Annotated in this window: 97 protein-coding genes, 1 tRNA gene and 21 pseudogenes (1 of these 119 cut by a window edge); 66 read left to right on the top strand and 53 right to left on the bottom strand. The window is 68.0% G+C overall.

Annotated elements, in window-relative coordinates; all coding sequences use genetic code 11:
• Positions 1-122: 122 nt before the first annotated feature.
• Both ACHMWU_RS09075 and ACHMWU_RS09070 read right to left on the bottom strand, forming a co-directional pair.
• Positions 123-512, bottom strand: coding sequence for a hypothetical protein (locus ACHMWU_RS09075; RefSeq protein WP_396042927.1), 390 nt, complete (start codon positions 510-512; stop codon positions 123-125).
• A gap of 30 nt (positions 513-542) precedes the next feature.
• Positions 543-629, bottom strand: a pseudogene (locus tag ACHMWU_RS09070) (TetR family transcriptional regulator); the annotation flags it as partial.
• A 247-nt stretch (positions 630-876) separates the two neighbouring features.
• On the opposite strand from ACHMWU_RS09070, the gene ACHMWU_RS09065 reads away from it, so the two are divergent.
• Positions 877-1,344: an OsmC family protein gene (locus tag ACHMWU_RS09065; protein WP_396042925.1), complete on the top strand. Its 468-nt coding sequence runs from the start codon at positions 877-879 to the stop codon at positions 1,342-1,344.
• On the opposite strand, the gene ACHMWU_RS09060 is transcribed toward ACHMWU_RS09065, so the two are convergent.
• Together ACHMWU_RS09060 and ACHMWU_RS09055 are read right to left on the bottom strand one after the other, a co-directional pair.
• The gene (locus ACHMWU_RS09060) at positions 1,269-1,427 is read right to left on the bottom strand and encodes a hypothetical protein (RefSeq protein WP_396043084.1); all 159 of its coding nucleotides are present in this window, start codon (positions 1,425-1,427) and stop codon (positions 1,269-1,271) included. The two genes, ACHMWU_RS09065 and ACHMWU_RS09060, sit on opposite strands and share 76 nt — an antisense overlap.
• A complete protein-coding gene (locus ACHMWU_RS09055; RefSeq protein ID WP_396042923.1) occupies positions 1,391-1,870 on the bottom strand; it encodes a hypothetical protein in 480 nt (159 codons plus the stop codon). The genes ACHMWU_RS09060 and ACHMWU_RS09055 overlap by 37 nt, the downstream gene beginning before the upstream one ends.
• Before the next feature lie 94 nt (positions 1,871-1,964).
• Here ACHMWU_RS09055 and ACHMWU_RS09050 point away from each other — a divergent pair, with 94 nt between their 5' ends.
• Genes ACHMWU_RS09050 through ACHMWU_RS09035 form a run of 4 tightly spaced genes read left to right on the top strand, consistent with a single transcriptional unit; the run spans position 1,965 to position 4,922 of the window.
• Positions 1,965-2,381, top strand: coding sequence for a hypothetical protein (locus ACHMWU_RS09050; protein ID WP_396042921.1), 417 nt, complete (start codon positions 1,965-1,967; stop codon positions 2,379-2,381).
• A gap of 25 nt (positions 2,382-2,406) precedes the next feature.
• Entirely contained in the window at positions 2,407-4,014 is a 1,608-nt protein-coding gene (locus tag ACHMWU_RS09045; protein ID WP_396042919.1) for a hypothetical protein, read from the top strand.
• The gene (locus tag ACHMWU_RS09040; RefSeq protein WP_396043055.1) at positions 3,911-4,480 is read left to right on the top strand and encodes an enoyl-CoA hydratase-related protein; all 570 of its coding nucleotides are present in this window, start codon (positions 3,911-3,913) and stop codon (positions 4,478-4,480) included. The genes ACHMWU_RS09045 and ACHMWU_RS09040 overlap by 104 nt, the downstream gene beginning before the upstream one ends.
• Positions 4,464-4,922: an enoyl-CoA hydratase-related protein gene (locus tag ACHMWU_RS09035; RefSeq protein ID WP_396042917.1), complete on the top strand. Its 459-nt coding sequence runs from the start codon at positions 4,464-4,466 to the stop codon at positions 4,920-4,922. The genes ACHMWU_RS09040 and ACHMWU_RS09035 overlap by 17 nt, the downstream gene beginning before the upstream one ends.
• A 20-nt stretch (positions 4,923-4,942) precedes the next feature.
• Here ACHMWU_RS09035 and ACHMWU_RS09030 read toward each other — a convergent pair whose 3' ends face one another.
• From ACHMWU_RS09030 to ACHMWU_RS09015, 4 genes and pseudogenes are all read right to left on the bottom strand, one after another.
• Positions 4,943-5,167: a hypothetical protein gene (locus ACHMWU_RS09030; RefSeq protein WP_396043053.1), complete on the bottom strand. Its 225-nt coding sequence runs from the start codon at positions 5,165-5,167 to the stop codon at positions 4,943-4,945.
• A 61-nt stretch (positions 5,168-5,228) separates the two neighbouring features.
• Positions 5,229-5,780: pseudogene (locus tag ACHMWU_RS09025) on the bottom strand (MarR family transcriptional regulator); the annotation flags it as partial.
• 22 nt (positions 5,781-5,802) lie between these two features.
• Positions 5,803-6,228 (bottom strand): hypothetical protein, encoded by a 426-nt coding sequence (locus ACHMWU_RS09020; protein ID WP_396042915.1) that lies wholly within the window; start codon positions 6,226-6,228, stop codon positions 5,803-5,805.
• A gap of 52 nt (positions 6,229-6,280) precedes the next feature.
• Positions 6,281-6,673 carry a hypothetical protein gene (locus tag ACHMWU_RS09015; protein ID WP_396042913.1) on the bottom strand — a complete coding sequence of 131 codons (393 nt, stop codon included), beginning with the start codon at positions 6,671-6,673 and terminating at the stop codon, positions 6,281-6,283.
• 99 nt (positions 6,674-6,772) lie between these two features.
• On the opposite strand from ACHMWU_RS09015, the gene ACHMWU_RS09010 reads away from it, so the two are divergent.
• Positions 6,773-7,324, top strand: coding sequence for a hypothetical protein (locus tag ACHMWU_RS09010; protein WP_396042911.1), 552 nt, complete (start codon positions 6,773-6,775; stop codon positions 7,322-7,324).
• Positions 7,266-7,823, top strand: coding sequence for a zinc-binding dehydrogenase (locus ACHMWU_RS09005; RefSeq protein ID WP_396042909.1), 558 nt, complete (start codon positions 7,266-7,268; stop codon positions 7,821-7,823). Before ACHMWU_RS09010 ends, ACHMWU_RS09005 begins: the two co-directional genes overlap by 59 nt.
• Here ACHMWU_RS09005 and ACHMWU_RS09000 read toward each other — a convergent pair.
• Positions 7,809-8,665: pseudogene (locus ACHMWU_RS09000) on the bottom strand (SDR family oxidoreductase). The gene ACHMWU_RS09005 and the pseudogene ACHMWU_RS09000 sit on opposite strands and share 15 nt — an antisense overlap.
• A gap of 96 nt (positions 8,666-8,761) precedes the next feature.
• Here ACHMWU_RS09000 and ACHMWU_RS08995 point away from each other — a divergent pair.
• The 3 genes from ACHMWU_RS08995 (at position 8,762) to ACHMWU_RS08985 (ending at position 9,855) form a co-directional block, all read left to right on the top strand.
• Positions 8,762-9,079, top strand: coding sequence for a hypothetical protein (locus tag ACHMWU_RS08995; RefSeq protein WP_396042907.1), 318 nt, complete (start codon positions 8,762-8,764; stop codon positions 9,077-9,079).
• A gap of 63 nt (positions 9,080-9,142) precedes the next feature.
• Positions 9,143-9,592 (top strand): hypothetical protein, encoded by a 450-nt coding sequence (locus ACHMWU_RS08990; protein ID WP_396042905.1) that lies wholly within the window; start codon positions 9,143-9,145, stop codon positions 9,590-9,592.
• Between the two features lie 47 nt (positions 9,593-9,639).
• Entirely contained in the window at positions 9,640-9,855 is a 216-nt protein-coding gene (locus ACHMWU_RS08985; RefSeq protein WP_396042903.1) for a hypothetical protein, read from the top strand.
• Positions 9,856-9,873: 18 nt separating this feature from the next.
• Here the strand turns inward: ACHMWU_RS08985 and ACHMWU_RS08980 are convergent, their stop codons facing one another.
• The 8 genes from ACHMWU_RS08980 to ACHMWU_RS08945 are packed head-to-tail and all read right to left on the bottom strand — an operon-like array spanning position 9,874 to position 15,636.
• Positions 9,874-10,770 (bottom strand): NAD-dependent epimerase/dehydratase family protein, encoded by an 897-nt coding sequence (locus tag ACHMWU_RS08980; protein ID WP_396042901.1) that lies wholly within the window; start codon positions 10,768-10,770, stop codon positions 9,874-9,876.
• Positions 10,706-11,218, bottom strand: coding sequence for an SCO1664 family protein (locus ACHMWU_RS08975; protein WP_396042899.1), 513 nt, complete (start codon positions 11,216-11,218; stop codon positions 10,706-10,708). The genes ACHMWU_RS08980 and ACHMWU_RS08975 overlap by 65 nt, the downstream gene beginning before the upstream one ends.
• Positions 11,187-12,074, bottom strand: a complete 888-nt coding sequence (locus ACHMWU_RS08970; RefSeq protein ID WP_396042897.1) for a DUF3090 family protein — start codon at positions 12,072-12,074, stop codon at positions 11,187-11,189. The genes ACHMWU_RS08975 and ACHMWU_RS08970 overlap by 32 nt, the downstream gene beginning before the upstream one ends.
• 9 nt (positions 12,075-12,083) lie before the next feature.
• Complete coding sequence (locus tag ACHMWU_RS08965) at positions 12,084-12,791, bottom strand: histidine phosphatase family protein (RefSeq protein ID WP_396042895.1); 708 nt, start codon at positions 12,789-12,791, stop codon at positions 12,084-12,086.
• A 32-nt stretch (positions 12,792-12,823) separates the two neighbouring features.
• Positions 12,824-13,177: a hypothetical protein gene (locus tag ACHMWU_RS08960; protein WP_396042893.1), complete on the bottom strand. Its 354-nt coding sequence runs from the start codon at positions 13,175-13,177 to the stop codon at positions 12,824-12,826.
• The gene (locus ACHMWU_RS08955) at positions 13,174-13,299 is read right to left on the bottom strand and encodes a hypothetical protein (RefSeq protein ID WP_396042891.1); all 126 of its coding nucleotides are present in this window, start codon (positions 13,297-13,299) and stop codon (positions 13,174-13,176) included. Before ACHMWU_RS08955 ends, ACHMWU_RS08960 begins: the two co-directional genes overlap by 4 nt.
• A 10-nt stretch (positions 13,300-13,309) precedes the next feature.
• Positions 13,310-14,944: an alpha/beta fold hydrolase gene (locus ACHMWU_RS08950; RefSeq protein ID WP_396042889.1), complete on the bottom strand. Its 1,635-nt coding sequence runs from the start codon at positions 14,942-14,944 to the stop codon at positions 13,310-13,312.
• Positions 14,941-15,636: a lysoplasmalogenase gene (locus ACHMWU_RS08945; protein WP_396042887.1), complete on the bottom strand. Its 696-nt coding sequence runs from the start codon at positions 15,634-15,636 to the stop codon at positions 14,941-14,943. The genes ACHMWU_RS08950 and ACHMWU_RS08945 overlap by 4 nt, the downstream gene beginning before the upstream one ends.
• Before the next feature lie 157 nt (positions 15,637-15,793).
• On the opposite strand from ACHMWU_RS08945, the gene ACHMWU_RS08940 reads away from it, so the two are divergent.
• A complete protein-coding gene (locus ACHMWU_RS08940; protein ID WP_396042885.1) occupies positions 15,794-17,218 on the top strand; it encodes an MFS transporter in 1,425 nt (474 codons plus the stop codon).
• On the opposite strand, the gene ACHMWU_RS08935 is transcribed toward ACHMWU_RS08940, so the two are convergent.
• The gene (locus ACHMWU_RS08935; RefSeq protein ID WP_396042883.1) at positions 17,215-18,156 is read right to left on the bottom strand and encodes a diguanylate cyclase; all 942 of its coding nucleotides are present in this window, start codon (positions 18,154-18,156) and stop codon (positions 17,215-17,217) included. The two genes, ACHMWU_RS08940 and ACHMWU_RS08935, sit on opposite strands and share 4 nt — an antisense overlap.
• An 8-nt stretch (positions 18,157-18,164) precedes the next feature.
• On the bottom strand, positions 18,165-19,547 hold the full coding sequence (locus ACHMWU_RS08930; RefSeq protein WP_396042881.1) for an LCP family protein: 1,383 nt from the start codon (positions 19,545-19,547) through the stop codon (positions 18,165-18,167).
• Positions 19,548-19,737: 190 nt separating this feature from the next.
• On the opposite strand from ACHMWU_RS08930, the gene ACHMWU_RS08925 reads away from it, so the two are divergent.
• Both ACHMWU_RS08925 and ACHMWU_RS08920 read left to right on the top strand, forming a co-directional pair.
• A complete protein-coding gene (locus tag ACHMWU_RS08925; RefSeq protein ID WP_396042878.1) occupies positions 19,738-20,283 on the top strand; it encodes a SigE family RNA polymerase sigma factor in 546 nt (181 codons plus the stop codon).
• Positions 20,283-20,954, top strand: coding sequence for a hypothetical protein (locus ACHMWU_RS08920; RefSeq protein ID WP_396042875.1), 672 nt, complete (start codon positions 20,283-20,285; stop codon positions 20,952-20,954). Before ACHMWU_RS08925 ends, ACHMWU_RS08920 begins: the two co-directional genes overlap by 1 nt.
• A 72-nt stretch (positions 20,955-21,026) precedes the next feature.
• Here the strand turns inward: ACHMWU_RS08920 and ACHMWU_RS08915 are convergent.
• A tRNA-Lys gene (locus ACHMWU_RS08915) sits at positions 21,027-21,102 on the bottom strand.
• Positions 21,103-21,400: 298 nt separating this feature from the next.
• A complete protein-coding gene (locus ACHMWU_RS08910) occupies positions 21,401-22,159 on the bottom strand; it encodes an SDR family NAD(P)-dependent oxidoreductase (RefSeq protein ID WP_396042873.1) in 759 nt (252 codons plus the stop codon).
• Between the two features lie 133 nt (positions 22,160-22,292).
• On the opposite strand from ACHMWU_RS08910, the gene ACHMWU_RS08905 reads away from it, so the two are divergent.
• A complete protein-coding gene (locus tag ACHMWU_RS08905) occupies positions 22,293-22,796 on the top strand; it encodes a MarR family winged helix-turn-helix transcriptional regulator (protein WP_396042870.1) in 504 nt (167 codons plus the stop codon).
• A 33-nt stretch (positions 22,797-22,829) separates the two neighbouring features.
• Here ACHMWU_RS08905 and ACHMWU_RS08900 read toward each other — a convergent pair whose 3' ends face one another.
• From ACHMWU_RS08900 to ACHMWU_RS08890, 3 genes and pseudogenes are all read right to left on the bottom strand, one after another.
• Positions 22,830-23,495: an NAD(P)-binding oxidoreductase gene (locus tag ACHMWU_RS08900; protein WP_396043051.1), complete on the bottom strand. Its 666-nt coding sequence runs from the start codon at positions 23,493-23,495 to the stop codon at positions 22,830-22,832.
• Positions 23,495-23,887: an SDR family NAD(P)-dependent oxidoreductase gene (locus ACHMWU_RS08895; protein WP_396043049.1), complete on the bottom strand. Its 393-nt coding sequence runs from the start codon at positions 23,885-23,887 to the stop codon at positions 23,495-23,497. Before ACHMWU_RS08895 ends, ACHMWU_RS08900 begins: the two co-directional genes overlap by 1 nt.
• 118 nt (positions 23,888-24,005) lie before the next feature.
• Positions 24,006-24,215: pseudogene (locus tag ACHMWU_RS08890) on the bottom strand (SDR family oxidoreductase); the annotation flags it as partial.
• 162 nt (positions 24,216-24,377) lie between these two features.
• Between ACHMWU_RS08890 and ACHMWU_RS08885 the strand changes: the two are divergent.
• The 9 genes and pseudogenes from ACHMWU_RS08885 to ACHMWU_RS08845 all read left to right on the top strand — a co-directional run bounded on the left by ACHMWU_RS08885 (position 24,378) and on the right by ACHMWU_RS08845 (position 31,130).
• Positions 24,378-25,007: a TetR/AcrR family transcriptional regulator gene (locus ACHMWU_RS08885; protein WP_396042868.1), complete on the top strand. Its 630-nt coding sequence runs from the start codon at positions 24,378-24,380 to the stop codon at positions 25,005-25,007.
• A 164-nt stretch (positions 25,008-25,171) separates the two neighbouring features.
• On the top strand, positions 25,172-25,639 hold the full coding sequence (locus tag ACHMWU_RS08880; protein WP_396042866.1) for a hypothetical protein: 468 nt from the start codon (positions 25,172-25,174) through the stop codon (positions 25,637-25,639).
• Between the two features lie 40 nt (positions 25,640-25,679).
• On the top strand, positions 25,680-26,378 hold the full coding sequence (locus ACHMWU_RS08875) for a DUF5931 domain-containing protein (RefSeq protein WP_396042864.1): 699 nt from the start codon (positions 25,680-25,682) through the stop codon (positions 26,376-26,378).
• An 87-nt stretch (positions 26,379-26,465) separates the two neighbouring features.
• Positions 26,466-26,822 carry a hypothetical protein gene (locus tag ACHMWU_RS08870; protein WP_396042862.1) on the top strand — a complete coding sequence of 119 codons (357 nt, stop codon included), beginning with the start codon at positions 26,466-26,468 and terminating at the stop codon, positions 26,820-26,822.
• A gap of 10 nt (positions 26,823-26,832) precedes the next feature.
• Positions 26,833-27,141: pseudogene (locus tag ACHMWU_RS08865) on the top strand (response regulator transcription factor); the annotation flags it as partial.
• A 199-nt stretch (positions 27,142-27,340) separates the two neighbouring features.
• Entirely contained in the window at positions 27,341-27,502 is a 162-nt protein-coding gene (locus ACHMWU_RS08860) for a response regulator transcription factor (RefSeq protein ID WP_396043047.1), read from the top strand.
• A 12-nt stretch (positions 27,503-27,514) separates the two neighbouring features.
• Positions 27,515-29,487, top strand: a pseudogene (locus ACHMWU_RS08855) (penicillin-binding transpeptidase domain-containing protein).
• A gap of 49 nt (positions 29,488-29,536) precedes the next feature.
• Positions 29,537-30,925, top strand: coding sequence for an FMN-binding glutamate synthase family protein (locus tag ACHMWU_RS08850; protein ID WP_396042860.1), 1,389 nt, complete (start codon positions 29,537-29,539; stop codon positions 30,923-30,925).
• Entirely contained in the window at positions 30,888-31,130 is a 243-nt protein-coding gene (locus tag ACHMWU_RS08845; RefSeq protein ID WP_396042858.1) for a hypothetical protein, read from the top strand. Before ACHMWU_RS08850 ends, ACHMWU_RS08845 begins: the two co-directional genes overlap by 38 nt.
• An 11-nt stretch (positions 31,131-31,141) precedes the next feature.
• Here the strand turns inward: ACHMWU_RS08845 and ACHMWU_RS08840 are convergent, their stop codons facing one another.
• Positions 31,142-31,999, bottom strand: a complete 858-nt coding sequence (locus ACHMWU_RS08840) for a CHAP domain-containing protein (protein ID WP_396042856.1) — start codon at positions 31,997-31,999, stop codon at positions 31,142-31,144.
• A 569-nt stretch (positions 32,000-32,568) separates the two neighbouring features.
• On the opposite strand from ACHMWU_RS08840, the gene ACHMWU_RS08835 reads away from it, so the two are divergent.
• Positions 32,569-33,222 (top strand): DUF47 domain-containing protein, encoded by a 654-nt coding sequence (locus tag ACHMWU_RS08835; RefSeq protein WP_396042854.1) that lies wholly within the window; start codon positions 32,569-32,571, stop codon positions 33,220-33,222.
• 2 nt (positions 33,223-33,224) lie between these two features.
• Positions 33,225-34,247, top strand: coding sequence for an anion permease (locus tag ACHMWU_RS08830; protein ID WP_396042852.1), 1,023 nt, complete (start codon positions 33,225-33,227; stop codon positions 34,245-34,247).
• A 96-nt stretch (positions 34,248-34,343) separates the two neighbouring features.
• On the opposite strand, the pseudogene pstB reads toward ACHMWU_RS08830, so the two are convergent.
• The 7 genes and pseudogenes from pstB to ACHMWU_RS08795 form a co-directional block, all read right to left on the bottom strand.
• Positions 34,344-35,122: pseudogene (gene pstB, locus ACHMWU_RS08825) on the bottom strand (phosphate ABC transporter ATP-binding protein PstB).
• Between the two features lie 21 nt (positions 35,123-35,143).
• Positions 35,144-35,482, bottom strand: coding sequence for an ABC transporter permease subunit (locus tag ACHMWU_RS08820; protein WP_396042850.1), 339 nt, complete (start codon positions 35,480-35,482; stop codon positions 35,144-35,146).
• Positions 35,368-36,123 (bottom strand): PstA family ABC transporter permease, encoded by a 756-nt coding sequence (locus ACHMWU_RS08815; protein ID WP_396042848.1) that lies wholly within the window; start codon positions 36,121-36,123, stop codon positions 35,368-35,370. The genes ACHMWU_RS08820 and ACHMWU_RS08815 overlap by 115 nt, the downstream gene beginning before the upstream one ends.
• A 99-nt stretch (positions 36,124-36,222) precedes the next feature.
• Complete coding sequence (gene pstC, locus ACHMWU_RS08810) at positions 36,223-37,170, bottom strand: phosphate ABC transporter permease subunit PstC (protein WP_396042846.1); 948 nt, start codon at positions 37,168-37,170, stop codon at positions 36,223-36,225.
• 90 nt (positions 37,171-37,260) lie between these two features.
• Positions 37,261-38,382 (bottom strand): phosphate ABC transporter substrate-binding protein PstS, encoded by a 1,122-nt coding sequence (locus ACHMWU_RS08805; protein ID WP_396042844.1) that lies wholly within the window; start codon positions 38,380-38,382, stop codon positions 37,261-37,263.
• 125 nt (positions 38,383-38,507) lie between these two features.
• On the bottom strand, positions 38,508-39,077 hold the full coding sequence (locus ACHMWU_RS08800) for a histidine phosphatase family protein (protein WP_396042842.1): 570 nt from the start codon (positions 39,075-39,077) through the stop codon (positions 38,508-38,510).
• Positions 38,965-39,396, bottom strand: coding sequence for an NUDIX hydrolase (locus ACHMWU_RS08795; RefSeq protein ID WP_396042840.1), 432 nt, complete (start codon positions 39,394-39,396; stop codon positions 38,965-38,967). The genes ACHMWU_RS08800 and ACHMWU_RS08795 overlap by 113 nt, the downstream gene beginning before the upstream one ends.
• 51 nt (positions 39,397-39,447) lie before the next feature.
• Here ACHMWU_RS08795 and ACHMWU_RS08790 point away from each other — a divergent pair, with 51 nt between their 5' ends.
• Positions 39,448-40,482, top strand: a complete 1,035-nt coding sequence (locus ACHMWU_RS08790) for a hypothetical protein (protein ID WP_396042838.1) — start codon at positions 39,448-39,450, stop codon at positions 40,480-40,482.
• Between the two features lie 14 nt (positions 40,483-40,496).
• Here the strand turns inward: ACHMWU_RS08790 and ACHMWU_RS08785 are convergent.
• A pseudogene (locus ACHMWU_RS08785) lies at positions 40,497-42,617 on the bottom strand (RNA degradosome polyphosphate kinase).
• 92 nt (positions 42,618-42,709) lie between these two features.
• On the opposite strand from ACHMWU_RS08785, the gene ACHMWU_RS08780 reads away from it, so the two are divergent.
• Complete coding sequence (locus tag ACHMWU_RS08780; RefSeq protein ID WP_396042836.1) at positions 42,710-43,897, top strand: alpha/beta hydrolase; 1,188 nt, start codon at positions 42,710-42,712, stop codon at positions 43,895-43,897.
• On the opposite strand, the gene mshD is transcribed toward ACHMWU_RS08780, so the two are convergent.
• The 5 genes and pseudogenes from mshD to ACHMWU_RS08755 all read right to left on the bottom strand — a co-directional run bounded on the left by mshD (position 43,885) and on the right by ACHMWU_RS08755 (position 46,865).
• Positions 43,885-44,709, bottom strand: a complete 825-nt coding sequence (gene mshD / locus ACHMWU_RS08775; protein WP_396042834.1) for a mycothiol synthase — start codon at positions 44,707-44,709, stop codon at positions 43,885-43,887. The two genes, ACHMWU_RS08780 and mshD, sit on opposite strands and share 13 nt — an antisense overlap.
• Positions 44,706-45,038: a carboxyl transferase domain-containing protein gene (locus ACHMWU_RS08770; RefSeq protein WP_396042832.1), complete on the bottom strand. Its 333-nt coding sequence runs from the start codon at positions 45,036-45,038 to the stop codon at positions 44,706-44,708. Before ACHMWU_RS08770 ends, mshD begins: the two co-directional genes overlap by 4 nt.
• Entirely contained in the window at positions 44,957-45,397 is a 441-nt protein-coding gene (locus ACHMWU_RS08765) for a carboxyl transferase domain-containing protein (RefSeq protein ID WP_396043045.1), read from the bottom strand. Before ACHMWU_RS08765 ends, ACHMWU_RS08770 begins: the two co-directional genes overlap by 82 nt.
• Positions 45,289-46,140, bottom strand: a complete 852-nt coding sequence (locus ACHMWU_RS08760) for a carboxyl transferase domain-containing protein (RefSeq protein WP_396042830.1) — start codon at positions 46,138-46,140, stop codon at positions 45,289-45,291. Before ACHMWU_RS08760 ends, ACHMWU_RS08765 begins: the two co-directional genes overlap by 109 nt.
• Before the next feature lie 12 nt (positions 46,141-46,152).
• Positions 46,153-46,865 (bottom strand): annotated as a pseudogene (locus tag ACHMWU_RS08755) (winged-helix domain-containing protein).
• A 207-nt stretch (positions 46,866-47,072) separates the two neighbouring features.
• On the opposite strand from ACHMWU_RS08755, the gene ACHMWU_RS08750 reads away from it, so the two are divergent.
• A complete protein-coding gene (locus ACHMWU_RS08750; RefSeq protein WP_396042828.1) occupies positions 47,073-47,267 on the top strand; it encodes a MoaD/ThiS family protein in 195 nt (64 codons plus the stop codon).
• Positions 47,268-47,307: 40 nt separating this feature from the next.
• Here ACHMWU_RS08750 and ACHMWU_RS08745 read toward each other — a convergent pair whose 3' ends face one another.
• Positions 47,308-48,012, bottom strand: coding sequence for a hypothetical protein (locus ACHMWU_RS08745; protein ID WP_396042826.1), 705 nt, complete (start codon positions 48,010-48,012; stop codon positions 47,308-47,310).
• A gap of 154 nt (positions 48,013-48,166) precedes the next feature.
• On the opposite strand from ACHMWU_RS08745, the gene ACHMWU_RS08740 reads away from it, so the two are divergent.
• The 8 genes and pseudogenes from ACHMWU_RS08740 to ACHMWU_RS08705 all read left to right on the top strand — a co-directional run bounded on the left by ACHMWU_RS08740 (position 48,167) and on the right by ACHMWU_RS08705 (position 53,042).
• Positions 48,167-48,526: a TlpA family protein disulfide reductase gene (locus ACHMWU_RS08740; RefSeq protein ID WP_396043043.1), complete on the top strand. Its 360-nt coding sequence runs from the start codon at positions 48,167-48,169 to the stop codon at positions 48,524-48,526.
• A gap of 256 nt (positions 48,527-48,782) precedes the next feature.
• Positions 48,783-48,950 (top strand): annotated as a pseudogene (locus ACHMWU_RS08735) (hypothetical protein); the annotation flags it as partial.
• A 115-nt stretch (positions 48,951-49,065) separates the two neighbouring features.
• Complete coding sequence (locus ACHMWU_RS08730) at positions 49,066-49,290, top strand: DUF4395 family protein (protein WP_396043041.1); 225 nt, start codon at positions 49,066-49,068, stop codon at positions 49,288-49,290.
• 2 nt (positions 49,291-49,292) lie between these two features.
• Positions 49,293-50,142 (top strand): annotated as a pseudogene (locus tag ACHMWU_RS08725) (sulfurtransferase).
• Positions 50,142-50,438, top strand: coding sequence for a DUF1416 domain-containing protein (locus tag ACHMWU_RS08720; RefSeq protein ID WP_396042824.1), 297 nt, complete (start codon positions 50,142-50,144; stop codon positions 50,436-50,438). The pseudogene ACHMWU_RS08725 and the gene ACHMWU_RS08720 overlap by 1 nt, the downstream one beginning before the upstream one ends.
• A gap of 205 nt (positions 50,439-50,643) precedes the next feature.
• The gene (locus tag ACHMWU_RS08715; RefSeq protein WP_396042822.1) at positions 50,644-51,183 is read left to right on the top strand and encodes an LPXTG cell wall anchor domain-containing protein; all 540 of its coding nucleotides are present in this window, start codon (positions 50,644-50,646) and stop codon (positions 51,181-51,183) included.
• Positions 51,184-51,258: 75 nt separating this feature from the next.
• A complete protein-coding gene (locus ACHMWU_RS08710) occupies positions 51,259-51,924 on the top strand; it encodes a hypothetical protein (protein ID WP_396042820.1) in 666 nt (221 codons plus the stop codon).
• Complete coding sequence (locus tag ACHMWU_RS08705) at positions 51,807-53,042, top strand: DUF4012 domain-containing protein (RefSeq protein WP_396042818.1); 1,236 nt, start codon at positions 51,807-51,809, stop codon at positions 53,040-53,042. Before ACHMWU_RS08710 ends, ACHMWU_RS08705 begins: the two co-directional genes overlap by 118 nt.
• Positions 53,043-53,045: 3 nt before the next feature.
• Here ACHMWU_RS08705 and dtd read toward each other — a convergent pair whose 3' ends face one another.
• Positions 53,046-53,468 carry a D-aminoacyl-tRNA deacylase gene (gene dtd / locus ACHMWU_RS08700; protein WP_396042816.1) on the bottom strand — a complete coding sequence of 141 codons (423 nt, stop codon included), beginning with the start codon at positions 53,466-53,468 and terminating at the stop codon, positions 53,046-53,048.
• On the opposite strand from dtd, the pseudogene ACHMWU_RS08695 reads away from it, so the two are divergent.
• The 6 genes and pseudogenes from ACHMWU_RS08695 to ACHMWU_RS08670 form a co-directional block, all read left to right on the top strand.
• A pseudogene (locus tag ACHMWU_RS08695) lies at positions 53,364-53,687 on the top strand (heme-binding beta-barrel domain-containing protein); the annotation flags it as partial. The gene dtd and the pseudogene ACHMWU_RS08695 sit on opposite strands and share 105 nt — an antisense overlap.
• Positions 53,590-53,997 carry an FABP family protein gene (locus ACHMWU_RS08690; protein WP_396042814.1) on the top strand — a complete coding sequence of 136 codons (408 nt, stop codon included), beginning with the start codon at positions 53,590-53,592 and terminating at the stop codon, positions 53,995-53,997. The pseudogene ACHMWU_RS08695 and the gene ACHMWU_RS08690, both read left to right, overlap by 98 nt.
• A pseudogene (locus ACHMWU_RS08685) lies at positions 53,973-54,377 on the top strand (hypothetical protein); the annotation flags it as partial. The gene ACHMWU_RS08690 and the pseudogene ACHMWU_RS08685, both read left to right, overlap by 25 nt.
• 35 nt (positions 54,378-54,412) lie before the next feature.
• A pseudogene (locus tag ACHMWU_RS08680) lies at positions 54,413-54,586 on the top strand (hypothetical protein); the annotation flags it as partial.
• Positions 54,587-54,608: 22 nt separating this feature from the next.
• A complete protein-coding gene (locus tag ACHMWU_RS08675) occupies positions 54,609-54,944 on the top strand; it encodes a glycine cleavage T C-terminal barrel domain-containing protein (protein ID WP_396043039.1) in 336 nt (111 codons plus the stop codon).
• Positions 54,944-55,351, top strand: coding sequence for a hypothetical protein (locus tag ACHMWU_RS08670; protein ID WP_396043037.1), 408 nt, complete (start codon positions 54,944-54,946; stop codon positions 55,349-55,351). The genes ACHMWU_RS08675 and ACHMWU_RS08670 overlap by 1 nt, the downstream gene beginning before the upstream one ends.
• 165 nt (positions 55,352-55,516) lie before the next feature.
• Here the strand turns inward: ACHMWU_RS08670 and ACHMWU_RS08665 are convergent, their stop codons facing one another.
• Positions 55,517-56,866, bottom strand: a complete 1,350-nt coding sequence (locus ACHMWU_RS08665) for a polysaccharide biosynthesis tyrosine autokinase (RefSeq protein WP_396042812.1) — start codon at positions 56,864-56,866, stop codon at positions 55,517-55,519.
• 271 nt (positions 56,867-57,137) lie between these two features.
• Between ACHMWU_RS08665 and ACHMWU_RS08660 the strand changes: the two genes are divergently transcribed.
• From ACHMWU_RS08660 to manA, 5 genes and pseudogenes are all read left to right on the top strand, one after another.
• Positions 57,138-57,521, top strand: a complete 384-nt coding sequence (locus tag ACHMWU_RS08660) for a hypothetical protein (RefSeq protein WP_396042810.1) — start codon at positions 57,138-57,140, stop codon at positions 57,519-57,521.
• 1 nt (position 57,522) lies between these two features.
• Positions 57,523-58,602, top strand: a complete 1,080-nt coding sequence (locus ACHMWU_RS08655; RefSeq protein WP_396042808.1) for a sugar transferase — start codon at positions 57,523-57,525, stop codon at positions 58,600-58,602.
• 174 nt (positions 58,603-58,776) lie between these two features.
• A pseudogene (locus ACHMWU_RS08650) lies at positions 58,777-59,339 on the top strand (DEAD/DEAH box helicase); the annotation flags it as partial.
• Positions 59,340-59,381: 42 nt separating this feature from the next.
• The gene (locus tag ACHMWU_RS08645; protein ID WP_396043035.1) at positions 59,382-60,632 is read left to right on the top strand and encodes a helicase-related protein; all 1,251 of its coding nucleotides are present in this window, start codon (positions 59,382-59,384) and stop codon (positions 60,630-60,632) included.
• 51 nt (positions 60,633-60,683) lie between these two features.
• On the top strand, positions 60,684-61,958 hold the full coding sequence (gene manA, locus ACHMWU_RS08640) for a mannose-6-phosphate isomerase, class I (RefSeq protein WP_396042806.1): 1,275 nt from the start codon (positions 60,684-60,686) through the stop codon (positions 61,956-61,958).
• A 66-nt stretch (positions 61,959-62,024) separates the two neighbouring features.
• Here the strand turns inward: manA and ACHMWU_RS08635 are convergent, their stop codons facing one another.
• The 5 genes from ACHMWU_RS08635 to ACHMWU_RS08615 all read right to left on the bottom strand — a co-directional run bounded on the left by ACHMWU_RS08635 (position 62,025) and on the right by ACHMWU_RS08615 (position 66,038).
• Positions 62,025-63,107: a mannose-1-phosphate guanylyltransferase gene (locus ACHMWU_RS08635; protein ID WP_396042804.1), complete on the bottom strand. Its 1,083-nt coding sequence runs from the start codon at positions 63,105-63,107 to the stop codon at positions 62,025-62,027.
• The gene (locus ACHMWU_RS08630; RefSeq protein ID WP_396042802.1) at positions 63,104-64,597 is read right to left on the bottom strand and encodes a fibronectin type III domain-containing protein; all 1,494 of its coding nucleotides are present in this window, start codon (positions 64,595-64,597) and stop codon (positions 63,104-63,106) included. Before ACHMWU_RS08630 ends, ACHMWU_RS08635 begins: the two co-directional genes overlap by 4 nt.
• Before the next feature lie 177 nt (positions 64,598-64,774).
• On the bottom strand, positions 64,775-65,035 hold the full coding sequence (locus tag ACHMWU_RS08625) for a hypothetical protein (RefSeq protein ID WP_396042800.1): 261 nt from the start codon (positions 65,033-65,035) through the stop codon (positions 64,775-64,777).
• A gap of 98 nt (positions 65,036-65,133) precedes the next feature.
• On the bottom strand, positions 65,134-65,421 hold the full coding sequence (locus ACHMWU_RS08620; protein ID WP_396042798.1) for a hypothetical protein: 288 nt from the start codon (positions 65,419-65,421) through the stop codon (positions 65,134-65,136).
• Complete coding sequence (locus ACHMWU_RS08615) at positions 65,421-66,038, bottom strand: fibronectin type III domain-containing protein (RefSeq protein WP_396042796.1); 618 nt, start codon at positions 66,036-66,038, stop codon at positions 65,421-65,423. Before ACHMWU_RS08615 ends, ACHMWU_RS08620 begins: the two co-directional genes overlap by 1 nt.
• 113 nt (positions 66,039-66,151) lie before the next feature.
• Between ACHMWU_RS08615 and ACHMWU_RS08610 the strand changes: the two genes are divergently transcribed.
• From ACHMWU_RS08610 to ACHMWU_RS08590, 5 genes are all read left to right on the top strand, one after another.
• Positions 66,152-67,081 (top strand): asparaginase, encoded by a 930-nt coding sequence (locus tag ACHMWU_RS08610; protein WP_396042794.1) that lies wholly within the window; start codon positions 66,152-66,154, stop codon positions 67,079-67,081.
• 80 nt (positions 67,082-67,161) lie between these two features.
• Complete coding sequence (locus tag ACHMWU_RS08605) at positions 67,162-67,590, top strand: helix-turn-helix domain-containing protein (RefSeq protein ID WP_396042792.1); 429 nt, start codon at positions 67,162-67,164, stop codon at positions 67,588-67,590.
• Entirely contained in the window at positions 67,587-68,237 is a 651-nt protein-coding gene (locus tag ACHMWU_RS08600; protein WP_396042790.1) for a hypothetical protein, read from the top strand. The genes ACHMWU_RS08605 and ACHMWU_RS08600 overlap by 4 nt, the downstream gene beginning before the upstream one ends.
• A 70-nt stretch (positions 68,238-68,307) precedes the next feature.
• A complete protein-coding gene (locus tag ACHMWU_RS08595; RefSeq protein WP_396042788.1) occupies positions 68,308-68,571 on the top strand; it encodes a DUF2516 family protein in 264 nt (87 codons plus the stop codon).
• 168 nt (positions 68,572-68,739) lie between these two features.
• Positions 68,740-70,365 carry a BCCT family transporter gene (locus ACHMWU_RS08590; protein WP_396042786.1) on the top strand — a complete coding sequence of 542 codons (1,626 nt, stop codon included), beginning with the start codon at positions 68,740-68,742 and terminating at the stop codon, positions 70,363-70,365.
• Position 70,366: 1 nt separating this feature from the next.
• Here the strand turns inward: ACHMWU_RS08590 and ACHMWU_RS08585 are convergent, their stop codons facing one another.
• The gene (locus tag ACHMWU_RS08585) at positions 70,367-70,660 is read right to left on the bottom strand and encodes a hypothetical protein (RefSeq protein ID WP_396042784.1); all 294 of its coding nucleotides are present in this window, start codon (positions 70,658-70,660) and stop codon (positions 70,367-70,369) included.
• Positions 70,661-70,763: 103 nt separating this feature from the next.
• On the opposite strand from ACHMWU_RS08585, the pseudogene ACHMWU_RS08580 reads away from it, so the two are divergent.
• Together ACHMWU_RS08580 and ACHMWU_RS08575 are read left to right on the top strand one after the other, a co-directional pair.
• Positions 70,764-71,979, top strand: a pseudogene (locus ACHMWU_RS08580) (IS30 family transposase).
• A 300-nt stretch (positions 71,980-72,279) separates the two neighbouring features.
• On the top strand, positions 72,280-72,735 hold the full coding sequence (locus ACHMWU_RS08575; RefSeq protein ID WP_396042782.1) for an alpha-ketoglutarate-dependent dioxygenase AlkB: 456 nt from the start codon (positions 72,280-72,282) through the stop codon (positions 72,733-72,735).
• 9 nt (positions 72,736-72,744) lie between these two features.
• On the opposite strand, the pseudogene ACHMWU_RS08570 reads toward ACHMWU_RS08575, so the two are convergent.
• A pseudogene (locus ACHMWU_RS08570) lies at positions 72,745-73,694 on the bottom strand (bile acid:sodium symporter family protein).
• A gap of 23 nt (positions 73,695-73,717) precedes the next feature.
• Between ACHMWU_RS08570 and proC the strand changes: the two are divergent.
• The 8 genes and pseudogenes from proC to ACHMWU_RS08530 all read left to right on the top strand — a co-directional run bounded on the left by proC (position 73,718) and on the right by ACHMWU_RS08530 (position 78,593).
• A complete protein-coding gene (proC, locus tag ACHMWU_RS08565; protein ID WP_396042780.1) occupies positions 73,718-74,524 on the top strand; it encodes a pyrroline-5-carboxylate reductase in 807 nt (268 codons plus the stop codon).
• Positions 74,525-74,533: 9 nt separating this feature from the next.
• On the top strand, positions 74,534-75,730 hold the full coding sequence (locus ACHMWU_RS08560; RefSeq protein ID WP_396042778.1) for an acetoin utilization protein AcuC: 1,197 nt from the start codon (positions 74,534-74,536) through the stop codon (positions 75,728-75,730).
• A gap of 153 nt (positions 75,731-75,883) precedes the next feature.
• Positions 75,884-76,069 carry a helix-turn-helix domain-containing protein gene (locus tag ACHMWU_RS08555; protein ID WP_396042776.1) on the top strand — a complete coding sequence of 62 codons (186 nt, stop codon included), beginning with the start codon at positions 75,884-75,886 and terminating at the stop codon, positions 76,067-76,069.
• A 163-nt stretch (positions 76,070-76,232) separates the two neighbouring features.
• Positions 76,233-76,331: pseudogene (locus tag ACHMWU_RS08550) on the top strand (30S ribosomal protein bS22); the annotation flags it as partial.
• A 542-nt stretch (positions 76,332-76,873) separates the two neighbouring features.
• A complete protein-coding gene (locus tag ACHMWU_RS08545) occupies positions 76,874-77,329 on the top strand; it encodes a hypothetical protein (protein ID WP_396042774.1) in 456 nt (151 codons plus the stop codon).
• Positions 77,330-77,611: 282 nt separating this feature from the next.
• Positions 77,612-78,004, top strand: a complete 393-nt coding sequence (locus ACHMWU_RS08540; protein WP_396042772.1) for a hypothetical protein — start codon at positions 77,612-77,614, stop codon at positions 78,002-78,004.
• Positions 77,905-78,417: a lysophospholipid acyltransferase family protein gene (locus ACHMWU_RS08535; RefSeq protein WP_396042770.1), complete on the top strand. Its 513-nt coding sequence runs from the start codon at positions 77,905-77,907 to the stop codon at positions 78,415-78,417. Before ACHMWU_RS08540 ends, ACHMWU_RS08535 begins: the two co-directional genes overlap by 100 nt.
• Before the next feature lie 5 nt (positions 78,418-78,422).
• On the top strand, positions 78,423-78,593 hold the full coding sequence (locus ACHMWU_RS08530; protein WP_396042768.1) for a hypothetical protein: 171 nt from the start codon (positions 78,423-78,425) through the stop codon (positions 78,591-78,593).
• A gap of 3 nt (positions 78,594-78,596) precedes the next feature.
• Here the strand turns inward: ACHMWU_RS08530 and ACHMWU_RS08525 are convergent, their stop codons facing one another.
• The 5 genes and pseudogenes from ACHMWU_RS08525 to ACHMWU_RS08505 form a co-directional block, all read right to left on the bottom strand.
• Positions 78,597-78,896 (bottom strand): hypothetical protein, encoded by a 300-nt coding sequence (locus ACHMWU_RS08525; protein ID WP_396042766.1) that lies wholly within the window; start codon positions 78,894-78,896, stop codon positions 78,597-78,599.
• 145 nt (positions 78,897-79,041) lie between these two features.
• Positions 79,042-79,674, bottom strand: a complete 633-nt coding sequence (locus ACHMWU_RS08520; protein ID WP_396042764.1) for a DUF5667 domain-containing protein — start codon at positions 79,672-79,674, stop codon at positions 79,042-79,044.
• 42 nt (positions 79,675-79,716) lie between these two features.
• The gene (locus ACHMWU_RS08515) at positions 79,717-80,055 is read right to left on the bottom strand and encodes a sigma factor-like helix-turn-helix DNA-binding protein (protein ID WP_396042762.1); all 339 of its coding nucleotides are present in this window, start codon (positions 80,053-80,055) and stop codon (positions 79,717-79,719) included.
• Positions 79,989-81,047 carry an HAD-IB family hydrolase gene (locus tag ACHMWU_RS08510; protein ID WP_396042760.1) on the bottom strand — a complete coding sequence of 353 codons (1,059 nt, stop codon included), beginning with the start codon at positions 81,045-81,047 and terminating at the stop codon, positions 79,989-79,991. The genes ACHMWU_RS08515 and ACHMWU_RS08510 overlap by 67 nt, the downstream gene beginning before the upstream one ends.
• A 133-nt stretch (positions 81,048-81,180) precedes the next feature.
• Positions 81,181-81,273, bottom strand: a pseudogene (locus ACHMWU_RS08505) (HAD-IB family hydrolase); the annotation flags it as partial.
• Positions 81,274-81,427: 154 nt separating this feature from the next.
• Between ACHMWU_RS08505 and ACHMWU_RS08500 the strand changes: the two are divergent.
• The 4 genes and pseudogenes from ACHMWU_RS08500 to ACHMWU_RS08485 all read left to right on the top strand — a co-directional run.
• Positions 81,428-82,225: pseudogene (locus tag ACHMWU_RS08500) on the top strand (AMP-binding protein); the annotation flags it as partial.
• Between the two features lie 187 nt (positions 82,226-82,412).
• Positions 82,413-82,550: pseudogene (locus tag ACHMWU_RS08495) on the top strand (hypothetical protein); the annotation flags it as partial.
• Between the two features lie 144 nt (positions 82,551-82,694).
• Positions 82,695-83,069, top strand: a complete 375-nt coding sequence (locus tag ACHMWU_RS08490) for a hypothetical protein (protein WP_396042758.1) — start codon at positions 82,695-82,697, stop codon at positions 83,067-83,069.
• On the top strand, positions 83,066-83,172 hold the 5' end (the start) of the coding sequence (locus ACHMWU_RS08485; protein ID WP_396042756.1) for a glutaredoxin family protein. It continues 196 nt past the right edge of the window; 107 of the gene's 303 nt are visible here — the first part of the coding sequence; the start codon lies at positions 83,066-83,068; its stop codon lies off the right edge, out of view. The genes ACHMWU_RS08490 and ACHMWU_RS08485 overlap by 4 nt, the downstream gene beginning before the upstream one ends.

Here is an 83,172-nt window from a genome sequence, read left to right as displayed (position 1 = left end):
GATCACGATGCCGACAGGATGCGGGTAGTCACGTCGAGCGGGCCGAGGGGGTCAGTGACCGGGAGGTTCTTCGCCACGTTGGTCCTTATCGTTTATCGTAATTAACGACAAACGATAAACCTTCAAGACTCCGCTTGTATCGACCGATCATCGAGCGGGCACCCGCCACGAGCGCGGCGGCGACCTGATCGGGTGCCTGGCCGAGGTACCCCGCCACCATGGCGCCGTCGCGCAGCATCATAGGCTTGGTTGGCCTTGGCCGCAGGTTCGGTGACACCCAGCTTGTCGAGCAGCTCGACGATCTGGGTCGTGAGCCAGGCGCGGTGCTCGCGGATCACGGCCCGCCCGGGTGGTCGTCCTCTGGCAGCCGGCGGCCGCGTTGATGAACGGGCAACCGCGGAAGCCGGGGGAGCAGCTCGCCTCACCGATCGCGCCGGCGTACAGCGCAGGACGCCGGCCGGATCGTCGGCCAGCTCGGCGCGCTTGGCCGTGATGGCATCGCGCTCGCGCACCGCGTGCACCTGGAGGTAGGCCGCAATCAGGTCGCCCTTGGTGGGAAAGTGGCGATAGAAGGTGACTTTCGAGACGCCGGCCGTGCCGAGCAGCTTGTCGGCGCTGACCGCTCGGATGTCGGCGTAGTAGCGCTGTCGGCCGCGTCGAGGATGCGTTCGCGCGCTGGCTTCATCTCGATGACGGTCATGGTGGCGCTCCTGCTCTGTGGGGTTGATCCCCCGTGCAACGATGTAGACGTACTAGTCAGTCTACATGCCTTAGGGGTTCAGATGCCTGCTCAGATTCTCTACACCGCAGTTGCCACGTCCGACGGCGACGGCCGCAACGGTCACGTCCGTTCGAGCGACGGTCTCATCGACACCGATGTACGCACGCCGAAGGAGATGGGCGGCGCTGGCGGGGCGACCGACCCCGGAGCGGCTGTTCGCCGCCGGCTATGCCGCGTGCTTCCACTCGGCGCTCAAGGCCACCAGCAAGCAGCACGGCGTCGAGATCGTCAACTCGGCCGTCACCGCCGAAGTCGGTATCGGTCCCGACGATGCCGGCGGCTTCGGTCTGGCCATCACCCTCAACGTCGAGCGGCGGCGGCGTCTCGCAGGCCGATGCCGAAGGCTGTCAGGTCGCGCACCGGGTGCCCGTACTCGAATGCGACGCGCGGCAACATCGACGTCGTTCTCAACGTCGAGACTGCCTGATCCGCTGCTGGTTGCGTCATCGCTGTCGAGGGTCATAGCCCTCGATAGTGATGACGCTGATCAGGGCCAGGCGTCAGCGGGTGATCGTCCCAGCAGGACGGGGATCGCTCGGCGCCAGCGGTCGAGCAGCACCTGACGGGTGTCGCCGTCCTCGACCAGCAGGGTGGCCATCGTCGATCCAGTCAGCAGGTCGATCGTGAACTGGACGATCGTGGGCACGCGGGGTCGTCGTCGTCCGCCACAGTAGTGACGGCTCGGTGCACCGACTCGAACACCGTCCGCTCGACCGGAACGAGGGCCGCGCGCAGGTCGTCGTCGGTGCGGGCCGCGACCCACAGCCTCAGGACGGCCAAGAAGTTGGGGCTCTGCAGGTCGCGCCAGACCAGGTCGACTGCGGCGTCCCAGCCGGTAGCGCCGGGCGCTGCGCCGTCGGGAAGGACGTGCAGCCGTCGGGCCGCGACGTCCTCGACCGCCGCGACCAGCAGCCGGCGCGGGTCGGAAAATGATGGAGCAAGGTGCCGCGAGCGACACCGGCGCGTTCTCGATCCGCGAGATCGTCGTGGCGGCGTAGCCGATCTCGACCAGCAGCTCCACGGTCGCGCGTCGATGACGAGCGCCCGCGTCGTGGCGGAGCGCTCCTGCTGCGTGCGCCGTGCGGTCATGAGAGCCACGGTAGCCGGGATGTGGACGGTCTTGCCAGACCGGGTGGTGGAGGTCAGACTCAAAGTCGTCACAAACAGTCTGATCGTACGGAAAGTGATCCATGGCCTCCAGGAAGCATCGACGCGTCGCCCAGCTCAAGGGTTCGGTGGAGGCCGTCGCGGGTCTCTGCGCGGCTCCCGAGACCCGCAAGGCATTGCTGGGCTCCCTCGGTGCCGGACGTTCGCCGGCTCTCAGGCGCCCCAGGTCGACGTCGACCTGGCTGCACCCGCATGGATGGACGACTTCGGCCGGCGCAGCACGGCCGTGTCGAGCTGCCGCTGCCGGCATCGGCGCTGCTGCAGCTCGCGTGCGACTTCGAGCGAGCACCTGAGTGGTTCACCCTCCACTCGGCGTGGCGCGGCGGAGCAGCCCGGACAGCTCGGCAACGGCGACTCGTTCGCCCAGCAGATCCTGTTGATGGACATCCCCGCCGAGGTGCGGTGGACCGTCACAGAAGTCGCCCGCATCTAGCCTGTCGCTGCGAGGCACCGGCCCCATGGGCATCGTCCTCGGGCTGGCGGTCACCGTGGCACCTGCGTCAGCAGGCTCGGCGCTGCGCCTCGACGTGGGGGTCGACGGTGCGCCGCTGCGCGGACCGATCGGCGCGACCGTCATGCGCAGCATCGACGCGGCGCTGCAGGTGTCGGCTGACCGTCTCGCCGCGCTCGATGCCGGGACGCCCACCCGCCTGACCTGGACGGTCAGCGACGAACCCGTCCTGCACGAAGCGACCGGTCAGCTGCTCGACCCTCGCACCCCCGTCGTCGTCGGGGTCGGACAGATCGTCCAGCGCCAGCCCGACCCGCATCGCGATCCGGCGACGCTGGCAGCCGATGCGCTGCGTGCGGCCGCCGGAGACAGCGGGGTCGGCGAGGCCAGTCTGTGGGCCGCTGACGCGGTGTACGCGATTCCCAGCGCCTCGTGGACGTACCGTGACCAGGCTGCGCAGATCGCGCAGGCGGTGGGCGCGAGCCCGACCGAGCGGGTGCAGTCGACGCCGTACGGCGGGGACGGCGGCCTGCCTCGTCAACGAGGCCGCCGCGGCAATCGCCGACGGACGGTCGCGCATCGTGCTGGTCGCGGGCGCCGAAACGGGTTCGACGTTGGCTGCGCTGCAGAAGTCTGGCAGCACCCCGCAGTGGCCGGAGCAGGACGAGGATGCCGCGCCCGACCGGGTCGTCGGCGTCGACCGGGTCGCCAACCACGCCTGGAGACCGCGGTCGGGCTCGGTGCGCCGGTGTTCATGTACGCGCTGATCGAGTCGGCGGTACGTCGGCGCCGAGGCCACCAGGTCGCAGAGCACCAGCGGGAGATCTCGCAGCTGTGGTCGGGCCTGTCGCGTGTCGCGGCGACAAATCCGTACGCCTGGAGCCCGTCGGAGGTCGCTGCTGACGACCTGGCCGCAGCGTCACCGTCCAACCGCGCCATCAGCGAGCCCTACACCAAGCTGATGTGTGCCAACCTGCAGGTCGACCTCGCTGCGGGTGTCGTCGTGACGAGCGTCGCCGCTGCTCAGGCCGCTGGGGTCGCGCAGGACAAGTGGGTCTTCATCCATGCCGGGGCATCCGCACACGACGAGTGGTTCGTGGGCGAACGTGCCGACTTCTCGGTGTCACCGGCGATCCGGGCGGCTGGCCGGGCGGCGCTCGATCATGCCGGGAAGGAGATCGAGCAGGTCAAGCATGTCGACCTGTACTCGTGCTTCCCCTCAGCGGTGCAGATCGGCGCCGAGGCACTGGGCCTGCCGGTCGGCGACCCGGACCGTCCGCTGTCGGTGACCGGCGGTCTGACCTTTGCGGGCGGACCCGGCAACAACTACGGCGTGCACGCGGTGGCGTCGTTGATACCGATCCTGCGGGCGGATCCGACGAGCACGGGACTGTCGACGTCGCTCGGCTGGTACGCCACGAAGCACTCGATCGGGATCTACTCCCGCGCAGCCGCCGACGACTGCGTTCCGGCACCTTCGTCCCATGGTCGAGCGGCCAGCAGCCCGGCGCCTGCTGCGGTCGTACGACGGCGACGTCGTGATCGAGGCCAGCACGGTGCCCTACGACCGAGACGGTGCACCCGAGGCCGTCGTGCTGAGCACCCTGACACCTGACGGGGATCGCGTGCTGGTGCGCACCGATGATCCCCAGGTGCTTGCGTTGGCGCTCGACGGTGATCCGCTTGGGCGCACTGTGCGACTGGCAACCGGGACGGTCAGGCTCGTGCGCGGCAAGGCGGCCGAGCTGCTACCCCCGGAGACGGCGCCGGTGCGCAGTGAACGTCGCGGCGCCCTCGCGCTGGTGACGCTCGACCGGCCTGAGGTCCGCAACGCGATCGACGGACGAACTGCTGCTGCACTGGAGCAAGCCATCGACGACGCCGAGGCGGACGATCGGGTGCGCGTCATCGTGCTGACCGGGGCCGGAGGGACCTTCTGTGCAGGCATGGACCTGAAGGCGGCGGCACGAGGGCGGCTTGCCCGTCTCCGAGCGACGTGGCCCCTTGGGGTTGACGGGGCGACCGCCGACCAAGCCGTTGATCGTCGCGGTCGAAGGCAGCGCCTTGGCTGGCGGATGTGAGCTGGCCCTCGCGGCCGACCTGATCGTGTCGGCCGACGATGCACTGTTCGGCATCCCTGAGGTCAAGCGGGGACTGATCGCCGCCGCAGGGGGCGTCATGCGGCTCCGCGACCGTCTGCCCCGCAACATAGCGATGGAGCTGGCCCTGGTCGGCGATCCGTTGCCGGCCGGCCGTCTGGCCGAGCTTGGTCTGATCAACCGGGTGACCAGGCCGGGTGAAGCGCTCACGGTCGCCCTCGATCTTGCCGGTCAGATTGCCGCCAACGCACCGTTGAGCGTCGCCGTGGGCAAGCAGATGGTCGACGAGTCGACGTCGTGGGAGCCCGCCAGCGCGTTCGAGCAGCAGAGCATCCTCGCGTCACCGGTCATCATGTCTGACGACGCACGCGAAGGCGTCGCGGCCTTCGCCGAAGGACGCGAACCGATCTGGTCAGGACGCTGACGGCACCCCGGACAGCACCTCTAGGGACGCTGGCCGCCCGTGGGGTTCGGAAACGCCACGGCACCAGTCGCCACGATGCTCCGGGCGAGCGCGCGCAGCGGCTCCTCGACCGTGATGCCGCGGGCGGTCGCCTCCCGGTCGATGCCGGCCGCGCAGACCCGGTCGGTGGTGTCCTCGATCTGGTCGCGGGCCGCCTTGCCGGTCGGCGTGATGGCGCCGGAAGGGTCGACCCAGCCGCGAGTCACGCAGCCGTCGGTGGCGGTCTGCCACTCGTCCTCGGTCCAGCCCCCGCAGCTGACGCTGGTCGGTCTTGACGTAGCCAGCCGCTGCCGCGAGCACGTTCGAGGAGACGCCGTTGAGCCCCGCCGCCGTGAGGATCGCGAGGTGGCAGTCGCCGCGGTACTCGCGGATCACGGTCGCGGAGTGCCACAGCTGGCCGAGCGGATCTTCGGGGACCGGGACGCTGAAGTGCGCGGCGGCCAACGGCTTGCCGGCGAAGTCGAGGCCACCGGTCAGCAGCGTGAGCTCACGGGCGATCGCGGCGACGTCATGACCTTCGACGCCGGGCGCGATCGTCGACCGGGCCAGGTCGTACCGCGTCGTGAGGATGGCAGCCGGTGTTGCCCGCTCCCACGCAGAGGGTAGAGCGCGCTCGATGATGGCCGGCGAGAAGCCGTGGAACAGCGCCGTCACGACGGGGGCCGACGGCGTGCCGAGTGCGGCCGAACGTGAAGCGGTGTAGCCCATCCAGTAGCCCTTGAGGCCGATCGCCTCGTACGCGCTCTTGGCGTCCGCGGCGAAGTAGACGGGAACGTGGACGGTCTCGATTGCGCGCCAGAAGGCTCTGCTCAGCGTCATGGCCCCAGTCTTGCCCATCGGCTCACAGCGTGCGCGTCTGCCTGCGCAGGTGCTTGAGAGTCCGCTTGCGGATGCGGTGGGTCGAGCGCAGCCGCCACTGCCAGCTGCCGTCCTCCCACCGCACTTCGTGCGTGAAGTCGTCCGGCTCGTCCCATGGCTCGGTGCTGGGCAGTCGGCGTCCCAGGGAGAACCATGCGGCATCGGAGAATCCGCCCTCGAAAGCGCCGGAATCCTGGTCGACCTCGTGGAATTCAGGCTTGAGGTGGACGCGCAGTCGGCCGTCCAGCCCCGACTTGCGGAGCCACTTCTTTTCTCGCCTGGACGCGGCGTCGTGCGGCTCCTCGTCGTAGCTGCCGTAAGACTGGCTGGAGATCGTCGTTCCTTCCCACGTGAAGAGCTCGTCGTCCAGCTTGGTGCCGAACTCGATCTCGAGCCACTCCTGGAGCACCCCGAAGTCACGACTCTCGGCCTTCGCTGCATTCCGGTCGCAGCGTCGATCGTCAGAACGAGAGGTGACGGATGGTCTTCAGAAGGGGCGAGCTCGATCTCCCAGCACGGTCGCCCCAACAAGGTGGTGGCGCGGGCGGGACCCGTCGGCCGAGTGAAAGCGAAGTTGTCGCCCTGCCAATCGCTGGCTCGCGACGTTCGATTGCGTGTGCGTAGTCGAAGCGGCCGTGCGCCACGTCGAAGGCGCTCCAGGCGGGCTGGTCGAGCCCGGTCGCCTGGTTGTACGTGCTGAGGTGCCGGCGGATCTCCAGGAGCTCGCCGTCGAGATCCTCGACCCGGTACTCCCCGAAGCGCTTGAACACGCGGACGGTGCTGCGCTGCTCTGGCGGATCGGTGATCCGCAGGAGGCCCGTGAACGGCCCTTCCTCGACCTCCCCGAAGGCCATCGACAGCAGCAACGCAGGCCAGGTGGGTGGGGGAGGGGGTCGTCATGGTCGAAGTGTCTCAGCCTGACGGGGTCGGCGGTGGTGGTTAGTGTTCAAGACATGACCTCTGCGACTCAGAACACCCGCATCCTGCTGGCCTCGCGTCCCGACGGTGAGCCGACCGCCGAGAACTTCCGCCTCGAGACGGTCCCGTTGCCCGAGCCCGGCGAGGGTGAGGTGCTGCTCCGCACGATCTACCTGTCGCTCGATCCGTACATGCGCGGACGCATGAGTGCGGCCAGGTCGTACGCGGCGCCCGTCGAGGTGGGATCGGTCATGGAGGGCGGCACGGTCGCCGAGGTCGTGGAGTCGCGCGATCCCTCGTTGGCAGTGGGCGACATCGTGCTGGCGCACCTGGGCTGGCAGTCGTACGGCGTCGCGCCAGCCGCGCACGTCCGTCGGCTCGATCCCGGCTCGCGCGCCGATCTCGACGGCCGTCGGCGTGCTCGGCATGCCCGGGTTCACCGCCTACGCGGGTCTCGCCGAGATCGGCAAGCCCCAGGTCGGCGAGACCGTCGTGGTGGCGGCCGCTGCCGGCCCGGTGGGCTCGGCGGTGGGGCAGATCGCCCGCATCAAGGGTGCTCGGGCGGTCGGCATCGCCGGCGGTCCTGAGAAGGTCGCCTACCTCGAAGAGATCGGGTTCGACGTTGCGCTCGATCACCGCTCGCCGACCTTCGCCGCTGACCTCAAGGCTGCGGCGCCAGATGGCATCGACGTCTACTTCGAGAACGTCGGCGGTCATGTGTGGGATGCCGTGATGCCCTTGCTCAACGACTTCGCGCGGGTACCCGTCTGCGGTCTCGTCGCTCACTACAACGACACCGAGCTGCCGCCCGGCCCCGACCGTCTGTCGCGTCTCATGAGCCTGATCCTGACCCGCCGTCTCACGGTGCGGGGCTTCATCCAGAACGAGTTCGCGAAAGCCCACTACAAGGACTTCCAGCGGAGGCCGCCGGCTGGATCGCCGAGGGATCGCTGCAGTACAAGGAAGACGTCGTCGTCGGCCTCGAGAACGCCCCGGAGGCGTTCTTCGGCCTGCTGCGCGGCGCCAACTTCGGCAAAGCTTCCTGGTGCAGGTGGGCGACGATCCGACGCGTTAGGACGTGCCTGAGGTGTCTTGGTCGACCTTGCTCAAGATCCGGTCGAACCTGCGGTTGAGCCCACGCATCACGCGCGCGTACGCCCACGGCGCATATCGCTGCAGGTAGTGCCCGGCGCGGATGTCGGGAGACGTGAAGACGAGGTACTTGCCTTTCTCGACACCTCTGATGATCGACGTCGCCGCGCTCTCGGGAGTGACGGCGTGCCGTTCGAACTCTGCGATGATCCGGACGATCTCGGGTGCTCGCGGGGACGCCGACGATCGTGACGGTGCCGACCAGCGGCGTCCGGACGGCTCCGGGCAGACCAGCGTGACGCCGATGCCATGCTGCTCGAGGTCGAAGCGCAGCACCTCGCTGACGCCGCGCAGGCCGAACTTCGCGGCGCTGTAGGGGGCGTGCAGCGGCAGCCCGAACAGTCCGGCCGCTGAGGAGACGTTGACGACGTGACCGCCGTTCCCGCCAGCGATCATCGCGGGACGAACGCCGACATGATGTGGATGGGGCCCATGAGGTCGATCTCCACGCAGTCGCGCCAGTGCTTGGACGACAGGTCTTGGATGCGCCCCCACGTCGAGATGCCGGCGACATTCATGACGACGTCGACCGGCCCCAGCTCCAGCGTCCGGTGCGCAAAGGCCATGACGGCGTCCTCGTCGCTGATGTCGAACGCTTCGTGGTGGACGACGCTGTCGGCGACCAGGGCGACTGTCTCCACGAGCCCCTGGTGGTTGACGTCGGTCAGCACGAGTCGGGCACCTTTCGCGGCGGCCTGGACTGCGACGGCGCGGCCGATTCCACTGCCTGCTCCGGTGATGAGGGTCGTGCGTGCGGTGAGTCTCGTCCTGGTCATGACCGTCCCGTCGTCGGTGAACTGGGACGATCGTACCGGTTAATGCTCCGGTGTGTTGGGCACAACCTGTCGGCGGGGCCGACTAGCGTTCACGACATGAGAGCCAACAAGTTTGCCGGCGACTGTTCCGAGTGCGGCGTGCTCGTCATGATCGGAGCCGGTCGGCTGATCGGTTTTCCCGGACGGTGGCGCACGATCTGCGCCGGCTGCTCGCCCACTCCGCCGCCACGAGGAGACCACGCCGGCTGGCATCATGCTGGCCTCGCCTCGCTCGACTTCGAGACGACCGGCATCGACCCGCTGACCGACCGGGTGCCAGCTTCGCTCTGCTGGGCGATCGCGGGCACGACATCTGCGGGCTCATCGATCCCGGCGTCGAGATCCCGGCTGCCGCAGCTGCTGTGCACGGGCTGACCGCCGAGGCGCTGGCCGGGGCCCCCGCCCCCGAAGAGGCGATCGCTCGCATCGTCGCCTGGGGTGCACGACCTCATCGACCGCCAGATCGGGCTGGTCGTCTTCAACGCGGCCTACGACCTGACGATGCTGCGCGCCGAGGCGACCCGATGGGGCATCGACCAGCCCGACTGGGATCGCCTGCTCGTCGTCGACCCGTTCGTGATCGACTGGGGCATCGAGCGCGGCGGGCTCGGTCCCCGTCGGCTCAGCGACGTCGCGGCGTACTACGGCGTCGTGCTCGACAACGCCCACGACGCAGCTGCTGATGCCCGGGCCGCCCGCGACATCGCCTACGAGATCGGCAAGCGTCATCCGGGCATTGCGGCCGGCGACCTCCGCGACCTGATGGTCAGCCAGGTCGCCTGGTACGCGGCGCGCGCCGAAGACTGGAACGCCTACGCCATCAAGGTCGATCGTCCGCTCGACGACCCGGCCGGCTGGCCGCTGCAGAGTCCCGCGTTCGCTGTCTGAGCTGGCCGGTTGCAGGTAGAGTCCGGGCTACACGACAGGGGCAAGCCATGTTGCTCATCATCATCTTCACGACCTTGGCCGTTCTAGGGGCTGCCGCGTTCTGGACGCTTCGCAGGCGAGGTCTCGCCGCCCCACGACTCGATCAGCTGTCCCGCGAAGATCAAGTGGCCCTCCTGCGCAACCAGCAAGGCCAAGATGCGCTGCGTGGCTCCCGTGACGGATGGAGGGTCTCGGTGCCGGCAGAGGCATCGGAAGCGGAATGACCGGATGGGGCCCCTGAGTCAGGTCGTGACGTGCTCGGCGTAGCCCTCACGGTACGTCGGGAACTCCGGCACCCAGCCCGTCGCGCGCAGGCGAGCATTCGACAGGCGCTTGCCGTGGCCTTGCGCCGGATCGGCGTCCGACTCCGATGACGTCAGGTAGGCGGCGACGTCGCCCAGCAGTGCGGGCTCGTCGTCGTTGCCGACGTAGAGGTCGGCAGGTGCCTCGTCGCGGGTCAGCAGGTGCACGACGGCAGCCGACGCGTCGGAACGGTGGATGCGGTTGGTCCACCGGTTCGGGTCACCGATCTGACCGGTGTGCGCCTGACCCAGGAGGCGCGGCTCGCCCCGTCCGTACAGGCCAGACAACCTGAGCACCGTGCCACCGGGCACCCGCTCGGCAAACAGGCGCTCGGCCTCCTGCAGCATCTGGGCCGGCCCGTCGACGGGTCCGGGCACGGTCGACTCGTCGAGCAGCTCGTCAGCAGGCAGGTCGCCGTACACGCCGGTCGAAGAGACCAGCACTGCCCTGCTCGGTGAGTGCCCGGCAGCGTCGATCGCGTCGAGCGCCCGACGCATGCCGTCGACGTACGTCGCGCGGTAGGACTCCTCGGTGCGCGGCCACGCGGTCAGCGCAATGACCAAGAGCTGCAGGTCCATGGCTGGCAGGACGGGAGCCTCGCGAGTCAGGTCGGCGGCCACACCGACCAGCGGGGCGGGAACCAGGTCGGCGTTGCGGCGCACGGCCACGACGCCGTGACCGAGCGCGTCGAGGCGTAGACCGATGTCGGCGCCGAGATCGCCGCAACCGATGAGCAGGGTGTCGGGGAAGCTGGGTGTCAGGAAAGCTGAGTCAAAAGGGAGGCCAAGGGATAGCGGGCATCTCGCCGCGCGGCGACGGAAACTCTGGGTGGGCAAGAAGGACGGTGCAGCGTTCGGCCAGCGCGACGATCTCGGCTTGGGTCAGCAGTCCGGTCAGCGAGTCGCCGAGGTCGGAGAACAGGCCCGACCGAACGCGTTCGATCCCCGCCAGCTCGAGCTCGGTCAACGGTTCACCGAGCCAGCCCCACAGTACCGTCCGGAGCTTGCGCTCGACGTGGAACGTGAGACCGTGGTCGACACCGAAGCGATGACCGTCGGGCATCGCCAGGACGTGGCCGCCCTTGCGATCAGCGTTGTTGCAGACGAGGTCGAACACCGCCATCTGACGCAGGACGGTGGTGTCCTCGTGGATCAGGGAGACCTGACGGTCCTGGTCGTCATAGCCGTCGAAGACGTGTCGCCAGCCCGAGGTGGGCAGCTGACCGGCGAGCACCAGGTCGACAGCGTTCTGGTCAGGATCGACGTCCTGCCACAGCCGCAGCATGCCGGGGGCCCATCGGGCCGTCACGCAGCCACGTGCGCGGGACGACGTCCCAGCCAAGGACCTCGGAGACGAGATATGCGGCGACCTCGCGGTGGGCGAGATTGCCGTCGGGGAAGTCCCACAGCGGCTGCTCGCCCGCGACGGGCTTGTACACGACCGTGACGTCGCCGATCGTGCCCACGAACGTGGCGTTGCTGGCCGACATGATGCGGCCTTCCAGCACGATGTCACCCGTGAGCAGATCGTGCTCCGGATCGTGTCGTGTGGTCAACGGAATCCGTCGGGGGAGCTCGCAGACGTGATCGTCTGAGTCCATCGGGAGCCGGCACAACGGGCAGAGCGGACGTCCGGCACCGACGACCTCGCGGGTGCGCTTGGCGAATGCCCTGGCCGTGCCGACCGGGATGCGGATGACCAGGACCTCGGGCGGCTCGACCTCGAGATCGATCTCCATCTGGTCGAGGTCCTCGATCTGGTCGAGATCATCGACCTCGACCTCGATCTCGATGATCGGGAAGGCTTCGATGACGAGCTGTGAGGTCGTGGGATCCCAGCCGAGCGTCATGGTGCCCGCCCGGAACTCCTCCTCGACGGGCTGCTCCAGCGGGTCGTTGTCGACGAGCCCCTCCGGCGTGATGGCCGGGACGCTGAACGGATTGCCCTCCACCGCCATCAGCTCGTCGAGGACCTCCTCGACCCGTTCGGCGAGGGCGGCTGACTGCTGCTTCTCGAGCGAGACGCTGATCAGCTTCGAGCCGGCGCGAGCCTGCAGGTAGAACGTGCGGTCCCCAGGCTGGCCGACTGTGCCGACGACGAAGCGGTCGGGCCAGTCGAAGCCGTGGACGATTTGAGGCATGTGGCCATATTAGGAGGGAGCGGAAGCGTGCGCCCCGTGACCTGCTCCGCCGCCGACAGCAGCGTCCTCATCGGCAGGCGTTGCGCGCATCCACGACAGGTCGCCCGCGTCGGTGTTGGTGGCGATGACCTGGGGGCGGGCAGCGCCGTATCGCACGATCGAGACCGACGCAGGATTGACGTGGATCCGTTGGAACAGGTCGAGGTGCATGCCGAGCGCGTCGGCGAGGATCGACTTGATGATGTCGCCGTGGCTGACCGCGACCCAGACGGCGCCCGGCCCGTGCTGGGCCTCGAAGGCTGCGTCGTGGCGTCGGATCGCCTCGACCGATCGGGACTGCATCGTCAGCATCGACTCGCCCCCGGGAAAGGCTGCCGCCGAGGGCTGGTTCTGCACGACCGGCCAGAGATCCTCCTTGGCCAGGTCGCCGAGCTTGGCGCCCTGCCAGTCGCCGTAGTCGCACTCGGTGATGCCGTCCTCGACAGGAGTGACCGGACGGCCGTCCTGGCGCTCGAGGATCACCGCAGCGGTCTGCTGGCATCGTTCCAGCGGGCTGGAGACGACGCCGACCAGCGGCACGACGGCAAGCCGTTCGGCGGTGCGTTGGGCCTGCTCGCGGCCGACGTCGTCGAGCGTGACGCCGGGGGTGCGTCCAGCGAGGATGCCGCTGGCGTTCGCGGTCGTGCGTCCGTGTCGCACCAGGATGACTGTGGCCATGTCTGCGAGCCTAGAGGCAGCCAGGGGAGCGTTCAGCCCTGGGCGTTCAGAATGGCCGCAACTGCGGGACGCACTCCCGCCGGGACGTTCGACTTCGGTGGATAGGCCGCCAGGAACTCATACCCCTGCTCTTGGACGACGGCGGAGAGGTTGGCGAACAAGGCGTTGACTGCATCGGCAGTGCGGCCGGTCTGGTCGACGACCTCGGCGACGGCTTCGCGGCGGTGCACGGGGCGCCCTTCATGGTCGGCCCGCAGCAGCGAGATGTACGCCCTCGCTGCGATGCTGATCTCGTCGTCGGTCCAGCGTCCTGACCGGTTCGCCTTCCGGTCGCTCGGCAGGGTCCAGCCGTCGTCGGTCGCGACGAGGTCTCCGGCCTGGATCATGGCGTCGGCCGCGGAGCGCAGCCGTCCTGCCAGAGGTCGAGCAGGTCGCTGTCGGCGGCCGCGCCGCCGCGGGCGGTCAGCTGTTCGAGGAGCCAGGTGCGTGCGGTGGTCGAGTTGGCCATGGAGATAGATCTATCCCACGCGGGCGATGATGGCGTCCGCGAGGGCCTGGGGAGCCTGCTCGGGGATCCAGTGACCGATGTCCTCCAGCACGACGAAACGGTAGTCGGCATCGACGAACCCGCCGCACGCCTCGGCGCCGGCACGTCCGATCGCCTGGTCGAGCTCGCCCCACACATACGTCGTCGGCACCTGGGTCCGCGGTGTGTCGGCCAGCGCGGGTCCCATCGCCCGGTACCAGTTGAGCGCCGCCGTCAGCGCGCCCTCATCGGCAAAGTGCGCGACGTACCGCACGACCATGCCGATCGGCACCGCGTCGCCGTACATCGCGGTCAGCCGTCGCGCGGCGTCGGCGAGCAACAGGTCCTCGGCCTTGCCGGGCTCGCGGAACAGCTGGATGTACGACGCACGCTGCTGCTGGTCAGCGTCATCGCGCAGGGCCGCGTTGTACGCCGTCAGGTGCGGCACCGACACCGCGGTGAGGGTGCTGACCCGGTCGGGATGGGTCCCGGCGACGAGCCAGGCAACTGCTGCGCCCCAGTCGTGGCCGACGAGGTGGAACGTGTCGAGGCCCATCGAGTCGGCGATGTCGATGACGTCTTGGGCCAGCAGCTCGGTGCGGTACGCGTCGACGTCTTCTGGGCGGGCGCGGGGCGAGTATCCGCGCTGGTCGGGGGCGATGACCCGGAGGCCCGCATTCGTCAGGCGGTGGGCGACGCTCGACCACGACAACGAGGTCTGCGGGAAGCCGTGCAGCAGGATGACCGGTGCGCCGTCCTCAGGTCCGGCGGTCCTCACGTCGAAGGTCAGGTCACCGACGGTGACCGGTTGGCTGGACTCGAAGCCATGATGATCCTCTGTGCTCGTGTGGACGGCTCTCATTCGAATGTATCCCCGAGGCGGGCAACGGCCTCCCGGTCGAGGACAGCGGCCGTCTGCGGATCGGGTGCCGAACCGCCCCGGTCGTGCGGCAGCCACCAACGATCGCCGTCGTCGCGTGGACGTTCTGGGTAAGCTGTCGATGGCCTCGGCCAGCAGCGCCTCCATCACGTCGTGGAGGCGCGTCGACAGCTCGTCGACCGTTTCGCCGACCTTCGCCAGCAGCGGTTCGCCGACGATGATCGTGACCGGGATCCGGCGGCGCAGCGACCGGTGGCCGTCGACCGTGAAGACGCGGTGTCCGCCCCAGACGACGACCGGCACCAACGGGACCCGACGGTTGACGGCTAGACCGGCGGCGCCGCGCTTGAACGGCTTGAGCAGCCAGGAACGGCTGATCGTGGCTTCGGGAAACACGCCGACAAGCTCGCCGGCGTCCAGCAGCCGAAGTCCCTGGCGGTAAGCCCGTGCTCCTGAGCGTCGGTCGACCGGGACGTGGTGCATCGCACGCACGAGCCGTCCGACCACGGGGATGTCGAAGACCTGAGACTTGGTCATGAAGCGGATCAGCCGCTTGCGGTCACGTGCGGCGTAGCCGATGAACGTGAAGTCGAGGAAGCCGATGTGGTTGCCGGCGATCACGGCAGCACCAGAGTCGGGGATGTGTTGGGCGCCCCGGACGTCGAACCGGTAGCCCATGACCCGGAAGACCGCCCCGAAGAGTCGTATCGCCAGGCGGTAGGTCCGATCGCGGCCAGGTACGGTCACTGGGGCAGGCGAGGCCAGCAGTCGGTGCGCACGGTCGGGTCGAAGCCCGGGCCGGCGGCGATCGTGCGCTTCTCGCGGAACACGATCGCCGTGGTCAGGAAGAAGATCGCCAGGATGTAGAGCACCATGATGGCGAGCGAGGTGCCGACGCCGTCACCGATTCGGCCCGCCTCGTTGAGGGCGATGATGCCGTCGGAGACCAGGAACATGATGCCGCCGATACCTGCACGGACGTCGGTGGCGAGCGCCGTCGAGGCGGTGCCGAGCAGCAGCAGGGCGTAGACCGGGACGAGCGGCTTGAGACCGGGTTCGAGTCCGCCCCACGCCCAGGCGATCAGCCCGATGCCTGCGGCGAGGCCGATCACGATGATCCAGGGCTGGCGCTTGAGCCGGTCGAGGGCGCCGCGCTGCACGAAGAACGTGATGAAGCAGATGTGCGCGATCGCGAAAGCGGCCATGCCTGCGGTGAACAGGTCTTCGAACTCCAGGAAGAGATCACCGAAGAAGCAGCCGACGAGTGCCGCGACGAGCAGCTTGGGTCCGCGCTGCTCGATGACCCAGGCGATCAGCAGAGGAGCCAGGAAACACTTCGAGATGCTCTGGTACGGCTGCACGTCGACGCCGATCAAGACCAGGTGGACAACAGCAACGATCCCGAACGCAGCAAGCCAAGGACTCTTCACGGCAGACATGCCAGTCACCGTACCGCCCACCCAGGATGTCGGCGGTTTTATGCCGAAACCGGCGCCGGTTCGACATAAAACCGCCGACATCTGGTGGGGCAGGGGAGCGGGGTGGGCTCCAGTCAGGTCACAGAGGGAGCCAAGTCGGGGCGGGCACGGTGGCCGCATGACACTCACCTCCACCGCGTCCTCACGGACCTCCCCACGACGTCAGGGTCTGCTGCTGGCCCTGCTGTGCGTGGCCCAGTTCATGGTCTACCTCGACATCTCGATCGTGAACGTCGCGCTGCCGTCGATCCAGGAGAGCCTCGGGATGGCTGCCGGTGACCTGCCCTACGTCGTCACGGCGTACGGCACGGTGCTGGGTGGGTTCCTGCTGCTCGGTGGACGGCTCGCCGACGTCTTCGGTCGCCGCCGGGTGCTGCAAATCGGCCTGACGGTGTTCGCTGGAACGTCCCTGCTCGCCGGTCTCGCGACCGATCCAGCGGTGCTGATCGCCGCCCGTGGCGCACAAGGACTCGGCGCAGCACTGGTGACGCCGGCGGCGCTGAGCATCCTGATGGATGCCTTCGAGCCCGGTCCGGCTCGTAACAAGGCCCTCGGCATCTGGGGATCGTTGACGGGCATCGCGTCGGTGTGCGGAGTGCTGTTCGGCGGCGTCCTGACCGACGGCGTCGGCTGGCGCTGGATCTTCTGGGTCAACGTGCCGATCGGGCTGGCGGCCGTCGCGCTTGCGCCGTTCGTCTTGCCCGAGAGTCGTGAGCCGGCGCGGCGCCGGTTCGACGTTGCCGGTGCTGTCGTGCTCACGGCGGGGCTTCTGCTGCTGATCCACACCCTCGACCAGGCCGTCGAGCTGGGCTGGGACTCGCCACGAACTATCGGTGGCCTGCTCCTCGCCGGAGCGCTGCTGATCGGCTTCGTCCGGATCGAGCTGCGGACGCACTCGCCGTTGCTGCCGATGAGCATCTTCGCCCGTCGCACGCTGCGGACCGCGAACATCGTCTCGATCGCGGTCATGGGCGCCGTCGTCACGCTGTTCTTCTTCGCGAGCCTCTACATGCAGCAGGTTCTGGGCTGGACGCCGATGCGCACCGGCGTCGCCTACGTCCCTCTGGCGTCGTCCGTGGCGGCGGCAGCCGGAGTCGCCTCGGTCCTGGTGACCCGGTTCTCGCCGCGGGTCGTGCTCGTGTCGGGTCTCGTGGTCACGGCGACGGGACTGCTGATGCTGTCCCGGCTGGGGCTCGACGCAGCGTACGCCGCGGAGGTGCTGCCGGCGTTCGTCATCGTCGGGGTCGGCCTGGGGCTGACGTTCGTCCCGGTGCAGATCATGGCGCTCGACGACGTCGACGAACAGGAGTTCGGTGTCGCCGCCGGACTGGTCAGCACCAGCCAGGAGGCCGGCGGAGCGCTGGGACTCGCGGTCGTGTCGACCATCGTGCTGGCGCACATCGACAGCATCGTCGAAGCTGGACGAGAGACCGCCGTCGCGGCCCAGCTCAGCGGCTTCCAGCTCGCATTCGTCGCAGCAGCGTGCTGGGTGCTGGGCGCGCTGGCCGTCGTGCTGGTCGACCGGGTGCTGAGTCGGCGCTAGCCGCGCTTGCGGACCTGCTTGACCGTGTACATCTCGGCGTCGGCCGCAGCGAAGGCGTCGACGAGGGTGCGGTCGGGGCCGGTCGGCGCGTAGCCCAGCGAGGCCTGGATGCCGTGCTCGGCGAGGGAGTCGACGAACCGGCCGAAGTGCTCGGCCAGGTCGGCCACCGCGATGTTGTTGGCCAGGATCGCGAACTCGTCGCCGCCGTAGCGGGCGATGCGGTTGATGGGCAAGCTCGACGGCCGACAGTGCCGCACCTGCCCGGGCCAGCAGCCGTCGCCGGCCTGGTGGCCTTCGGTGTCGTTGACGGTCTTGAGCCCGTCGAGGTCGATCACGCCGATCGCGACCAGGTCGCCGTAGGAGTCGACGCGCTGCTGGGCGTCGTTGACCAGCAGGTCCCAGCCGCGGCGGTTGACCAGGCCGGTGAGCAGGTCGGTGTGTGCCAGGGCCTCGGCGATCTCGGCGGCCCGACGTCCGCGGTCGGCGGCCCGCGCCATCGCCAGCTGGGACGACAGCAGCTCGCTCATCAGCTGGACCAGGTCGGTGTCGACCTCGTCGGCGCGGCCCAGAGGCTCGCTGCCGACCCCGCACAGGGTGCCGAAGACGGTGCCGTCGTCATCGGTGATGGGTGAGCCGGCGTAGGAGCGTACGGCGACGGCATCGGGCAGATCGGCATAGTCCGGGTCTGCCAACGAGTCGGCGACGACGCGTGCCGCGCCGAGCATCATGCGGTTGCAGAACGTCCTCGGCCACGGGACACGGGTGCCGACGTTGATGAAGGCGCCGGGGTGGACGTGCACGTGAACCTGCTCCCCGCCGGCGACGCGTGAGACCGACCAGTCGGTAAGCGGGGTGTGGGCGTTGAGGTAGTCGACGATGCGCTGCGCCGAGACGCTGAACACGTCGGAACCGGTCGAGACGTCGCCGAACTCGGGCATCGTGGTGTTCACGCGCAGAGGGAGTCGCTGGCGGTGCGGGTCGTGGCGGTGACCGGCTTGGGCGTCACGGCGGTGATCCCGGCTTCGATCCGGTCGGCGCCGAGGATCAGCCACACGCCGGTCATGCCGGTGGGCTGCTCGATGATCTCGGCCTTGAAGCCGAAGTTCTTGTTGAGCTTCTTGGCCGTCGCGAGCGCCTCGGGCGTCGAGTCGACGAAGATGCGGGTCGTCGCGGACGGCTTCTGAGAGTCTTCGAGCCCGGTCACGGTGTAGTCGAGCTCGGCGAGCGCGGCCTGCGCCGTGGTGGCGAGGCCTGGTGTGCGTGCGGCGTTCAAGATCTTGACCGGTGCGGTCGGCTCGACCTTGGTGGTCGCGTCGCTGCTCTTGACCGGCACCTTCTTGTCCTTCGCGATCGCGGCGAAGATCGTGTCGGCGTCAGGTGTCTTGACGACCCGGTTGGGATCGCCGGGCGCAGCACCGTTGGGCATCGTGATGAAGCGGATGTTCTTGTCGTCGACCGACTTGGCGCGCTTGGCGAGGCCGGTCAGCTTGGAGATCGACGAGATCTCTTCGTCGACGGTGATCGACGACGTCAGGGCGTTGAGGAACTTGAACAGCCGGTCGGGACGCACCAGCACGTCGGTGCTGCGGGCCCTGCTGATGATCGACGACATGACGACCTGCTGGTGGCCGAGGCGACCGATGTCGCTGCCGTCGCCGACCGCATGGCGGGTGCGGGCCAGCGCGAGGGAGTTCTTGCCGTTGAGGTGCTGCTTGCCAGCGGGCAGGTCGAGCTTGGCGAGGGGGTCGACCATGGCCTCGTTGAGGCACACGTCGATGCCGCCCAGTGCGTTGACCATCGACGCGAAGCCCTCGAAGTCGAGCTGGACGAAGTGGTCGATGCGCACGTTGCTGAGTGCCTCGACGGCCCGCACGGAACAGGCCGGTCCGCCGTCAAGAGCGGAGTTGATCATCAGGCCCGGGCCGCCCGCGAACGCTCCGCTGCCGGTGTCTTCGCAGGCCGGGAGCTCGGTCTTGGTGTCGCGCGGGATCTGCACTGCGTCGATGCGGGTGTTGCCCTTGCTGAAGTGCACCAGCATGAGGGCGTCGCTGCGCTGGCTGCCGGTGCCCTTGCCGTACTCCGAGGTCTTGAGGTCGCGTGAGTCCGAACCGATGAACAAGATGTTCATGGCACCCTTGGGGGTGTCGTCCTCGACGATCGACTCACCGAGCGGCGCGTCTTCGATGTTGCCGTTGAACTTGGCGTAGATCGCGCCGCCTGCAATGGCGAGCACGAGGACGAAGATGCCTGCGGAGATCCCGATGCCACGCCACACGCGACGGGGCTTGCGACGACGCTTGTGGGTCGTCGGAAGTTCGGGACTGCTCAAGATCTTCTCCTGCTTCGGGAACGCCGGTGACAACCGGCAGAACTTACAGAATACGAGGTAGACCTGAGAGCGTCATGTGAACGATGCGTGACTTTGCCCGCATCCGCAGGGTATCTCCGCTGTTCAGGTGGGCGTGCAACCTCGGCGGGGTCGGTATCCGTCTAAGGGGCATGAGATCAAAGGAATGCACATGAGATCGGCGAGGGACGAGGAGTTCCGGTCGTACGTGGTCGACCATCGGGCCGCGCTCGTCAGGACGGCGACGCTCCTGGCTGCGGGGGACCGGCACCTGGCCGAGGACGTCGTGCAGTCGACGCTGACTCGGCTGTACCTCGCGTGGCCGCTGTTCAAGAAGGCGAAGAACCCGGCCGGCTATGCCCGCCGGGCGCTCGTCAACTCCTTGGTCGACGAGCACCGTCGACCGTGGCGACGGAGGGAGCGGGTCCAGTCGTCCATCCCTGAGATGACCTTGGCGGAGCCGGAGAGCGCATCGGCGAAGATCGATGCCTTGCACGCGGCTCTGAGAGACCTGCCTCCCCGGATGCGGGCGGCTGTGGTCTACCGGTACTTCCACGACTTGAGCGTCGCCGAGACCGCAGACGCCTTGAGCTGTTCGCAGGGCACCGTCAAGAGCCAGACCGCTCGCGCGCTCGACCGGCTGCGCGACGTCCTCGAGACCCACCCCACCCCCCGGCCGGCCGTCGTGCCGACCTCCCACCTCCACAGGAGCATCTGATGTCCGATATCCGTACCTTGCTGCACGAAGCCGCCGATGCGGCCGAAACCACCACGACTGTCATGGACGTCGACGCTGATCTGGTCCGCGCCCGCCGGGCGTTGCGACGTCGCCGGACGAGTCGCCTCAGCGCGGGCAGCGGGCTGGTCGCGGCCGCTGCTCTCGGGACGTTCGTCGTCGTGGGCACCAGCGGATCACCCACGGTGCCTGCTCCGAGCGTGGCGTCCGCCCCGCAAGGTGGGGTGACCGAGGTGGCGCTGGTCGCGTACACCGGGGCACAGCCCGAGGGCTTCGTTCTCGACAAGGTGCCGGCAGGCTGGGAGGTTCGCGCGAGCACGGCAGGCGCGCTGATCCTCGCCCCTGTGGGATCTGCCGATCAGGGCACGACCGAAGGTTCGACCAGCCTCGAGGGCACGATCGCCGTCATGACGCAGAGCGACACCGGGGTGCCGAGCGGGGTGCAGCTGGATGACGTACGAGTCGGGAACCGACCAGGCGTCATCGCTCACATGAAGGGGACGGGGGACACGCGCACCCTGTTCGTGGAGCAGCCGTCCGGTGCCTATCTGGTGGTGCAGGTGTGGGACGGTCTCGGCTGGGACAACGCCCGGATCGCCGAGTTCGGTGCCTCGGTGCACGTGACGAAGGACGCTGTGGAGTCCTTCGGCTGAGAGCCGCGCGCCTGGGCAGCTCTGTCTGAGTCGACGGGGCTGCCCAGCCAGCCTGCGCCTACCTGAGTCGAATGGTGGGCCCTGTGGGACTCGAACCCACAACCCGCGGATTAAAAGTCCGCTGCTCTGCCAATTGAGCTAAAGGCCCCGGACATGGGGACAAGAATCCAGAGAAGCTGCCTCAGGCGAATTGCCCTACGTCCGAAACGAGTATCGCAGAGGCGTCGAGCATGCGTGCGCGCTGCCTCGAGACAACCCTCGGGACAACAGCCGCGCGGTCCGGGAGCTGTTCGGGACCGCGCGGCGACCAGGTGGCGGAGAGAGCTCGTCGCGATCTCGGCGCAGGAGCGGCTCACGTTGCGGAGCCCTGACAGTGTCTGGGAGCTGGTCTCCCAGCGCGTCAGTACCCAGTGGTACTTCGTGACGGATGTTGGTGGATCCGGGAGTCAGAGCATCGTTGTCAACACGCCGCCATCCGCTCTGAGCGCAGCGCCGTTGGTTGCTGAGGACAAGGGGCTCGCGAGGTAGACCGCGAGGTGCGCGATCTCCTGGGGGTCGATGAACCGCTCCAGCAGTGATGTCTGGTTGCCGCCGATGATGGCGGTCTTGAGATCCTCGACGGCCATCGATTGGCTCCGCGCAATCGCCTCGATCGTGCCAGCGACACCATCGGAATAGGTGGGTCCGCCCAGGATCGTGTTGACTGTGACGTCGGTGCCCCGCGTCAGCTTGGCGAGGCCGTTGCCAAGCGCGATCATGGCCGCCTTGGTCACGCCGTAGTGGACCATGTCTGGCGGAACGTTCACACCGGACTCGCTGCTGACGAAAATGATGCGGCCTTGCTTCTTGGCAAGCATTTCGGCGAGGACTCGGCGACAGAGGCGGACCCCGCTCATGACGTTGACGTCGAAGTATCGCTGCCACTCGGCGTCGTCGGTCTCGTCGAACGCTGCGAGGCCGAAGAGCCCAACGTTGTTGACGAGTATGTCGACGGCGCCGAGGTCGTCGCTGAGCAGATCGACCTGCTCCGCGTCGGCGAAGTCTGCCGCGAGGCCGCGCACTTGTGCTCCGGAAACAGCGTCTTCAAGGCGCGCCACGGCCTCGGCCAGACGTGTCTTGTCTCGCCCGTTGACGATGACGGATGCACCCTCTCGCGCGAGCGCCTCCGCGATCGCGTAGCCGATTCCCTGCGTCGAGCCGCTCACGAACGCGGTCTTTCCTTCAAGCTGCATATCCATGCTGTGCTGTTCTTCCTATCGATGATGAATTGACTTTCCCAGTCAAGTCATTCTGTGGCTTGATGACTTGACTAGTCAAGTCATCAAGTAGGATCGACTCATGCCCCAGAGCTCAGCGCCACGCCCGTTCGATGACGACGAGCTGCAGACCTGGTCTGCGGTCGCGACAGTCCTCGAGTGGTTACCGTCTGCATTGGACGCGCAGCTCGTCCGGGACTCCGGCCTTACGCACTTCGAGTACGGAATCCTCTTCGCTCTCTCGGGCGCCACTGAGGGCACCCTGCGCATGAGCACGCTCGCCCACTACTCCAACAGCTCCCTCTCGCGTCTGTCTCGGGCTGTGGCTCGCTTGGAGAAGAAGGCGTGGGTGCAGCGGCGACCGGATCCGGCCGACGGCCGCTACACACTTGCCACGCTGACAGACGAGGGCTTGCAGCGAGCGCAGCAGGCGACACCGGGGCATGTCGACAACGTGCGGCACCTCGTGTTCGACTCGCTGACCTCGGCGCAGGCAAGGCAGCTTCGGGAGATCAGCCACCGCATCCTTGGCTCCGTACGGCCCGACGGAGCCTGGCAGGCGAAGGAGTCCAGGTCGAGCGATTGACCTGATGGGCGGGCTTTGCCGTACCAGGTCTTCTCAGGCCTTTTCGCGGCGGACCGCGAGACGGGTGGCGTCGCGCACAGCTTCGGAGATCGAGGCGTTCCCGCCCACGAGCTCCCATTTCCGCTTGACGCTGCCTGGGTGGTCGAGTGCTGTCAGGATCGTGGCCGCGACGTCTGCCCGGGAGATGCTCTCGGTCGACCGGATCTCCTCGCCGAGTGCGATCCGACCGCAGGCGGGTTCGTCGGTCAGCTCGCCGGGCTTGATGATCGTCCAGGCGAGTCCTGACTGCTGGAGCTTTGCCTCTGCAGCTTCCTTCGCGGCGAAGTAGTCGTCCCAGAACCCTCCACGCAGGATGTTCGGCCGGGCGACCCCGGCGCCTTTGGCGGACAAGAGCACGAAGCGCTCGATGCCGAGGTCCTCTGCCGCGTGCGTCGCCAGCACGACTCCCAGATGGTCGACTCTGCGGAGATCGCCGGCCGCAGCGAATACGACGGCGCTTGCACCGAGGAGGGCGCCCCTCATCTCGTCGAGACCAGAGTTGGCAATGTCGAGCTGGCGGACCTCGAGGCAGGGACGCGCGGCTGCTGTGCGGTGCGCATCCCTGACGATCGCCGTCACGTTGTGCCCGCCTGCCAGAGCCTGCTCCGCGACGTGGCGGCCGGTGCCACTGCCAGCCCCGAGGACGGCAATCGTGCCCATCAGGATCGGACTGCCGGGCCGAGGGTGAGTCCGCCGTCGACGACATACTCGGCGCCTGTTGTGAAGGCGGCATCGTCGGAGGCGAGGAAAACGACGGTGCGCGTGACGTCCTCGGGCTGCGCGAGGCGCGCGATGGCGTAGGGCTCGGGGGAGAAGACCTCGGCCAGGACCGGGGCGCCGGGAGCGGCAGGCTCGGTGGTGAAGGGAGTGGCGACCACGCCTGGGTGGACGCAGTTGACGCGAATGTCGTGCTGTCCGAGCTCGGCTGCTGCGGTCTGGGTGAGTCCGCGCACGGCCCACTTGCTGGCTGCGTAAGGCGCGTAGTAGCCCGTCGCGCCCAGTCCGGTCGTCGAACCAATGTTGACGATCGCTCCGCCACCGCCACGGCGGATCGAGGGAACAGTGTGCTTGATACCCAGGAACTGGCCAGTGACATTGATGGCGAGCGTTCCGCTCCCAGGTCGCGAGGTCGGTTTCGGTGACGAGTCCGGGCGCGTGCTGGACGCCGGCGTTGTTGATGAGGATCGTGATAGGGCCGAAGGTGGTCTCGGCCTTCTGGATGGCGGAGCGCCAGGACTCCTCGCTGGTGACGTCGAGATGGACGAACAGTGCGCGCTCGCCGAGGTCGGCTGCCAGAGCCTGCCCGTCTGAGTCGCGCACATCGCCGAGGACGACGCGGGCGCCGGCCGCGTGGAACGCCCTTGCGTGACTGGATCCCATGCCGCCGATGGCGCCACTGATCAGGACGATGGAGTTGTCGAACATAGTGAGGAAACCCTTCAATCAGGTGGCGAGTCGTGTCACTCGCCTCACCATCGAGGCTAGATCTCTCAGCGTCGTGAGTCAAGTGGCTCACCTCGTGACGTATGGCATACTGTTTGCATGACCGAGAAGCTCAGCGAGTATCACCAGCAGGTGGCGCAAGAGAAGCGGCGGTCAATCCTTGCGGCGGCGACAGGCCTGTTCCTTGAGGCGGGGTACGACCGCACGTCTCTGGCCAAGATCGCCGATGCTGCTGGGGTCTCTCGCGCGACGCTGTTCAAGCAGTTCCCGACGAAGGCCGAGCTGTTTGACGCGATGGTGGGTGAGTTCTGGCAGATCGACGACGCCGGAATGTTGGAGCCGCCCACCGGCGACCTGGCCTCCGGGCTGCGTGCCCTCGGCACGCGCTACGTGCAGATCTTGACCCGCCCCGACATGGTCTCGTTGTTTCGGATCGTCATCGCGGAAGCGCCGCGGTTCCCCGAGCTGGGGCGCACTCAGTTCACCCTGGGCAAGGAACCATTCTTCGACTCCGTGCGCAGCTATCTGGAAGCCGAGCGCGACGCCGGGGTCGCATCCATTGCCGATACGACGACGGCTGCGACTCAGTTCTTGGCGATGATCGCCGACTTCGCGTTCTGGCCGCGCATGCTTCTGATCGACTGGAGCCCGACTGAGGAGGCGGTCGCTGCGGCCGTCGACGAGGCGGTCGCCACGATGCTTGCGCGGTATGCCGCTCCGGTGGGATGACCTCTCACCGGTCGTCTTGAGCAGCCCGACGGGGCGTGGAGGAAAGAACATCTGGCGCGCGGAGCTCATGGTGCTGCAAGACCCTTGTCGGCTGCTTCCTTTCGCTAGAAACATGAGTACCCGGGCTCATGACGTGGAGGTGTCACCGGCGACAGGCTGATCATATGAACACGACAACGAGTCACAGGGTCGGGATCCACGGCAGCCAGCGCCATACGGACAGCCAGGCCGATCGACGGCGTGCGGGTGCCTTCTGGGCGCTGCTGACCACGGCTGGGTCGTTCGGCGTCGGAGCCTGGGCCTTGGCCGCAGCGTCTGGCGTCACCCGACTGACCGACACCGACTACGACACCGAGTTCCTGGACAGCGGGATCACGCTGCTCGTCTACCCGTTGCTGGTGCTGGTCTTCCTGGCGACCCGCAAGCACGTGCTGGCGGGACTGGTCGCGACGGTCGGTCTGGTGGCTGGTCAGACCTGGGCGATGACGGTCTGCGTCAACCGTTATGCCGACAGCGGCTGGAGCGACGGCCTGGAGGTGCTCGGCTACATCCTGCCGATCTCGCTGGGACTATTCGGACTCGTGATCGTGCTGGCCACCTGGCTGGCGCATCGACCGCGCTTCCGGGCCTGATGCACCGATGCAGCCGTTCCGAGGTGGGAGACTGCCTCGTGTGAGTGCATCGCAGTCCCCGGCGGCCGTCGCCACCGAGAACCGGCTCTTCGCTGCGCTTGCCATCTTGCGGGTCGTCGTCCTGCTCAACGCCGTCGGGCTGAACATCTACCGCCGCGACAACTTCCAGCATCCGGTGGCAGCCGTGGCGTGTGTCGTGCTGATGATCGTGTGGACGGGTGTCGCCTACCTGGCGTACAGCCGGCCCGAGCGCCGCACCGCGCTGCTCCTGGTCTTCGACCTTGCACTGGCCGTGGGGCTCATCCTGGTCACCCCGCTGGTGAAGGGTGAGGGGTTCCGGGCGACGATCCCCGGTTCGTGGGTCGTCGGAGCGCTGCTGGCGTGGTCGGTCCGCTTCCGGTGGTCCGGCGGTCTCGCTGCGGGCCTGATCCTTGCCGTCGCTGACCTGGCGCCGCGCCAGGAGCTGCGCCAGTCCGACTATGCCAACGCCTTCCTGCTGGTCCTCAGCGGAACGATCGTGGGCTACCTGTGCGGATCGCTGCAGACGATGGCGGCCGAACGTGAGGCCGCCGAACGAGCCTCGGCGGTTGCCGCAGAGCGCGCGCGGCTGGCGCGCGCCGTGCACGACGGCGTGCTGCAGGTTCTCTCCTTGGTCCAACGGCGTGGACGCGAGCTGGGCGGTGATGCTGCTGAGCTGGGGAGCTCGCCGGTGAGCAGGAGCGCGAGCTGCGCCGGCTGATCCGGGCCCAGGACTCGCTCGCCTCCGACACCGCCGCCGGTGTCGTCGACGTCGCCGCAGCGCTGGCCCGTCTGGAGGACCTGCCGCATGTCACGGTCTCAGCACCCGGTCACCCGGTCGAGCTTCCGGAGCAGACCGCCGACGAGCTCGTCGCAGCCGTCCGGGCCTGCCTCGACAACATCAGGCTGCACGTGGGTGATGACGCCCCGGCCTGGGTGCTCCTGCAGGAACACCCAGATCGGGGTCGAGCTGTCAGTTCGCGACGACGGCCCCGGCATACCGCCCGGACGTCTCGAGGAGGCGGCCTCGCACGGCAGGCTCGGTGTCGCCGAGTCGATCCGCGGCCGGCTCGAGGCGCTCGGCGGAACAGCAGAGCTGACGACAGGGACGTTCGGCACCGAGTGGGAGCTCGTGGTCGCCCGCCACGACGTCGACTCGTCCTAGAGTCGGGGTCATGAGCGAGACCGACGAGACGGCGCCCATCCGAGTCATGGTCGTCGACGACCACCCGATGTGGCGCGACGCGGTCGAGCGCGACCTGCGGCAGGCGGGCCTCGACGTCGTCGGGGTCGCCAGTGACGGACGGGAGGCCTTGGCACGGTTCCCCGCCGTGCGCCCGGACGTCCTGGTGCTCGACCTGCAGATCCCGCCTCCCAACGGGATCGAGGTCACGGCCGAGGTGGCACGTCAGGATCCGTCTGTCCGAGTACTGGTGCTGTCCGCCTCAGGGGAGTCCGCCGACGTCCTCGCAGCCGTCAAGGCGGGTGCGACCGGGTACCTCGTGAAGTCGGCGTCACGTGACGAGCTGGTCGACGCGGTGCGACGCGTCGCCGCCGGTGACCCGGTGTTCACACCTGGGCTGGCCGGCATGGTCCTGGGGGAGTTTCGGCAGGCATCGGTCGGCCACGATCGGAAACCGGCGGAGCAGCAAGCTCACCGATCGCGAGACGGAGGTGCTGAAGATGGTCGCGAAAGGCATGTCGTACCGCCAGATCGCCGAGCGGCTCGTGCTGTCGCACCGCACGGTGCAGAACCACGTGCAGAGCACCTTGCGCAAGCTGCACATGCACAACCGGGTCGAGCTGACCAGGTACGCGATCGAGCACGGGCTCGACGCGGACTGACGGTTCACAGGGATGGACGTCCCACGTGCGGCCAGGCTTGTTGACGGCGCCGTGACAAGTTGTTCTACTACTCGTCATGCTCCGGCCCTCACCCCATCAGCCCGCCGTGTCCGCCTCACCGCAGCAGGCGCCGGTCTCGCGGTCGTCCTCGGCGGACTGGCGGCCTGCGGGGGAGGTGGCCCCGACCCGAAGAACGCCGCCGACGTGCTGGCCGCGGCGCTGTCGTCGGGCGACGTGTCGAAGGTTCCGACGACGGTCGGCGGGCCGGCCAGCCAGGCGGGCCTGACCCGCATCGTCGAAGGTCTCGGCGACAGCACGCAGAAGGTCACGGTCAAGGACGTCACGACCGAGGACGACACCGCGACCGTGACGCTGTCGACGAGTCGGCTGATCGAGGGTGCGACCTGGGCCTATGAGACCAAGGCGTCCTTGGTCAAGCGCGAAGACAAGTGGGTGGTCGACTGGAAGCCGTCGATCGTCGCCGAGCTGACCGATGACGAACGGCTCGTCGCCCGCAGCAAGGCCGCCCTGCGCGGTGACATCCTCGGCGCCGACGACGAGCGCATCGTCACGAACCGGCCGGTCGTCCGGGTCGGGATCGACAAGACGAAGGTCGTCCCCGAGGCCACGGCCGCCTCCGCGGCGTCCCTGGCGAAGCTGCTCGACATCGACGCCGCCACCTTCGCCAAGCGGGTCGACGGGGCCGGGCCGCAGGCGTTCGTCGAGGCGCTCGTGCTGCGCGACGGTCCGGACGTCCCCACGAGCGACCAGCTCGGCGAGATCCCGGGCGCCGTCGGCATCAACGACGAGCTGCCGCTGGCACCGACCAGGTCGTTCGGTCAACCGCTGCTCGGGGTGGTCGGTGAGGCGACGGCCGAGGTGGTCAAGGAGTCCAAGGGTGCTCTGAAGGCCGGTGACAAGGTGGGGCTGTCGGGTCTGCAGAAGCGGTACGACGCCCAGCTGCGTGGCACGCCCGGCGTCGAGATCACCGCCGTCGTCGACGAGGCCGCCGATGAAGAGGTTGAGTCACGGACCGTGTTCACGAGCGACGCGGTGGCCGGCAAGCCGCTCCGCACCACGATCGACGTGAAGGCACAGACCGTCGCCGACGGGCTGCTGGCCGATGTGTCGCCCGCCAGCGCGATCGTCGCGATTCGGCCCTCGACGGGTGAGGTCCTGGCCATGTCGAGCGGTCCTGGCGGCGGTGGCACCGACACAGCCGCGACGGGCCGGTACGCCCCGGGATCGACGTTCAAGGTCGTGACCGCGCTGGCATTCCTGCGATCGGGAGTGACCCGCAGACCAAGATTCCGTGCACCGAGACCGTGACGGTCGACGGGCGGACGTTCAAGAACTACTCCGACTACCCGTCCTCGGCGCTCGGCAAGATCTCGTTGACTGCGGCCATCGCCAACTCGTGCAACACCGCGATGATCGCGACCCGCGACAAGGCACCACAAGACCAGCTCGTCGATGCGGCTTCCGGATTGGGGCTCGGACGAGACCTCGACCTCGGGACCCCGGCGTTCCTCGGCTCGGTGCCGGCGAAGGCCGAGGGCACCGAGCGGGCGGCCTCGATGATCGGGCAGGGCAAGATCGAGGCATCACCGCTGGCGATGGCCGTCGTGGCCGCCTCGGTGCAGGACCGTCGACTCGTCACTCCGGTGCTGCTTCCCGATCTCAAGCCGAAGGACGCGCCGGCCCCGGCCAAGCCCGTCAACGCGCAAGAGGCCATCAGCCTCGCCGAGATGATGCGGGCCGTGGTGACGGACGGCAGCGGCGGCTTCCTGAAGGACGTCCCGGGAGCTCCGGTCACGGCCAAGACCGGCACGGCCGAGTACGGCGACGACGTTCCCCCGCGGACGCACGCCTGGATGATCGCCACGCACGGCAACCTGGCCGTCGCGGTGTTCGTCGGGGACGGTGCGTCCGGATCGGCCACGGCCGGTCCGCTGCTGGAGAAGTTCCTGCGTGACGTGAAGTGACCTGCGCGCCCAGATGGACAACCCCAGGGGCGCGGAGTAGGACTTGGACATGAAGTTCACACGGGTCCTGGGTGGGGTGGGCGTCGCCGTCGGTGCCGTGGCGGCGCGCGACCTGATGCAGAAGAAGCATGCGCTGCTGCGCAACTTCCCAGTCATCGCGCACGCGCGCTACTGGTTGGAGACCATCGGCCCTGAGCTGCGGCAGTACATCGTCACGAGCAACGACGAGGAGCGTCCGTTCAGCCGTGACCAGCGTTCGTGGGTCTACGCCTCGTCGAAGCAGGAGAACAACTACTCGGGCTTCGGCACCGACAACGACATCGAGCACCAGCCGGGCTACGCGATCATCAAGCACCGCACGTTCGCCGACTCGCTGCCGCACGATCACGCCGAGCAGGTCGGACTTCCCAGCGCCAAGGTCCTGGGCGGGCCGAGAGGGCGGGCGAAGGCGTTCCGGCCCGCGTCGCTCGTCAACATCTCCGGCATGAGCTTCGGCTCGATGTCAGGCAACGCGATCCAGGCGCTCAACGCTGGGGCGAAGATCGCCGGCTGCATGCACAACACCGGTGAGGGCGGGCTGTCGCAGCACCACCGCCAGGGCGGTGACGTGATCCTGCAGATCGGTACGGCCTACTTCGGCTGCCGCAACCCGGATGGGACGTTCTCGCTCGACCGGCTCAAGGAGGTCGTCGACTCGGCACCCGTCAGGGCCATCGAGATCAAGCTCTCGCAAGGAGCCAAGCCGGGGCTCGGCGGCCTGCTCCCGGCGGCGAAGGTCACCCGTGAGATCAGCGAGATCCGTGGCATACCGATGGGTCAGGACTGTGCGAGCCCGTCGCGGCACACTGCGTTCACGGACGTCGACAGCCTGCTCGACTTCGTCGAGCTCATCGCCGACGAGACGGGACTGCCGGTCGGCATCAAGAGCGCTGTCGGCGAGATGGGCTTCTGGGACGACTTGACCCGGCACATGGTCGAGGAGGACCGGGGCGTCGACTTCGTGACGATCGACGGTGGTGAAGGTGGAACGGGTGCTTCGCCGCGCGTCTTCGCCGACTCGATCGCCCTGCCGTTCCGGATGGGCTTCTCGCGGGTCTACCGCACGTTCGCCGCGGCCGGGCTGACCGACGACGTGACGTTCATCGGATCGGGCAAGCTCGGCCTGCCAGACAATGCCGTCGTCGCCCTCGCGCTCGGCGCCGACATGCTCAACGTCGCCCGCGAGGCGATGATGTCGATCGGCTGCATCCAGTCGCAGAAGTGCCACACCGACAAGTGCCCGACCGGTGTCGCGACCCAAGATCCGTGGCTCGCGCACGGCCTCGACCCGACCTCGAAGTCGCTGCGGTGTGCGCAGTACGTCCGCACGTTGCGCAAGGCTCGTGAAGGTGTCCGAGTCGGTGGGGGTCGCCCATCCGGGTCTGATCAACGCCGATGACGTCGACATCTTGTGCGGCGACTACGAGGCGCGGTCGTTGCGCGAGGCCTACGGCTACCAGGACGGATGGGGTCGCCTGGGCACTGGCCTGGCACGCGAGATCACCGAGCTGATGGCTCCTGGCGGTTCTCGTCCCGAGACCCGGTCGATCGAGAAGGGCGAGGGTGAGAAGCCGCTCGGGCACGACACCGAGAGCATCACCTGACGGCATCCCGGTCAGTGCGGGGCGATCGCGACCGTGCCCAGCAAGCTGTCGCCGCCCCGGGTCCCCGGTGTGTTGAGCGCGTAGACGTAGGCGATCTTCGGCATCGCGTCGGCGGGGAACGACCGGGCCGCCCACCAGGTGCCGAGGACGGCCCGTGAGGTGCGAACCTGCACGGTTCCGGCCGCGCCGCGGGGCCCGCCGAAGGAGACGACACCGACCGCTCCGGACGGGTTGTCGGCTTGGCTGTGCCAGGACTCGACCCGCACGAGCCGGTCCTTCGTCGTCGCTCGGGTGACGTGTCCGATGGGGGAGCCGGACGACTTCTTGACCCGCAGGAAGCTCGACGGGAACAGCCGGTGGCCCTTGTAGTAGCGCGTGTAGTAGAACGTCCCCTTGTAGTTGTCCTCGCTGACCAGCACCGAGCCGTCCTTGTAGACACGCTCGACGTAGGCGACGTGGCTGCGCCGCACGCTCTTGCGGTGGTACGACCACCAGGCGATGTCGCCGACCTTCGGCTTGCGATGGCGCACGGCGATACCGGCCTTCGGCAGGGTGATGCCCCACTCGGAGGCGCTGCCGATCGTGGCGGCCCGGTCAGTGACCCGTCCGCGACTGGTCAGCCGGTACGCGGCGTAGTTGGTGCAGTTGTGCCCGGCGACGGCTCCCCAGTGCTGCCGCTGGTGGACTGCCCGGTAGCCGCGTGTCGAGAACCCCTTCTTCTCGCACGACGAGAAGCCCTTGCAGTAGACCTTCGGCGCCTTGGCCTTGGCCGCCTGGGCCGAGGTCGGGGCGGCGAGCAGCAGCCCGCCGATGAGCGTCATCAGGATCAGGGCGACGAGCGAGCGGGGGTGTGTCGAGCGGGCAGACATGGTGTTTTCCTCAGTGAAGGTGTGGTGGGGTCGCACCTAGTGAGAGGAGAGGGACGCTCGATACTGACGCGGCACCATTCGACGAAATTACTGCAATAGCAGGGATAAACCGGAAAGTGCCGCAATTGTCAGGACAAGTCAGGACGTAGGTCCTCACAGGTTCGTGTCGGTGGTCCCGACGTGTGCAGGACTAGAGGCTGCGATAGCCGTCAAGGTGGAGGTGGCGATTGGTGCATATCGCTGCGCCGTGAGGGGCGACCCGATAACCTCGTGACAGGGGAGCAAGACCATCGCGGCTGAAGGCTGATGCCGACCGCGGGGGACGACCACCATGACGATGACGCTGAAAGACCCGGGAGCGCACCACATGCCGGAGCCACTCGACAGTCGACTTCGCGACGACGACGTGCTCGACGAGATCGAGCTGACCAGTCGCCTGATCATCGCGGCCTCGTCCAAGGACGGGCACCTGTCACAGCGCGAAGTCGACGAAATTCTCGGCGTGGCAACGGCCAGTTGACCATCAGGTGACACCCGCGATTGGCACGGGTGAACAACCTGCATCTAGCATGGGCTTGCCCTACTCAGCATTGACAGGAGCTAGTCGTGCGTTTTGCATCCGACCAGTTGAAACATCCTTCTACGAACTGTTCGCCGAGATGGCCAACCATCTTGTGGAAGGCGCGAATCTGCTGGCGCAGATGCTCGACTCGACGACCGACAAGGTCGCCCTGGCCGAGCGGATGCGAGAAGCCGAGCATCAGGCCGACGAGACGACCCACAAGATCATCAAGCGGGCCAACTCGACGTTCATCACGCCGTTCGACCGCGAAGACATCTACCGTCTCGCAAGCAGCCTCGACGACGTCATGGACTTCATGGAGGAGACCGTCGACCTCGTGGGCCTGTACGGGCTCGGTGACCTGCCGGCCGACTTCGCCCCGCAGGTCGAGGTGCTCCAGCGCGCGACGGCGCCGACCGCCGACGCGATGCCGCGACTGCGCACCATGAAAGACCTCGACGAGTACTGGATCGAGATCAACCGTCTCGAGAACCAGGGCGACCGTTCCTATCGCCGCATCGTGGCGCACCTGTTCGGCGGCACCTACAAGTCGCTCGAGGTCATGAAGCTCAAGGACGTCGTCGACTCCCTCGAGCACGCCATCGACGCCCTCGAATCCGTCGCCAACACGGTGGAGCAGATCGCCGTCAAGGAGTCCTGAGCGTGGATCTCGTCCTGGCGTTGGTCATCGCCACCGTCGCCATCGCTCTGTTCTTCGACTACACCAACGGTTTCCACGACGCCGCCAACGCGATCGCGACCTCGGTCTCCACGCGTGCGCTGACTCCGCGGATCGCGCTGATCATGGCGGCGATCTTGAACTTCGTCGGCGCTCTGCTGGGCGTGGGGGTCGCCAAGACCATCAAAGAGATACTTGTCGGCTTCGACGCGATGTCTCCAGAGCATGCGTTGACCGTCGTGATGAGTGCCCTGGTCGGTGCCATCACCTGGAACCTGATCACCTGGTACTTCGGCATCCCGTCGTCCTCGTCGCACGCCCTGATCGGTGGCCTGATCGGTGTCGGAATCGCTGCCGGGGTCACGGTCGACTGGGACAAGGTCGTCGACAAGGTCGTCATCCCGATGATCATGAGCCCGGCGCTCGGCTTCGGTGGTGCGTTCTTGGTGATGCTGTCGATCATGTGGCTGTTCCGCCGCGCCAACCCGCACACCGTCAATCGTGGGTTCAGGCACTCGCAGGTCGTGTCGGCCGCGGCCCTGTCGCTGGGTCACGGTCTGCAGGACGCGCAGAAGACCATGGGCGTCATCGTCCTGGCCCTGGTCGCCGGCGGCTACGGTCCTGGGCTCGGCGAGCGGGAGATCCCCTACTGGGTCGTCTTCGCGGCAGCTGGCGCCATCTCGCTGGGCACCCTGTCCGGCGGCATGCGGATCATGCGCACCATGGGACGTCGCATCATCGCCCTCGACCCGCCCCGCGGTTTCGCGGCCGAGTCGACGGCAGCAGTCGTCCTGTACGGCATGGCGATCGGCCTGCACGCTCCCGTCTCCACGACCCACACGATGACCTCGGCCGTCATGGGCGCGGGCGCCACGAAGCGTTTCAGTGCAGTGCGCTGGGGCGTCGCCCGCGGCATCATCACCGCCTGGATCATCACGATCCCCGCCGCGGCCGCCGTCGGCGCGATCACGTACTGGATCTTGCGGATCTTCATCCCCGGTAACTAGGGCGCGCGGCTCGTACCTCGCTTCGCTCGGCCCATGGTCGGGACGACAAACCCCGCAAGCCTGTCGGCCTGCGGGGTTTGTCTTACGCCAATCTCTCTAGCCAAACCGGCCCTGGATGTAGGCCTCGGTGGCGGGGTCGGTCGGGTTGGAGAAGATCGTCTCGGTCCGGCCCACCTCGATCAGCCGGCCGGGCTTGCCGACGCCCGACAGGTTGAAGAACGCCGTCTCGTCGGAGACCCGAGCGGCCTGCTGCATGTTGTGAGTGACGATCACGATCGTGTACTGCGTCTCGGCTCGTGGATCAGGTCCTCGATGACGCTGGTCGAGATCGGGTCGAGCGCCGAGCACGGCTCGTCCATCAGCAGGATCTCCGGCTCGACCGAGATCGCACGGGCGATGCACAGACGCTGCTGCTGACCACCCGACAGCCCCGAACCGGGACGGTCCAGACGGTCCTTGACCTCGGCCCAGAGGCCCGCGCTGCGCAGCGAACGCTCGACGATGTCGTCGGCGTCGGCCTTCTTCATGCGCTTGCTGTTGAGCTTCTGGCCCGCGAGGACGTTGTCGTAGATCGACATCGTCGGGAACGGGTTCGGGCGCTGGAAGACCATGCCGATCATCCGGCGCACGTTGACGGGGTCCATGTCGGCGCCGTACAGGTCCTGACCGTCGATCAGCACCTTGCCCTCGACACGGGCGCCGCGGATGACCTCGTGCATGCGGTTCAGCGACCGCAGGAACGTCGACTTGCCGCAGCCCGACGGGCCGATGAACGCGGTGACGGACTTCGCGGCGATCGGGATCGTCACGCCTTCGACGGCGAGGAAGTCGCCGTAGTAGATGTTGAGGTCAGAGACGTCGATGCTCTTGGCCATGGTGGTGTCCTTCCTGGACGATCAGCGCTCGCCCTTGGGCGAGAAGAAGTGGGAGACGAGACGGGCGATGAGGTTGAGCAGCATCACGATCAGCAGCAGCGTGAGGGCGGCACCCCACGCGCGGTCGAGGCTGAACTCGGGCGGGACGCCCGGGCTGCGCACCGAGGAGTAGGCGAACACCGGCAGCGTCGCCATTCGTCCGTCGAACAGGTTGAAGTTCACCGAGTCGGTGGTGCCCGCGATGATCAGCAGCGGTGCGGTCTCGCCGATGACACGGGCGATGGCCAGCGTGACACCGGTGACGATGCCGGCCAGCGCGGTGGGCAGCACGACCTTGGCGACGGTGCGCCACTTCGGCACGCCGAGCGCGTACGCCGCCTCGCGCAGCTCGTTCGGGACGGCTTCAGCATCTCCTCGGTCGACCGGACCAGCACCGGGATCATCAGCACCGACAGGGCGACAGAGCCGCCGATGCCCATCCGGACGCCCTCGCCGAAGAACAGCACGAACAGCGCGTAGGCGAACAGGCCGGCGACGATCGACGGGATGCCGGTCATGACGTCGACCAAGAAGCGGATCCAGCGGGAGAGCCGGTTCCCGTCGGCGTACTCGACGAGGTAGATCGCGGCGAACAGGCCGATCGGTATCGAGATGACGGCCGCAGCGCCGGTGATCAGCAGCGTGCCGATCAGCGCGTGGTAGATGCCGCCGCCCTCGCCGACGACGTTGCGCATCGAGTAGGTGAAGAACTCCGCCGACAGGACCTTGGTGCCCTTGCTGATGACGGTGTACAGGATGCTCACGAGCGGGAACATCGCCAGCACGAACGCCGAGGTCACCAGGACGGTGACGAGCCGGTCGGTGGCCTTGCGGCGGCCCTCGACGACTGCCGACCACAGCGGCAGTGCCAAGGACACGACCCACACGGCAAGCGAGGCCAGCACCAGGTTGGTCCCGGTGAAGTACAGCGCGGCGCCGACCAGGACCGCGACACCGAGCACGATGCGCGGTCCCCAGGTGGGGAGCCTGGCGCCGTACAGCTCTTCGTGGACGTCGACGGGGCCGGGGGTTCGCGCTGGGTGCGGGGGTGAGTGTCGTCATCAGTTGGCTCCGGAGAAATCCTTGCGGCGGTCCACGACGGACCGGGCGGCGAAGTTGACGAGGAAGGTGATGATGAACAGCACGAGCCCGGTGGCGATCAGCACGTTGACGGTCTTGCCGCTGGCCTCACCGAAGCTCAACGCGATGTTGGCGGCGATCGTGCTGGGGTTGGTGCTGCTGATCAGGTTCGCGGTCACGGTGCCGGCTGTCACCGACAGGACCATCGCGACGGCGAGGGTCTCACCGAGCGCGCGGCCGAGACCGAGCATCGCGGCCGACACGATGCCGGAGCGGGCGTACGGGAAGATCGCCATGCGGGCCATCTCCCAGCGGGTCGCGCCGAGCGCGAGCGCGGCCTCCTCGTGCAGCCGCGGCGTCTGCAGGAAGATCTCCCGGCAGATGGCGGTCATGATCGGCAGGATCATGACCGCGAGCACGATGCAGGCGGTCATGATGGTGCGTCCGGTGGCCGAGGCGGGGCCGGCGAAGAACGGGATGAATCCCAGGTGCTTCTCGAGCCATTCGTAGACCGGCACCATGTGTGGGGCCAGGAACTGGATGCCCCACAGGCCGTAGACGACGCTCGGGACCGCGGCCAGGAGGTCGACCAGGTAGCCGAGGGTCTGGCCGAGCTTGCGGGGCGAGTAGTGCGAGATGAACAGGGCAACACCGACGGCAACTGGCGTGGCCAGGAGCAGGGCGACAGTGGCGGCGATCAGGGTTCCGTAGACGAGTGGCCACACGTATGGCCAGAAGCTCTGGCCGCTCTTGACCTCGTCGGGGCTTGCGAGGATTCCGGGAATGCCCTCGATCGTGAGGAAGGCAGCGACGCCGGCCAGCGTCAGCAGGATGAGGATGCCCGCGCTCGTCGACAGGCCGGAGAAGATCCGGTCACCGACGCGCACGATGGAGGTGCGCTTGCGACGGGGAGCCAGCGTGCTGGTCACAGGTGATGCCTTTCAACTGTGGTGTTCGAAGTGTGGGTGGCGGCCGGTGAGCCGCCTGTGGCCCTTGAGCCTGTCGAAAGGACGACAGGCTCAAGGGCCGGGGCAGGTCAGGCAGCGCCGATCGTGTCGATCGCGGCCTGCACCTTGGCGGAGAAGTCGCTCGAGAGCGGCGCGGAGCCGGCGCTGGATGCGGCGGTCTTCTGTCCCTCGGGGCTGGCGACGTAGGTCAGCCAGGACTTGACCAGGTCGGTCGTGGCCGAGTCGGAGTACTTCTGGCACGCCATCTGGTACGAGACCAGGACGATCGGATAGACGCCGGCTTCGGTCGTCTTGCGATCGACGTCGACGGCGATGCTGGTCTCGCCACGTCCCTCGACGGGGGGCGGCGGTGTCGAGCACCTGGGCGGCTGCCTCGGGCGTCGGCTCGACGAACGCGTCGCCGACCTTGATCTTGGCCTTGCCGAGCTCGCCGGCCTGGCTCTCGTCGGCGTAGCCGATCGTGCCGTTGCCGCTCTTGACGGCCGAGACGACGCCCGACGTGCCTTCAGCAGCCTCGCCGCCCTTGATGGGCCACGTCTCGACCTCGCCCTGCGTCCAGCCGCCATCGCTGGCCTGGTCGAGGTAGTCGGTGAAGTTCTTCGTCGTGCCCGAGTCGTCCGAGCGGTGGACGGCGGTGATGTTGGTCGACGGCAGCGTGGCGTCCGGGTTGTCGGCCTTGATGGCTGCATCGTCCCACTTGGTGATGGTGCCTTCGAAGATCGCGCCGACGGTCTTGGGCGACAGCTGGAGGTCGTCGACGCCGTCGAGGTTGTAGATCACGGCGATGGGGCTGACGTAGACCGGGATCTCGACGATGTCGGTGCCGCACTTGGCCTTGGCCTTCGCGAGCTCTTCGTCGTCGAGGTAGGCGTCGGAGCCGGCGAAGGACACGCCGCCTGCGATGAACTGTTCACGTCCGCCGCCCGAGCCGACCGGGTCGTAGTTGACCGTCGCGCCGGAGTTCGTGGTCTGGAAGGCAGCCTTCCATGCGGCGATGGCCGCTTCCTGGGAGCTGGCGCCGGCGCCGTTGAGTGTTCCGGAGACGGTCGCGCCCGACGCGTTGTCGGTGTCCGCGCCGTCGGAGCTTTCATTGCCCGCACCGCAGGCGCTCAGGCCGAGTGTCAGGGCAATCAGGGCCGCGGGAGCGGCGATGCGCAGGTTCTTGCGGTTCACGGGAGGTCCCTCTCTGGGATCAGTTGTTGCTTACTCCGTGAACGTAAGGAGCGTAGGTGTATCGATCTTCGACCGTGGGTGAACGGAAGGTGAACGGTGGCGTAACGGTCGGAGCGTGGGTGTTGTCACGCCAGGACTTCTGTGGCCAGCACGGTTCCCTTGCGGTGGTGGACGACGACACCTTGACCGGGTGCGAGGTCGGTCAGCTCGGCGCCGACCGCCTCGAAGACCCACGGCAGGGTCGGCCGGTGGGTGCTCAGCACGACGGGCTTCTTGCGATCGAGCATCGCTGCGAGGGAGCGCTGGACCTGGCTCGCTCGGGTGTCCTCGGACAGGCGGTCGTCGATCTCGAGGAACGTGCTGATCGAGTGGGCGTACGGCTCGACGGTCTGGGCGCAGCGGATCGCCGGGCTGCTGACGACTCGACGGATCCCGTAGGCGTCGAGCACCGGCACCAGCGCCGTGGCGCGGGCGGCCCCGGCGCTGGTGAGGGGACGATGCAGGTCGTCGACCTCCGCGCTGCGGGGTGCTGCCTTGCCGTGGCGCAGGATGACAAGTGTTCGCGTGCGGTGTGCCTGGCGTTCACGCAGTTCCTGGAAGGTGTCGAGCAGCTGCAGGTCGTGCTCGTACGTCAACAGCTGGCGGGCGTCGCGGACGCGCACCCAGCGGATCTCGTCGACCTCCTTGTTGGGCACGAAGGGGGTCGCGTCGTCGGTGCCGACCGAACGTGCGCACCAGTAAGCTCACGATCTTGGTGCCGCCGCTGATCGGGTACGACAGGTCCTGCAACGGGTGGCCGAGGCGCACCCGAAGACCAGCTTCCTCGCCGATCTCCCGCACGGCCGTCGTCTGCAGGAGCTCGCCGGGGTCGGTCTTGCCCTTCGGGAACGTCCAGTCGTCGTAGGACGGCCGGTGCACGAGCAGCACCTCGACGCGCGGCTCGGGCCGGCCGGGGCTGGGGCGTGGGCGCCAGACGATTCCACCTGCTGCGGTCGTGATCCGTTCACCTGCCATGGTGCGTATTGTCCTTGGGGGATGTGACCAACCGATGAAGGAGGGGTGGACATGGGGCGTCTGCGCGTCGTTGCCGGTTCTGTCATCGTGCCCCTTCTGGTCGTGTCTGTCGCGTTGTCGGCGGCCTGGTGGGGTGGTGCTCGGGTCACGGCTGACGCACGCGCCCCGCTGGCGTCCGCCCTTGATGCGCTGCCCGCCTCGGTCGAGGTGGCCGGTGTCACCGACTGGTCGTCGATCCGCGAGCAGGTGGGGGTCGAAGACGCGACGCTGCGCGACCTGGCGACCCGTTCGGTGCTCGCGAGCTCGGCCGACGAGATGGCCGGCGCCTACGGCTGGTCGGTCGGCGACCTCGACTGGGAGGCGTACGGGCAGAGCGCCGCCGGCGGGACGCTCGTCGCGCGCCTGTCTCGGTCCGTCTCGTTCGATCAGGTCGAGAAGCAGCTCAGGGCCTTGGGCTATCGACGGACGGACGGTCTCTGGGAGCTCGATGCGTCCGGCCGGGCGCGGATCGGGCCCGAGCTGGCGGCCGTCCTCGGCGTGGTCACGACCGTTCCGCGCCGGCGACTGATCGTGGCGGGTGCCGAGGTCGGCGACGTCCGTCGGGCACTTGCGCCGATCCGGCACGGTGCACGGTCGTTGCTCGACCGCAGACCCGTGGCTGATCTCGCGGCACAGCTGACCGGCGCCGATGTCGTGCTGCTGCAGGGTGGGGCCACGGCGTGCGCCGCCTCTGCGCTTCCCGATGATCCCGACGTCGCCGCCCAGGCGGCGGCCGCCGTGGCATCGGCGGGACGTCTGGTCCGTCCGGTGTGGGCGGGCCGTGCCGTGTCCGACGACGGCTCTGGGCAGCAGATCCGGTTTGCGACGGCGTACAGCTCGCCGGTGGTAGCAGCCGATCAGGCAGATGTCCGCGGTGCACTGGCGACCGGTCCGTTCATCGGTCGGACGGGCCAGGTCGAGGACTCGCTCGACCTGACGTCGGCGTCGGCCGTCGGAGCGGTCACCGTGCTGAGCTTCGACCTCGACCCCGACCGAGGCGCCTACCTGTCAGGCGAAGGACCCGTGCTGTTCGCGTCGTGCCCCTGACGGGTCGGCGCGGCTCAGCGCGAACGCCGTGAACGCGCCTTCTCGATCAGGACGGCCTGCAGGTCGCTGGAGCCGACGTGGCGGGTCCACGTCGCATCGGACTCGAGATGCCACGACGTCGTCTCGCTGTCGACGGCTTGGGCGAGCAGGTCGCCGAGCTGCTCGATGTGCTCCGGCGACGGAACTCGCACCAGCACCTCGACTCGCCGGTCGAGGTTGCGGTGCATCAGGTCGGCCGAACCGATCCAGGCCTGCGGCTCACCGCCGCCGGCGAACCAGTAGACCCGGCTGTGCTCCAGGAAGCGGCCCAGGATGCTGTGCACGCGGATGTTCTCGCTGAGACCCGGCACGCCCGGTCTCAGGGTGCAGATGCCGCGGATGACCAGGTCGACCGAGACTCCTCGCCGGGACGCCTCGTACAGCTTGTCGATGATCGCCTCGTCGACCAGCGAGTTGATCTTGATACGGATACCGGCCGGTCGTCCCGCCGCCTGGTGGGCGATCTCGTCGTCGATGCGGTCGATGATGCCGTCACGCAGGCCCGTCGGGGCCACCAGCAGGCGCTGGTACGAGAACTCCTGCGCGAATCCGGACAGGTTGTTGAACAGATCGGTCAAGTCGTGGGTGATCGCCGGATCGGCGGTCAGCAGGCCGAAGTCTTCGTACAGGCGGGCCGTCTTCGGGTTGTAGTTGCCGGTGCCGATGTGCGCGTAGCGGCGCAGACCGTCGGGCTCGTCGCGCACGACCAGTGCCAGCTTGCAGTGCGTCTTGAGGCCGACCAGGCCGTAGACGACGTGGCAGCCCGCACGTTCGAGCTTGCGCGCCCAGCGGATGTTGGCCTGCTCGTCGAAACGTGCCTTGATCTCGACCAGCACGAGCACCTGCTTGCCGGCGCGGGCCGCGTCGACCAGGGCGTCGATGATGGGGGAGTCGCCCGACGTCCGGTACAGCGTCTGCTTGATCGCCAGGACGTGCGGATCGGCTGCTGCCTGCTCGATGAAACGCTGCACGCTCGTCGCGAACGAGTCGTACGGATGGTGCACCAGGACGTCACGCTTGCCCACAGCGCTGAACAAGTTCGCCGGTTCGGACGTCTCGACCTCGGCCAGGTGCAGATGGGTTCCGGGGACGAATGGCTCGTACTTCAGCTCGGGCTTGTCGAGGTCGGCGATCTCGTTGAGGCTGCGCAGGTCGAGCGGTCCCTTGAGCCGGATGACCTCGTCGGGCTTGACCCCGAGCTCGGAGACCAGCAGCTCCAGGACGCTCGGGTCGATCGACTCCTCGACCTCGAGTCGCACGGGCGGACCGAACTTGCGTCGCAACAGCTCTGCTCGAGTGCCTTGAGCAGGTTCTCCGCGTCATCTTCCTCGACCTCGAGGTCTTCGTTGCGGGTCACCCGGAAGGCGTGGTGGGCGATGACCTCCATGCCGGGGAACAGCAGGTCGAGGTGGGCGGAGATGACGTCTTCCAAGGGCACGAACCTGCCCGGCGACGCCTCCATCCAGCGGTTGATGATGGGCGGCACCTTGACCCGCGCGAAGTGGTCCTTGCCGGTGCCGGGATTGCGCATCACGAGCGCGAGGTTGAGCGACAGTCCCGAGATGTACGGGAAGGGGTGGGCAGGATCGACGGCGAGCGGCGTCAGGATCGGGAACACGCGGTCGCGGTAGAACTCGCTGAGCGTCTCCTGCTCCGACCGGCTCAGCCCGTCCCAGCGCAGGAAGCTCGATTCCTTCGGCAGCCATCGCCGGGACGAGCTCGTCCTGGTACGTCGCAGCGTGGCTGACCATGAGCTCCTGGCTCGCGGCCAGGCTGCGGGCCAGGACGTCGCGGGGGTTCAGTCGGCTGGCCGACGGCACCGCGACACCGGCGGCGATACGTCGTTTGAGTCCGGCGATACGCACCATGAAGAACTCGTCGAGGTTGCTGGCGAAGATCGCCGCGAACCGTACGCGTTCGAGCAGCGGCAGCTCGGCGTCCTGGGCGAGCTCGAGGACACGGGCGTTGAACGCGATCCAGGACAGCTCACGATCGAGGAACCGATCGGTCGGCAACGTGCTCTGTGCGGGGTCGAACGGCGGGTCGACGTCGAACTCGTCCGGCGAGGCCGGGCTCTCCAGATCGGCGACCGCCATGTCATGAGTGTCCACCCCACCAGCGTCACAGATCAAGATGAACACCATCTGAACGCACGGTTGCGTGGCCCCTCAGGCGATAGCGTGTCCGCATGGCTCTTATCCGTCATCTGAGTGGTCCCCAGCCGATCGGCGCCGCACGCGGAGTGTCGGCTCGCGCGGTGATGCAGCTGCCGCGCTCGGTGCTGGCCCGGATCGCGGGTCGGCCGATCCTGATCAACGGTCGGACGCTCGATCCCGAGATGCAGCTGTTGCTCAAGCTGCAGCACTTGGAGGGCCCGGCGGCCGAGACGGTCGCGATCAGCCGGGGACGCCAGATCATCGTGTCGTCCTCGCGCCTGGCTGGCGGCAACCAGCCTATCGGCGCGGTGACCGATCGGACGATCGACGGCCCGGGTGGCCCGCTGGCGTTGCGCTTCTACACCCCGCGCGGTCTGACGGGGCGCTCGCCGGCGCTGCTGTTCTTCCACGGTGGCGGGTGGATCTACGGCGACCTCGAGAGCCACGACGCCACGTGCCGGTTCCTGGCCGAGGAGGCCCAGGTCCGGGTCGTCGCGGTCGACTACCGGCTGGCACCTGAGGCGCCGTTCCCGGCAGCGGTCGACGACGCGATGGCCGCGTGGGCCTGGATCGTCGAGCACGCGCAGGGCCTGGCGATCGATCCCGAGCGCATCGCGGTGGGCGGTGACAGCGCGGGCGGCAACCTGGCTGCGATCGTGGCGCAGCAGACGGTCGCCGCCGGTGGTCCGTCGCCGGCGTTCCAGCTGCTGATCTATCCCGCGACCGATTTCGCGGTGACGCATCCGAGCCGGCTGACATATTCCGACGGCTTCTTCCTGACGAAGGCGTTCATGGACCTGGCCGAGGAGAACTACCTGGTCGGCGACGAGGACCGCAAGGATCCGCGACTGTCTCCTCTGTACGGAGAGGTCGCGGGAGTCGCGCCGGCCTACGTCGTGACGGCCGGGTTCGATCCGCTGCTCGACGAGGGCAATGCGTACGCCGACAAGCTCCCGGGAGGCAGGCGTGCCGGTCGAGCACGTGACCGAGGACGGTCTGATCCACGGCTTCATCAACATGGTCGGACTCGGCCGCACCGCCCCCAAGGCGTCCCGCCGGGCGGCCGCCGCCCTCCAACGAGGCCTCACCCACCCCCGCTGACGAGGTGGTTACGGCCCCCTGAGGAGGTAGTTCTCGCCCCTCGAGGAGGCGCCAGTCGCCCTCCGGAGGGCGACAACCCCCTCGCCGGAGGGCGACAACTACCTCCTCAGCGGGTGTAGAGGGTGTCCTTCTTCCAGTCCTTGAAGCCGAGATTTCGGTACACCTTGAGGGCGGGCGCGTTGTCGCCCTCGACGTAGAGGTCGACGGTCGACAGGCCCTTCTCGTACATGTGCCGAAGTCCCCGCGCGGTCAGCGCCGTGCCGAGGCCGCCGCCCTGGGCGTCGGGATCGATGCCGACGACATAGACCTCTCCACTGGGCTGGTCTCCTGCTGAGTCCTCGACCTTGGTCCAGTGGAAGCCGATGACCTTCCCGTCCTTCTCGGCGATGAACAGTCCTTCGGGATCGAACCAGTCGGACGAAGTGCGCCGGTCGAAGTCGGCCCGATCCATGGCCCCCTGCTCGGGGTGGTGCGCGAAGGCCCGGGCGTTGACCGCGATCAGCGGCTCGGCATCGGCGGGCTCGAAGGCGCGCAAGGTCACCCCGTCGGGCGTCCGCTCAGGGGTCGGCGGTCCGTCGAAGGTCAGCTGCAGCACGAGAAGCTCGCGGGCGACCGCCAGTCCGGCCGACGCGGCGAGGGCCTGCGCTGCCGGCAGGTCGCCGTGCGCCCAGAAGCTGTCCTCGCCATCGGCCACGAGCTCGTCGAGGATGCGTCGACCGATGCCCGTGCGGCGGTGATCGGGGTGCACGACGATCTCGACCGGCGCATCGCCGACCGCGTACGCCGCGCCGACGAGCTCGCCGTCGGCGCTCGTCTGGATGACCTGCACCCGGGCTCGTGCGCCGTCCTGCAGGGCGAACAAGCTCGTCTCGTTGAACGGGGCGACCCCGTCGGCGGCGGTGGCCTTCTCGGCCAGGTCGAGCAAGCTCATCGGTTCTCCTTCGTCCGCAGTGCCACGAGCTGTGCTCCGATCTCGGCGGCCATGGCCCGGGCGAAAGCCTCGGGCGTGTCACCGTTGGGTTCAGGGACGATGTGCTGGACGGTGCCGTTCTCGTACAGGTCGAGGGCGCCGACCCGCTGGGCCTCGGCCATCTCCTGGGCGTGCTCGAGGTCGCCGTGGACGATGGCGCTGGCACCTTCGGGTGGCAGTGGAGAGAGCCAGGCGTTCTCGGCGGCGATCACGACGTCGGCTGGCAGGAGGGCCAGTGCTCCGCCGCCGCAGCCTTGGCCGAGCAGCACCGAGACGGTCGGCACCCGCATCGTGGACATCCAAGCCGATGCAGCGCGCGATCTCGCCGGCGATGGCACCTTGCTCGGCCTCGGGCGAGAGCTGCGGCTCCGGGGGTGTCGATGAACGACACGAGCGGCAACCTCAGCTCATTGGCCAGTCGCATGCCGCGGCGGGCCTCGCGCAGCGCGGCCGGTCCCATGGGTTTGAACCGGGTCTGCGTCGTCCGGTCCTGGCCGATCACGACACACGGCTGTCCGTCGATGCGGGCCAGTGCCACGATCATCGCGCTGTCGCGTTCGCCCTTCTCGGTGCCCTGCAGGCGGACCGTGGCGTCGCTGCCGTAGCGCAGCACCTCGCGGACGCCTGCGCGGTGGGACCGACGGGTGATCTGGATCGAGTCCCAGGCGGACCGTTCGCGGTGCACCTCGGCGGTGCGCAGCCGCGGGTCTGCCTGGTCGGTGCGTCGACGAGCAGGCTGAGCGCCCGATCGACCAGCAACGGCAGCTCGTCGGGCAGCACGACGGCGTCGATGATGCCGCGGTCGGCGAGGTTCTCGGCGGTCTGCACGCCGGGCGGGAACGGCTTGCCCTCCAAGATCTCGTAGACCTTCGGGCCCAGGAAGCCGATCAGCGCTCCGGGTTCGGCGATCGTGATGTGCGCGAGCGATCCCCACGACGCGAAGACTCCGCCGGTCGTGGGGTGGCGCAGGTAGATCAGGTAGGGGAGCCCGGCCGCGCGGTGATCCATGATGGCCCGGGTGATGTCGACCATGTGCACGAAGGCCGGCGTGCCCTCCTGCATGCGCGTGCCACCGGAGGCCGTGGTCGCGAGCACCGGAATGCCTTCGGCGGTCGCCCGGCGCACGGCGGCCACGATGCGCAACGCCGCAGCACGACCGATGGATCCGGCCAGGAACCGGAACTCGTTGACGACGACGGCGACCGGACGCCCCCGCATCAGCCCACGGCCGGTCAGGACCGACTCGTCGGTGCCGGCACGAGCCGTCGCGGCCACGAGCTCCTGCTGGTAGGCCGGGTCGAGGCCCGACCGGTCGATCGGCTCGTCCCAGGACTCGAACGACCCTTCGTCCAGGACGAGGTCGAGGAGTCCCTGCGCTGTCAGATGAGCCATGTGGCCATCCTGTCAGGCGTCGGCCGACTCCGTCTCGCGTGCGGGCTCGGTCTTGGTCGCGACGAAGCGGTAGCCGACGTTGCGGACGGTGCCGATCAATGTCTCGTTGTCGGTGCCGAGCTTGGCGCGCAGGCGTCGGACGTGGACGTCGACCGTGCGGGTGCCGCCGAAGTAGTCGTACCCCCACACCTCTTGCAGGAGCTGCTGGCGGGTGAACACGCGTCCGGGGTGCTGGGCCAGGAACTTCAGCAGCTCCAACTCCTTGAACGTCAGGTCGAGCGTGCGGTTCTCGAGCTTGGCGGTGTAGGTCGCGTCGTCGACGACCAGGCCGCTGGAGGAGATGACGTGGCTCTCGTGATCGCCGTCGGTCGTCGCGGCGATGCGGCCGATGCCGAGGCGCAGGCGGGCCTCGAGCCGGCGGGGCCGGCCGTGGTCAGGATGACGTCGTCCATGCCCCAGTCAGAAGCGGCAACTGCGAGACCACCCTCGGTGAGGATCAGGATCAGCGGACACTCGACACCGGTGGTGCGGATGACCCGCGTGAGGCTGCGCACCTGGGCGAGGTCGTGCCGACCGTCGACCAGCACCGCGTCACAGGGGGGCGCGTCGAGCAGGGCGCTGGCCTCCGCAGGCAGGATCTTGACGTGGTGCGGAAGCAGCGCGAGGGCAGGGAGCACCTCGACCGAGGACTGCGTGCTCTTGGTGAGCAGGAGCAGGTGGGACATGGTCGACCTCCGGTGCAGCTGGTTTGTGCCGGCTCGTTTGTGGGTCCAGATATGCCAAGAGGCCATGGTGAATCACCGTGGCCTCGTCGCATGGTCAAGAATACGGCATATGTCCGATCAATTGCCACGAAGTGACGCGAATGAGAACGACGTCACAGTTCGTTACTGGGCCGCCGCACGTGCAGCGGCCGGGGTCGACGGCGGCTCGTGGCAGCCTCGACCCTGGCGGTGCTGCTGGCCGAGATCAGTCGACGGCATGCTGATCGGGATCGTTTCGACGACGTGATCGACATGTGCTCGATCTTGGTGAGCGAGGTCCCGGTGGGTGCCAAGGATCCGGCAACGGTCGTGCTCCGGCCTGGGGACAGCGTGGAGTTCCTGCCGCCCTTTGCTGGCGGTTGAGTATCGGCAGATGGCCGTGAACTGGCATCATGCGGGGGTGTCAAGACTCGGTTCCACCTTGTTGTCGGTCGTGCTCGCCGGTGTCATCACGCTGGCGGCCTACACCGACGAACTGCTCGTCGCGGCTGTCGTCGTGCTCGTGCAGGTGCTGGTCGCGTTCTCCCCGGCGCTCACGACGTCGTTGGGCGAGGTCATCGCGTCGCCACGTGTCGTCCCGGCCATCGTCGCCGGTGTCGTCGCGACGGTCGTGACCGTGGAGCCCGGGCTGCTCTCGGGGGCGGCTGGCACCGATGACGCTGTGGTCGGCGCGACCGACTGGGGGACGCTCGCCGGTGTCCTTCCGGCGGTCGGCGCTGCGCTGTTCGTCGCGCTGATCGCCCAGATGCTGCGCAAGGACGGCCGGATGCACCTGGTGCAGTCGCTCGGCTACGCGGTCATGCTCGCGGTCGTCGCGGCGCTCGCTGCGGGCTGGATCGGGGCCTTGCAGTCGCTCGGGGACGCTGATGCGGTGGCGGTCGGCGCAGCGGGTGTGGCCGCCGGTCTGGTGGCCTGGGCGATTCCTCTGGATCGTTGGCTGTGCCTGCCGCTGGCGACTGTCGCAGGGGCCGCCGGAGGTGCTGCGGTGGCCGCGAGCGTCGATGCGAGCATGACGGTCTTCTTCGGTGTCGTGGTCGGTGGTGCGGCAGCGCTGTTCGCGGTGACGGGCCAGGTCGTGGCCCGCGCGATGATGCGCGGTCAGGTCCATGCGGCCGTGGCGTGGGGATTCCCCGGCGCCGTCGCGATCGCGGTGGCCGGACCGGTCGTGTACGTCGGCGGTCAGCTGATCACGGTGCCGGCTTGTGACTGGCGTCGTCGTCCTGCTCGTGGTGCTGGTGGTTTGTGCCGCAGCCGCACTGGCGATGCGGTGGAAGAACGGCCGTTTCGCCGAGCTCGACGACCGCGAGAGGCTGACATCCGAGCAGATCGGCGTCCCGCTGGGCGAGCGCGCGACGATGGTCCAGTTCTCCAGCGCGTTCTGCAGTCCCTGCCGGGCGACCCGGGTCCTGCTGGCCGACATCGCCGGCAAGGTCGAGGGGGTCGTGGCGGTGGAGATCGACGCGGAGGACCGGCTCGCCCTGGTCCGCGAGCTCGACATCATGCGGACGCCGACCGTGCTGATCCTCGATGCCGAGGGCGTGGTCACGACGCGCGCCTCGGGGCTCCCGCGCCGAGATCAGGTGCTGAGCGCCCTGAACGCTGCCATCGTGGGGCACGAATAATTCCTCGTATCTCGGCATTCTTGCCAGAATGTGAGATACCCGTCCGGATGGTGAGACCGGATGGTGAAATGCACCCCCTGTGTCCCTACTCTGGAGCCATGTTCTTGACGACACACCTGACTCGCCGACGTGCAGTGGACAACTGCCGTACGCGCTCGTCGCTGTGTCGAATGCACTGACCTTTCTTCTCGATCGTCAGTCTTCGTGAGCCCCACCCGTCCAGGGTGGCTGCGCCACGCCTCAGCACAGGAGCAGCATGTCCCAGCCCACCCAGGTGGACCCACGCGGTCTGCGATGCGTGGCTGCCATCACGGCAGTCGTGCTCGCGGCCGTCCTGGTCATCGACTCTGACGTGGTGCGGACGATCCTGCTGACGATCCAGGTCGCCGTGTTCGCGGTGGCAGCCCTGATCGGGCTCGGCGCCTCGCCGTACGCGATCTTTTACGCAAAGGTCGTCCGTCCCGCATCGGTGCGCCGGCCGAGCTGGAGGATTCCCGTCCTCCCCGGTTCGCGCAGCCGTCGGGCTCGCCTTCACGGTCGTGGCGCTCGGCGCGCTGCTCGCCGGTGCCACGACCATCGCTCTCGTCGCCACGGGGTTCGCCCTCGCGGCGGCCCTGCTCAACGCAGCTGTCGGCCTGTGCCTCGGCTGCGCGGTACCTGGTGCTTCGCCGGTTCGCGCCGGCCAGCGCCTGACAGACCATCCCCTGCACCACCTATCCACAGCACACGCACCCACAACGCCCGCTCGGGCACAACGGAGGTAACCATGAGCCGCGAATCTGCGCTCGTCACAGCAGACTGGGTCGAGGAGCACCTCAACGACCCGAAGGTCGTCCTGGTCGATCTCGACGAGGATGCCGAGTCGTACGACAAGGGCCACATCCCCGGCGCCGTCAAGATCAACTGGAGGAAGGATCTCCAGGACGGTGTGCGTCACGACTTCGTCAGCAAGGAGAAGCTCGAAGCTCTCCTGTCGGCCAAGGGCATCGCGAACGACGACACGATCGTCTTCTACGGCGGCAACAACAACTGGTTCGCTGCCTACGGCTACTGGTACCTGGCCTACTACGGCCACGAGAACATCCGACTGCTTGACGGTGGCCGCAAGAAGTGGGAGCTCGACTCGCGCGAGCTGACCACCGAGGTCGTCGACCGTCCCGCCACGAGCTTACACCGCCAAGGAGCCCGACGAGGCACTGCGCGCCTACCGTGACGAGGTCATCTCGGCGATCGGCGTCCAGAACCTCATCGACGTCCGCAGCCCCGACGAGTTCGCCGGCCGGCTGCTGGCCCCCGCGCACCTGCCGCAGGAAGCCGCCCAGATCGGCGGTCACATCCCGACCGCGGGCAACGTGCCGTGGAGCAAGGCCGCCAACGACGACGGAACGTTCCGCAGCGACGAAGAGCTGGCGGCGCTGTACGCGGATGCCGGCCTCGACCAGGGCAAGGACACCATCGCGTACTGCCGCATCGGCGAGCGCAGCTCGCACACGTGGTTCGTGCTCGAGGAGATCCTGGGCTACAAGAACGTCAAGAACTACGACGGATCGTGGAGCGAGTACGGCTCGCTGCGCGGCGTGCCGGTCGCCCTGGGCGACGAGCCGGGTGTCGCCTGATGTGCGGCGCGGTCAAGGGCGGTCCCTCGCTCGAGGGCGTCGACGTTGCCAACCAGGCCGTCATCCAGGGTGTCGTGACACGTGACGGCCAGCCGGTCGGCAACGCGTACGTGCGCCTGCTCGATCGCACGGGCGAGTTCACCGCCGAGGTCCCGACCTCGGCGACCGGACAGTTCCGCTTCTTCGCCGGTCCCGGCGAGTGGACGCTGCGCACGCTGGCGCCGAAGTCGGTCTCGGTCGACAACGCCGTCACGGCTGCCAAGGGTGTCGTGGCCGAGGTCGCCGTCGCGGTCTGATTGCTCCAGCACGACTGCCAAGGTGCGCACCGGTACTCCCGGTGCGCACCTTGGTTTTTTCCTGTAACCAACTGTGGTCCTCGGTCGTTAGCGATGTCGAAGCCCGGGGTCTAGGTCTCTCCGGGCCCTCTGCCCCTCGACCTCAGAGCCCCCTGGAGCCATCGCATGAAGAATCTTCGGCACGTCGCCGCCGCGTCCGTCGCGGTTGCCGTCACGGTCCTGGCCTCGGGCGCAGCCCAGGCCTACCCCGATTCGCCCAACGTCACGATCTCGCTCCCCAGCTCCCGAGTTCGTCGGTGGCAACCAGTTCACGTTCAGCGCGACGGCCGACGTCGACTGCGACTGGACCGTCACGTACACCGACGGACGGGCAGCGGGCCAGCCCGCCACGCAGTCCGGCGAAGGCGAGTCGTTCTCCGGCAGCTATGAGACCAAGACCGTCACGAAGATCTTCAAGTCCCCGATCACCGCGACCTGCGCGTACGACGACGGCTCAGCGGAGTCGAGCAGCTGGACTGAGCCCGCCGCCGCGACGGCCTCGGCCTCGGCGACGGTCACGCTGCTGCCCGTCGGCTCTGACGCCGGCGACGATGACTCCGAAGCGGGTGCCGGTGGCGGCGACGACAACGGCGTGCTGCCCGACACGGGCGGCTCCAACCTGTGGCTCTTCGCAGTGGGCGGAGGGCTCGTGATCGTCGGAGCCGGAGCAGTCATCGCTGCACGCCGGCGTCACGCCTCGACCTGACCGGTACGACCACGAACCGGTCATGCACGTCCCGTCCCAGGGGACGTGCATGACCCTGCCGACGGGAGAGCTCTGATGGCATCCAAGCGCCGGCGTCCCTGGTACCGGCGACACATGCGTCGACGCCTGTCGTACGCCCTGGCGGGTCTCGCGGCGCTCGCCGTGATCGCGTTCGCCTGGCAGAGCTGGCAGGCCAGCCAGTCCTTGCGGCTCGCCGCCAACCAGGCAGACCTGCTGCAGACCCAGATCGTGGCAGGCGACAGCTCCGGTGCGCGGCGGACTCTCGACGGTCTCCGGCAATCGGCCGACACGGCCCGCAGGCGCACGGACGGCCCGATGTGGGACATCGGCTCCAAGGTGCCGCTGCTCGGCCGCAACATCGGTGCCGTGCAGCGGGTGTCGGAGGTCGTCGACGAGATCGCGAAGCAGGCGCTTCCACCGGTCGTCGCGCTGTCCGAGCAGATCAATCTCCGCACCTTCTCGCCGCAGGACGGACGTGTCGACGTCGGCGCGATCGCACGGACCAGTGCAACGGTCAGGGCCGTCGAGGGCGGCTCGGACGCGCAGTCGAGCGGCTCGACGACGTCGACCCGGGCTCGCTGCTCGTCCCGCTGCGCGGGCCCGTGGGAACGGTCAAGAGCAAGATCACGCAGGCCAAGGACGCTGCCGCCAACACGTCCCTGGCCGCGCGGCTGCTGCCCCCGATGCTGGGTGCCAAGGGGGAGCGGACCTATCTCCTGATGGTCCAGAACAACGCCGAGGTGCGGTCGACCGGAGGGATCGCCGGATCGATCGCGATCCTGACGGCCAAGAAGGGCAAGCTGTCGATGGGCTTCCAGGGATCGCTGCAGGACCTCGTCCAGTTCCCTGAGCCGGTCGTCGCGATGACGGAGGACGAGTCGCGACTGTTCGCGCCGTCGCTCGTGACGAACCTGCTCGACACCAACTTCACGCCGGACTTCCCCCGCACGGGGCAGATCGTCAGCGCCATGGTCAAGAAGGGGCTCGGGGTCGACCTCGACGGCGTCATCTCCGTCGATCCGGTGGCCCTGAGCTTCGTCCTGGCCGGCACCGGACCGGTCGAGCTGGCGAAGACGCCGGGAGTCACCCTCGACCAGCTCAACGCGGTCGGTGTCCTGCTCAGCTCGACGTACCTGCTGCTACCCGACCGGCAGGCCCAGGACGAGATCTTCAAGCAGGCTGCCCGCTCGATCTTCGACGTCCTCGCCGAAGGTGGTGGTGATCCGGGCCTCGTCGTCAAGGGACTCGTGCGCGGCGTCGCCGAGAACCGGGTCATGGTGTGGTCGAAGCGGGACCGCGAGCAGGACCTGATCGGTCCGTCAGGCCTGTCGGGTGCGCTGAGCCGTGATGACGCCGCGACCCCGCACGTCGGGGTCTACCTGGGCGATGCGGCGTCGACCAAGATGGAGTACTACCTCGAGCACGTCACGAACCTGGCGGCGAGCCGGTGCCTGCCGGGGCAGATCCAAGAGCTGACGTCGAGCACCCAGCTGCGGTCGAGGACGCCGGCGAAGGTCGATGAGCTTCCTGAAGCGGTCACGGGGGACGGGAAGTTCACGCCGAAGGGGACGATGCGCCTGATCGTGCGGCTCTACTCGCCGTACCGGGGTGGATTCACGTCAGTCGCCCTCGACGGCAAGTCGCAGACGGTGTACGCCGACACGCATCACGGCCGCAACGTCACCAAGGTCGTCCTGACGCTCGAGCCCGGATCGACGCACACCATCACGACCCGCATGATCACCGGCAAGGGGCAGAGCGGTGACGCGGTGCTGTCGACGACGCCGGGCGTCCTGCCGTCGCGCAATGACATCCGGGTGCCGTCGGCCTGCCGTTGACGGTCAGAGCTCGAGCACCAGCGTCGTCGGACCGTCGTTGGTCAACGTGATGGCCATGTCGGCGCCGAACACGCCTTCGGCGACCTGAGCCCCCAGGCGGCGCAGAGCCGCGCAGAACTCGTCGTACACCGGCTCGGCGACCGGTCCGGGAGCCGCAGCGGTCCACGTGGGCCGGCGCCCCTTGCGCGCATCGCCGTACAGCGTGAACTGGCTGACGACCAGGATCGAGCCTCCGACGTCGGCGACCGAACGTTCGTCGCGCATGATGCGCAGGTTCCAGACCTTGTCGGCCAGGCGGCCGGCGACAGCGGTCGTGTCGTCATGGGTCACTCCGAGCAGCACCATGAGCCCGGTGCCGATCTCGCCGACGGTCGTACCGTCCACGTCGACCCGCGCCTGTGTGACCCGCTGCACGACCGCTCTCATGCTCCGAGCGTAGTGGTGCCACGTAGACTGAAATCCATGCCGTTCGAGATTCCTTCAGACCTTCACCCAGACCTCATGCCCGTCGTGTGGCTGCTGGGCAACTGGCACGGCAACGGCCAGGGTGACTACCCCTCGATCGAGCCGTTCAGCTACGAGCAGGACGTCGTGTTCGCGCACGACACCCGGCCGTTCCTGCACTACTTCAGCCAGACCTGGATCACCGACGAGGCCGGCGAGCGAGTCCGTCCCGGCGCGCTCGAGACCGGATTCCTGCGGCCGGTCGGCGACGGCGGCTCGACTCGTGCTCGCACACCCGACGGGCTACGCCGAGGTCTGGTACGGCGAGGTCGAGGGCGCCCGCATCACGCTGGCGACCGACCTGGTGGCACGCACGTCCACGGCCAAGGAGTACACCGCAGGCCAGCGCATGTACGGGCTGGTCGAGGGTGACCTGATGTACGCCTACGACATGGCCGCCGAGGGGCACGAGATGCAGTCGCACCTGTGGGGAAGGCTCCAGCGTGTCTGACCCCGTGGCGCACGCCAGCCCCCTGCTCGCACTGCCGGGTGCCGTGTTCCGCAGATGCCCCCGACAACGCGGTGGCCGCCCACTACGGCGCGATCTCCGCCGAGCAGCGCCGACTCGTCGAGGGCGGCACGTTCGTCGATCTCTCGCACCGGGACGTCCTGACGGTCACCGGTCCCGACCGGCTGTCGTGGCTGCACTCGCTGACCACCCAGTTCTTCGAGGGGCTGGCACCGGGCGTGCCCACCGAGGTGCTGCTGCTGACACCCCAGGGGCGCATCGAGCACGGATTCTCGGGCATCGACGATGGCGAGACGTTCTGGGCCCACACCGAGCCTGGCGCCGGCGCTGAACTCGTGGAGTTCCTCGACCGGATGCGGTTCATGCTGCGGGTCGAGGTCGCCGACGTGACTGCCGAGTGGGCCGTCATCGGCCTGCCCGGTCTGGCCTGGGAGCTGCGTCCCGCTCGTCGCTGGCGCAGCTGCCCCGACGCAGCTGGGTGCCCCGGGTCGGTCTGTGGGCGTGGGAGGCCCTGCGCATCGAGTCGGGCCTGGTGCGAGTCGGTCTCGACACCGACGACAAGACGATCCCCAACGAGGTCGGCCTGCTCGGCCGTGCGGTGCACCTCGACAAGGGCTGCTACCGCGGTCAGAGAGACTGTCGCGCGGGTCCACAACATCGGCCGGCCGCCGCGACGTCTCGTCCTGCTGCACCTCGACGGATCGGTCGACCATCTGCCGGCGCACGGCACCGAGGTGACGCTGGACGGCAAGGCGGTCGGATTCGTCGGCTCGGCGGCTCGTCACCACGAGCTCGGACCGATCGCTCTGGCGCTGGTCAAGCGCAACGTCGACGTCGGCGCGACGCTGCTGGCCGACGGGGTCGCTGCGGCACAAGAGGTCCTCGTCGACCCGGAGGCCGGTCTGCACGTCCGTCGGGTGCTGTCCTGATGGTCGACCGCCGGTTCGCGATCCTGGCGGTGTGCACGGCCAACATCTGCCGTTCCCCACTCATGGAGATACTGCTGAAGGCTCAGCTCGACAGCAGCCGGTTCGAGGTCGCGAGTGCAGGTGTTCGAGGGTGGGACCGTCGGCCGATGGACTCGATGGCCGCGATGGAGGCCATGCGACTGGGCCATGAGGCCGACTCGTTCCGCTCGCACCCGATCGACTCGTACCTCGTCGACTCGGCCGACCTGATCCTGACCGCGACCCGCGCCCACCGCTCCGACGTGCTGTCGATGACCCCGCAGGCGTTGCGCCGTCAGCTTCACCCTCGTCGAGTTCGCGGCCCTGACCGAGCTCGTCGACGGTGCCGGTCCCACCGAGCTCGTCGCCCAGGCTGCCCAGCGCCGTAGCCTTGCCCCGGCGAAGGCCGACATCGGTGACCCGTACCGCCGCGGTCCCGAGGTGCACCGCGCGACTGCCGACCAGATCGCGTCCGCGGTCGACGTGATCGCCCGGCGGCTCAACGCCCTCGTCCCGGCTGGCTGAACCCCGCCGCCTGCAACGTCGTGGCAGGGCTACCTCTTGCGGGCGCCGCCAGCTGTCTTGGCGAAGTACTCCGGTCCATAGCCGTACCCGTAGCCGTAGCCCGTCAGCTCCTTGGCCGGAGACATGCTGAGCACCGTGCCCAGCAGCCGGGCGCCGACGGCCTGCAGCCGACCAGCAGCCGCACGCACGGCTTCGCGACCCGTCTCGCCATGGCGGACGACGAGGATCGCCCCGTCGGAGATCGACGCGAGCAGCGAGGCATCGGTGACGGGCAGCAGCGGGGGAGCGTCGATCAGGACGACGTCGAACCGCTGTCGCAGCTCGGACACTAGGACCTTCATCGCATTGGTCTGCAAGATCTCGGACGGATTGGGCGGCAGCGCCCCGCTGGCGAGCACGTCGAGACCCGGGGTGCTGGTCTGCTGGAGTGCGGCGTCCAGGTCGACCCGACCCACCAGGACCGTCGTGAGGCCGACAGTCTTCTCGATGCCGAGGTACTCGCTGACCCGAGGGCGGCGCAGGTCGCCCTCGACGAGCGCGACCTGGGTGCCGGTCTGCGCCAGCGCGATCGCCAGGTTCGTCGCCGTCGTGGTCTTGCCCTCGCCGGCGACCGAGCTGGTGATCGTGATGACCTTGTTGTCGCGGTCGATGTCGAGGAACTGCAGGTTGGTGCGCAGGATCCGCACCGCCTCGTAGCGCGGGTGGTGGGTGCCGAGTGCCGTGATCAACGGAGTCTGGGTCGCGGTCCGGTCGTACGCGACGGCGCCTAGCACCGGTGCGCCCGAGACTTCCTCGAGCTCGGCAGGCGTGCGGATGCTGGTGTCCGACACAGCTCTGCGAATCGCGATCAGCACCCCGAGCAGCAGGCCGACAAGACCGCCCAGCACGAGCCAGGGAAGTCGCTGTGGGCTGGCCGGATCGACGGGCACGTCGGCCTTCGCCACCACTACCGCGGCGAGCTGGGTGTCCTGCTTGCCCAGCCAGGCCACGAACGAGTCAGCCGCAGCCTGGCTGATCCGGGCGGCCTCGGCTGCGGACTCGTCGGTCGTGCTGACCCGGAGCACCGAGGTGCCGTCGACGACCTCGGCCGAGAGCCGGTCGTCGATCGACGCGACGCTGCTGGACAGCCCGAGGTCCTTCACGACATCGGCGGCGATCAGGCGTCCGCCGAGCACATGGGCGTACGACTCGACCGTGCGCCCCGCCGCCGCAGACGTGCTCTGCTCGACGGGAGGCGAGATCAGGACGTCGGCCTGCGCCTCGAAACGGGGTGGCACCTGGGCCACCGCGGCAGCGGCGAGGCCCACACCGACCAGGGTCAGCGCCGCGACGGACGGCCAACGCCGCAGGACGGCACTCCAACGTAGGGACGCTCGCACGACCACTCCTCTCGAGCACTTCCCCCCGAGCCGGAACACTACGGCACGTGGAGCAGGTGCGGATCAACTCTGACGGCGGGGTCACGCAGGCACGTAACCCCAGTCGTTCCGGATCGTTCTTCAAGACACGTAGGTCCCGCTCTCCCGCGGGCCCGGCCTTTGGAGTGAATGCTATGGATGACACGCCGATCGGTGCCCACCGGGTGCTCATGGGGTTCTCCTTCACCGGCCTGTTCGCGCTCTTCCCGTTGCTCTACGTCCTGCTGCAAGCGTGAGCGCACAGACCCACGAGCGCACCCGGCCCGTCGTCGTGGGTCGTGGGTCCCGGCCCGGATGGCACCGCCGCTACGGTCGCCGACTCATGGTCTCGGACGCAGCGGTGCTGGCCTGGGTCTTCGTCATGAACCATGTCGTCTGGTCAGCCGTGCCGCAGTGGGACGAAGCGCAGTCGGCGACCTCGACGTCCTGGGTCCTGACGTCGGTCGGGCTCGCGGTCACCTGGCACCTCGCGCTGACCTTGTCGGGAACCCGCGACTCGCGGGTCCTGGGGGCCGGCCCGGAGGAGTACAAGCGGATCATCAACTGCACGATCGTGGTGTTCTCGGTGATCGCGTTCGTCGGCTACGTCTTCAGCCTCACGGTGCCGCGCAGCTGACGTGCTGGTCTCGTTGCCGTTCGGCATCTGCCTGCTGCTGGCGAGCCGGTGGTCATGGCGGCAGTGGCTGCTCGTGCAGCGTCAGCGCGGGCAGATGACGCAGAAGGCCATCGTTGTGGGCAGCCTCGACTCGGTCGAGCACCTCGCTGCCGTGGTCGCCCGCAACCGTTCGTACGGCTACCAGGTCGTCGGCGCCTGCATCACCGGCGCGACGGTGCCCGAGCAGGCCGGTGGACTTCCGGTGCTCGGGGGAGTCGACGGCCTGATGGCCACGATCCTCGACTCCGGTGCCGATGCGGTGATCGTGACGTCGTCCGACGCCACCCACCCGCAGATGGTCAGGCGTCTGGGCTGGGACCTCGAGGGCTACGACGTCGAGATCATCGTTGCCCCCTCGCTCGCCAACATCGCCGGTCCTCGGGTCCACATCCGTCCGGTGGCCGGTCTGCCCCTGCTGCATGTCGAGCAGCCGTCCTACCGGGGCGCGTCGCGGTGGGCCAAGGGCCTTCTCGACCGGACCGGCGGGACGGTGCTGCTGGTCGTCGCAGCACCGGTCTTCGTAGTCGTGGCCGCGGCGATCAGGCTGACGAGCCCCGGCAAGGTCTTCTTCGTCCAGGAGCGGGTCGGTCGCGACGGCAAGTCGTTCGGGATGATCAAGTTCCGCACCATGGTCGAGGGAGCGCACCTGATGCGGCCCGCGCTGGCGGCAGACAGCGGCAATGCGGTGATGTTCAAGATGCGCCACGACCCCCGGGTGACCCGGCCAGGGAGGCTCCTGCGGCGCTACTCGATCGACGAGCTGCCGCAGGCCATCAACGTCGTCAAGGGCGACATGAGCCTGGTGGGTCCGCGGCCCCCGCTGGTCGAGGAGGTCTCGGGATACGCGCCCGAGGCCCGGCGCAGGCTCTTGGTGCGTCCGGGCATGACCGGGCCGTGGCAGATCTCGGGACGCTCGGACCTCGACTGGGAGGAGACGATGCGCCTCGACCTCTACTACGTCGAGAACTGGTCGATCGTCGGCGACCTGCTGATCCTGTGGAAGACCATCAAGGCGGTCCGGTCGTCCTCCGGCGCCTACTGATCGGGGTGCACTGCAAGCAACGACACATCGTCTCAGTTTCTCGGATGAGGGTGCGGACCGATACCGTGGTCGCAGGCGCGCTCGTTATCTCAACGACCACGGCATGCATGGGGCTGTCGACAGGTTGCACGGGATTGACCACTCTGGTCCCGCGCCACCTATCCAGGAGCATCCATGAATACAGACGTTTCCACCTTGCCTGACGCTGCCGAAAAGGTCGCTGCAGAGCCTACTTTTGCCGACCTCGGCCTCGCCGACGTCCTCGTCGAGCGGCTCGCGGCCCTCGGCTACGAGACCCCCACGCCGATCCAGGCGCGGTCGATCCCGACGCTGCTCGAAGGCAAGGACGTCGTCGGCCTCGCCCAGACCGGCACCGGCAAGACTGCCGCCTTCGCGCTGCCGATCTTGCAGAAGATCGACCCCAAGAACAGCAAGACCCAGGCCATCGTCCTCGCACCGACCCGTAAGCTGCGCTCCAGGTGTGCGAGGCCATCACGACGTACGCTGTCAACCTGCCCGGCATCCGGGTGCTCCCCGTCTACGGCGGCCAGAGCTACGGCTTCCAGCTGTCCGGCCTGCAGCGTGGCGCCCACATCGTCGTCGGCACCCCCGGTCGAGTCATCGACCACCTCGAGCGCGGCAGCCTCGACCTGACGGCCCTGGAGTTCCTGGTCCTCGACGAGGCCGACGAGATGCTCAACATGGGCTTCGCCGAGGACGTCGAGCGCATCCTGGCCGACACGCCCGAGTACAAGCAGGTCGCGTTGTTCTCGGCCACGATGCCCAAGCAGATCCGCAGCCTGGCCAAGAAGTACCTGCACGACCCGGTCGACATTGCGACGCCCAAGGCCACGACGTCGACCACCACGGTGCGCCAGCGCTGGATCCAGGTCTCGCACCACCACAAGCTCGACGCCCTCACGCGTCTGCTCGAGGTCGAGACCGGCGACGGCATGATCGTGTTCGTCCGTACCAAGTCCGCCACCGAAGAGCTCGCCGACAAGCTCCGCACCCGCGGCTACACCGCCGCCGCGCTCAACGGCGACCTCGCTCAGGCCCAGCGCGAGCGCACCGTGTCGCAGCTCAAGTCCGGTGCGATCGACCTGATCATCGCGACCGACGTCGCCGCACGTGGCCTCGACGTCGAACGCATCACGCACGTCGTCAACTACGACATCCCCCACGACACCGAGGCGTACGTCCACCGCATCGGCCGTACAGGTCGAGCCGGCCGCAGCGGAGAGGCGATCTTGTTCGTCACTCCCCGCGAGCGCCGCATGCTCTCGGCGATCGAGAAGGTCTCCGGCCGCCCGGTCGAGGAGATGAGCGTCCCGTCGGCCGAAGAGGTCAACGAGCGTCGCACCGGTCGGTTCGCCCAGGCCATCACGTCGAGCATGGGGTCGGCGCAGTTCCACGCCTTCCGCACCCTCGTCGAGGAGTACGCCGCCGAGAACGACGTCTCGATGACCGACGTCGCTGCCGGACTGGCCGTCATGAGCCAGGCCGACAAGGAGTTCTTCCTGCGGCCCGATCCGCCGAAGTCGCAGCCCCGTGCCCGCGACTTCGAGCCCCGGCCCAAGCCGGCCGGCTACGACCGCTCCGACCGGCTGCCGGCCGAGGGTGCAGCGGTGTACCGCGTCGCCGTCGGCAAGCGCCACAAGATCGGCCCGTCGGCGATCGTCGGTGCGCTGGCCAACGAGGGCAGTCTCAAGCGTTCCGACTTCGGCAAGATCACGATCGGGCAGGACCACACGCTCGTCGAGCTGCCGGCCGATCTTCCCGATGCGGTGTTCGAGGCCCTGGCCAACACCCGGATCTCCGGCAAGCTGATCGACCTGCAGCCCGACACCGGGCCGCCGATCCGTCGCACCCGCGAGGACCGCAAGGGCAACAAGCCGTACGAGAAGAAGAAGTTCGAGAAGCGGCCCTACCCGTCCAAGGCAGCCGACAAGAAGCCCTGGGAGAAGAAGTCGACCGACCGCCCGGCCGCCGGTTCTGACAAGCCTGCCCGAAAGCCGCGGCACAAGTAGTCCGACGCCCTAGACTGATCGCGAGAGGGCCGCACGGACGAAAGCTATTGAATGTACCTGCTCGACAATGCTGCCCGTGACTACGACTGGGGCTCCAGGTCCGACATCCCGCAGTTCCTCGGACGGTCTCCTGGCGACCGGATCGCCGAGGTGTGGATGGGCACGCATCCCCTTGGACCGTCCTCGGTCCTGGTCGGCGACACCTCGGTTCCGCTGTCCCAGGTCGCCGGCGAGCTGCCGTTCCTGTTCAAGATCTTGGCGGCCGATCGCCCGCTGTCGCTGCAGGTGCACCCCAATGCGTCGATGGCGCAGGCGGGATTCGAGGCCGAGGAGGCTGCCGGGGTGCCGATCGACGCCCCGGAGCGCACCTACCGCGATCCCTCCCACAAGCCTGAGATGGCCTATGCGCTGACAACGTTCGACACGCTGGTCGGATTTCGACCGACCGCCGAGATCCTGCGAGTGCTCAACGGCATCGACACCCCGCTGACGCAGAGCCTGGCCGACGGGCTGAGAGAACGTCCGGGTTTCCGCGGGATCGTCCGTCTGGTCGAACGGCTGCTCACCAGCGACGTGTCGACTGACGAGATCGGCGAGGTCGTCGAGGTGTGTCGTGGTCTAGTCGACGTCGGCGTCGACGTCAAGCGGGCCTACGTCACGGCGGTCGAGATCGCCGAGTTCTACCCCGGTGACATCGGGGTCATCATCTCGCTGACTCTCAACCGTCTGACGCTGCAGCCCGGCGAGGCGGCCTTCTTGGGGGCCGGGATCATCCATGCGCACCTCAAGGGGATGTGCCTGGAGATCATGGCGGCGTCCGACAACGTGCTGCGAGCGGGCCTGACGACCAAGTCGCTCGACCCCAAAGGTCTGGTGGCCTGCCTCGAGAAGGGCATGTCACGGCTGGCCAGGGTGACCCCTGAGCCGTTCGGCTTCTCGACCGAGGTCTTCCATCCTGACGTCGAGGAGTTCGCGCTGGCCGTGGGGCAGAGCTGTCCGCCGAGCCGGAGGGGATGCTGCTCCCACCGGGAACCCAGCGCATCATCATGTGCACCGGTGGTGAGGTCGAGCCGTCAACACCGCAGGCGAGCACGTGAAGCTCGGCCGCGGAGAGTCGGTCTTCGCCGGGGTCGAGGACGGTCAGATCCGCGTCATCGGGACCGGCGAGGTCGCCCAGGCGTACACGCCAGGTCCCGACGTCCCGGTCGGAGAGCTGATCGACCTGGTGTTCCCCTTGCACGAGCGCCGGGGACGTCCTCGCGCCTGATCCCTGCTGCCGAGACGGGGTCGGTGGATCCGCAACCTCATATCGCCCAATGCGGTTGATAAACCACCGCGCCGGGGTCGGAGTGGCCGAGTTCGGTTGTCGATCCACCGCGCCGGGGTCGGGCGTCAGAGCAGGTCGGTCCGGCCGCGGACTCGGAGCGCTGCGACGACGTCCTTGACCTGCTGGGCGTGCGCCCGGGTCGTGACCAGCAGAGCGTCGCTGGTGCTGACGACGACGACATCGGTCAGGCCGACGACAGCGATGGTCCGGCCGTCCTCGGCGATCGCGAGCCCGTTCGCGTCGATCCACACGGTCTCTGGTGATGACGCGGCACCGACGTCTTGAAGTGCGGCGTAGTCGCCCACGTCGTCCCAGGTGAAGGCGCCCGGCACGACCGCCATGCCACCCTCGAGCGAGACCGGTTCAGCGATCGCGTGATCGATCGCGATCTTGGTCAGGGACGGCCAGGTTGCGGCCAGGACCTCGTCGCGTCGTTCGGTCGACCAGGACTCGGCGATCGTGGTCAGACCGGCGTGGAGCCCCGGCTGGAGCCGCTGCAGATGGCGCAGCAGCACGTCGGTCCGGGTCACGAACATCCCGGCATTCCAGCTGTAGTCGCCGCTGACGAGGTAGCGCGCGGCAGTCGTGGCATCGGGCTTCTCGACGAACTGTGAGATCGCATGGGCCGAGGCCGCGCCGACGACGTCGAGACGGTCGCCGGACCGGATGTAGCCGAAGGCCGTGGACGGTGCCGAGGGCGTGATGCCGATCGTCGTGACGAGGCCAGAATCGGCGACCGCGATGGCTTGCTCGACGGCTTCGACGAATGACACCTGGTCGTCGATGATGTGATCGGCCGCGAATGATCCGATGATCGCCTGGGGATCGCGGGCCGCGATGACGGCGGCTGCCAGCCCGATGGCAGGCATCGAGTCACGGGGCGACGGCTCGACCAGCAGGTGGGTGAGCTCGGGAAGCTGTTGCCTGATCGCGTCGGCGTGGGCTGCGCCGGTCACGACGTGGATCCGCTCGGCGGGGATCAGGTCGTTGAGGCGGTCCCAGGTCTGCTGCAGCAGCGACCGTCCGGAGCCGTCGAGGTCGAGCAGGAACTTCGGCCGGGCTGCGCGCGACAACGGCCACAGCCGGGTGCCGGCCCCGCCGGCCGGGATCACCGCGTGGAACGAGTCGAGCGCACTGGGGGGCGTCATGGGGTCCTCTGCGGAGTGGGGGCGGCCACCTGGGGTGCGGGTGCGCCGAGACTGGTCGTGGGAGTGAGATCGCCGAGCGGCTTCTGTGTCGCGTCGAGCGCGACGACGGCGGAGAGCAGGTTGTGGTCCGACACGACGGGGGTCGCGTACCGGCCTCCGGCGAGGCGCACGAGCTGGGCCCACGACTCGACATCGAACTGCTTGGAGACCCAGATGTGGTCGACGTGCGCGGTCGATGCCAGGACGTTGGTGCTGAACGTGTGGCTCGTGTTGATCTGCCCGTTGACGGTGTCCTTGGCGATCGTGAACGTGTTGCCGAAGCCGGCGGCCCGCATCTTGATGCCGGGGGAGTCGGCGCCCCGGTGCACGCCCGAGTTGAAGTCGCCGGCATAGATCATGGGCTTGCCACTGTCGTTGATCAGCGCCATCTGCCCCAGCATGCGGTCCATCTCGCGGGCGCGCTTGGCGTCATTGCCCTTGCCGTTCTCGAGGTGGACGCTCACGAAGTAGAAGACGCGGCCGGTCTTGTTGACCTTGAACCTGGCCCAGGTGGTGTCTCGGCCGTCGCCGATCGAGAAGTTGCCGCCGGCTTGCTGGGTGAACAGCGCCGGCCGGTAGAAGATGTAGCGGGCTCGGGCGCCACCGTCGGCGCGCACGTACTTCTGCGAGTGTCCGCTGAAGATTGCGTTGGTGACCTTGCCGACGCGCTGTCCGCCTGATTCCTGCAGCCCGAACATGTCGATCTTGTTGGCATTGATGTAGTCGGCCATGATGCGTGCCCGCGAGGCGTAGTCGGAGCACTTCTCGGAGCACACGTTCCAGGTACCTACCCGAAAGGACGTCTCGCGGACGTTGGTCACGAACTTCACCGGCCGGGTAAAGGTGCCGATCTGGTCGCTGTTGACGGGGCGGACCTTGAACCAGTAGGTCGTGGCGGGCTTCAGCCCTTTCGTGACGAATCTCGGGTCGGCGTCGACCGTCCGCACCGTCGTGGCCTGGCGGGTGAACCCCTTGTCGCGAGCGATCGTGATGTCGAACTGTCGGGCGTTGGCGACCTTGCGCCAGGTCGCCTTGAATCCGCTGGCGGTCGCGGTGCGGACCTTCAGCTGGCGAACCGCGCCTGGCTTGAGCGTGAAGCGGGTCGTGCGCGACGACCGGACGAGGTCGTCCTTGATCGCGTCGACGCGGTAGAACTGGTCGACTCCGGGCGATGCGGCCTTCAGGTCGGACAACGACACCCGCGTGCGCTCAGCCGGGACCTTCGTGACGACGGGCTGGCTGAGCGTGCGGTCGGACCCGACCACGACGTTGTACGACTCGGCGTTCTCGGACGGCTTCCAGCGCAGCTCGACGCTGGTGGGGCCGAGAGGGGTCGCGGCGAGGGCCGTCGGAGCCTCGAGCCGCTGCTGCTTCTTGTACGTCGCGACCAGGCCGACACCGAGCCCGGTCAGCACGGCGAGGCTGAGCAGGCCGATCAGGATCCGGCTCACGCCGCGCCGTTTGCGACGTCCTGCGGCTCGGGTGCTAGATCGCTCGGCGGGGTCGGCCCGCCGTCGTGGCGGTGCGATCTTTCTTCGGGTGACTACGGCACAACTCCCAGCGCGATCGGACAGGCTTGCTGAATTCTACGTCGAGATTCCCACCTGGCCGCACGAGCTGGAGAACCTTCAGTTGATTTTCACATCCACGATGATCGGGCTGTGATCGGAGGGAATCGGCTTGACCATCTTGCCGCCCGAGATGCGTGCGCCGTTGACCCAGGACAGCACACGTCCCTGGTCGGGACGGATCCACACCTTGTCGACGTGATCGCCCCACTTGTAGCTGATCTTCGGGGTGGTCTTGAAGTCGTTGAAGCTGTTGTGGTGCTGGCGTTTCAGGGTTTGTGCCTGGTCGTAGGCATCGTAGTAGCCCTCTTGGTTGAACACGCCCCGCAGGTAGTCGTTGCTGCGGTTCTTGTGCGAGTTGAAGTCGCCCGCATAGATGACCGGCAGCTGCTCGACGTTCAGGAGGGCGACCTGGCGGGTCAGCCACGGATCTCGTACTTGCGCTCCTTGGCGCGGGCGGTGTTGTTGCCCGAGACGGTGTGCACGTCGACGAACAGCGTGCGGTGAGCTGTGGCCGCGTCGTCCAGCATCGCCCACACGGCGTAACGGCATCCGCCGCCGTGATAGCCGAGCAGGATCTCGCCGTGCGATCCCCAGGTGCGGGTGGGCGTGCAGCGTTCCTTCGTGTCGAGCGTGCGGTTGATCGACGGCAGGATCTGAGGCTCCTCGGCACCGGGGTCCATCGTGAACTTCCCGGCCTTGAACATCAGCCTCTTGCCACTCTTGTAGTGGGCCAGGACGTAGCCGGGCGGAATGTCCAGGAAGTCTGCTTCTTGCGCAGCCAGGACGTCAGGCATGTAGCCCCGGACGCGCCACTGCGCGGCGGCCTGTCGGGTGGCCCACTGGGAACACACCCGCGAGCACACGTTGTCAGCATCACCCGGTAGGTCGGTCCTTGCGCGGAGGCGAGCTGTCGGATCGTGGTGTGGCCGACGCGCTGGGAGTAGGTGCCCCTCTTGGACCCGTTGACGGCGCGGATCCGTACGAAGTAGTCGGCGCCCGGCACCAGGCCCTTGACGGTCTTGGTGCGGTGCCCGGTCGTGAACTTCTTGGCGCGCGACATCGAGTAGTTCCGCGAGATGTAGACCTCGTACTTCTTGGCCCGCTTCGCCTTGGGCCACGAGAACGACAGGGACGCGGTCTGGCTGCTGCGGGCGAAGGACTTGCCGGTGAACGTCACGAGCCCGACCTGTCCTGGCTTGGAGGCCGCTGTCGCCGGCTGCAGCCCGGTGCCGATCAGGGCGACGACTGCTGCGGTCAGCAGGCTCAGGCGTAGGAGAGGAGCGCCGCGTCGTGCGCGTGCGCTGTCGGTCCGAGATGTCATGGTTCTACCTTGCTGGTGGGAAGTGGCCTGGTAGCGGCGACCAGTCGTACGAGGGTAAGCCATGAATTCGGCATAAATAAAGGCGACGCGGTGTCGCGGCTTAGGCTGAGGGGGTGGAGATCCTTGCCGAAGTCGTCCGATCGGGGTTGGTCGAGAGCCGTCACCGGGGGGTGGTGGCCGGGGTCGACCCGGCGGGCGAGGTGACCTGGTCGCTGGGCGAGCCGGGCACCGTGGTGTTCCCGCGATCGGCCAACAAGCCGATCCAGGCGCTGGGGATGTTGCGGGCGGGGCTGCCGCTCGACGGCCGCCTGCTGGCGCTGGCCTCGGCGAGTCACTCGGGCGAGGCGTTCCACCTGGCGGGGGTGCGGGAGATCTTGGGGATGGCTGGTCTTGACGAGTCGGCGCTGCAGACACCGCCGTCCTATCCGCTCGATCCACACGTCCACGCCGATCTGCTGCGGGCGGGAGGCTCGCGAGCACCGATCTACATGGACTGCTCGGGCAAGCACGCCGCAATGCTGCTGACCTGTGTCGTCAACGACTGGCCGGTCGACACGTACCTTGCGCCGGAGCATCCGTTGCAGCAGGTCATCACCGACACGTTCACCGACTTGACGGGCGGCCCGCCGTCGGTGGTGGGGGTCGACGGCTGCGGTGCGCCGCTGCTGGCGACTGAGCTGAAGCAGCTCGCTCGGGCTATCGGCCGGATCATGCAGGGCTCGTCGGGCACCCCTGAGACGCGACTCGTCGCGGCGATGACGGCGCACCCTGAGTACGTCAGCGGCATGTCTCGCGCCGAGCGCGACCTGATGCGGGCTTTTCCAGGTCTGGTGGCCAAGTCGGGGGCCGAGAGCGTCTACGTGGTGGGGCTGACGGACGGCTCGGCGTTCGCGCTCAAGATCGAGGACGGGGCCGAACGTCCGCTCTACGCGGTGATGAACAGGGCCCTCGAGCTGGCCGGTCTGGACGACCCGATCCTGCGGGAGCGACCGGTTGTTCTGGGCGGCGGCAAGCAGGTTGGCAACGTCCGATTGACCTTCTGACCTGCGGGTTTATCGTTTTTGTGAGGTAGATCGCAAGCGGCCTGCTTGCATTTGCTAACTTTTGCAAGCACCATGGAGACATGGCCAAGCTGAACATGCACAAGACCGTCGAAGGACTCGGCGACTACCTGCGTGAACAGCGTGGTCAGGCGCAGATGTCGCTTCGACAGCTGGCCGAGCTGGCGGATGTCTCCAATCCCTATCTCAGCCAGATCGAACGCGGATTGCGTCGTCCATCGGCAGAGGTGCTGCAGCAGATCGCCAAGGCGCTGCGCATCTCGGCTGAGTCGCTCTACGTTCGCGCCGGCATCCTCGATGTCGACGAGAGCGGGGCCCGCATGGTCGAGGACGCCATCGCTCTCGACCAGCGACTCACCGAGCGACAGAAGACAGCGCTGCTCGACATCTACCGGTCGTTCGTCGGAACAGACGAAGCATCCGATGGCGAGCTCGCCGCAACCGTGACTGAAGCCAACCAGGGGACCGCACCCCGCCAGGAGGAAAAATGACCATCACCGACACGATCACCACTCAGGTCAAGGCCATCGTCGACGACGTCAAGGGCCTGCCCGAGACGTTCAAGAAGATCGACATCGCCGATCTGCAGAAGCAGGCCCAGGGCCTCGCGCAGGTCGCCATCGGCACCGCGACCACCACGTACGCCGGCCTCACCAAGAAGAGCGAAGGCATCGTCGCCAAGGCCAAGGGCATCAAGGTCGACGACCTGTTGAAGTCGGCTGACGGCTTCTTCGACAAGGCCGAGGACAAGGTCGAGGACGTCGCCGACGACGTCGCCAAGCAGGCCAAGGGCTTCGCCGCCGACGCGCAGAAGGCTGCCTCTGACTACGTCTCGGTCGCCAAGGCGCAGGTCTCCAAGGTGACCGGCAAGACTGCTGCCGCTGCTCCGGCCGCTCCGGCTGCCACTGCTCCCGTCTCGAAGCCGGCCGCGAAGAAGGCGCCCGCTGCCAAGAAGGCTCCTGCTTCGAAGCCGGCCGCCAAGAAGGCTCCGGTCGCGAAGAAGGCGCCCGCTGCCAAGAAGGCTCCTGCTGCCAAGCCGGCCGCCAAGAAGGCCCCGGTAGCCAAGAAGGCGCCCGCCACCCCGGCGGCCGCACCGAAGGCTCCGGCCGCCGAGAAGGCGCCGTCCACCGACGCCTGAGCGCACCGAGTTCGACAGAAGGCGGGTCCCGATGGGGCCCGCCTTCTGCGTCTCCCGATAGCCTGCGCACATGTTCGACGTGGCAGGTGGACTCACGCTGGTGCTGTCCGTTGCCCTGTTCGCCGTCAAGGGCTTCGCCTTGGCCGACTGTGTCGGCCGACCGGCTTCGCAGTTCGCGTCGTACGAGACGCTGCCCAAGAACACCTGGCTCCTGCTGCTGATCCTGGCGCTCGTCGGGAACCTCTTCTCGTGGAACCCGTTGGGGCTGCTCAACCTGCTCGGCACGGTCGCCGCACTGGTGTACCTCGCGCAGGTGCGCGGCTCGTCGCACTGAGCAGACCACTCGCGTTGATGAGCGACCGCTGACGCGGTCACTCGTGCTGATTCGCGACCGCTGACGCGGTCGACTAGGGTCGAAAGGTTGAAAGTTGCAACCCAATGACCCGGGGGGTCTTCAGTGAACCAGCAGACAACATCGTGGCGAGATCGGATCGATCCGGTCGTGTTCGGCGTCACGGGCGTGATCGCGATCGCCTTCGTGCTGTGGGGGATGATCAGCACGCCGAGCCTCGGCAAGGCCTCCGCTCACGCGCAGGACTGGGTCATCACCAACACGGGGTGGTTCTTCGTCCTGTCGTCGACGTTCTTCGTGATCTTCGTGATCTGGCTGGCCGCGAGCAAGTACGGCCGCATCCCGTTGGGCGCCGACGGCGAGAAGCCCGAGTTCCGCACCGTGTCGTGGATCGCGATGATGTTCAGCGCGGGCATGGGCATCGGCCTGATGTTCTGGGGCGTCGCCGAGCCGCTCTCGCACTACGCAGCACCGCCGCCGGGAACGGTCGATGCGCAGACTGACGAGGCGTTCCAGACCGCGATGGCCACGACGATGTTCCACTGGGCACTGCACCCGTGGGCGATCTACGCCGTCGTCGGCATCGCGATCGCGTACGGCACGTTCCGTAAGGGTCGCAAGCAAGCCATCTCCTCGGCCTTCATCCCCCTGATCGGCAAGAAGCGCGCTGAAGGGCCGGCCGGTCGGGTCATCGACATCCTCGCGATCTTTGCGACCCTCTTCGGCTCTGCCGCCTCCCTGGGCCTCGGCGCCCTGCAGATCGGCAGTGGATTCAAGTTCAACGGCTGGGTCGACTCGGTCGACAAGGCGATCCTCGTCGTGGTGATCGTGGTCCTGACGATTGCGTTCATCGCCTCGGCGGTCTCGGGGGTTGCCAAGGGCATCCAGTGGCTGTCGAACATCAACATGGTGCTGGCACTGGTGCTGGCGGTCTTCGTGTTCGTGGCCGGGCCGACCCTGCTGATCCTCAACCTGCTGCCGACGGCGCTGGGCGACTACGCCTCGCAGATGACCGAGATGGCCTCTCGCACTGCGGCCAGCGGCGACGACGCGATGAAGGACTGGCTCGCTGGCTGGACGATCTTCTACTGGGCCTGGTGGGTGTCGTGGACGCCGTTCGTCGGTATGTTCATCGCCCGCATCAGCCGGGGTCGCACGATCCGGCAGTTCGTGACGGGCGTGCTGATCGTGCCGTCTCTGGTGAGCCTGGTGTGGTTCGCGGTGTTCGGCGGGACGGCGATCGGCGTGCAGCGCGACACCGGCTCCCTGATCGGCAAGGGCGGGGTGGTCGACACCGACTCGGCGCTCTTCCAGATGCTCAACGAGCTGCCGATCGCATCCATCACGACCGTTCTGGTCATGGTGCTCGTCGGCATCTTCTTCGTGTCCGGTGCTGACGCGGCTTCGATCGTGATGGGCAGCCTCAGCGAGAGGGGGGCCGACGAGCCGTCGAAGCGCACCGTCGTGTTCTGGGGATCGCTGACCGGAGCCGTGGCCGCGATCATGCTCGTGATCGGCGGCGACGAGGCGTTGACCGGGCTGCAGAACATCACGGTCGTGGCGGCAGTGCCGTTCGTCCTGGTCATGGTCGCGCTGTGCGTGTCGCTCTACAAGGACCTGCAGACCGATCCGATCGTCGTGCACGAGAGACTGGGCATCGAGATGGTCGAAGATGCCGTCGCGACCGGCGTCGAGGAGCATGACGGTGACTTCGTGCTCGTCGTCGAGGCGGCCGATCCGAGCGCCGACAAGCCCGCCGACGAGACGTCGGGATAGCTCAGCGCGGACGAGCCGGGTGCAGCCACCTGGTGGCGATCACGCGCAGGGGGCCCAGGTCGCCGTCCGGATCGCTCTCAGGGTGGCTCGCCCGGACGGCGCGGTGGGCCACGGCCAGGCCGCACAACCAGCGGGCGATGTCGGGGACGTGCAGCTCGCGATCGATCGTGCCGTCGGCCACGGCCTGCGTCGCGAGAGTCGCGAACCTGAGCTCGGTCTGCGCGTCGATCGCCAGGGCGGAGTCAGTCGCGAGCCGTTCGAGCAGGTCCAGCAGTGAGTCCCAGGCCGATTCCATGGTTGGGAGCCTACGTCCCTCACCGCGAACGGTGCGGTCTGGTCTTTCCGAGACGGGCAGATTCATATGGTCGTGACAACGCTTGTTGAATTGGAGTGTTGTCATGGTGAAGTTGTTCGAACCTGGGACGCGTGAGCGTTTCGTTGATTCGGTGTGTGGCGGGATGTCGCTGCTGGCGGCGGCTCAGAGTGTCGGCGCGTCGGTTGGATCCGCGACGCGTTGGTGGCGCCAGTCTGGGCGGATGGAACTTGCTCTCGTTGTCGGTCGCAAAGATGGCGGCGGTCTGGTGGCCCCGATCCCACCGTCATTGCCAGGAAAGTCCTCATCGTCTTGCCGTCGATCGTTGTCGATGATGGATAGGTCGTTGATTCAGGCCGGTCGGTGTTTGCAGATGTCGTACGCGCAGATCGGGATCTTCATCGGCCGGGACAAGTCGGTGGTCTGGCGTGAGGTCAACCGGTCGTCGAGCCCGGACGGGGTCTATTACGCGTCGGTCGCTCACCGGTTGGCAGCCGAGCTGCGGCGCCGGCCCAAGGCCTTCAAGCTCGCTACGAACGGGCCGTTGTGCCGGTTCATCGAGGCCGCGATGGACGAGGGCTGGTCGCCGGGCTTGATCGCCGGGATGCTCACGAAGACGTTCGGTGACGATCACACTTGGAGGGTGTCCCACGAGACGATCTATCAGGCCCTCTACGTCCAGACCCGTGGCGAGCTGCGCGCTGACCTGCACCGCAACCTCAGCCTGAAACGCGCGAACCGGCGACCACAGACCCGTGATCGCAAGGCCAGCAGTCCCTACAAGGAGGCCTTCACGATCAGCGACCGGCCCGCTGAGGTCGACGACCGTGCTGTTCCGGGTCATTGGGAAGGTGACCTGATCGTTGGACCGGCTTCGAAGTCCGCGATCGGGACGTTGGTCGAGCGCACAACCCGGTTCACGATCTTGCTGCACCTGCCAGATCGCCATGACTCGCAGACCGTCGCGGCGGCGATGATCGACGCGATGCGTGACCTGCCCAAACACTTGCGGCAGTCGATCACCTGGGACCGCGGGTCCGAGCCGCGGCCTATGAAGACATCCAGCCGCGTTGGACACGAAGTTGTTCTTCTGTGACCCGCACTCGCCCTGGCAGCGCGGCACGAACGAGAACACCAACCGTCTGCTGCGGTTCTGGTTCGAGAAGGGAAGCGACCTGTCCGTCCATAGCGCTGAGGACCTCGCCCGCGTCGCAGCGACCCTGAACCGCCGTCCCCGCCCGACGCTGAACCTCAAGACCCCAGCCCAAGCGCTGAACACGCTCCTCAAAGAGGCCGCGTGAAACCAACCCGTTGCCACCACCCATTGACTTTGCCACGGCGTGTCTGGCCAGAGCGCACCGCTCGCGGCCTGGTTTGCACCACTCGCGCCGAGGGCTACTAGAACATCTGTTCGAATCGGCGTACTCTGCTGGGGTGACGGACTTCTACCAGGGCTCCTTGCTCGACGTGGGTCAGGCGGCCGAGATCGGGCCCCTGACGCCCTCTCGCACGCAGCTCGATCACGGAGCATGGGTCGAGGTGATGCCGGGCTGGATCTCGGGGTCCGACGATGTCTTCCTGCGCCTGCAGTCCGATGTCCCGTGGCGGGCCGAGAGTCGCGAGATGTACGACCGGGTCGTCGACGTGCCCCGACTGGTCGCGAACTACGGGTCACGCGACGACTGCCCGACCCGGTCCTGGAACAGGCGCGCGAACGACTGTCAGACCACTACGAGGCCGAGCTCGGTGAACGGTTTGCCACCGCCGGCCTGTGCTACTACCGCGACGGGCGCGACAGCGTCGCCTGGCACGGCGACCGCATCGGCCGCGGCCGAACCGACGACACGATGATCGCGATCGTCTCGTTCGGGGCGGCTCGTCGGCTGTCGCTGCGACCTCGGGCCGGTGGACCCCAGATCGGCTTCGCGCTGGGCCACGGTGACCTCGTGGTGATGGGTGGCTCGTGCCAGCGCACCTGGGATCACGCGGTCCTGAAGACCGCCCGGGCGGTCGGACCCCGCATCAGCGTGCAGTTCCGCCCCCGCGGCGTCCTGTAGAGCCACGAGCTAGCGGCTGCTGCGGGAGATGCGGCCGGCCAGGACGGCGCACGTGATGAGCTGGAGCTGGTGGTACAGCATCAGCGGCAGCGCGATCAGCGCGACGTCGGAGGGCGCGAACAGCACCGAGGCGATCGGCAGCCCGCTGGCGAGCGACTTGTTGCATCCGCAGAACAAGATCGTGATCCGGTCGGCCCGGTTGAAGCGCAGACTTCGTCCGATCGCGACCGCCCAGCCCAGCACGATCGCGAGCAGCGCCGCGCACACCAGGGCGACCGCGAGCACCGACCAGACCGACAGGGTCGACCACACATCGGCCTCGGCGCCCTCGCTGAACGCGACGAAGACGACGAGCACGATGCTGCTGCGGTCGTACTGCTTCAGCGCGCTGTCGTGGCGGGTCACGTAGCCGCCGACCCAGGGCCGAAGGCTGGCCCAGGACGAATGGCGCGAGGATCTGCAGGAAGATCCGCAGGATCGACCCCCCGTCGACCGAAGCGCTCGACGACATCAGCAACGCCACGAGCACCGGAGTCAGGACGACGCCGATGATGTTGGACAGCGAGGCGTTCACGACGGCGCCGGCCACGTTCCCTCCGGCGATGCGGGTGAACACGACGCACGACTGCACCGTGGACGGCACCAGGCACAGCAGGAGGACGCCGCTGGCGAGCGATGGGCGCAGCAGGTTGCCCTCCAACAGCTGGGTGGCCAGGCCGAGCAGGGGGAACACCACGAAGGTCGTCCCCCAGGATCACGATGTGGAGGCGCCAGTGCCGCAGGCCCGTGACGGTCTCCGCCGTCGACAGGCGGGTGCCGTACAGGAAGAACAGCAGGCCGATGGCGATCTTCGACACGGTCTTCAGGACGTCCAGTGCATCACCGGTCGCCGGGACGAACGAGGCCAGCAGGGCCGCGGCCACCAAGGCCAGGATGAAAGGGTCGGGACGGAAGCGCACTACGGCACCCTAGTCTGGACGACATGACTCAGCGGATCGCCATCCTCGGCGCCGGCGTGATGGGGGAGACCCTGCTGTCGGCCATTCTTACTGCGGGCCATGCGCCCGACGCCCTCGTGATCAGCGAAAAGCGGGAGGAGAGGGCGTCCGAACTGCGAGACAAGTACGGCGTGGAGGTCACCGGCAACGCCGAGGCGGTCGATGGGGCCGACGTCATCCTGCTGGTCGTCAAGCCGCAGGACGTTCCCGCGCTGCTCGACGAGATCAGCGCGACCGTGCCGTCCACCGCGATCGTCGTGTCGCTGGCTGCTGGCATCCGCACCGAGCAGATCGAGACGGTCCTTCCCGATGGGGTCGCCGTGGTGCGCGCGATGCCCAACACTCCCGCGCTGGTGGGAGAGGGGATGTTCGGGATCTCGGCTGGCAGCTCCTGCTCCGCCGACCAGGTCGAGGCGGTCGCAGGCCTGCTCGACGCCGGGGGCGAGGTCGTCGTGGTCGACGAGAGTGCGCAGGACGCGGTCACGGCCGTGTCGGGTTCAGGCCCGGCGTACGTCTTCTACCTGGCCGAGGCGATGATCGCCGGTGGAGTCGCGCGAGGCCTGGACGAGGAGACGGCTCGCACGCTGGCCACGCAGACCATCTTGGGCTCGGCCAAGCTCCTGGCCGAGTCCGACGACACTGCCACCGAGCTGCGCCGCCGGGTCACGTCTCCGAACGGCACGACGCACGCGGCGATCACGACTTTTGACGAGCGTGGGGTCAAGGACGGGCTGCTGGCCGGAATCGCTGCGGCGGCGGCCCGGTCCGCCGAGTTGTCGGGGCCGGAATAGGCTCGACACGTGAGTGAGATCCAGGACACGTCCAACGACCGGGCCTGCGTCGTCTTCGACGAGCAGCTGACTGAGTACAACTTCGGTCAGTCGCACCCCATGGCGCCCGTGCGCATCGAGCCCACGATGGACCTGGCCGACGAGCTCGGGATCGTCGACGGGCTCGAGGTCGTGGGCGCGGTCGCCGCGACCGATGACGAGCTGCACCTGATCCACACCGAGAACTACATCGAGCGGGTCCGCAAGCTCAGCGATCATCCGACTCACTCCGACCTGACGATCGGACTCGGCAACGAGGACAACCCGGTCTTCGCCCACATGCATGAGGCCAGCTCGCTGATCGCCGGTGCCAGCGTCGAGGCGGCGCGTCGGGTCTGGACCGGCCAGGCGCCACGCGCCGTCAACATCAGCGGCGGGCTGCACCACGCGATGCCAGGCAATGCGAGCGGATTCTGCATCTACAACGACGTCGCGCTGGCGATCCGCTGGCTCCTCGACCACGGTGCGAAGCGGGTCGTGTACGTCGACGTCGACGCCCATCATGGCGACGGGGTCCAGCGGATGTTCTGGAACGATCCGCGAGTCATGACGATCTCGATCCACGAGGGCCCGCAGACGTTGTTCCCCGGGACGGGCTTCTCGTCCGAGACCGGCGGAGAGGGCGCCGAGGGCACGGCCGTCAACGTCCCGTTGCCGCCCGGCACGTCGGATGCGGGCTGGCTGCGTGCCTTCCACGCGGTCGTCCCGCCGCTCGTGCGAGAGTTCGCCCCCGACATCTTGGTGACCCAGCACGGCTGCGACTCCCACATGGACGATCCGCTGACCAACCTCATGTTGAGCGTCGACGGCCAGCGGGCGTCCTACCTGGCGCTCAAGGCCCTGGCCGACGAGGTGTGCGGCGGCAAGTGGGTCTCGACGGGTGGAGGAGGCTACGCCGTGCTCGACGTCGTCCCGCGGGCATGGGCCCATCTGCTGGCCATCGTCGCGGGCGCTCCGCTCGACCCGGCGTCCCTGACTCCCGAGAAGTGGCGCGACCGGATCGCGCACCTGCGCGGCATGCCCGGACCGCAGCGGATGACCGACGGACGCTCCGTCACCTACCGGGCCTGGGAGCAGGGATATGACCCCGCGAGCTGGCTCGACCGCTCGATCCATGCGACCCGTGAAGCGGCGTTCCCGTTGAACGGGCTGGACCCGCAACCGTGACCGGGCGCACGACGCTGGTCCAGTTCCAGGATTTTTTGTGGAACTACTGTCGCGGGGGTGTCGCGAGGCACTAGTCTCGACCAAGGCACGCGCGCTATTTCTCTGGTGGGGAAGCCAGAGAGCGCGCGTGCCCCTCAGGAAGTAGGTGGTCAGATGGCTCCCGGACCGACATTCTTGACTGTTGCCGAAGTGGCCAGCCAGATGCGTGTCTCCAAGATGACGGTCTACCGTCTGGTGCACTCCGGTGAGCTCGAGGCAGTCCGAGTCGGACGCTCCTTCCGGGTCCCTGAGCACGTCCTCCAGGAGTTCCTGGGCAAGTCCTACTTCCAGGCAGGCTGACCAACCCCAGTCGGGCACACGACCACCCGCACGGCACGTGTAGGCTGATGGGCAGTCATGACCGAGGGCAGAGGCCATAAGGTGCCTCACCCGCTGCTGTGACCAAGAGTCTCAAGAGCACACCAGCCACCGACGTGTGGCCGACTAGAATGAGAAGTGACCCGTGGGTTCAGTCATCAAGAAGCGTCGCAAGCGGATGTCGAAGAAGAAGCACCGCAAGATGCTCAAGCGCACTCGAGTGCAGCGTCGTCGTCTGGGCAAGCAGGAACCAACGCGAATGAGCCGGGTCATCCTCGTGACGGGAGTGGCTGGCTCATTCGCGTCAACTTTTGCCCGGCACCTCGCCGATCTCGGTGAGGATGCAGGCATCGACAAGGTCGTCGGGATCGACACGATCCTGCCGGACGCCGATCTCGGACGCGTCAAGTTCGTCCGTGCCGACATCCGTACGCCTGTCGTGGGCAAGGTCATCGCGGTCGACGACGTCGACACCGTGGTGCACCTCGACGTCAACCCGCCTCGGCGCGGGCGCAGCGGCGGCGCCAAAGAGCTCAACGTCATCGGCACGATGCAGCTCTGGCGGCCTGCCAACGGTCGGCGAAGGTCGGCAAGTTCGTGCTCGGCTCGTCGGCTGCGGTCTACGGCACGTCGCCGCGCGACCCGGCGATGTTCACCGAGTCGCTGCTGGCCCGCGGTGGCGTCCGCACGGGCTTTGCCAAGGACATCGTCGAGGTCGAGTCCTATGTCCGGGGATTTGCGCGCCGGCGCCCCGAAGTCATCATCACCACGATCCGGGCAGCCCAGGTGCTGCACCCGTCGATCGAGACGCCGCTGAGCAACTACCTGCGCAATCCGGTGCTTCCCGCCGTCCTCGGCTTCGACCCGCGGTTGCAGTTCCTGTCGCTCGAGGACGCTATCGAGATCTTGACGCAGGCCGTCCTGCACGACCGTCCCGGCACCTTCAATGCCGCCGGCGACGGGATCGTGCTGCTGAGCCAGGCCGCTCGTCGCCTCGGTCGGCCTGTCATCCCGCTGCTGCCGATCGGGTTCGCGGCCGCCTCGCGCCGGGTCATCCGCACGATGGGTTCTGACATCCCGCCCGATCTGCACCGGCTCCTGACGTACGGCCGAGCCATCGACACCTCGGCATTGCGGGACATCTTCGGCTACGAGCTGGTGCAGACCTCCCAGGAAACCCTGGATGACTTCGGTGCATCGCTTCGGCCGGGCATCCTGACCACGCTAGGGGTCCACGCATGAACGACGAGCGCAAGACGATCGGCTCGGGCGGCAAGGCCGGCCGCGGAAACCGTGAGACCTCGCCGTCTGCTGCTGCCCGGTCGTTGGCGGGTGGAGCCGCCCCGAAGAAGCCGGTCGTGAAGGCCAAGAAGGTCGCCGACACCCCAGCAGGCCCAACGGCACCCGTCAAGAAGGCAGCTGCCAAGAAGGCACCGGTCAAGAAGGCTGCGGTCAAGAAGCCCGCTGCCACCCAGGCTGCGCCGCCGACCCCAGACCCAGATCCAACCGCCCCGGCTGCGCGCCGTGACCGACGAAGATGCAGCCCGCGCCGCCGCGGCGGCCGCAGAAGAGGCCGCGCAGCGCACCCGCACCGCAGGGGCTGCCCCCGTCGGTGCCGGCATCCCGCTCGACGACATCGCCGTCGCCCTGATCCAGGGTGCGCAGCGGGTCTTCGGCACCGACTGGGAACGACGCATCGCAGTGCTCCTGGCGACGCTGCGCAAGCGCCTGGCCGGTCACTACGAGGTCGATGAGTTCGGTTTCGACCCGCAGATCGCCGAGGTCCTCGCAGCGGCGATCGAGCCGCTCGCCGAGAAGTGGTTCCGGCTCGAGGTCCGTGGCATCAGAACATCCCCGAAGATGGCGGCGCACTGCTGGTGGCCAATCATTCGGGGACTGTGCCGATCGACGGCCTGATGACCGGCTACGCAGTCAAGAAGTACGCGGGCCGCAATCTGCGTCCCCTGGGCGCCGACCTGGTGTTCTCGTTGCCGCTCGTGGGTCAGGTGGCCCGCAAGATGGGGGCCACGTTGGCATGCAAGCAGGACGCTGAGCGACTGCTGACCAATGGCGAGCTGGCCGGGGTGTGGCCTGAGGGCTTCAAGGGCATCGGCAAGCCCTTCGCCGAGCGGTACAAGCTGCAACGCTTCGGCCGCGGCGGATTCGTGTCCTCGGCGATGCGCGCCGGAGTTCCTATCGTCCCGGTGTCGATCGTGGGCGCCGAAGAGATCTACCCGTTGGTCGGCAACGTCCCCTCGGTGGCGCGCCTGCTGGGCCTGCCCTACCTGCCGATCACGCCGTTCTTCCCCTGCTCGGTCCTGCGGGCCTGATCCCGTTGCCGAGCAAGTGGATCATCGAGTTCGGCGAGCCGATCCGCACCGACGCGTACGAGCCGGAAGCGGCGCGACGACCCGATGCTGCTGTTCAACGTCACCGACCAGGTGCGCGAGACGATCCAGCAGACCCTCTACAGCTGCTGGTCGACCGGGGCAACGCCTTCTACTGACGCCTATTTCTTGTTGCCGAGCAGGCCGTTCAACAGGCCGGGGACGAGGCCTTCCTGCTCGTCGTCGCCGAGCAGACCGCCGAGCAGCGGGTCGGTGATGTCGGTCAGCGAGGGGGCCTTGGTCGTCGCAGCCGGAGCAGGGCGCTCGGCGCCGTCGTGGTCGGGGTCGACTTCGCGGGAGCCTCGGTCGGCGTCGAGGCGGCGGGCTGGGAGCCCTGACCCGACGCCGGCTTGTCGGCGGTTGCCTTCTGTCGGCGTCGGAAGTCTTCGGCTTGGCGGGGGCTTCTCGGCCAGGTCGGTCACCCAGTCACACAGCGACCGAAGGTCGGAGGACACGCAGCTGACGCACAGCGTCGTGGCCTCCGTGGCGAGCCTCGCCCACCGTGCTCGGTCGCCCAGTCGTCAGGTCACGGTGCGCGTCGTCGGGCGGCCCGACAGGGCCGTCAGGTCAGCGCTCGCGGCGGTGGCGAAGTCGTTGACCTTGCGGGACCGACTTCTCCTGACCGCTGGACGTGAAGTCGCTGAACAACCGGGTCGAGCCGTTGGTCGCAGCCTCGGAGAAGGAGTCGAGTGCCTCGTTGATGAGCGTGGGCGAGGCATTGCCCTCGCTAAGCTCGCGGGCCTCGGCGAGGCGCTCTGAGGCCTGGCCCAGCTGGAAGGCGCCGCGATCGGAGTCGCTGCGGTGCAACGTCAGCTCGACTGATTGGACCGTGCGCTTGACCGGGTAGAGCAGGTCGCCGGGCAGCGCCGATGCGCTGGAGGACACCAGGCTGACGCCACCCGCGGCCGCGATGAGGGCTGCGGTGAGACACCGCGACGCGTCGACGTCCCTTGCGGCTGGGGCGGGGCTAGGCGCGACGGGGCGCGAAGCAGCCGGCATCGGGACCAGGACCGTGCCGGCCTCGGCCATGAGCCTGCTGCGAAGATCTGAACGGAAGGCAGACGAAGGTTCGGCTGCGGCGGCCTCGCAGAGGTCTTCTGCGAACTGCACGAGCCCGGCGATCGCCTCGTCAGAGGATGCGCGACCGTTCCAGGCATCCTCGAATGCCTGGGCGTCGTCGTGGGAGCGACGGCCGATCATGACACGCACCTCACTGACGCTGTCCTCGCTGTTGCCGGGTAGTCAGGACTTGACAACTACCCCGGAGCCGAGGAAGTTACGGCCTCCAGAACGTGATGCAGGAACTCGTGGGCGCGGTTCATCGGACGTCTCCTGGCACCGACTTGGCGAGGCTTCGGACGGCCCGGAGCGCCGCTGCTCGCAGCGCCTTCGCTGCGGCCGAGAGCCGGCAGCGGTCTGTGCGATCGAGAGTCCCTGGATGAACCGCATCAGGATGCAGTCGCGCTGCTCGTTGGGCAGCGCGTTGACGGCCTCGAACAGGATCTCGTTGGAGATCAGCGACAAGACCTCCTGCTCGGGGCTGGCCGCATGGGTCTTGCCCTCGGGGATCGTCTCGGACACGATCTCGAGGCGCGAGCGGCTGGACTTGAAGTGATCGGCCACGAGGTTGCGGGCGATCGTGGTGAGCCCCAGGCCCCGAAGTCCTTGCCCTGCCAGTTGAACCGTTGGATCGCGCGGAGCCCGCGCACGAACGTCTCGCTCGTGAGGTCTTCGGCGGCTCGCTGCGAGCCGACTCGGTAGTAGATGAATCGGAACACGCCGGTCATGTAGTGGTCGTACAGCTGGCCGAATGCCTCGGCGTCGCCTTCCTTGGCGAGATCGACCAGCGCCCGGAGTCGCGTCGCCTCGGGATCGTTGTCGTCGTGCGGGGCCGCGCCGCCCGTGGAGGGGGCATAGGCCGGCGAGTCCGCCAGAGCCAGGGCGACCTGCAGCGACCGGTCGTGCGGGATCGCGAGGGCAAGCGACAGCGCGACGCGCAGTCCATGGCTTGAATCCCTCACAGGCCCTCCCTGATCACCGGCGAGTCTAGCCCGGATGAACCGGAGTGTCAGCGAGTTCTCTTCATCTGACGGCGCAGCACGTGCCACGTCGCCGTGGCTGCGACAGCGGCCACGGCGCCCTTGCTGCCGGCCAGAGCCACCTTGCGGCCGGTGCGGTAGTCGCGGATGCGCCAGCCCTTGGCTTTGGCCTGGGCTCGCAGCCCAGAATCGGGATTTGACCGCACACGGATGACCCACCAACGACAGCATCGGGAGGTCGTTGCTGGAGTCGGAGTAGGCGTAGCAGGCGTCGAGGTCGAGCCCCTCGCGGTCGGCGATCTCTCGGATCGCCACGGCCTTGCCCTCGCCGTGGAGCATCTCGCCGACCAGCTCGCCGGTGTAGACGCCGTCGACGTGCTCGGCGACGGTGCCGAGCGCGCCGGTCAGCCCGAGCCGACGAGCGATGACGGACGCGATCTCGATGGGTGCAGCGGTGACGAGCCAGACCTGTTGACCACGGTCGAGGTGCCACTGCGCGATGGCCCGGGTCCCGGGCCAGATCTTGTGCGCCATGTGCTGGTCGAAGATCTCTTCGCCGAGCTGCTCGAGCCTCGGAGACGTGGTGTCCCGCGATGAAGGCGAGGGCGCTGGAGCGGGCCTTGGCGATGCGTTCGGGGTCCTCGCTGCCGACGACCCGGAAGTACATCTGCTGCCACGCAGCCGACAAGATGTCACGGGTCGTGAAGAACTTGCGCTGGTGCAGGCCGCGGGCGAAGTAGAAGATCGAGGCGCCCTGCATGATCGTGTTGTCGACGTCGAAGAAGGCGGCGGCCGTCGGATCGGGTGCGGCCGAGAGCGCAGTCTCGACCTCGGGGTAGGAAGCCGAGGCCTGGCCGGCGAGAACCGAGCGGGACTGCAGGTTGCGCGGCAGATCTGGTGTCGCGTCCGGTGCCATGCCTGCGAGCCTAACCCCCTTGCGGACCCTGCACCTGTGGTTGACTCGACGTGTGACGGTCAATGTCAGCGAATACCTGCACGAGTCAGCAGTCGAGGACCCGGACGGAGTCGCGCTGGTCGAGCATCGTGGTGTGCGCCGAGAGGTCACGTGGCGAGAGTTCGACGAAGCTGCCGATGCGGTGGCGCGCGCGCTGTCGGCCCGCGGGCTGGTCGCCGGTCAGCGCGTCGCGATCGTGATGGGCAACCGGATCGACCTGCCGATCGCCTATTACGGCATCCTGCGTGGAGGGATGGTCGCCGTGCCGATCAATCCGCGTTCCACGACCCGCGAGATCGGCCGCATCCTGGCTGACTCGGTCTCCCGGGTGGTGCTGTGCGACGAGGCGGGGGTCGAGCAGGTCCGCGAGGCGCGCAGCGACGACCATCAGTTCAGCGTCGTCGTCGACGGCACCGAACCGCAGGCCGGCGAGACGACCTTCGAGGCGTTCCTCGCCGACGCCTCCGGTGCGGCCCCCACGGCCCCGGTCGACGTCGAGACCCTGGCCGTGATCCTCTACACGTCAGGAACCAGCGGCAAGCCGCGCGGCGCGATGCTGACCCATCGGGCCCTGATCGCCAACATCGAGCAGATCGCCCAGCTCGATCCACCGGCCGTGGCTTCCGACGACATCTGTCTCGGGCTGCTGCCGATGTTCCACATCTATGGCTTGAACTGCGTGCTGGGCCAAGCCGTGCGCCAAGGCGCCACGGTGCTCATGGTCGACGGCTTCGATCCCGGTGGGCTGCTGAAGCTGATCCAGTCCGAGGGCGTCACGAACGTCCCACTGGCGCCGCCGGTCATCGCGGCGTGGGCCGGTCGAGACGACTGCGCGACCGGCTCAGCAGCGTGTCGATGGTGCTCTCGGGCGCCTCGACGCTCGATGCCGACTTGCCGAGTCCTTCCACGAGTCCGCCGGACGTCATGTCGAGCAGGGCTATGGTCTGACCGAGACGGCTCCCGTGATCGCGACGACGATGGGTCAGGGCCGAGACCCGGAAACCCCGCCCAAACCAGGTTCGGTCGGCCGTCCGCTCCCGGGCATCGACGTCCGGATCGTCGAGTCCAGCGGGGTCGACGCCGCACCCGGAGACCCTGCCGAGATCTGGGTCAAGGGCGAGAACCTGTTCTCCGGCTACTGGCCCGATGGTGTCGACGGACCTCGCGACGACGGCTGGTACCCGACCGGTGACGTCGGCTTCCTCGACGAGGACGGCGACCTGACGTTGGTCGACCGCCTGCGCGAGCTCGTCATCGTCTCGGGGTTCAACGTGTACCCCTTCGAGGTCGAGGACGTCATCGCAGAGGTCCCGGGCGTCACCGAGGTCGCGGTCGTGGGCCTGCCCGACGCCGAGACGGGTGAGGCTGTCGTCGCCTTCGTGGTCGCCGGTCCTGACGTCGGGCACTCGGCCGACGAGGTGCAGGAGATCGTCATCGAACACTGCCGGACGCGACTGGCGCGATTCAAGCTCCCGAGCCGGGTCATCGTCGTCTCTGGTCTGCCGCACTCGGCGACCGGCAAGGTCGCCAAGGGTCGGCTACGTGCGCTGGCACGTTCGGAGACGTTGGGCCTGAGCGCCGAGTCGGGCAGCCCGGCATGAGGCTTCCGGGCCGCTCCCGGCACCCGGAAGCATCGCCGTCGGTCCCGCACGCGGGCGCTGCGCGGGTCGTCGTGTACTCCCGTGAGGGCTGCCATCTGTGCGA

The organism is Aeromicrobium sp. UC242_57 (assembly GCF_044452305.1).
GTDB lineage: Bacteria > Actinomycetota > Actinomycetes > Propionibacteriales > Nocardioidaceae > Aeromicrobium.
The sequence above is the reverse complement of the archived record's forward strand: the minus strand, read 5'-3'. Positions and strand labels throughout refer to the sequence as shown.

Excerpts from the sequence above, each read along its gene's own strand:
- ACHMWU_RS09065 (WP_396042925.1), top strand. The coding sequence starts at position 877 with ATGTACGCACGCCGAAGGAGATGGGCGGCGCTGGCGGGGCGACCGACC.
- ACHMWU_RS09055 (WP_396042923.1), bottom strand. The coding sequence starts at position 1,870 with ATGACCGCACGGCGCACGCAGCAGGAGCGCTCCGCCACGACGCGGGCG.
- ACHMWU_RS09045 (WP_396042919.1), top strand. The coding sequence starts at position 2,407 with ATGGGCATCGTCCTCGGGCTGGCGGTCACCGTGGCACCTGCGTCAGCA.
- ACHMWU_RS09015 (WP_396042913.1), bottom strand. The coding sequence starts at position 6,673 with ATGGCCTTCGGGGAGGTCGAGGAAGGGCCGTTCACGGGCCTCCTGCGG.
- ACHMWU_RS09010 (WP_396042911.1), top strand. The coding sequence starts at position 6,773 with ATGACCTCTGCGACTCAGAACACCCGCATCCTGCTGGCCTCGCGTCCC.
- ACHMWU_RS08995 (WP_396042907.1), top strand. The coding sequence starts at position 8,762 with ATGAGAGCCAACAAGTTTGCCGGCGACTGTTCCGAGTGCGGCGTGCTC.
- ACHMWU_RS08985 (WP_396042903.1), top strand. The coding sequence starts at position 9,640 with ATGTTGCTCATCATCATCTTCACGACCTTGGCCGTTCTAGGGGCTGCC.
- ACHMWU_RS08975 (WP_396042899.1), bottom strand. The coding sequence starts at position 11,218 with ATGCTGCGGCTGTGGCAGGACGTCGATCCTGACCAGAACGCTGTCGAC.
- ACHMWU_RS08970 (WP_396042897.1), bottom strand. The coding sequence starts at position 12,074 with ATGCCTCAAATCGTCCACGGCTTCGACTGGCCCGACCGCTTCGTCGTC.
- ACHMWU_RS08965 (WP_396042895.1), bottom strand. The coding sequence starts at position 12,791 with ATGGCCACAGTCATCCTGGTGCGACACGGACGCACGACCGCGAACGCC.
- ACHMWU_RS08960 (WP_396042893.1), bottom strand. The coding sequence starts at position 13,177 with ATGATCCAGGCCGGAGACCTCGTCGCGACCGACGACGGCTGGACCCTG.
- ACHMWU_RS08955 (WP_396042891.1), bottom strand. The coding sequence starts at position 13,299 with ATGGCCAACTCGACCACCGCACGCACCTGGCTCCTCGAACAGCTGACC.
- ACHMWU_RS08945 (WP_396042887.1), bottom strand. The coding sequence starts at position 15,636 with ATGTCTGCCGTGAAGAGTCCTTGGCTTGCTGCGTTCGGGATCGTTGCT.
- ACHMWU_RS08940 (WP_396042885.1), top strand. The coding sequence starts at position 15,794 with ATGACACTCACCTCCACCGCGTCCTCACGGACCTCCCCACGACGTCAG.
- ACHMWU_RS08935 (WP_396042883.1), bottom strand. The coding sequence starts at position 18,156 with ATGCCCGAGTTCGGCGACGTCTCGACCGGTTCCGACGTGTTCAGCGTC.
- ACHMWU_RS08925 (WP_396042878.1), top strand. The coding sequence starts at position 19,738 with ATGAGATCGGCGAGGGACGAGGAGTTCCGGTCGTACGTGGTCGACCAT.
- ACHMWU_RS08920 (WP_396042875.1), top strand. The coding sequence starts at position 20,283 with ATGTCCGATATCCGTACCTTGCTGCACGAAGCCGCCGATGCGGCCGAA.
- ACHMWU_RS08905 (WP_396042870.1), top strand. The coding sequence starts at position 22,293 with ATGCCCCAGAGCTCAGCGCCACGCCCGTTCGATGACGACGAGCTGCAG.
- ACHMWU_RS08900 (WP_396043051.1), bottom strand. The coding sequence starts at position 23,495 with ATGGGCACGATTGCCGTCCTCGGGGCTGGCAGTGGCACCGGCCGCCAC.
- ACHMWU_RS08885 (WP_396042868.1), top strand. The coding sequence starts at position 24,378 with ATGACCGAGAAGCTCAGCGAGTATCACCAGCAGGTGGCGCAAGAGAAG.
- ACHMWU_RS08880 (WP_396042866.1), top strand. The coding sequence starts at position 25,172 with ATGAACACGACAACGAGTCACAGGGTCGGGATCCACGGCAGCCAGCGC.
- ACHMWU_RS08870 (WP_396042862.1), top strand. The coding sequence starts at position 26,466 with ATGTCACGGTCTCAGCACCCGGTCACCCGGTCGAGCTTCCGGAGCAGA.
- ACHMWU_RS08860 (WP_396043047.1), top strand. The coding sequence starts at position 27,341 with ATGGTCGCGAAAGGCATGTCGTACCGCCAGATCGCCGAGCGGCTCGTG.
- ACHMWU_RS08850 (WP_396042860.1), top strand. The coding sequence starts at position 29,537 with ATGAAGTTCACACGGGTCCTGGGTGGGGTGGGCGTCGCCGTCGGTGCC.
- ACHMWU_RS08840 (WP_396042856.1), bottom strand. The coding sequence starts at position 31,999 with ATGTCTGCCCGCTCGACACACCCCCGCTCGCTCGTCGCCCTGATCCTG.
- ACHMWU_RS08835 (WP_396042854.1), top strand. The coding sequence starts at position 32,569 with ATGGGCTTGCCCTACTCAGCATTGACAGGAGCTAGTCGTGCGTTTTGC.
- ACHMWU_RS08795 (WP_396042840.1), bottom strand. The coding sequence starts at position 39,396 with ATGGCAGGTGAACGGATCACGACCGCAGCAGGTGGAATCGTCTGGCGC.
- ACHMWU_RS08790 (WP_396042838.1), top strand. The coding sequence starts at position 39,448 with ATGGGGCGTCTGCGCGTCGTTGCCGGTTCTGTCATCGTGCCCCTTCTG.
- ACHMWU_RS08780 (WP_396042836.1), top strand. The coding sequence starts at position 42,710 with ATGGCTCTTATCCGTCATCTGAGTGGTCCCCAGCCGATCGGCGCCGCA.
- mshD (WP_396042834.1), bottom strand. The coding sequence starts at position 44,709 with ATGAGCTTGCTCGACCTGGCCGAGAAGGCCACCGCCGCCGACGGGGTC.
- ACHMWU_RS08770 (WP_396042832.1), bottom strand. The coding sequence starts at position 45,038 with ATGCGGGTGCCGACCGTCTCGGTGCTGCTCGGCCAAGGCTGCGGCGGC.
- ACHMWU_RS08760 (WP_396042830.1), bottom strand. The coding sequence starts at position 46,140 with ATGGCTCATCTGACAGCGCAGGGACTCCTCGACCTCGTCCTGGACGAA.
- ACHMWU_RS08745 (WP_396042826.1), bottom strand. The coding sequence starts at position 48,012 with ATGGACCTGACCGCGCATCATCGCGCGGGCCACGACCTGGCCCGTCAC.
- ACHMWU_RS08740 (WP_396043043.1), top strand. The coding sequence starts at position 48,167 with ATGCGGTGGAAGAACGGCCGTTTCGCCGAGCTCGACGACCGCGAGAGG.
- ACHMWU_RS08720 (WP_396042824.1), top strand. The coding sequence starts at position 50,142 with ATGTGCGGCGCGGTCAAGGGCGGTCCCTCGCTCGAGGGCGTCGACGTT.
- ACHMWU_RS08710 (WP_396042820.1), top strand. The coding sequence starts at position 51,259 with ATGGCATCCAAGCGCCGGCGTCCCTGGTACCGGCGACACATGCGTCGA.
- dtd (WP_396042816.1), bottom strand. The coding sequence starts at position 53,468 with ATGAGAGCGGTCGTGCAGCGGGTCACACAGGCGCGGGTCGACGTGGAC.
- ACHMWU_RS08670 (WP_396043037.1), top strand. The coding sequence starts at position 54,944 with ATGGTCGACCGCCGGTTCGCGATCCTGGCGGTGTGCACGGCCAACATC.
- ACHMWU_RS08645 (WP_396043035.1), top strand. The coding sequence starts at position 59,382 with ATGCCCAAGCAGATCCGCAGCCTGGCCAAGAAGTACCTGCACGACCCG.
- manA (WP_396042806.1), top strand. The coding sequence starts at position 60,684 with ATGTACCTGCTCGACAATGCTGCCCGTGACTACGACTGGGGCTCCAGG.
- ACHMWU_RS08635 (WP_396042804.1), bottom strand. The coding sequence starts at position 63,107 with ATGACGCCCCCCAGTGCGCTCGACTCGTTCCACGCGGTGATCCCGGCC.
- ACHMWU_RS08620 (WP_396042798.1), bottom strand. The coding sequence starts at position 65,421 with ATGTTCAAGGCCGGGAAGTTCACGATGGACCCCGGTGCCGAGGAGCCT.
- ACHMWU_RS08615 (WP_396042796.1), bottom strand. The coding sequence starts at position 66,038 with ATGACATCTCGGACCGACAGCGCACGCGCACGACGCGGCGCTCCTCTC.
- ACHMWU_RS08605 (WP_396042792.1), top strand. The coding sequence starts at position 67,162 with ATGGCCAAGCTGAACATGCACAAGACCGTCGAAGGACTCGGCGACTAC.
- ACHMWU_RS08600 (WP_396042790.1), top strand. The coding sequence starts at position 67,587 with ATGACCATCACCGACACGATCACCACTCAGGTCAAGGCCATCGTCGAC.
- ACHMWU_RS08595 (WP_396042788.1), top strand. The coding sequence starts at position 68,308 with ATGTTCGACGTGGCAGGTGGACTCACGCTGGTGCTGTCCGTTGCCCTG.
- ACHMWU_RS08585 (WP_396042784.1), bottom strand. The coding sequence starts at position 70,660 with ATGGAATCGGCCTGGGACTCACTGCTGGACCTGCTCGAACGGCTCGCG.
- proC (WP_396042780.1), top strand. The coding sequence starts at position 73,718 with ATGACTCAGCGGATCGCCATCCTCGGCGCCGGCGTGATGGGGGAGACC.
- ACHMWU_RS08555 (WP_396042776.1), top strand. The coding sequence starts at position 75,884 with ATGGCTCCCGGACCGACATTCTTGACTGTTGCCGAAGTGGCCAGCCAG.
- ACHMWU_RS08520 (WP_396042764.1), bottom strand. The coding sequence starts at position 79,674 with ATGATCGGCCGTCGCTCCCACGACGACGCCCAGGCATTCGAGGATGCC.
- ACHMWU_RS08510 (WP_396042760.1), bottom strand. The coding sequence starts at position 81,047 with ATGGCGCACAAGATCTGGCCCGGGACCCGGGCCATCGCGCAGTGGCAC.